Annotated in this window: 95 protein-coding genes and 2 pseudogenes (2 of these 97 running past the window's edge); 61 read left to right on the forward strand and 36 right to left on the reverse strand. The window is 53.9% G+C overall.

Annotated features, from left to right (window positions below):
• The 3 genes from GM154_RS10250 to GM154_RS10260 form a co-directional block, all read right to left on the reverse strand.
• Window positions 1–133, reverse strand: partial view of a cupin domain-containing protein gene (locus GM154_RS10250; protein WP_074826021.1) — the 5' end (the start) only. It extends 233 nt beyond the left edge of the window; 133 of the gene's 366 nt are visible here — the first part of the coding sequence; it begins with the start codon at window positions 131–133; its stop codon lies beyond the left edge, outside the window.
• Window positions 134–160: 27 nt separating this feature from the next.
• Window positions 161–1,459, reverse strand: coding sequence for an FAD-binding oxidoreductase (locus tag GM154_RS10255; RefSeq protein WP_019366256.1), 1,299 nt, complete (start codon window positions 1,457–1,459; stop codon window positions 161–163).
• A gap of 662 nt (window positions 1,460–2,121) precedes the next feature.
• Window positions 2,122–2,370 (reverse strand): hypothetical protein, encoded by a 249-nt coding sequence (locus GM154_RS10260; protein WP_010799045.1) that lies wholly within the window; start codon window positions 2,368–2,370, stop codon window positions 2,122–2,124.
• 273 nt (window positions 2,371–2,643) lie between these two features.
• Here GM154_RS10260 and GM154_RS10265 point away from each other — a divergent pair, with 273 nt between their 5' ends.
• Window positions 2,644–3,057, forward strand: coding sequence for a hypothetical protein (locus tag GM154_RS10265; RefSeq protein ID WP_197871702.1), 414 nt, complete (start codon window positions 2,644–2,646; stop codon window positions 3,055–3,057).
• Window positions 3,058–3,074: 17 nt separating this feature from the next.
• On the opposite strand, the gene GM154_RS10270 is transcribed toward GM154_RS10265, so the two are convergent.
• Window positions 3,075–3,224 (reverse strand): hypothetical protein, encoded by a 150-nt coding sequence (locus GM154_RS10270; protein WP_010799047.1) that lies wholly within the window; start codon window positions 3,222–3,224, stop codon window positions 3,075–3,077.
• 290 nt (window positions 3,225–3,514) lie between these two features.
• Here GM154_RS10270 and GM154_RS10275 point away from each other — a divergent pair, with 290 nt between their 5' ends.
• The 8 genes from GM154_RS10275 (at window position 3,515) to GM154_RS10310 (ending at window position 11,421) form a co-directional block, all read left to right on the forward strand.
• Entirely contained in the window at window positions 3,515–3,706 is a 192-nt protein-coding gene (locus GM154_RS10275) for a hypothetical protein (RefSeq protein ID WP_010799048.1), read from the forward strand.
• 1,220 nt (window positions 3,707–4,926) lie between these two features.
• On the forward strand, window positions 4,927–7,725 hold the full coding sequence (locus GM154_RS10280; RefSeq protein ID WP_219652160.1) for a monovalent cation/H+ antiporter subunit A: 2,799 nt from the start codon (window positions 4,927–4,929) through the stop codon (window positions 7,723–7,725).
• Window positions 7,725–8,048, forward strand: coding sequence for a Na+/H+ antiporter subunit C (locus tag GM154_RS10285; RefSeq protein ID WP_010799052.1), 324 nt, complete (start codon window positions 7,725–7,727; stop codon window positions 8,046–8,048). Before GM154_RS10280 ends, GM154_RS10285 begins: the two co-directional genes overlap by 1 nt.
• Entirely contained in the window at window positions 8,045–9,547 is a 1,503-nt protein-coding gene (locus GM154_RS10290; protein WP_219652161.1) for a monovalent cation/H+ antiporter subunit D, read from the forward strand. The genes GM154_RS10285 and GM154_RS10290 overlap by 4 nt, the downstream gene beginning before the upstream one ends.
• Window positions 9,544–10,032, forward strand: coding sequence for a Na+/H+ antiporter subunit E (locus GM154_RS10295; protein ID WP_219652162.1), 489 nt, complete (start codon window positions 9,544–9,546; stop codon window positions 10,030–10,032). The genes GM154_RS10290 and GM154_RS10295 overlap by 4 nt, the downstream gene beginning before the upstream one ends.
• Window positions 10,026–10,295 (forward strand): K+/H+ antiporter subunit F, encoded by a 270-nt coding sequence (locus GM154_RS10300; RefSeq protein WP_010799055.1) that lies wholly within the window; start codon window positions 10,026–10,028, stop codon window positions 10,293–10,295. The genes GM154_RS10295 and GM154_RS10300 overlap by 7 nt, the downstream gene beginning before the upstream one ends.
• Window positions 10,296–10,303: 8 nt before the next feature.
• Window positions 10,304–10,636 carry a Na+/H+ antiporter subunit G gene (locus GM154_RS10305; RefSeq protein WP_010799056.1) on the forward strand — a complete coding sequence of 111 codons (333 nt, stop codon included), beginning with the start codon at window positions 10,304–10,306 and terminating at the stop codon, window positions 10,634–10,636.
• 302 nt (window positions 10,637–10,938) lie between these two features.
• Entirely contained in the window at window positions 10,939–11,421 is a 483-nt protein-coding gene (locus tag GM154_RS10310) for a DUF421 domain-containing protein (RefSeq protein WP_219652163.1), read from the forward strand.
• Window positions 11,422–11,446: 25 nt separating this feature from the next.
• Here the strand turns inward: GM154_RS10310 and GM154_RS10315 are convergent, their stop codons facing one another.
• Window positions 11,447–12,709 carry a DUF2254 domain-containing protein gene (locus tag GM154_RS10315; protein ID WP_219652164.1) on the reverse strand — a complete coding sequence of 421 codons (1,263 nt, stop codon included), beginning with the start codon at window positions 12,707–12,709 and terminating at the stop codon, window positions 11,447–11,449.
• Between the two features lie 277 nt (window positions 12,710–12,986).
• On the opposite strand from GM154_RS10315, the gene GM154_RS10320 reads away from it, so the two are divergent.
• Window positions 12,987–13,751: an OBAP family protein gene (locus tag GM154_RS10320; protein ID WP_150346117.1), complete on the forward strand. Its 765-nt coding sequence runs from the start codon at window positions 12,987–12,989 to the stop codon at window positions 13,749–13,751.
• Between the two features lie 51 nt (window positions 13,752–13,802).
• Here GM154_RS10320 and cfa read toward each other — a convergent pair whose 3' ends face one another.
• Window positions 13,803–14,966, reverse strand: a complete 1,164-nt coding sequence (cfa, locus tag GM154_RS10325) for a cyclopropane fatty acyl phospholipid synthase (RefSeq protein WP_219652165.1) — start codon at window positions 14,964–14,966, stop codon at window positions 13,803–13,805.
• Between the two features lie 393 nt (window positions 14,967–15,359).
• Between cfa and GM154_RS10330 the strand changes: the two genes are divergently transcribed.
• Window positions 15,360–16,076, forward strand: a complete 717-nt coding sequence (locus tag GM154_RS10330) for an amidotransferase (RefSeq protein WP_219652166.1) — start codon at window positions 15,360–15,362, stop codon at window positions 16,074–16,076.
• Window positions 16,077–16,135: 59 nt separating this feature from the next.
• On the opposite strand, the gene GM154_RS10335 is transcribed toward GM154_RS10330, so the two are convergent.
• From GM154_RS10335 to GM154_RS10355, 5 genes are all read right to left on the reverse strand, one after another.
• Window positions 16,136–17,341, reverse strand: coding sequence for an MFS transporter (locus GM154_RS10335; RefSeq protein ID WP_219652167.1), 1,206 nt, complete (start codon window positions 17,339–17,341; stop codon window positions 16,136–16,138).
• 458 nt (window positions 17,342–17,799) lie between these two features.
• The gene (locus tag GM154_RS10340; protein WP_074825988.1) at window positions 17,800–18,711 is read right to left on the reverse strand and encodes a LysR family transcriptional regulator; all 912 of its coding nucleotides are present in this window, start codon (window positions 18,709–18,711) and stop codon (window positions 17,800–17,802) included.
• Between the two features lie 81 nt (window positions 18,712–18,792).
• Window positions 18,793–19,596 (reverse strand): 2,5-didehydrogluconate reductase DkgB, encoded by an 804-nt coding sequence (gene dkgB, locus GM154_RS10345; protein ID WP_219652168.1) that lies wholly within the window; start codon window positions 19,594–19,596, stop codon window positions 18,793–18,795.
• Window positions 19,593–20,456, reverse strand: coding sequence for a DedA family protein (locus GM154_RS10350; RefSeq protein ID WP_219652169.1), 864 nt, complete (start codon window positions 20,454–20,456; stop codon window positions 19,593–19,595). The genes dkgB and GM154_RS10350 overlap by 4 nt, the downstream gene beginning before the upstream one ends.
• 68 nt (window positions 20,457–20,524) lie before the next feature.
• Window positions 20,525–20,944 carry a DoxX family protein gene (locus GM154_RS10355; protein ID WP_258019798.1) on the reverse strand — a complete coding sequence of 140 codons (420 nt, stop codon included), beginning with the start codon at window positions 20,942–20,944 and terminating at the stop codon, window positions 20,525–20,527.
• A gap of 334 nt (window positions 20,945–21,278) precedes the next feature.
• Between GM154_RS10355 and GM154_RS10360 the strand changes: the two genes are divergently transcribed.
• The 10 genes from GM154_RS10360 (at window position 21,279) to GM154_RS10405 (ending at window position 30,398) form a co-directional block, all read left to right on the forward strand.
• Entirely contained in the window at window positions 21,279–21,932 is a 654-nt protein-coding gene (locus tag GM154_RS10360) for a hydrolase (protein ID WP_219652171.1), read from the forward strand.
• 23 nt (window positions 21,933–21,955) lie between these two features.
• Window positions 21,956–22,381, forward strand: coding sequence for a DoxX family protein (locus GM154_RS10365; RefSeq protein WP_219652172.1), 426 nt, complete (start codon window positions 21,956–21,958; stop codon window positions 22,379–22,381).
• Entirely contained in the window at window positions 22,378–22,944 is a 567-nt protein-coding gene (locus GM154_RS10370) for an antibiotic biosynthesis monooxygenase (protein WP_219652173.1), read from the forward strand. The genes GM154_RS10365 and GM154_RS10370 overlap by 4 nt, the downstream gene beginning before the upstream one ends.
• An 18-nt stretch (window positions 22,945–22,962) precedes the next feature.
• Window positions 22,963–23,379, forward strand: coding sequence for an OsmC family protein (locus GM154_RS10375; RefSeq protein ID WP_219652174.1), 417 nt, complete (start codon window positions 22,963–22,965; stop codon window positions 23,377–23,379).
• Window positions 23,372–24,274, forward strand: a complete 903-nt coding sequence (locus GM154_RS10380; RefSeq protein ID WP_258019799.1) for a pirin family protein — start codon at window positions 23,372–23,374, stop codon at window positions 24,272–24,274. The genes GM154_RS10375 and GM154_RS10380 overlap by 8 nt, the downstream gene beginning before the upstream one ends.
• 11 nt (window positions 24,275–24,285) lie before the next feature.
• Window positions 24,286–25,104: an alpha/beta fold hydrolase gene (locus GM154_RS10385; protein WP_219652176.1), complete on the forward strand. Its 819-nt coding sequence runs from the start codon at window positions 24,286–24,288 to the stop codon at window positions 25,102–25,104.
• A gap of 176 nt (window positions 25,105–25,280) precedes the next feature.
• Window positions 25,281–27,122 (forward strand): amidohydrolase, encoded by a 1,842-nt coding sequence (locus tag GM154_RS10390; RefSeq protein ID WP_258019812.1) that lies wholly within the window; start codon window positions 25,281–25,283, stop codon window positions 27,120–27,122.
• Between the two features lie 31 nt (window positions 27,123–27,153).
• Window positions 27,154–28,731: an MFS transporter gene (locus GM154_RS10395; RefSeq protein ID WP_219652178.1), complete on the forward strand. Its 1,578-nt coding sequence runs from the start codon at window positions 27,154–27,156 to the stop codon at window positions 28,729–28,731.
• A gap of 82 nt (window positions 28,732–28,813) precedes the next feature.
• Window positions 28,814–29,437, forward strand: coding sequence for an isochorismate family cysteine hydrolase YcaC (gene ycaC / locus GM154_RS10400; RefSeq protein WP_219652179.1), 624 nt, complete (start codon window positions 28,814–28,816; stop codon window positions 29,435–29,437).
• Window positions 29,438–29,483: 46 nt separating this feature from the next.
• Window positions 29,484–30,398 (forward strand): LysR family transcriptional regulator, encoded by a 915-nt coding sequence (locus tag GM154_RS10405; RefSeq protein ID WP_219652180.1) that lies wholly within the window; start codon window positions 29,484–29,486, stop codon window positions 30,396–30,398.
• Window positions 30,399–30,529: 131 nt separating this feature from the next.
• Here GM154_RS10405 and GM154_RS10410 read toward each other — a convergent pair whose 3' ends face one another.
• The 3 genes from GM154_RS10410 to GM154_RS10420 are packed head-to-tail and all read right to left on the reverse strand — an operon-like array spanning window position 30,530 to window position 32,956.
• On the reverse strand, window positions 30,530–30,922 hold the full coding sequence (locus GM154_RS10410) for a hypothetical protein (protein WP_219652181.1): 393 nt from the start codon (window positions 30,920–30,922) through the stop codon (window positions 30,530–30,532).
• A 15-nt stretch (window positions 30,923–30,937) separates the two neighbouring features.
• Window positions 30,938–32,242: an ATP-binding protein gene (locus tag GM154_RS10415; protein ID WP_219652182.1), complete on the reverse strand. Its 1,305-nt coding sequence runs from the start codon at window positions 32,240–32,242 to the stop codon at window positions 30,938–30,940.
• A 12-nt stretch (window positions 32,243–32,254) separates the two neighbouring features.
• Window positions 32,255–32,956, reverse strand: a complete 702-nt coding sequence (locus GM154_RS10420; RefSeq protein ID WP_122043728.1) for a response regulator transcription factor — start codon at window positions 32,954–32,956, stop codon at window positions 32,255–32,257.
• Between the two features lie 151 nt (window positions 32,957–33,107).
• Here GM154_RS10420 and GM154_RS10425 point away from each other — a divergent pair, with 151 nt between their 5' ends.
• The 7 genes from GM154_RS10425 (at window position 33,108) to GM154_RS10455 (ending at window position 47,036) form a co-directional block, all read left to right on the forward strand.
• A complete protein-coding gene (locus GM154_RS10425; RefSeq protein ID WP_308460605.1) occupies window positions 33,108–34,280 on the forward strand; it encodes an efflux RND transporter periplasmic adaptor subunit in 1,173 nt (390 codons plus the stop codon).
• A complete protein-coding gene (locus GM154_RS10430) occupies window positions 34,280–37,402 on the forward strand; it encodes an efflux RND transporter permease subunit (RefSeq protein WP_219652183.1) in 3,123 nt (1,040 codons plus the stop codon). Before GM154_RS10425 ends, GM154_RS10430 begins: the two co-directional genes overlap by 1 nt.
• The gene (locus GM154_RS10435) at window positions 37,395–38,822 is read left to right on the forward strand and encodes an efflux transporter outer membrane subunit (protein ID WP_219652184.1); all 1,428 of its coding nucleotides are present in this window, start codon (window positions 37,395–37,397) and stop codon (window positions 38,820–38,822) included. Before GM154_RS10430 ends, GM154_RS10435 begins: the two co-directional genes overlap by 8 nt.
• A 264-nt stretch (window positions 38,823–39,086) precedes the next feature.
• Window positions 39,087–40,457: a winged helix-turn-helix domain-containing protein gene (locus tag GM154_RS10440; protein WP_219652185.1), complete on the forward strand. Its 1,371-nt coding sequence runs from the start codon at window positions 39,087–39,089 to the stop codon at window positions 40,455–40,457.
• 56 nt (window positions 40,458–40,513) lie between these two features.
• On the forward strand, window positions 40,514–41,167 hold the full coding sequence (locus GM154_RS10445) for a response regulator transcription factor (RefSeq protein ID WP_219652186.1): 654 nt from the start codon (window positions 40,514–40,516) through the stop codon (window positions 41,165–41,167).
• A 52-nt stretch (window positions 41,168–41,219) separates the two neighbouring features.
• The gene (locus GM154_RS10450) at window positions 41,220–41,588 is read left to right on the forward strand and encodes a response regulator transcription factor (protein WP_219652303.1); all 369 of its coding nucleotides are present in this window, start codon (window positions 41,220–41,222) and stop codon (window positions 41,586–41,588) included.
• Between the two features lie 12 nt (window positions 41,589–41,600).
• Window positions 41,601–47,036 carry an AAA family ATPase gene (locus tag GM154_RS10455; protein WP_219652187.1) on the forward strand — a complete coding sequence of 1,812 codons (5,436 nt, stop codon included), beginning with the start codon at window positions 41,601–41,603 and terminating at the stop codon, window positions 47,034–47,036.
• 34 nt (window positions 47,037–47,070) lie between these two features.
• On the opposite strand, the gene GM154_RS10460 is transcribed toward GM154_RS10455, so the two are convergent.
• Window positions 47,071–47,793: a pirin family protein gene (locus GM154_RS10460; protein WP_219652188.1), complete on the reverse strand. Its 723-nt coding sequence runs from the start codon at window positions 47,791–47,793 to the stop codon at window positions 47,071–47,073.
• A 281-nt stretch (window positions 47,794–48,074) separates the two neighbouring features.
• On the opposite strand from GM154_RS10460, the gene fusA reads away from it, so the two are divergent.
• Complete coding sequence (gene fusA / locus GM154_RS10465; RefSeq protein ID WP_010799072.1) at window positions 48,075–50,174, forward strand: elongation factor G; 2,100 nt, start codon at window positions 48,075–48,077, stop codon at window positions 50,172–50,174.
• Window positions 50,175–50,400: 226 nt separating this feature from the next.
• Window positions 50,401–50,976, forward strand: coding sequence for a helix-turn-helix domain-containing protein (locus tag GM154_RS10470; RefSeq protein ID WP_258019801.1), 576 nt, complete (start codon window positions 50,401–50,403; stop codon window positions 50,974–50,976).
• A gap of 24 nt (window positions 50,977–51,000) precedes the next feature.
• Here GM154_RS10470 and GM154_RS10475 read toward each other — a convergent pair whose 3' ends face one another.
• The gene (locus tag GM154_RS10475) at window positions 51,001–51,909 is read right to left on the reverse strand and encodes a LysR family transcriptional regulator (RefSeq protein WP_258019802.1); all 909 of its coding nucleotides are present in this window, start codon (window positions 51,907–51,909) and stop codon (window positions 51,001–51,003) included.
• A 254-nt stretch (window positions 51,910–52,163) separates the two neighbouring features.
• Between GM154_RS10475 and GM154_RS10480 the strand changes: the two genes are divergently transcribed.
• Window positions 52,164–52,403, forward strand: a complete 240-nt coding sequence (locus GM154_RS10480; RefSeq protein ID WP_219652189.1) for a TIGR02647 family protein — start codon at window positions 52,164–52,166, stop codon at window positions 52,401–52,403.
• Between the two features lie 126 nt (window positions 52,404–52,529).
• Here GM154_RS10480 and GM154_RS10485 read toward each other — a convergent pair whose 3' ends face one another.
• The 4 genes from GM154_RS10485 to GM154_RS10500 form a co-directional block, all read right to left on the reverse strand.
• The gene (locus GM154_RS10485; RefSeq protein WP_122043719.1) at window positions 52,530–53,306 is read right to left on the reverse strand and encodes a WbqC family protein; all 777 of its coding nucleotides are present in this window, start codon (window positions 53,304–53,306) and stop codon (window positions 52,530–52,532) included.
• A gap of 111 nt (window positions 53,307–53,417) precedes the next feature.
• Window positions 53,418–54,350 (reverse strand): glycosyltransferase, encoded by a 933-nt coding sequence (locus GM154_RS10490; protein ID WP_010799077.1) that lies wholly within the window; start codon window positions 54,348–54,350, stop codon window positions 53,418–53,420.
• 2 nt (window positions 54,351–54,352) lie between these two features.
• On the reverse strand, window positions 54,353–55,852 hold the full coding sequence (locus tag GM154_RS10495) for a lipopolysaccharide biosynthesis protein (RefSeq protein WP_219652190.1): 1,500 nt from the start codon (window positions 55,850–55,852) through the stop codon (window positions 54,353–54,355).
• 20 nt (window positions 55,853–55,872) lie between these two features.
• Window positions 55,873–57,063, reverse strand: coding sequence for a DegT/DnrJ/EryC1/StrS aminotransferase family protein (locus GM154_RS10500; RefSeq protein WP_219652191.1), 1,191 nt, complete (start codon window positions 57,061–57,063; stop codon window positions 55,873–55,875).
• A 605-nt stretch (window positions 57,064–57,668) separates the two neighbouring features.
• On the opposite strand from GM154_RS10500, the gene GM154_RS10505 reads away from it, so the two are divergent.
• The gene (locus GM154_RS10505; protein WP_219652192.1) at window positions 57,669–58,499 is read left to right on the forward strand and encodes a formyltransferase family protein; all 831 of its coding nucleotides are present in this window, start codon (window positions 57,669–57,671) and stop codon (window positions 58,497–58,499) included.
• 92 nt (window positions 58,500–58,591) lie between these two features.
• On the opposite strand, the gene GM154_RS10510 is transcribed toward GM154_RS10505, so the two are convergent.
• Entirely contained in the window at window positions 58,592–59,509 is a 918-nt protein-coding gene (locus GM154_RS10510; protein ID WP_219652193.1) for a LysR substrate-binding domain-containing protein, read from the reverse strand.
• 167 nt (window positions 59,510–59,676) lie between these two features.
• Here GM154_RS10510 and GM154_RS10515 point away from each other — a divergent pair, with 167 nt between their 5' ends.
• The 8 genes and pseudogenes from GM154_RS10515 to GM154_RS10545 all read left to right on the forward strand — a co-directional run bounded on the left by GM154_RS10515 (window position 59,677) and on the right by GM154_RS10545 (window position 66,820).
• Window positions 59,677–60,426 carry an SDR family NAD(P)-dependent oxidoreductase gene (locus GM154_RS10515; RefSeq protein ID WP_010799082.1) on the forward strand — a complete coding sequence of 250 codons (750 nt, stop codon included), beginning with the start codon at window positions 59,677–59,679 and terminating at the stop codon, window positions 60,424–60,426.
• A gap of 108 nt (window positions 60,427–60,534) precedes the next feature.
• The gene (locus GM154_RS10520; RefSeq protein WP_010799083.1) at window positions 60,535–61,833 is read left to right on the forward strand and encodes an MFS transporter; all 1,299 of its coding nucleotides are present in this window, start codon (window positions 60,535–60,537) and stop codon (window positions 61,831–61,833) included.
• A 21-nt stretch (window positions 61,834–61,854) separates the two neighbouring features.
• A complete protein-coding gene (locus GM154_RS10525) occupies window positions 61,855–62,700 on the forward strand; it encodes a transketolase (protein ID WP_010799084.1) in 846 nt (281 codons plus the stop codon).
• The gene (locus tag GM154_RS10530; protein ID WP_010799085.1) at window positions 62,700–63,719 is read left to right on the forward strand and encodes a transketolase family protein; all 1,020 of its coding nucleotides are present in this window, start codon (window positions 62,700–62,702) and stop codon (window positions 63,717–63,719) included. Before GM154_RS10525 ends, GM154_RS10530 begins: the two co-directional genes overlap by 1 nt.
• Before the next feature lie 79 nt (window positions 63,720–63,798).
• Window positions 63,799–64,746: an alpha/beta hydrolase gene (locus GM154_RS10535; protein WP_010799086.1), complete on the forward strand. Its 948-nt coding sequence runs from the start codon at window positions 63,799–63,801 to the stop codon at window positions 64,744–64,746.
• 252 nt (window positions 64,747–64,998) lie between these two features.
• Window positions 64,999–65,313 (forward strand): annotated as a pseudogene (locus GM154_RS25620) (methyl-accepting chemotaxis protein); the annotation flags it as partial.
• A gap of 8 nt (window positions 65,314–65,321) precedes the next feature.
• Entirely contained in the window at window positions 65,322–65,654 is a 333-nt protein-coding gene (locus tag GM154_RS25625; protein ID WP_258019822.1) for a hypothetical protein, read from the forward strand.
• 101 nt (window positions 65,655–65,755) lie between these two features.
• Window positions 65,756–66,820 (forward strand): serine hydrolase, encoded by a 1,065-nt coding sequence (locus GM154_RS10545; protein WP_219652194.1) that lies wholly within the window; start codon window positions 65,756–65,758, stop codon window positions 66,818–66,820.
• Between the two features lie 68 nt (window positions 66,821–66,888).
• On the opposite strand, the gene GM154_RS10550 is transcribed toward GM154_RS10545, so the two are convergent.
• The 4 genes from GM154_RS10550 to GM154_RS25630 all read right to left on the reverse strand — a co-directional run bounded on the left by GM154_RS10550 (window position 66,889) and on the right by GM154_RS25630 (window position 69,972).
• Window positions 66,889–68,262 (reverse strand): GntP family permease, encoded by a 1,374-nt coding sequence (locus GM154_RS10550; protein WP_074825918.1) that lies wholly within the window; start codon window positions 68,260–68,262, stop codon window positions 66,889–66,891.
• Between the two features lie 196 nt (window positions 68,263–68,458).
• Window positions 68,459–68,992 (reverse strand): gluconokinase, encoded by a 534-nt coding sequence (locus tag GM154_RS10555; protein ID WP_219652195.1) that lies wholly within the window; start codon window positions 68,990–68,992, stop codon window positions 68,459–68,461.
• A 246-nt stretch (window positions 68,993–69,238) separates the two neighbouring features.
• Window positions 69,239–69,727, reverse strand: a complete 489-nt coding sequence (locus tag GM154_RS10560) for an SDR family NAD(P)-dependent oxidoreductase (RefSeq protein ID WP_258019803.1) — start codon at window positions 69,725–69,727, stop codon at window positions 69,239–69,241.
• Complete coding sequence (locus GM154_RS25630; RefSeq protein WP_258019804.1) at window positions 69,697–69,972, reverse strand: SDR family NAD(P)-dependent oxidoreductase; 276 nt, start codon at window positions 69,970–69,972, stop codon at window positions 69,697–69,699. Before GM154_RS25630 ends, GM154_RS10560 begins: the two co-directional genes overlap by 31 nt.
• Before the next feature lie 176 nt (window positions 69,973–70,148).
• On the opposite strand from GM154_RS25630, the gene GM154_RS10565 reads away from it, so the two are divergent.
• Window positions 70,149–73,424: an EAL domain-containing protein gene (locus GM154_RS10565; RefSeq protein ID WP_219652196.1), complete on the forward strand. Its 3,276-nt coding sequence runs from the start codon at window positions 70,149–70,151 to the stop codon at window positions 73,422–73,424.
• Window positions 73,425–73,593: 169 nt separating this feature from the next.
• Here the strand turns inward: GM154_RS10565 and GM154_RS10570 are convergent, their stop codons facing one another.
• The 3 genes from GM154_RS10570 to GM154_RS10580 form a co-directional block, all read right to left on the reverse strand.
• Entirely contained in the window at window positions 73,594–74,673 is a 1,080-nt protein-coding gene (locus GM154_RS10570; RefSeq protein ID WP_219652197.1) for a nucleoside hydrolase, read from the reverse strand.
• Between the two features lie 212 nt (window positions 74,674–74,885).
• On the reverse strand, window positions 74,886–77,288 hold the full coding sequence (locus GM154_RS10575) for a glucose/quinate/shikimate family membrane-bound PQQ-dependent dehydrogenase (protein WP_219652198.1): 2,403 nt from the start codon (window positions 77,286–77,288) through the stop codon (window positions 74,886–74,888).
• Window positions 77,289–77,344: 56 nt separating this feature from the next.
• Window positions 77,345–78,490 carry an aldose epimerase family protein gene (locus tag GM154_RS10580; RefSeq protein ID WP_219652199.1) on the reverse strand — a complete coding sequence of 382 codons (1,146 nt, stop codon included), beginning with the start codon at window positions 78,488–78,490 and terminating at the stop codon, window positions 77,345–77,347.
• Window positions 78,491–79,189: 699 nt separating this feature from the next.
• Here GM154_RS10580 and GM154_RS10585 point away from each other — a divergent pair.
• The 7 genes from GM154_RS10585 (at window position 79,190) to GM154_RS10615 (ending at window position 88,863) form a co-directional block, all read left to right on the forward strand.
• Window positions 79,190–79,954, forward strand: coding sequence for an SDR family NAD(P)-dependent oxidoreductase (locus GM154_RS10585; protein WP_010799097.1), 765 nt, complete (start codon window positions 79,190–79,192; stop codon window positions 79,952–79,954).
• A gap of 131 nt (window positions 79,955–80,085) precedes the next feature.
• Complete coding sequence (locus tag GM154_RS10590; RefSeq protein WP_219652200.1) at window positions 80,086–80,505, forward strand: hypothetical protein; 420 nt, start codon at window positions 80,086–80,088, stop codon at window positions 80,503–80,505.
• An 82-nt stretch (window positions 80,506–80,587) separates the two neighbouring features.
• The gene (locus GM154_RS10595) at window positions 80,588–81,973 is read left to right on the forward strand and encodes a PepSY domain-containing protein (protein WP_219652201.1); all 1,386 of its coding nucleotides are present in this window, start codon (window positions 80,588–80,590) and stop codon (window positions 81,971–81,973) included.
• A gap of 152 nt (window positions 81,974–82,125) precedes the next feature.
• A complete protein-coding gene (locus GM154_RS10600; RefSeq protein ID WP_219652202.1) occupies window positions 82,126–83,142 on the forward strand; it encodes a hypothetical protein in 1,017 nt (338 codons plus the stop codon).
• A 1,730-nt stretch (window positions 83,143–84,872) separates the two neighbouring features.
• On the forward strand, window positions 84,873–86,096 hold the full coding sequence (locus GM154_RS10605) for an MFS transporter (protein ID WP_074825889.1): 1,224 nt from the start codon (window positions 84,873–84,875) through the stop codon (window positions 86,094–86,096).
• Between the two features lie 409 nt (window positions 86,097–86,505).
• Entirely contained in the window at window positions 86,506–88,215 is a 1,710-nt protein-coding gene (ybaL, locus tag GM154_RS10610; RefSeq protein ID WP_150346085.1) for a YbaL family putative K(+) efflux transporter, read from the forward strand.
• Between the two features lie 384 nt (window positions 88,216–88,599).
• Entirely contained in the window at window positions 88,600–88,863 is a 264-nt protein-coding gene (locus tag GM154_RS10615; RefSeq protein ID WP_010799106.1) for a PapB/FocB family fimbrial expression transcriptional regulator, read from the forward strand.
• A gap of 155 nt (window positions 88,864–89,018) precedes the next feature.
• Here the strand turns inward: GM154_RS10615 and GM154_RS10620 are convergent, their stop codons facing one another.
• Entirely contained in the window at window positions 89,019–89,468 is a 450-nt protein-coding gene (locus GM154_RS10620; protein ID WP_010799107.1) for a PA2169 family four-helix-bundle protein, read from the reverse strand.
• Window positions 89,469–89,825: 357 nt separating this feature from the next.
• Window positions 89,826–91,034 (reverse strand): SDR family oxidoreductase, encoded by a 1,209-nt coding sequence (locus GM154_RS10625; RefSeq protein WP_308460607.1) that lies wholly within the window; start codon window positions 91,032–91,034, stop codon window positions 89,826–89,828.
• A gap of 567 nt (window positions 91,035–91,601) precedes the next feature.
• Between GM154_RS10625 and GM154_RS10630 the strand changes: the two genes are divergently transcribed.
• The 3 genes and pseudogenes from GM154_RS10630 to GM154_RS10640 all read left to right on the forward strand — a co-directional run.
• The gene (locus GM154_RS10630; protein WP_010799109.1) at window positions 91,602–91,742 is read left to right on the forward strand and encodes a hypothetical protein; all 141 of its coding nucleotides are present in this window, start codon (window positions 91,602–91,604) and stop codon (window positions 91,740–91,742) included.
• A gap of 288 nt (window positions 91,743–92,030) precedes the next feature.
• Window positions 92,031–92,219 carry a hypothetical protein gene (locus GM154_RS10635; protein ID WP_219652204.1) on the forward strand — a complete coding sequence of 63 codons (189 nt, stop codon included), beginning with the start codon at window positions 92,031–92,033 and terminating at the stop codon, window positions 92,217–92,219.
• Between the two features lie 108 nt (window positions 92,220–92,327).
• Window positions 92,328–92,774: pseudogene (locus GM154_RS10640) on the forward strand (pyridoxamine 5'-phosphate oxidase family protein); the annotation flags it as partial.
• 88 nt (window positions 92,775–92,862) lie between these two features.
• On the opposite strand, the gene GM154_RS10645 reads toward GM154_RS10640, so the two are convergent.
• The 4 genes from GM154_RS10645 to GM154_RS10660 form a co-directional block, all read right to left on the reverse strand.
• Window positions 92,863–93,231, reverse strand: coding sequence for a histone-like nucleoid-structuring protein, MvaT/MvaU family (locus GM154_RS10645; RefSeq protein ID WP_010799111.1), 369 nt, complete (start codon window positions 93,229–93,231; stop codon window positions 92,863–92,865).
• Window positions 93,232–93,871: 640 nt separating this feature from the next.
• Entirely contained in the window at window positions 93,872–96,097 is a 2,226-nt protein-coding gene (locus GM154_RS10650; protein WP_219652205.1) for a xanthine dehydrogenase family protein molybdopterin-binding subunit, read from the reverse strand.
• Window positions 96,094–97,083 (reverse strand): xanthine dehydrogenase family protein subunit M, encoded by a 990-nt coding sequence (locus GM154_RS10655; RefSeq protein ID WP_219652206.1) that lies wholly within the window; start codon window positions 97,081–97,083, stop codon window positions 96,094–96,096. Before GM154_RS10655 ends, GM154_RS10650 begins: the two co-directional genes overlap by 4 nt.
• The gene (locus tag GM154_RS10660) at window positions 97,083–97,703 is read right to left on the reverse strand and encodes a (2Fe-2S)-binding protein (RefSeq protein WP_374940315.1); all 621 of its coding nucleotides are present in this window, start codon (window positions 97,701–97,703) and stop codon (window positions 97,083–97,085) included. Before GM154_RS10660 ends, GM154_RS10655 begins: the two co-directional genes overlap by 1 nt.
• 525 nt (window positions 97,704–98,228) lie before the next feature.
• Between GM154_RS10660 and GM154_RS10665 the strand changes: the two genes are divergently transcribed.
• The 4 genes from GM154_RS10665 (at window position 98,229) to GM154_RS10680 (ending at window position 102,352) form a co-directional block, all read left to right on the forward strand.
• Window positions 98,229–98,657 carry a DUF2231 domain-containing protein gene (locus GM154_RS10665; RefSeq protein ID WP_219652208.1) on the forward strand — a complete coding sequence of 143 codons (429 nt, stop codon included), beginning with the start codon at window positions 98,229–98,231 and terminating at the stop codon, window positions 98,655–98,657.
• A complete protein-coding gene (locus GM154_RS10670) occupies window positions 98,654–99,949 on the forward strand; it encodes a sorbosone dehydrogenase family protein (protein WP_219652209.1) in 1,296 nt (431 codons plus the stop codon). The genes GM154_RS10665 and GM154_RS10670 overlap by 4 nt, the downstream gene beginning before the upstream one ends.
• Before the next feature lie 296 nt (window positions 99,950–100,245).
• A complete protein-coding gene (locus GM154_RS10675) occupies window positions 100,246–101,541 on the forward strand; it encodes an MFS transporter (RefSeq protein ID WP_219652210.1) in 1,296 nt (431 codons plus the stop codon).
• 34 nt (window positions 101,542–101,575) lie between these two features.
• Window positions 101,576–102,352: a substrate-binding domain-containing protein gene (locus GM154_RS10680; protein ID WP_219652211.1), complete on the forward strand. Its 777-nt coding sequence runs from the start codon at window positions 101,576–101,578 to the stop codon at window positions 102,350–102,352.
• On the opposite strand, the gene GM154_RS10685 is transcribed toward GM154_RS10680, so the two are convergent.
• The gene (locus tag GM154_RS10685; RefSeq protein WP_219652212.1) at window positions 102,349–103,263 is read right to left on the reverse strand and encodes a LysR family transcriptional regulator; all 915 of its coding nucleotides are present in this window, start codon (window positions 103,261–103,263) and stop codon (window positions 102,349–102,351) included. The genes GM154_RS10680 and GM154_RS10685 overlap by 4 nt on opposite strands.
• 941 nt (window positions 103,264–104,204) lie before the next feature.
• Here GM154_RS10685 and GM154_RS10690 point away from each other — a divergent pair.
• Window positions 104,205–105,359 carry a hypothetical protein gene (locus GM154_RS10690; RefSeq protein WP_219652213.1) on the forward strand — a complete coding sequence of 385 codons (1,155 nt, stop codon included), beginning with the start codon at window positions 104,205–104,207 and terminating at the stop codon, window positions 105,357–105,359.
• Window positions 105,360–106,103: 744 nt separating this feature from the next.
• Here the strand turns inward: GM154_RS10690 and GM154_RS10695 are convergent.
• Entirely contained in the window at window positions 106,104–107,231 is a 1,128-nt protein-coding gene (locus tag GM154_RS10695; RefSeq protein WP_219652214.1) for a hypothetical protein, read from the reverse strand.
• A 660-nt stretch (window positions 107,232–107,891) separates the two neighbouring features.
• On the opposite strand from GM154_RS10695, the gene GM154_RS10700 reads away from it, so the two are divergent.
• From GM154_RS10700 to GM154_RS10720, 5 genes are all read left to right on the forward strand, one after another.
• A complete protein-coding gene (locus GM154_RS10700; protein WP_219652215.1) occupies window positions 107,892–109,586 on the forward strand; it encodes an arylsulfatase in 1,695 nt (564 codons plus the stop codon).
• A complete protein-coding gene (locus GM154_RS10705; RefSeq protein WP_308460608.1) occupies window positions 109,583–110,626 on the forward strand; it encodes a formylglycine-generating enzyme family protein in 1,044 nt (347 codons plus the stop codon). The genes GM154_RS10700 and GM154_RS10705 overlap by 4 nt, the downstream gene beginning before the upstream one ends.
• A 759-nt stretch (window positions 110,627–111,385) precedes the next feature.
• Window positions 111,386–112,402 (forward strand): lytic transglycosylase domain-containing protein, encoded by a 1,017-nt coding sequence (locus GM154_RS10710; RefSeq protein WP_219652216.1) that lies wholly within the window; start codon window positions 111,386–111,388, stop codon window positions 112,400–112,402.
• A gap of 521 nt (window positions 112,403–112,923) precedes the next feature.
• The gene (locus tag GM154_RS10715) at window positions 112,924–114,102 is read left to right on the forward strand and encodes a transglycosylase SLT domain-containing protein (protein ID WP_219652217.1); all 1,179 of its coding nucleotides are present in this window, start codon (window positions 112,924–112,926) and stop codon (window positions 114,100–114,102) included.
• A gap of 712 nt (window positions 114,103–114,814) precedes the next feature.
• Window positions 114,815–115,343, forward strand: the 5' portion of a protein-coding gene (locus GM154_RS10720) for a sigma-54 dependent transcriptional regulator (protein WP_342767916.1). The gene runs 317 nt beyond the window's last position; the window shows 529 of its 846 coding nt (coding positions 1–529); its start codon is at window positions 114,815–114,817; its stop codon lies off the right edge, out of view.

The following is a 115,343-nucleotide window of genomic DNA, read 5'->3' on the forward strand; positions in this document are numbered from 1 at the left end:
TCGGCGCACCAAAGGTCATCTTGCCAAAGCACTTGCCGTCGCCTTCCAGGATTTCCGAACCCAGATCCGCCACGGTGCCCCAGGCTTCAAGATCGGTCAGTGCGGTGCCTTGTTTAACAGTGAATAACGACATGAAATGGTCCTTTTCGTTGGGGAAATATCAGCGGCGGCCTGTCATGTAGCCGGCGCTCTGATGCATGATCTTGCCCAGGCTGCAGATAACCGGGCGGAAATGGTCCTTGCCTATGATATTGCTATGGCGAACCGAGCTGATCAGGTCGTAGCGGGCAGAACCCTCGCTCATGCCCTCAGCCAGAACCTTGCAAATAATGTGGCTTGGCGTTACGCCGAAGCCTGAATAGCCCTGTACGTAGAACGCATTGGGCCGGCCGGACAAGGTGCCGATCTGTGGAAACAAGTTGGCACCGCATGCCATCGGGCCACCCCAGGCCAGATCGATCTTCACGTCCTTGAGGTATGGGAAGATCTTGAGCATCAGGTTGCGGTTCCAGGCCTTCAGGTCTTTGGGGATATAGTCGAGATAAGGCGTAGCAGCGCCAAATAGCAACCGGTTCTCGGCCGTAACGCGGTAATAGTCAATGACCGGGCGGATATCGCTGTAGGCCCCACGGATCGGGCTGATGCGTTCGATCAATTCATCCGAGAGCGGCTCGGTCATGATCTGGAACGCATAGGTGTTGATCGTTTTGGTATGGAGTTCCGGCTCCAGCTTGTTGAGGAAGCTGTCGCATGCCCAAAGCAGCTTGCTTGCCCTGACAGAGCCCTGCCCGGTGCGCACAGTGATCCGCTCACCATACTCAACGGCAAGGGCAGGGCTGTGCTCGAAGATCTTGACGCCATAGCTGGCTAGCGCCTTGGCCTCGCCCAATAGCAGGTTAAGTGAGTGAACATGACCGCCGCCCATGTGCAACAGGGCGCTGGTGTAGGCTTCCGATCCAATGATGCGGCGGACTTCCGAGCCTGTCAGCAAGGCAATCTCATGGCCGGAGTTCAGTGATTTGAATTCTTTTTCCCAGGTGCGTAGTGTCTTTTCCTGGCGTGCGTTAAAGCCCATATAGCCGTAGCCATGATGGAAGTCCGCATCGATATTGTATTTCTGAATCCGGCCCTTGATGATGTCAGCGCCTTTGTCACTGATCTCGAAAATAGTCTTGAGGCCGTCTTCACCTACTTGGTTCTTGATCTTGTCCAGGTCATGACCAATACCCGCCATGATCTGTCCGCCATTACGGCCCGTGCCGCCAAAGCCCAGGTAACGACCTTCGAGCACCACGATATTGGTGATGCCTTTCTCGGCTAGCTCAAGAGCGGTATTGATTCCTGAAAAGCCGCCTCCGATCACAACGACGTCGGCTTCGATGTCCGCATCGAGCGTTGGGAAGCTCAGATTGTATTTCTTGGTAGCGGTGTAATAGGTAGGCGTTTCTATTGTAATCATGGGACTGCCTGGACGAACGAAAATAAAAGTGACCGTTTGAGCCACGCTAGCAAGCTCATGCCTCTATTAATGCAGCGTTCGGGTGGCAAGAATTGTTCCTGGCTGCCATGGGACTTGATCCTCGCTGCCGACCCGCGTTGACAGCATCCAAATCGTCCGCAACGACGTGATGTTGTGCAGCGGGCTCATCTACTAATGTGTAGCGTGACGTACCGTTTTGCGTCTTACTGCCGAGCCGCCATACCAAGCAGGCATCACTTATGTGGAGGCTACGGGTTTAATCGGGCGAAAGGGGAGGGGTAGCATTTGCAGGTACATTATGCGTGCGAGGCTGGAGCGCAGCAGACGGATCGTCCTGACGAATCGATACGTATATCGCGCACCCGTGGGACTTACGGCCCGCTCCCTCAAAAGGCGCTGGGAGTACCGCTCAGACGCCAGGCACCCCCTAGTTAGCTGCAAGCCGTTTAAGAAACGTCGCCGTTAGGCCTCCTGCACAAACACATCTCCAAGCCTTATTGTAATTTGTTTGATAATACCAGCCCATAAAAAAGCTTTCTTTTTCAGCCACCTATTGGGTAATAGACAAAGCAAGACAGGCAACCGAAAGGGTGGTACGCGTCGCGTATCAGGGAATCGGCCTGCGTTCGGGCAAAATAGCGTTAAAAGAGTTGGTAGCTAACCGTCCAGTCGCACGTCGGGGTCTCCACGGCAACGACCATCAACCGATCACGGCCTTGGCCGTCTGGTTTGCTTGCAGAAAACAGGGTAGACAGGCGATTTCCATACACCGAGCCTTTATCGAGGCGCCAGGAGCGACCATAGCTTTCAACGCTTTGCAGGCACTCCAGTATCAGCCGGCCGGCCGGCTCCTTTAAAAGCTCGTACGTATTGCTAATAAAGTGACTCATACCTTGTTTGCTCCCTTTCAGTTCACTTCACCACCCGAACCCAAACTGCTCCCTGATACAACAGGCAGACCTTATCGCTAGACATGATCACATCGTGAAAATTTCGTGAAAAAAATGTAAATAGATTATTGGCTGGCTGCAAAGCACGGCGTACAGTCTGGATACGGAAATGCCAGAGTTCGTTGATATGGATCAGCCTTTTCCACGCGGCTACCCAGGTGCGCTTGATCAAAGTGCTGCAACGACACGCCTATCCCTTATATGAGCCCACCCATGAGTATCCAGCCTGCGCCATTGAAGCCCGAGAATCCGGACCAGCCGACCCTTTACAGTCGCACCGCTCAATCGGACATCGAAGTCTTCAGGTTTGAGCAAGACGCAATTATGGTTGTGCGCCGTTCCGGCTCAGAAGCGTCTGAATCCACAGGTGAGGTTGATACTGCCGCGCTGCAGGCTCTGCTGGTTTCGCAGGAGATAAATGTCTCGCGAGCTTTTCTGCTTTGTCAGAAACACCCAGGCAGCTGGGCCTGTTATGACTATCGATGCGGTGAACTCTCAGCGGTCCGATTGCTGGAACAGGATGGTCTTAGCATATTGGCTTACATTTGTGATGAGTTGGAACTCAACGAGTATCCACGGGAGCTGGTGGATCAGATGTGCCGGAGCGAGGCGGGCAAGGTATCGTGACAACTACAGGCGATACCTCAGTTAAGTTCGAGTATGCCCTCACGAACAATCAATAGCGCCAATCCTATCAACGCTAATCCTTCAAGCTGAAGCATAGGGTCCAGCGGGTCGAATGCCAGGCAACCTGCACCGCTCAGGCAGAGTAATGTACCCAGAGCAAACAGCATTGCGGTTATCCTCCGTGATCATTATCAAGATCTGCTTTTACATTACGTAGTCATTTTACCCTAAGCCGTACGCCTTTTCAGTGGGTCGTCAAGTGATTCGCAAACAAGGACGAAACGGCGCTGCAAGGATTGACAGGCGTTAAATCAAAAATGGTTACCTGAATTTGTGGGTAGCGTGCTCTGGCTGGGACTGGGTGACAGGCCAGCCACTGCTTTCAACGCTCGTGTACTGTATGGGTCTGATGAAAACTTTATAGTCACGGTGTTCAGAGATTTTTAAGGAGCCAGTCATGACGTTTGCGCGGCTTTGTCGTAGCGCGGTTGTCGTTGCGTTGATTCTTTATGGGGTTCAAGGTGTACGAGAAGGTTTCAATCCCCTTCACTGGTCCTCTCGAGACGTATTCGTCCTGCTGAGTGCATGGGCGATTTATCTAGTCATCCTGGTGGGTGAATCATGGCGTCGAGGACGGCATCAGCGATAAGCCTGTGCAACAAAAGAGAAGTCCGTCACAGGTGTGTGTACTTAACTGCTATCAGGTCGACAAGCGGTCTGTGACTTGGTGAACTTGTGGAGGCAATTTGACACTTATATGCCAGCATTGCGTGCCATCTCGCAATGCTCCTTAATGGTCAAATAGCAAAACGCAGGTGATGTGATGCTGGCGCGAGTAGTTGCTCTTTTGGTGTGCATGGCCACAGGATTGATAGTAGCAGACTGGCTGGGACTGATAAGCAGGGTTTCGGCGCTTACACTGTCTGGTACCCTCAGCGTTGTAACGATGCTTTTTGCGTTAACAATTTCCGCACTCTACATCTATACCCGCCTGGATTGATTTCGTTCCATCAGGTTGCCTAGCGCTGGATAACCGGCAACGTGCTCAGAACTATTCATTGACTGAACGATACTGCAAATAGCACAAAGGGAGCCTAAGCTCCCTCTCAACCATGCTGCACGATGCCTTTTGTTTTTCTTGTATGGCCCTAAGCAACCCCTAGATGCTTCGGATGCATTATGTTGTCTTTAAGTGAACGGATTACTTTAGACACTTCACAAGTTCTAAAATGATCAGTTCGCTTCGCCACTTTCAATCTTGTTTTTGTTGTTTTGAAGTGATCTGTTTTATTTGTTGTTCTTGTTATACCAAGAATAAAGCAGGTGCCGTGCCAACTTTAAAAAATCGTTATTAATCAGTGGCTTGAAGGGTTGGCCTGTTTTGGTGTTCCGATGCTGTTCCTGATTTCGTTACGCATTGACCCAGCACTGTCACCATGACGTAACAGGATTGTTACGAAGGGCTTATGAGGCAGTTACCGGCAGGCTCAAACACATTGGGTCTTCAACAGCTCAAGCCCGAACGCCTTCTTCTCTTAGCCACTGATTGATCATTGCATGCGTTTTCGGCGCAGGCGTGATTAAGCATAGAGGGCTTCCGCTGGAGCCTGGACGATGTTGATGCAGGCACACAGCTCCATCGTAACGAACGAACCCCCGGGAGCGGATAAGGGTATCAATCGCCTGATGGCTATTGTTAACGTCTTATCATCAATCATGTGCCTGTCTGAATGCCATTATGCAGCGCACTAACGCGACGGTCGCTTGTCCCACCCCCTAATGAGCTCGTTGGAGTCGAGCCTGTATCTGGAATAGGGGAGTCGGAAGGCATTCCATGATTGTTTACATTGTGATGAGCAGGCGCGCCGTATGATGCTGGTGCTGATTGTCGTACTGCCGCTGCTTGGCAGCCTGTTACCTGTAGTGTTTGATCGGGGCGGTCGACGCCTGCCTGCCATTGCGGCCTCGATACCCGCGGCAATTGCCTTCTTCATCCTGTTGAATTTGCGCTCCAGGTTGGCAGAGGGAGCCGCCATCACTGTTTCGTACACATGGCTGGAAAACCTGGGCTTCAACCTGAGCCTTCGTCTGGACGGGCTGAGTTTTCTTTTTGCCTTGCTGATTCTGGGGATCGGCCTTCTGGTCATTCTCTACGCGCGATACTACCTATCGTCTGAGGAGGCCATTGGACGATTCTACAGCTACCTGCTGTTATTCATGGCAGCCATGCTGGGGGTCGTTCTTTCCGAAAACGTGCTGCTGATGCTCGTCTTCTGGGAAATCACCAGTCTTTCCTCGTTTCTGCTAATCGGTTTCTGGTCCCATCGCTCCGACTCGCGACGCGGGGCGCGAATGGCCCTGACGATCACCTCCGGCGGGGGGCTTGCCCTGTTGGCAGGCATACTGTTGCTGGGGCACATTGCAGGCAGCTTCGAACTGAGCCAGATCCTGGTTTCCGGCTCACGTATCGTCGAACATCCTCTCTATCCGCTGATGCTGGTGCTGATTCTGCTAGGTGCCTTTACCAAGTCTGCCCAGTTTCCGTTCCACTTCTGGCTTCCTCACGCGATGGCAGCGCCCACGCCTGTTTCAGCCTATCTGCACTCAGCCACCATGGTTAAGGCTGGCATTTATCTCATGGCACGCCTGTATCCGGCTATTTCGGGTACAGATGAGTGGTTCTATATCGTCAGCCTTACCGGGTTGGTTACCCTGGTGCTTGGGTCAGCCATGGCCTTCTTTCAGCAAGACCTTAAAGGGCTGTTGGCCTATTCCACCATCAGCCATCTGGGCCTTATCACCTTGCTGTTCGGGCTGGATACCGACATGAGTTCGGTAGCTGCCATCTTCCACACCATCAACCATGCGACGTTCAAGGCCTCACTGTTCATGGCGGCCGGGATTATCGACCATGAGACCGGTACGCGTGACCTGCGTCGGCTGGGAGGGCTCTACCGTTACATGCCGCATACGGCATTGCTTGCGATCGTCGCGTCGTTGTCGATGGCAGGAGTGCCGTTACTCAATGGTTTCCTGAGCAAGGAAATGTTTTTGAGTGAGACCCTGGAGCAAGGGTTGCTGGGTCCGTTCAATTGGGTCATTCCCGTCGTCTCCACCATTGCCAATCTGCTCACCATGGCATATTCCGTACGCTTCATTCATCAGGCGTTTCTGGACAAGACGCCTGATCCCTCGGCAATGCCTCACTTTCCACCCCATGAGCCGCCGTTCTGGATGCGCGCGCCGGTCAATATCCTCGTCTTGCTGTGTGTCCTGGTAGGTCTGATGCCTGAGCAGACCGTAGGCGATCTACTTGCGCTGGCGGCACGGGTTTCATTAGGCGGACCGTTACCCGAATACAGTCTGGCCCTCTGGCATGGGTTCAATCTGCCTCTTGTCATGAGCCTCATTGCGCTGGGCGGTGGCGTACTGCTTTACTTTGGAATGCGGCGTCCCCTGTTTCGCCTGTATAACCAACTTCCTGATGCCGAAGCGCGGGATGTGTTCGAGGGCGCAATCCAGTGTCTGGTCCGGCTGACCGTCCTGTTTACCGAACGTGTAGAGAACGGCTCGCTACAACGATACATGACGCTTATGCTGATAGGCGTACTGCTCGTAACCGGGAGTGCCTTGTGGGATCTCGAGGTAGTGACGGGGCCGGTGGCGATGACTCCACTCGACCCGGTTACCTCGGCAGGGCTGGTGATTCTTATGGCCGCCTCGATTTCAGTCGTCTTGTTCCACCGTCGGCGGTTGCAAGCCATCGTCTTTAGCAGTGTAGCCGGGTTGATGGTGTCTCTGCTGTTTGCCCGGTTCTCGGCGCCTGATCTGGCATTGACTCAGTTGTCGGTTGAGGTTGTCACCACGGTCCTGCTGGTACTGGCACTGTTCTTCCTGCCCTGGCATACACCGCGTGAGTCCTCCGCACTGCGAAGAGGACGGGACGGCCTACTGGCGGTGGGATGCGGTGGGTTGGTTTCTTTGCTGGCCTATGCGGTACTGACGCGGCCCTACGAGAGCATTGCGCAGTTCTTCCTGGACCGGAGCGTACCGGAAGGCGGCGGCAGCAACGTCGTCAACGTGATTCTGGTGGACTTTCGGGGGTTCGATACGCTGGGCGAAATCAGCGTACTGGCCATTACCGGCATCGCCGTCTACGCCATGCTGGACGGGCTAAACCCCAAACTTCCCGAGCGGGGGCTGGGTGGGTACCCCTGGATACGTGATCGGCACCCTCTGATGCTCAAGGTTATGGCCAAGCTCCTACTACCGCTGGCCCTGCTGGTTTCCGTCTTTATATTTCTGCGTGGCCATCAGCTGCCCGGTGGCGGCTTTATAGCGGGCCTGATCACAACGGCAGCATTGATCCTGCAGTACATTGCCAGTGGGCTTCGTTGGACGACTGCACGCTTGCCTCTCGATTATCGCCGCCTGGCAGGCAGCGGCGTTTTGCTGGCCGGGGCGACAGGGCTGGTCGCATGGCTGTTTGGCAAGCCCTTCCTGACCTCTGGGTTCACGCACCTGCATATTCCAGTGATCGGTGACGTCGAACTGGCCAGCGCGACGCTGTTTGATCTGGGCGTCTACCTAACCGTTGTAGGCTCCTCGTTGCTGACACTGGCGCATTTGGCCTCAAGCGGCCGACCGCAAGAGGAGGACGTGTCCTGATGGAACTGTTATTTGCCATCACCTTGGGTGTGCTGACAGCGAGCGGTGTTTATCTGATGCTACGTGGACGTACGTTCCCGGTCGTACTGGGAATGACCCTGATCACTTATTCTGTGAATCTTTTTCTTTTTGCCATGGGGCGCTTGTCGACCGGTGCTGCTCCCATCATTGGTCAAAGCCAGACCTATGCTGACCCCTTGCCCCAGGCGCTGGTGCTGACTGCCATCGTCATCAGCTTTGCGATGACAGCATTCGTACTGGTGCTGTCCATCCGTGCGGTTTGCGAACTTGGAAACGATCACGTGGACGGAGAGGAACAATGAGTCATGTGATCATCCTGCCGATTCTACTGCCGCTTTTCAGCGGGGCGGCCCTATTACTGTTCAATAGTATGACATCGCAAAACAAACGGTACTTTTCAGCGTTGGCTACCTTCCTGCTGATCCCGCTGTCAGCGTGGCTGATCACTGTTGCTGCCCGCGATGAAATCGTAACCTACACCCTCGGTAACTGGTCGGCTCCCTTTGGCATTCTGCTGGTGCTGGATCGGCTGAGTGCGATTATGGTGCTGATTACATCGGTTCTGGCGAGTGGTGCCATACTCTATGCCTGCCAGGGCGACGATGCTCGCGGCCCTAATTTTCATTCGTTATTCCAGTTTCAGGTAGCCGGCCTGAATGGCGCCTTTCTTACCGGCGACCTGTTCAATCTGTATGTCTTCTTCGAAATCCTGCTGATCGCCTCCTACGCGCTGCTGTTGCACGGCGGTGGCAAGGAGCGCACAAGTGCGGGCCTGCACTACATACTGCTTAATCTCCTGGGCTCGTCGTTGTTTCTGGTGGCCGTAGGCGTGCTATATGGGCTGCTAGGCACCCTGAACATGGCACATCTGTCTGAACGCATTGCACAGGTAGGGCCGGACGATGCCCCGCTGATTGCAGCCGCCGGGCTCCTGCTACTGTTAGTCTTTGCACTCAAGGCGGCCCTGCTACCTCTGTACTTCTGGCTACCACGTGCCTACGCAGGGGCAACGGCTCCGGTCGCTGCATTGTTCGCCGTGATGACAAAGGTCGGTGTATATTCGATTTTGCGTATCTATGCGCTGCTGTTCGGCCCTGACGCCGGAGCATTATCCCACCTGGCGCAACCCTTGCTGTGGCCTCTGGCCTTGCTGACCCTTGCCCTGGGGTCCATTGGTGCCCTGGCGGCGCGCCAACTTCAGGAACTGGTGGCTTATTTGGTGCTGGTATCGGTGGGGCTGCTGTTGGCTGGCATGTCGCTGGGACGTGTGGAATCGATCTCGGCTTGTCTGTTCTACTTGATTCATACCACATGGATTACCGGAGGGCTCTTCCTGCTCAGTGATATGGTCGCCAGGCAGCGAGGGGAAACCGGGGCCCGACTGGAGAAAGGGCCTGCCCTGCGACAGCCCATGCTTCTGGGCAGCCTGTTTTTCATCGGGGCGGTGTCCATGGCGGGCCTGCCGCCGTTTTCAGGGTTTTTTGGCAAACTGCTGATCCTGAAGTCTGCACCACTTTCGGAGGCGCGCTGGCTCTGGCCGGTATTGCTGATCTCCAGTCTCGGCCTCGTCATTGCATTAAGCCGGGCGGGCAGTACGGTGTTCTGGCGAGGCGGTGAGGGCATCGCCGGGCAGGAGAGGGCAAATGGCTGGCGCCTGTTAGCCGTGATAACGCTGATGTCCGCCAGTGTCGTGCTGGTAGTCGTCGCAAAACCGCTGACGCTTTACCTTGACCAGGCTGCGCAACAAATCATGTCTCCAGCGGCTTACGCCAGTGCTGTATTACAGGAGGGTAGCCGATGAGCCGATTGTTTCCGCATCCATGGTTAAGCGCAGTTCTGGTAGTGCTCTGGTTGCTACTGGTCAACAGTATCAGTCTGGGAAGCTGGATTATGGGTCTTTTCCTGGGCTGGGCTATTCCACGGTTATGTACTCGAATGTGGTTCGAGAACGCGCGGCCCCAACACGGCTGGCTGACAGTTAAGTTGCTTCTTAGAGTTACCAGGGACGCACTCGTCGCCAACATTCAGGTAGCTGTACTGGTCTTGGGGCCGACACGGCGGCTCAATCCCATCTTTGTCGAGGTACCTGTGGATATTCGGGATGACCTTGGCCTTACCCTGCTCATGAGTATCATCTCGCTGACGCCTGGAACCGTATCGGCTGAACTCAATGAAGATCATTCCCTCATTCTGGTTCATGCACTCAACGAAGAAGATCCCGAGCAGCTGATTAGAAGTATCAAGACGCGTTACGAGCAGCCGCTGATGGAGATATTTCCATGCTGACCATTGTTATTCCTATTTGCCTAGCTCTATGTACCATTGCCGTGCTGCTCGCGTTTATCCGGCTGGTGCGAGGGCCACATCAGTCCGATCGTATCCTGGCGCTGGACACCCTTAACATCAACGCGATCGCATTGATTGTACTGTTTGGCCTGTGGCTGGACTCAAACCTGTTTTTCGAAGCGGCGCTGATCATTGCGTTGATGGGGTTTATCAGCACGGTTGTACTGGCCAAATTCATTACCCGTGGCGACATCATTGAGTAAGGAGACATATGAACCCATGGCTTGAAGGTATCGTTTGTGTACTACTCCTCGTGGGTAGCGTGTTTACGTTGATTGGCTCGATCGGGCTGTTACGGCTACCTGATTTCTTTACCCGGCTGCATGGCCCAACCAAGGCCACGACGTTGGGCGTAGGCAGTACCGTCATTGCATCCATGCTGTATTTCACGACCCAGCACGATGGCCTCAGCCTGCATGAATTGCTGATTCCCCTGTTTTTGTTCATTACTGCGCCCGTCAGCGCTCAAATCCTGTGTAAAAGCGCAATGCAACAGCGATTGAAACGCACCGAAAAGACCAAAGGCGAACCCTGGCAGCCTTGAACCTATGTAAGGTGCGGCGTCTGCAGACCGATTGAACGTGCGCCTGTCTTCCGTTGAACTCTACCGATAGCCTTGCAAGGCGTGGGAAGCGCAGCAGAGCGGGTCATGACTCTGCAGCTGGCCGCCGCGCTCATGCTTTGCCCGTCGCGCTATAGACCTGCCGTTGTCACGAAGAGCCAGAACGTCGCAGGGCTGGACCGTATATCGTCGATGGTTTAGTGAACGACTCCGGCCCGTTGCCCCTCACATCTGTAGGTTTTGAATACCTCATACACCGGCCAATGCACCAGACAGGGGGCGTTATGTTTTTCGATAGTTGGAGTGGGTTGATCCGGGTTATCGTAGTCGGAACGGCGGCCTATGTCTGTTTGATTGCGCTTTTGCGTATCTCGGGCAAACGGACATTGGCCCAGCTCAATGCCTTTGATTTTGTCGTGACGGTAGCATTGGGCTCAACCCTGGCTACCGTGCTGTTGTCGTCAAGCGTGGCGCTGGCAGAAGGGTTGACTGCGTTCGCGCTGCTTATTGGTCTGCAGTATGTGGTTACCTGGAGCAGCGTTCGCTGGCCAGCTGTGCGTAAGCTGGCCCGATCGTCGCCGTCCCTGTTGGTTTACCAAGGGAAATGGATGCATGACAACCTACGGAGCAACCGTGTTACGGAAGATGAAGTCATGCAGGCCCTGCGGACTCAGGGAAAAAGTGCATTGAATGAAGTCGGTGCGGTGGTGCTTGAGACAGACGGCAGTTTTTCCATCCTCCAAAATGCACCTGAGCAGGCGCTTTGAGAAAGGCGATACCAGCGGCACTCAATCAGTACTCCCGCTTCAGTTCGGCCCGTAGCTGCTCAAGTCGCCGCCGGTCTTCGTCCATTGCCAACGCCTGGCTGGCACGCATGTAGGCCAGCTCGCTTTGCCTGACAGCAGCGACGCGCATTGCATCATTATCCAGGTGGCTAAGGGAAAAGAGTGCTTTTTGCAGGCGTATGTTTACTTCGATCATGGCTGCGCCATCCCGTGCGATTGGGGTAAACAGATCGTCGAACAGGTCATTCACGTCAAGGGGCCTTATGTAAATGCGGCTTAAGACCTGCTCGACTGGAGGTGAACATTTAGGCCGATTTGCCACACAGGCGAGTACTCTCACCGCGCGTCCAATGACATCAATGGCTGTACCCTGATCATTGAAGCCTGGGGACAGCGCTCGTGAGGCGATCTCGGCCATTACCGAAAGGCCGAAGCGAGGATCATGTTCAAAAGTACGTTGCTCACCCATGACAAAGGCATTCCGGAGCTCGTTGTCACATTGCTCATTGAGTCCGTCTACCCATGCTAAAGGGCAACCAGGATCAACGAAACTGCCAGGCAAGACATTCACGTATACGCGACTTCGCTCATGTTTGGTCAGCTCCGCCAGAGCCGGCATGTCCAGATGCTGTATATACCCAATCCGGTTTGCGTATACAGGGCGGCCTAGGGTTTTATAGAAGGCGTTCTCCGGTAATGGATTGCCGCCCAGGTAGGGTTGCTCCAGGCGGTGCTGTAGCGCCTTAAGGGTGACACGTTCAACTTGGGCTGTGGTTTCGCCTACCCGACCCAGGCTACTTAAGCGATCAATCCAGCGTAGCAGGGCATAGATAATCAGGACGATGACCGAAAGCGTTACCGCAAACAGAATAACGCGCCCCTTGGCGCCATAGAGCCCAGTGCTTAGCGCAACGATTCCGACAAGACTGAAAATAAACGACCCAATAAAGGTCGAAAGAGCATTTTGTGTAGTAGGGTCCTCTACCAGTAAAGAGGTTGCCCGTGGGGTAACGTTATTGGTGGCTGAACTGTAGGCTGATACTGTGGTGCTTAGAGAAAAGGTAGTAACGGCCAGCATACTTGACGCAATGATGCCCAAAATATTGTCAACGGCATCGGCGCCGATCTTGGTAGGAAGCTCATCTGGAATATACGGGGCAAACACTAAGGCCAGTAGGGCGGTCACAACGCCCAATACCGAAAAAAGCGTTGCCCTAAACCAGGGGCGCTTGCTCTTCCTAAGTAAAAACCATTTCCATCGTTCGACCATTGCTCCGCTCCATCAACTACCCAAGTTTCTATAGCGACCCGGCGCTCATGGGTGGGTTCGGTTGATGTCCTCTTTTCCTGTGACTAGGGGAGCGGTGTCATGCCGTGACCAAACGAAAAGTTGATCTGCTCTATTGCTTGCGGCGCCCCTTGTTGCATGACCCAGTCGCTCGTTTAATGCATAGGTTGCGCAACCTATCTTCAGCTCTTGCCTCGTTGCGCTCCTGGAGATCTCTATTACGCTGAAAATGATTTCGCGTAATAATTACAGGTGTTTCATGAGCGTCAATGCAAGAGCGATTCCCTTTTCCCTGGTGTGCCTATTGACCGCCTGCTCCAGCGGCGGTAATACAGAGTCCTATGTCACCGCGCCCGGTGCGCCCAAGCAGGCGATGACCAAGACCTTGGAGACCGGTGCCGACGTGTTGCAGAACAAGCCGCCTATCGATGCCCTCAATGCCTACCTGGACGGTTTCCACTTCTATAACGGGCACCCGCATGGGCAGATGGAGGCTCATCACTACTGCTCGGTCCTTAACGAACAGGTCATCCAGTGTGTCATTTATGACGGCAATACCAGGGATGCCAAGATCATGGGCGTGGAGTACATCATCGATGAGGCGCTCTTCAAGCAGCTGCCTGCCGCGGAGAAAGCCCTGTGGCACAGCCATGTCCACGAGGTGAAATCGGGGCAGCTGGTAGCACCCGGGATCCCCGAACCGGCGGAGCATAAGCTGATGGAAAAGCTTGTTCATACGTATGGAAAAACCTGGCATACCTGGCACACAGACCAAGACAAGACCTTACCGCTGGGTGTCCCTCAGTTGATGATGGGATTTACTGCCGACGGCCAGGCCAATCCACAGATGGTCGAGGCGCGTGATCGTCGTATGGGCATCGACAGCAAGGCGAAAAAAGCTGCCCGGGCCGATATCGTCGCTCCGGCCATCGATCCCGGTGCCGATGCCTGGCAAAAGGGAAGGATCATCCAAATCAAGGATCCCACTGGGTCTCAAAATCATGGCGCGCATTCGCAGCCCTGAAGGTAAAACGACCCAGGCATGGTTCTTGTGCCTGGGTCGATTGCACAAGGCTCAGCTCAGCCGGTTATAGCCGCCCGGCACGCCCCGCTTGGATAAGACCCACTGCCACAACTGGATATTCCGGGCGCGAAAGGCGGCAGCGCAAGACTGCAGGTAATACGTCCACATGCGATAGAAGCGTGTGCCGAGTTTTTTCTCAAAGCTTGGCCAGGCAGCATCAAAGTGCTTAAACCAGGCCATTAGCGTCTTGTCGTAATCCGCTCCGAAGTTATGCAGGTCTTCAGCCACAAATAATTCATCAAGGGCATCGCCTATCTGACCAATCGAGGGAAGGTCGCCATTAGGAAAAATATACTTGTCGATCCAGGGATCGGGAGAGGAATGCCGCTGATTCTTGCCAATGGTATGGAGCAGAAAGAGTCCATCATCCTTCAGGCAGCGATGAGCGACCTCCATGAACGTCCTGTGGTTCTTGCGCCCGACGTGCTCGAACATACCAATGCTGACAATATGGTCGAAGGTATCGTCCAGGTCACGATAATCCTGCAACCTGAATTCGAGCGGCAGGCCCGCATATTTGCGTTTGGCAAATTCGGCCTGCTCTCTTGAAATCGTTACCCCCACACACGTGACACCATAATGCTGGGCTGCGTAGCCCATGAAGCTGCCCCAGCCGCAGCCGATATCCAACACTTTCATGCCAGGACGCAGGCCGAGCTTTCGGCAGATGAGGTCAAGTTTGGCTTCCTGCGCAGAAGCAAGGTCCGTCGCATTTTTCCAGTAACCGCAGGTATACGTCATCCGCGGATCCAGCATGGTGGCATAAAAGTCATTACCGAGATCGTAATGTGTTTGCCCAACCTGCCAGGCACGGCTTTGGGTCTGGAGGTTGAACAGTTGACTTCTGAGGTAATGAAACACCAGCCGCGACGGCTGTATGCGCGAGGACAAGTCTGCTTTCAGGATGCGGTAGATGAATTCATCCACCCGATCGACATCCCAGTCGCCATTAACGTACGTCTCGCCCAGGCCCAGGTTGCCTCGAGCAAATGCCTGCTCTGGAACGCCCTTGTTATGTAGCCGGATGTCCCAAGGGTTGGAACCGTTGACCTTGATTCCAGCAAGATCTAGCAATTCTTCGAAGTAGTCGAACGTTCGGGTATGGTCGGGACAGTAAAGCTCTTCATCCTGATGCTTGTGCGAAACTATAGCCATGCGCCTTTATCTCCTTGATCCTGTCAAAGTTGCTCATGACTTCCGTGAACGTACTGCTCCTTTTGATTGAATAAAATGTACAGCGGATGTGGTAGGCCAAAAGAGTGCTTTGAGTGAAATAGTGTTTTTCTATTTATATGAAACGTGGAGTGCACCTGGCCTCGAAAGTGCTATCGCTGAATACACATTTTGTAAAATTTACTGATGGCATTGTGCTTAATAAGTTCGCGGCGAGGCGCAGGAAAAACGCTTCCATGAACATTAAGTTCGCAGGGAGGAGGAGCGAAAAAATAGCTCCAGGTAGAACCACGCTCCTGAGCTGACGTACCATATTTCTCCTGCCCGCGCTTTTGCGCAGCGGCTTCATACCCCTTGCTATTGCCTCGGAGTCCCATGTCTGTTCGGATCTGTGTTCTCGAAACCGATATTCTTGTCCCTGAATTGGCCGAGCTGTACGACGGCTATGGCGCCATGTTTGTTCGCCTGTTCGAGCAGGTGCCGGAGCAGGTTGAATGCACGGTATATAACGTCGTTGAAGGCCACTACCCACCGGAAGGCGCCCGTTTTGATGCGTATCTGGTTACCGGCAGCAAGGCGGACTCCTTTGGCGAAGAGCCCTGGATTCAACGCCTCAAAACTTATGTGCAACAACGTTATGAGCACGGTGACAAGCTCCTGGGTATCTGCTTTGGTCATCAGCTCCTGGCCCTGGCGCTAGGAGGGGTGGCCGAACGCGCCAAGGGCGGGTGGGGAATTGGGGTACAGCGTTTCGAGGTCGCGCAGGGCTTTTCCTGGCAGCAGCCTCCGCTGGAGAATGTCACGCTGATCGTCTCGCATCAGGACCAGGTCACGGCGCTGCCTCCTGCCGCGCAGTGTCTGGCCAGTAGCGATTACTGCCCGAATGCGGCGTTCGTCATGGGCGATCAGGTGTTGTGTTTTCAGGGGCATCCGGAATTTGTGGCCGAGTATGCGAACCGGCTATTGGTAAGGCGCCAGTCAGCCTTTTCCACCGAACAATACGAGACGGCTGTAGCCTCGTTGGAGCAGCCTCATCAGGGCGCCCTGATCGCGCAGTGGATGGTGAATTTTGTGGCAGCCCCTCGTAGCTAATAAGCCGACGCGATACAAAAAAGGCGGTCTGAAAAGACCGCCTCGGTGTCAAAGCTTAATCATGTGTTGGCGCCTCGTAAGCGACCAATGCCGAAGAACAACAGGGCCAGCAGCGGCAGGCTACTGCCTACCATAACGATAGCTGGCCAGCCGCCTCGTTCATAAACGGTGCTGGCTATCGCCGATCCCATGGCACCTCCAATAAAGATGCTGGTCATGTACAGGCCGTTCAAACGGGCGCGGCTCTTGGCATCTAACATATAGACGGCACGTTGACCCAGAACCATGTTCATCTGCACGGCAAAGTCGAGCAGGATGCCGGTTATTGCCAAGCTGACGACCCCATAAGGTGAATGAACCAGCGCTGGTAGAAAACTCAGGGCGGCAAGCAGCATGGCAACTGCCGAGGCACGATGGGTATGGCCTGCATCGGCAAGGCGTCCTGCAATCGGTGCAGACACTGCGCCGACAGCACCTACCAGAGCAAAGACGGCAATCTGGGTTTGCGACAGACCATAATGTCGGATCAACTCAAGGGGCGCGGCCGTCCAGAAGAGGCTGAAGGCGGCAAACATCAACCCCTGATACAGCGAGCGCTGGCGTAGCACAGATTCACGTGTGAAGAGATGAACCAGTGACAACAGGAGCTGGCCATAGTGTGCCTGGTGGGACGGTTGACGTGCGGGAACCACTTTCAAGACCACGCCGGCAATCGCCAACATGATCACCGCGCTGATAAAAAACACGGTACGCCAGCCGAAGTAATCGGCCATCAGGCTAGAGGCCGGACGTGCCAGCAGGATACCCAGCAGCAGTCCGCTCATGATGGTGCCCACAATGCGCCCACGTGACTGTTCGGGGGCAAGATGGGCTGCCAGCGGAATCAGTATCTGTACGGCCACCGAGCTGACACCAATTAGCAGCGAGACCACTAGAAAGACGCTGGGTTGGGTCGTAAGGCCCGCCGCCATCAGCATGACAGCCGAGGCGAGAACCGTGATAACCATCAGACGACGATTTTCCAGGAGATCGGCCAGCGGAACCAGCAGAAGCAGCCCCAGGGCATATCCGATTTGGGTCAGCGAGACGATCAGGCTGGCATCGTGCTCGCTAAGCCCGACGGCGGGAGCGATCAGTTCGATGATGGGCTGTGAGTAATAGAGATTGGCAACAATGGCGCCACAGCAAAAGGCAAAAAGTAATACCAGCCCTTTTGAGAGAGTCGTAGGGAAATGCTCATGTTCGATCATCGATGCAGTACTCATTAGGATCTCCTGGCAAGGCAACGGTTATTCAATTCGGTTCAAGGTCTTTTCAAGAAAAGCGACGGGCAGGATGGAGCAGGACCCGCTTATTCGATGCGAGCGGGATATACGATCAAGTTCCTCGGAGGTCAGCCTGTAGGGCTGATGATCTATAAGGTTGCGTTTCAGGTACTTCCGATGAGCTGTTAAGTCGGAAGTGATAACGCTCTTTTCTTATCTTCGCGTCTGGTGCGGTTGTTGCAAATGGACTCCACGCAAGGCACTACCCGATTGCCTGTATCCGCACGACTACTACCGGTCCCAAACCTGGAACAGAAAGCAGCCTGGGTGATGTTCTGGTCATTTGAATGCATGACGGGTGCCTCGTTCAACATCTTCAATGAGGCATACCTTAAAGAGTAGAGCAGAGTAAGAGAATCGGACTGCAGAGCAACGCAGCGTTGCGCCAGGGGCAATGGCTAGCTGATACGCAGGCTGGAAAGGCGCTCCTCGCAGAATTCGATAAAGGCACTGACCCGCCTTGAGCCGCGCCGATTGGGCAGATACAGCGCTGAAATGGCGGCACTGGCCTGATTCGGATTGACGTCATGATCCGGGAACAGTCGAGTCAGTCGGCCGCTCTCGATATCGGCTTGCACCAGCCAGTCGGCCAATAAGGTAATACCTCCATCTGCCAATGCGACCTCATGCAGGACCTCGGCATTATTACTGCGTAGGCGTCCTTTGATAGCTACCCGACGGGTTTCGCCTTGTTTGACGAATGTCCATGTCTGTGGGGTTTTGCTAAAGCTGAAGCGCAGACAGTCATGACGAGTCAGGTCTTCTGGCTGATCGGGACACCCGCGCCGTGAGAGATATACAGGACTGGCAACTACGTAACGCTGAAAGTAACCGAGCGAACGGCATATCAGCTCATCATGGGCGCCAGGTGAACCAAGCCGTATGGCCACATCGACCCGGTCGGCAAAGAGGTCTACAAGCGTGTCCGTCAGCTCCAGTTCCAAATCTACCTTGGGATAGCGTGCCAGAAAGGTAGCCAGGAAAGGGGCAAGATAAGCTCGGCCAAACGCCGTAGGGGCGGTGACCCTGAGCGGCCCGGCAGGCTCAGTACCCTGGTCGTGAACCTGGGCATCGGCTAACTCCAGATCTTCCAGAAGCTGTCTGGCCTTGATGTAATAGAGTGAGCCTGCCTCAGTCACGGTGACTTGACGCGTGGACCGGTTCAGCAATGTCGTTCCCAACTCCTGCTCGAGTGCATCCATGAGGCGTGTAACGGAGGAGGTAGCAACGTTCAGCGATCGCGCTGCGGCCGAAAAGCCTTTCGTATCGACAGTCTCTACGAACCAGCGCAGCGCCAGGAACTTGTCCATTGCAGGTTTCCATAAACGTAACTGAGAGACGGGCATCATAAAGCACCCGCCTTGGAACAGAAGGGGCTCGATAGGCTGATATCAATCCCAGGCCGGTGCAAGGCCTGGCGGGTTGGTCTGACGCAGTCCTCTGTCGAGGCCGGACAAGGCAGCCATATCCTTGGCCGCCAGGATGATGCCGTGAGCGGCAAAATTTTCTACCAGATGCTCCTTGCACGTCGCGGTAACCACGGCGGAATGACCTTGCTGCAGTGTCCAGGCCAGGACGACCTGTGCCGGAGTGATGGCCATGCGGTGTGCAATCTCCAGAACAACCGGGTCTGTTAACACCTTGCCTTTTGCCAGCGGAGAATAGGCTGTAACGGCAATTCCGTGTCGCTGCATCAGATCAACAGGCCCACGATTAGCCTGATAGGGGTTCAACTCGATCTGATTGGTAGCAATAGACTCAGCGCCAACTGCCGCTATGGCCTGCCGCATCAGGGCGCGCGTGAAGTTGGCTACCCCAATGGATCGGACTAGCCCTGCGTCCTTCGCCTCGCGAAGAGCCGTCATATACTCGGCGAGAGGAACCAGGCCCTTCGGCGAAGGCCAATGAATCAGCGCCAGGTCTATATAGTCGGTTTTCAAGCGGCTCAGGCTTTCGCGCAAGCTCGGGATCAAGCGATCACGGCTTAAGTTGTCGACCCAGAGCTTGAGCGTTAGAAACAGCTGTTCTCGTATGACGTCGCTTTGGGTAATGGCGCTGGCGATAGCCACCTCATGCCCATCGACCTGTGCAATATCGATGGCGCGATAACCTACGTCCAATGCCATCCTCACGCATCGCGTGACAGCCGTTGGCGCTAGGTGAGACGTCGCCAGACCCACTGCGGGCAGCGTCATGAGGCCTCCGGCAGGGCGCCGCGGGTAGCAGACCCTTCATTCCAGGCGTCAGCATGAGCGGTGCACGACATCCGCTGAGCCACAGGTAGCTGTGCGTTACGACACGCAGGTGAATAAAGAGACCGATTGAACCGTTGGAAAGACGGCAAGGCTGTAGCGCTGAATGGGTAGACTAAAGACGCCTCGACCGAGCGTTCTGCAAAAAGCTGATTAGCCGGCTGCGAACGATGAGTGATTGTTTGCTGATTGAAATGTCTTGTCTGACGCCGGATGGTATGGCGTTTTAGACGATGCGCCGCCAGCAGGGTTGCAGCAAGCAGCAGCCCAGCAGCAGCCAGACCGGTAAACAGGTATTCCTGAACCATGTCCAGCGCCAGAAACACCGAAGTCTGAAAGGTATGCCCCAACAGGAGTGCTGAACCGGCCCACAGTATTGAACCTAGGGTGTCGTACACGAGAAATTGAGCCAGCGACATTCGTTGCGCGCCTGCCATCAATGTGGCGACTGCTCCCATGCCGGGTACGAATTTGGACACCAGCAACCACCGTGCGCCCCGTTCGGTGAAGCGAGCCGAGCAGGTACCGGCGTTCTTGCGGTGAGAGAAGGGTAGTTTTGCTAACCATGTGAGAATGCGCTCGCCATGATGGCGCCCTGCCCAGTACCAGGCGAGATCTGCCAGAACACAAGCCAGCGAAGCGAGAAACAGAAGCTCGACCAGCCTCATGGGAGCGTCGGCAGAGGCGCCAGAAGCGACCAGAAGCGGATAGGAAGGTAACGGCGCGCCCAACTGCTCGGCGAAGACATTCACGAACAGCAACACGGCATTTCCAGTCAGCAAGGCGTTTATCACGGACGACATGGCAGCGAGTCTCTTTGATCGTGCAGGGCAAGGTAGTACGCCCGCTGGGAGCGTACCGTAGGTTCAGATCAGGCGAGGGCGAGGCGGCGCTTGGAGCGAGCACCGTCCAGGCTGAGGGCGCCGCCGCCGAATGCAACGATCTGCAACAGGCCACCGGCGATTGCGATGTTTTTGAGGAAGTGGATCAGCTGGTTCTGGTCGGCAAGATTGTTGTGAAAGACCACAGCCGTCAGGATGGTGAAGCCCGCCATGATGGCTGCCACCCAGCGTGTTCGGTACCCCACCAGCAACAGGCTGGCCAAACCTATCTCAACACCGATTGCACCCAGGTAGGCCAGGAGTGGAAAGGGCATGCCGGAGGCCCCGATGTAACCCATGGTTGCTGCAGGCGCTGCCAACTTGCCGATACCGCTGAACAGAAACAGAGTACCTAGCAGCAGACGTCCAACAGTGGCGGTAAAGGCTTGAGAGGAGTTTAGGGTAGTCATGTTCAGTTCTTCCATTAAGGGTTCAAGGGCTTCGCCGAGGTGCCGAAGCGGGTATGGAAGAAAGCTTAATGTCGCCCGTTTAAATGAGTAACTAGGTAAAAAACGAAAAATAGTCACATTTTGGTGGACAATAAACCCGAAGGCTGCTTCTTAAATAGAGCTGCCTGACCTCAGTCAATGAAGTAATACAGTGATAGGCCCACTTGAAAGCAGAAGAACGGCCTAAAAAGCACAATCAATAGCACATACGTTCCAAACACAGCACAACTGTTCAATCTCCGGCGGCGCAATTCGACGACAGTTGTCGTACATCTATTGCAGCTGGAGAGCTACCATGCCAACCGCCATTGCCGTCCCCGGGAAAGGCTTGATTGATCCTTTCAACCACACGTTGATCATGATCGACCATCAGTCACAGATGGCCTTTGCAACCCATTCCATCGATGCAGTGACTTTGCGCAACAACGCAGCGTTAGTAGCCAAGGCCGCCAAGGAATTTCAGGTATCCACCATTCTTACCACGGTCGCCGAAAAAAGCTTTTCCGGTCCGATCTTCGATGAGATCAAGTCTGTCTTTCCAGAAACGCCGGTGATTGACCGGACCAGCATGAATACCTGGGAAGATCCGCGTATTGCCGACCGGGTGAATACGCTTAATAAAGGCCGCCTTGTACTGGCAGGCCTCTGGACATCGGTCTGCATTGTGGGGCCGGCATTGTCAGCGCTGGATCAGGGGTTTGAGGTGTATGTCATTGCCGATGCCTGTGGCGATGTCTCAACCGAAGCCCATGAATGCGCTATGCAACGCATGATTCAGGCGGGTGCCCGTCCCATGACCTCTCTCCAATATCTGCTTGAACTGCAACGGGACTGGGCACGTAGCGAAACCTACGATCAGACCGTGAAGACGGCCATTGCCCATGGCGGCGGTTATGGCCTGGGTCTGATCTATGCCAAGACCATGTTCAACGCCTCTGAAGGCCACTGAGCAGAGTAGGTGAGGTAAACGCCATGCCCCGGCCATACCCGATCGATCTAGGTCTGCTGTTCCTGCGCGCAAGCGGCGGTTTGCTGCTGCTTTGGGTGCATGGTCTTCCCAAACTCTTACATGTTCAAGAGCAGATACAGCTGATCGAAGACCCTTTGCATCTGGGTGCATGGCCGACGCTGTTGTCGGCCCTGTTTGCCGAGACTGTATGTCCGCTCCTGATCATCGTGGGGTTGGGTACGCGCCTGGCTTGTCTGCCTATTCTGTTCCTGCTGCTGGTAGCACTGGTTGTTGTACATCCCGAATGGACAATGGATCAGGCGCAATTTGGCTGGCTGCTAACCATTATCTTCAGCACGCTTGCCATTACAGGACCGGGGCAATTGTCGCTCGATGCGTGGCGTGAGCGCCGTCACGACCAGCAATCTTCAGTGAGGAGATTCGTATGAGCGATATCGATCTCAATCATGTGGTGACGCTGGTCATCCATCACCGGGTGAAGGCCGGACAGCTCGATACGTATGAGGCCTGGCTGCGCCGCGCAGTGGCAGCTGCCAAAGAAGCGCACGGGCACCTGGGCGTTAATGTCGTCAGACCTCAACAGGCCGGTAGGGGTGTCTTCACGACCGTGGTGCGTTTTGCGAAGGCTGAGCAATTGCAGGACTGGATCAATTCGGACCGCCGTCGCCAGTTGGTCGAGGAGGTGCTGCCGCTACTAGAAGATGGCGACCACCCGCTGGTGCACGCGGATGCTGAGTTCTGGTTTACCCCGCCGCAGCCGGATGTACAGAAGCCACCCCAGTGGAAGCAGGCGGTACTGACTTTTCTGGTGATCAGTCCTTTGACCATGATCATCCCACAGTTGTGGCATCCGATATTTCTGCGGTTCCCGGTACTGGGCGGTTTTGTCCCCAGCAATCTGCTGATCACCTTTTGCATTGTGGTGCTGGTGGTCTTTCTCATCATGCCGAACGTGACGCGCTGGTTCGCGGGTTGGCTTAACGCTCAATAAGTAGGCAGGAGTAGCACCATGACGCATACCGTTACCGCCATGCTTGGCCCTGTCCCCTACCGCGTGACTCTGAGTGAGGGGACTCATCGCTGGCTGGCCGATCTGGCGCTACCCGAGACCGGGCACGCCGGCCCTGACCCTCACGAGCTGCTGCTGTCATCGCTGGGCGCGTGTACGGCTATTACGCTTGGACTCTATGCGCAACGCAAGGGATGGGTCATTGAGGAAACCCATGTGGTGCTGAACATCCTCTCCGAGGGTGGTACACCACATACCACGCGAATCGAGCGTGACATAGAACTGCTTGGTGCGCTTGATCACGAGCAGCGCCTGCGGCTACTCGATATCGCCAATGCGTGTCCAATCCATAAATTGCTGCGCGGCACGGTGGACATCGAGACGCGCCTGATGGAAGAGGTAGCGGATGATGCCTGAGTTCAGCTTCCTCCGTATTCCAGCCCGCTCTGCTGAGTTGGGGGCCGGCCTGCAGGTAGGCCGGGTTTTACCCACGCGGCAACGCCGTACCATCGGAGCGTGGTGTTTTCTGGATCATGCCGGACCTGCCGTACTGAATAACGGCGCCGGCATGAAAGTCGGACCTCATCCACATATAGGTCTGCAGACCTATATGTGGATGATTGAAGGGGAAATCCTTCACCGCGACAGTCTCGGTCATGTGCAGCCATTGCGCCCCGGTCAGGTCAATCTGATGACGGCGGGGCAGGGTATCAGTCATACGGAGGAATCGACCTCGCACAACCTCCACGCTGTGCAGTTCTGGATTGCCTTGCCACCGCAGCGGCATGGATGCGCGCCGGGATTTACCCATTATCCCGATTTGCCCAGCTGGCATGCCCAGGGCATGGATATCAAGCTGCTGGTTGGCCGTTATGAGGGGAGGCAGTCGCCCGTAGAGGTACATTCCAACCTGCTTTGCCTTGATTTGGCCGCCCCGCAGGGCGGTGCGCTCGACATAACACTTGATCCTTCCCATGAGTACGGACTGCTGATCCTACAGGGCGAGGCGCGAGTCGCCGGCGAGAGTATCAAGGCCGATGAGCTTATCTATTTGGGCGCTAATCACTCCTTGCTTGCGTTGGAACTAGCCGCTGGAGCACGGGCGCTCATCCTGGGAGGGGAGCCCCTGGCCCAAACGCCTCTGATCTGGTGGAACTTCGTGGCTTACGACTGGAACAGCATTGCCAGTGCTCGGGCGGACTGGGAGAGCGGCAACGCCCGCTTCGGCACCGTTCACGGTTATGTCGGTGAGCCTTACCAAGCCCCACCTCTAAGTCGATCCGCCAACTCTATTGCTACACAGCCAACCTGAAGGAGAACATCATGAGCACATTTACAACCCAAGACGGCACTGAGATCTATTACAAGGACTGGGGCAGCGGTAAGCCTGTTCTGTTCAGCCACGGCTGGCCATTGGATGCGGACATGTGGGAATACCAGATGCATTATCTGGCGTCCCGCGGCTATCGCACCATTGCATTCGACCGCCGCGGGTTTGGTCGCTCCAGCCAGCCGTGGAGCGGCTATGACTACGATACCTTTGCTGATGATATTCACCAGCTGATCGAGCACCTGGACCTCAAGGGCGTGACCTTGGTCGGCTTCTCCATGGGCGGTGGCGACGTGACGCGCTACATCGCCCGCCATGGTACGGCCCGTGTCGCCAAGCTGGCGCTGCTGGGTGCTGTGACGCCCTTGTTTATCAAGACAGCTGATCATCCGCAGGGTGTAGATAAAAGCGTGTTCGACGGGATCAAACAAGGCCTGCTTAAAGACCGCGCCCAGTTTATCAGCGACTTCGGCCCGGTGTTCTATGGCACCAACCGCGACCAGAAAGTCTCGGACGGCGTGATGACCCAGACCCTAAATATTGCCCTGCTGGCTTCCCTGAAAGGCACCGTGGATTGCGTTACGGCGTTCTCTGAAACCGACTTCCGCCCCGACATGGCCAAGGTTGATGTACCCACGCTGGTCATTCACGGTGACGGCGATCAGGTCGTTCCGCTGGAGGCAACCGGCAAGCTGGCCGCGGAAATGATCCAGGGAGCCGAACTCAAGGTATACGAGGGCGCACCCCACGGGTTTGCTGTTACCCATGCCGAGCAGTTGAATGAAGACCTGCTGGCGTTTCTTAACCGCTAAGCCATTACCGGCGGACCTGATACGCCGCCGGATCATGAGTTGTACCTATGAAAAAGGATCCTGAAAGCCCGCGACGCCGGCAGGTCATCGCGAATGCTTCTCTGCTGGGCGCCGCTGGTGCGCTCTGGTCTGCGCTGCCTTTTAGCAAAGGCAGCGGTTATGTGTTTGGAGGAACCATGCAAGACGCTGATTTGATTCTGCACAATGGTCGTTTTCACAGCGTGGATCGTGAAAAGCCCCAGGCCAGCGCCGTTGCCATCAAGGACGGGCGCTTTCTGGCAGTAGGCACCGATGCCGAAGTCATGGCTCATCGTGGCGCTACGACTCAGGTTATCGACCTGCAACAGCGCACCGCAATCCCCGGTCTCAACGACTCACATCTGCACCTGATCCGAGGGGGCCTCAACTACAATCTCGAGCTGCGCTGGGAAGGCGTGCCCTCGCTGGCCGACGCCTTGCGGATGCTTAAAGCCCAGGCCGAGCGTACGCCAACGCCGCAATGGGTCAGGGTCGTAGGAGGCTGGAACGAGTTCCAGTTTGCCGAGCGCCGTATGCCAACGCTCGATGAGATCAACCAGGCAGCGCCTGATACACCGGTCTTTATTCTGCACCTTTACGATCGCGCACTGCTCAACCGGGCTGCCCTGCGTGTGGTGGGCTACACCCGAGATACCCCCAATCCACCAGGGGGCGAGATCCAGCGTGATGCCAACGGTGAACCGACCGGCATGCTGATTGCGCGACCCAACGCCATGATCCTGTACTCAACGTTGGCCAAGGGACCCAAGCTTCCTCTGGAGTATCAGGTCAACTCCACCCGCCAGTTCATGCGTGAACTCAACCGTCTGGGGCTGACCAGTGCCATCGACGCAGGTGGTGGCTTCCAGAACTACCCGGACGACTATCAGGTCATCCAGGAGTTGGCCGATGCCGGTCAGCTGACGGTGCGCATCGCCTATAACCTGTTTACCCAGAAACCCAAGGAAGAGCTGGCCGATTTTCGCCACTGGACCGGTAGCGTCCAGTATGGGCAGGGCACCGACTTTTTCCGCCATAACGGGGCAGGGGAAATGCTGGTGTTTTCGGCCGCTGATTTCGAGGACTTCCTTGAGCCACGTCCGGATCTTGCACCAGACATGGAGGCTGAGCTTGAGCCTGTGGTTCGTCACCTGGTCGAGCAACGCTGGCCGTTCCGCCTGCATGCCACCTATGACGAATCCATCTCGCGCATGCTGGATGTATTCGAGCGCGTCAATCGCGATATTCCGTTTAATGGCTTGCCTTGGTTCTTTGACCATGCCGAGACCATCTCCCCGCGCAATATCGAGCGAGTAAAGGCATTGGGCGGCGGCATTGCGATCCAGGATCGCATGGCCTTCCAGGGCGAATACTTTGTTGACCGCTATGGTGCCAAGGCTGCACAGGCGACTCCACCTATCAAGCGCATGCTGGCCGAGGGTATCCCCGTCGGTGCCGGTACGGACGCCACCCGCGTGTCCAGCTACAACCCCTGGACCTCGCTGTACTGGTTAGTCAGCGGAAAGACTGTAGGCGGCATGGCGCTGTATGAAGAAGGGCTACCCCGCGAGACGGCCCTGCAGCTCTTCACGCAAGGCAGTGCCTGGTTCTCTTCGGAGCAGGGCAAGAAGGGTCAGATCAAGGCAGGTCAGCTGGCTGACCTTGCCGTGCTGTCGGCTGACTTCTTCAGCGTAGACGAGGAGGCCATCAAGCATATCGAGTCGCTGCTGACCGTGGTGAACGGCAACGTCGTCTATGGTGCGGGTGAGTTTGATCGCCTGGGCCCTCCGGCTATCCCCGTAGTTCCGGATTGGTCGCCGGTTGCCAAGGTGCCAGGTCACTGGAAACCGTCAGCCCCGCTTCAACAGCAGGTGCATCAATGTGTGGGTTCCTGTGGTGTTCACGGCCACAGCCATGAGCGGGCGCGGCAAAAAGCAGTTCCGGTAAGTGATTACGCCGGTTTCTGGGGCGCCTTTGGCTGCTCCTGCTTCAGCTTCTGAGGACCTTGATGTGAGCAGTGCAGCGCCCATAATGACGACATCTTCTCCCTGGAGTCCCTTACGGCAGGCGACCTTTCGCTGGCTGTGGCTGGCCAGCATCGCCTCCAATATCGGCACCTGGATGCATGAGGTGGGCGCGGGCTGGCTTATGACCTCGCTCTCGCCCAGTCCACTGGCGATTGCCATGGTTCAGGTGGCAGGCTCGTTACCAATGTTTTTCCTGGCACTGCCCGCTGGTGCGCTGGCGGACATTGTGGACAAGCGGCGCTATCTGATTGGAGTCCAGGTGTGGATGGCAAGCATCGCGCTGCTTTTAACAGCGCTAAGCCTGCTCGAACTTATGTCGGTAGCGATACTGCTGATCCTGACACTGGCCATGGGCATCGGCACGGCCTTGATGATGCCCGCCTGGTCAGCGGTGACGCCTGAACTGGTGGACAAAGCGGAGTTACCCGCTGCCGTGGCGTTGTCCAGTCTGGGCATGAACGTCGCGCGGGCCATTGGTCCTGCGCTGGCAGGCGTTCTGGTAAGCCTGAGCGGCCCCTGGCTTACCTTTGCCTTGAACGCGGTGTCCTTTCTCGCTGTCATCGCTGCGCTCCTGGCGTGGCGGCGAACTCCCTCGGCTGCGGTATTGCCCGCAGAGCGCCTGTTTGGCGCCGTCCGGGTCGGCCTTCGCTATGCCTGTAGTGCCCCTTCGCTACAGGCGGTGCTGGCCCGGACTGCCGCTTTTTTTCTGGGAGCCAGTGCCGGCATGGCCTTGCTACCGCTAATTGTGCGGCAAGGATTACAGGGCAGTGCAGCGGACTATGGCGTGCTGTTGGGATGTATCGGTATCGGTGCGATCGCTGGCGCTGTTGGATTACCCAAGCTCAGGGCCAGGGTACGAGGCGATTTTATTGTCGCAGGCGCCAGCGCAACGTATGCACTGGTGTTAGTGGGGCTAGCCTGGATTCACTCCTTTGCCGGGCTGATCCCGGTCATGTTGATCAGCGGCGCCGCGTGGATCGCGGTGCTGTCCAGCCTTCAGGTCGCGGCACAGACCTCGGTACCCGCCTGGGTCAAGGCTCGTGCTCTGGCGGTCTATATTCTGATCTTCTTTGGTACCAGTGCCCTGGGCGCTGCGATGTGGGGGGCGGTTGCCAGCCATTTCTCGCCTAGTCTGGCACTGACTGTAGCCGCCGGTGTATTGCTCGTCGGGATCGTCCTGACCTGGCGCTTTCGCCTGCCCGTCACCCAAAGCGAGGACCTCGCGCCTTCGCTGCACTGGCCGCAGCCGGTGCTGGACCCGAGTCTCGACCGTGAGCGGGGGCCGGTGCTGGTCACGATCGATTATGTCATTGCTGTCGAGCATGCCCAGGCGTTCCGGCAGGCTATGGTGCCGGTCCGCCATATGCGCCAGCGTAACGGCGCGTTTTCCTGGGGCCTCATGCAGGACAGCGAGAACCCCGAACGCTGGCAGGAGTTCTTCTTCGACGAATCCTGGCTGGCTCATCTGCGCCATCACGGCCGTGTGACTCAAGGCGAGAAACAGATCGAAGCCGCAGCGCGGCGTTATCAGACGCCAGGTGTGCCGGTCGCCATACGACACCTGTTGAGTAGTAAACCCTGAATTTACCTATTCGTGCCATCGGCGCGAGAGAGACCTGGTTTACCAGGCCCATGCTCTGCCCCACAAATGAAAGGATAAAACCATGACTACGCCCTACAACCGCCTTAACAAAGATGATGCCCTTGTTCTGCTGATCGACCATCAGGCCGGCCTGATTTCCTTGGTCCAGGACTTTACGCCAAACGACTTCAAGAACAACGTGCTGGCCTTGGCCAATAGCGCCAAGTTCTTTGGTCTGCCCACCATTCTGACCACTAGCTTTGAGAACGGCCCGAATGGCCCACTGGTGCCTGAACTGAAAGAGCTGTTCCCGGACGCGCCCTATATCCCACGCCCCGGTCAGATCAATGCCTGGGACAATAGTGATTTCGTCGAGGCGATCAAGGCGACTGGCCGCAAGCAGCTGATCATGGCCGGTGTTGTGACAGACGTCTGCGTAACCTTCCCGGCACTGTCCGCCATTGCCGAAGGTTTTGATGTGTTTGTTGTCACTGACGCGTCCGGCACGTTTGACCAGACCGTCCAGCAAGCCGCCTGGGCACGCATGAGCGCAGCAGGTGTGCAACTCATGAACTGGTTCAGCGTGGCATGCGAGCTGCACCGCGACTGGCGCAACGATATCGAAGGGTTGGGTGCGCTGCTCTCCAACCATATCCCCAACTACCGCAACCTGATGACCAGCTACTTCAAGCTGGCCGGCAAGTAATGCCAGGCCGGCCGCCTTACCGGGCGGCCGGCTATAAGGAGCACTCTTGAACCGGAACGACCTACGCAAGGTAGACCTGCAATTGCTGGTCATTTTCGAAACCTTGATGCATGAGCGTAACCTGACCCGGGCGGCTGAAAGGCTATTTATGGGCCAACCCGGCGTCAGCGCGGCGCTCATCCGCCTGCGCGAATTCTTCAAGGACCCGCTTCTGGTCCGCAATGGCAAGCACATGGAGCCTACCCCTCGGGCATTGCAGATCCTCGAGCGGTTGCATCCAGCCTTGGATGGCCTGTCCAGCGCCATCAGTGAAGTGCATGATTTCGTCCCGCAGGCCAGCAAGGCGGTGTTTCGCATCGGCATGTCAGACGATGTGGAGTGTGGTCTCCTGCCCGCGCTGCTTGCCCACATCCGTACGGTTGCGCCCGGTTGCGTGCTGGTTGTGCGTAACGCGAACTTTCTGCTGCTGCCGGGTCTTTTGGGTAGTGGTGAGGTCTCCATGGGGATCAGCTACACGACTCAACTACCGGCCAATGCCAAATGCCGAACCCTGCGTAAGATCCGTGCCCTGGTTATCCGGTCCGATGACCGTCCGGGACCTTTGACACTGGACAACTACTGCGAAAGGCCGCACGTCCTGGTTTCCATGTCGGGCGATTTGTGTGGCAACATTGACAAAGACCTTGCCCGGTTAGGGCGCACCCGCCAAGTTGCCTTGGGCGTACCGCATTTCAACGGACTGAACGCTATCCTTGCCAATTCGGACCTGCTGGCTACAGTACCGGATTATGCGGCGTATGCGCTGGCCGCCGGCGGTACGTTGCGGGTTGAAGAACCGCCATTTCCGATCGAACCGGCAAATCTTTCACTGGTATGGCGTGCAGCGCAGGATACCGATCCGGGTGAACGCTGGCTGCGTAACCAGATCGTGCAGTTTATGGGGGCTTCGGTCAGTGATTAGCTTTTACCTGTCAGCGTACTGTTCAACAGCGCCACTTGGGTTTGGGATTCTTGACTAAGTAGGCGTATCCGCCTGTACGGGAACTGCTCCCGATAGCGCCTGCGCGCAACTCAAGTGTATGACAATGATACTTAGGATCTGGAATGTCGAGCCTCGATTCCGCGAACAATGACGAAGGCAATCAACGCAACGACAAACACGACAAGATACATCCAGGCGATACTTTGTAATGTCTCAATCAGCGAGCGATAGATCTCGAGCGTCCAGCGTTCTGAATTAAGCACCAGTACTTGAGCATCCGTAGTCGGCGCGCTGATATAGCGCTCAAGGTCGTAGATTCGCACGCCACCTGAAATACCTACCACAAAGCTGGCGAACGTGATGTATCGATGCCAGGCGCTACTGACGTCATCCTTGATAATTCGGGCCAGGACAGCCTGGGTCGAATGGTTGAACAAGACGACGACTGTGGCGGAAGTGATGAATGCAACGACAAAGGTGGCGGCCAGTAGAGAAAAGAACATAGAGCCTCTCGGTTGCTACATATGAAATGGCATGTCCAGGCGGAAACGTGCGCCGCCCAAGGGTGAGGTGTCTGCAGCTAATATCCCGTTTTGGGTCTCGATCGCTCTGCGGCTGATGGCAAGGCCAAGCCCGAAGCCGCCTGTTGTGCGGTCGCGGCTGCGGTCGAGCCGGTAAAAGGGCTCGAAGATCTTTTCATGCTCTGCCTCCGGGATGCCAATGCCGTCATCTTCAACTGTGATCTGATAACGATCCTGATCCAAAACACTTACGCTCAGGCGGATGCGGTGGTTACAGTAACGAATGGCATTTCGGATCAGGTTCTGTAATGCTCTGGCTGTCAGACGAGGCTCCAGACTTACTCGCTGTTTCTCTATCGCCATGTCCACCTCCAAGAGGATTCCACGCTGCTCCAGTTCTTCAGCGAACCCTCCAACGATGCTATCGATAAACTCACCCAGATCGAGTTCGACCCGCTCCAACTGAGCGGCCACGCTGTGCAGCCGACTGTAAGACAACAGCTCCAGTACCAGTTCGTCCAGCTCGCGAACGTGACGGGTCATGTCCAGTAGGCGGGTACGAGAGGCTTCTGGAATATCTTCGGACAACGCCAGGGCCAGGCCGAAGTCGAGCCGGGAAAGCGGAGTACGAAGTTCATGGGATACCGCATTAAGCAGCTCCTGCTGCTGGTTGAGCAGGCGCTCGATATCGGTGGCCATCGAGTCGAATACATGGCCCAGCTCGGCAATGTTGGACCGTGAGGAGAGGTGAGTTCGGGCAGACAGGTTTCCCCTGCCCAATGCCGAGGCGGTACGCCTCAGCGATTCCAGGTCCCGCCAATGAGGACGTAGCCAGAGCAGCAGGCAGGCCAGAAGCGCTGCGCCTGTCAGGACGTTCATGGCCCAGAACAGCAGATTGATATCCAGCGGAAGGGGGGGACTGGACTCTTCTATGAAATGCTCATTGTCCAGCGGAGCCAGGACTGTATCAGGCAGGCCATACTCACCGAGGTGTATGACCATGAGCCCCTGTTCAAGTTGTTCGCGTTCATCCGGGCTCAACTGAGCGTTTGCCATTTCTCGAAGACTGACCTCAAGCGGTGCAAAAGAGGTCTTGAGTTCCCTTTCCAACTGATCCCATTCTGTTTTGGGGCGCTCCAGGAATTGTTGCTGGATCAAGGCCATCTGACCTCTGAACTGATCCAGATTCCACGCAACGTAACGATCTTTGGACAATGAAACGACAAGTTCGGGCACTACATAGTTGGCGAGGCTGAAGGTAATCAGCACCACCAGGTATAAACGGATCAGAACCTTCAGCATGACCGGTGCATCCTAGTCTTCCCACTCGGAGCGGCTGAAGAGATAGCCCTTGCCCCAAACTGTTTTGATCTTGCGTGCTTCGCCAGAGGTATCTTCGAATTTGCGGCGCAACTTCGAGATGGCGACATCAATGGAGCGATCGATACCGTTAAACTCGATACCGCGTACCTGTTGCAAGAGCTGATCTCGACTCTGTACTTCACCGGCATGACGAGCCAGGGCCACCAGAAGATCGAATTCGCCTGATGACAGCTCGATCGGCTGGTCCCGCCACTGAACAACCCGTTCGGTTAAGTCGATTTCCAGACGACCAAAGGTGACACGCGAAGCGTCCTTGCGAACTGTTTCCGGCTGGCTGCGCCGGAGCAGCGTACGAATCCTGGCCAATAGCACCCGCGGTTCACAGGGTTTGGTGACGTAGTCATCCGCCCCCAACTCGAGACCGACCACTTGATCATGACTATCATCGCGGGCGGTGAGCATGAGAATAGGAAGGCCAGCATGATCTGCGCGGAGCTGGCGGCACACCTGCAAGCCATCAAGCCCCGGCAGCATAAGATCCAGGATGACCAGATCCGGGTATCTTTTCCGGACATGCGCTTGAACCTCGTCGCCCCGGGACAGTATGGAAACCGCGAAGGCATGACGTGTCAGGTAGGTGGCAATCAGTTCAGCCAGGGCGGTATCGTCTTCGACCAGCAGGATGGTAGGCATAGCAGGACACGCTGAAGGGTTTGAAAGAGCATAAACAAACCCGACAGCTTCTGTAGCGGTCATTACACTTTTTCACAAATGCCCTACAAGCTTTTACAAAGCCGACAGGGCAGGGCTTTTAGCATGGCGCTGTTCCTGAAGGATGCACACCATGATGCCGCCCGTTAAGTTTTCCCTACGTCCCCTTTGGCTACTGATGTTACTAGCGCTGACAGGATGTGACCGCCCAGCGCCCTCTGCACAGCAAGCACCCGATACGTCTGTCACCGTCGAGACGATCAAACCTCAGCCGCTCAGCTTGGTGACTGAACTCAATGGCCGTTTGGTAGCGCCCCGTGTGGCGGAAGTCAGAGCCCGCGTAGCAGGCGTTCTGCTGCAACGGGTTTACCGTGAGGGAAGCCAAGTCAAGCAAGGCGACGTATTGTTTCGGATTGACCCCGCGCCGCTGCAGGCGGACGTCGACAGCGCCGTGGCAGGCCTGAAAAAAGCCCAGGCCAATCGCTATCAGGCCTATTTGCAGGCCGAGCGTTATTCTGCATTGATCAAGACTCACGCCGTCAGCCAGCAGGACTTCGAAAATGCGCACGCTGCCTTTTTGCAGGCAGAAGCCGAAGTGTCCGCTGCGCAGGCCACGCTCAAACGTGCCCGGCTCAATCTGGGGTATGCCACCGTCACAGCACCCATCTCCGGGCGCATCGGCAAGGCATTGGTCACGGAAGGCGCGTTGGTAGGGCAGGATAGCGCCACGCCTTTGGCAATTATTCAGCAGCTCCAGCCTATATATGCCGATGTGACTCAATCCACCCGGCAGATCAACGCTTTGCGCCGTGCGCTGCGGGAGGAGCAGTTACAAACCGTAGGGGAGGATCAGGCCGCCGTAACGCTCGTACAGGATGACGGTACAGCGTACCCAATAGCCGGAAAACTGCTGTTCTCGGACCTTACAGTGGATCAAAGCACAGGGCAGATTACCCTGCGTAGCCAGTTTCCCAATCCGCAGGCTGACTTGCTGCCCGGCAGCTTTGTTCGAGTGCGTCTTGAGCAGGCCAGGAACGAGCGAGGTATCAGTGTTCCGCAGCGGGCCGTTCAGCGCGACTCGGCAGGGCAGGCTAATGTTTTGCTGGTCAACGCTCAGAATCAGGTTGAGGAGCGGACGGTCCGTCTTGGCGGTGCCCAGAATGATCGCTGGATCATCGACGAAGGACTGCATGAAGGTGACCGCGTAATCGTTGCAGGCCTGCAATACGTCAGGCCGGGGATGCCTGTCCAGGCAGAAGAGGCAGGAATTACAACCGATGCACCTGCCGACAAGGAAGCCCGATAATGCCAGACTTCTTTATTAGGCGCCCGGTATTTGCCTGGGTCGTCGCCCTGTTCATTCTGCTGGCAGGTGTGCTGGCCATTCCCAATCTTCCGGTGGCGCAGTATCCCAATGTTGCGCCTCCCCAGATCGAGATTACCGCAACCTACCCGGGCGCCACGCCGCAAACCCTGGATGAAAGTGTTGTCAGTCTGATCGAGCAGGAGCTTAACGGGGTCAATCACCTGCTCTATTTCTCCTCTAGCAGCAGCCAGGGAATGGCGACGCTTACGGTTACGTTTAAACCAGGCACTGATCCGGAGCTGGGCAAGGTCGATATACAGAACCGCTTGAAAACGATCGAGTCCAGACTGCCCCGAGCGGTTACGCAGCAAGGTCTGGAGATTGAAGAGGTCTCGGCCGGGTTTCTGATGCTGATCACATTGACGTCTACTGATGGACACCTGGATGAAACCAGCCTGAGCGACTACATGGCGCGTAACGTCGTTAATGAGCTCAAGCGTATCGAAGGGGTAGGCAAGGCCCAGCTGTTTGGTGCCGAGCGCGCCATGCGAATATGGATTGATCCGCAAAAACTGGTAGCTTTCAACCTGACGCCGGCCGATGTTAGCCAGGCGATCAGCGATCAGAATGTGCAAGTGCCCGCCGGTAGTATCGGCGACTTGCCTACCCGCAGCACGCAGGAAATTACCGCAGCCGTACAGGTGAAAGGGCAGCTGTCTACACCTGAGGAATTCTCGGCGATCGTACTCAAGGCCAACGCCGACGGATCGACGGTTACCGTAGGTGATGTCGCACGGGTCGAAGTGGATAGCCAAAGCTATCAGTTCGGGACTCGCCTCAATGGCAAGCCGACCACCGCTGTGGCTATCCAGCTAGCGCCAGGCGGTAATGCGATGAGCACGGCTACCGTGGTCAAAGCCAAGATGGAAGAGCTGTCACACTACTTCCCGGCCGGTGTGAACTACGACATTCCTTACGATACGTCGCCGTTCGTCAAGGTCTCGATCGAAAAGGTGGTTCATACCTTGATCGAAGCCATGGTGCTGGTCTTTGCCGTCATGTTTCTGTTTCTGCAAAACCTCCGTTATACCCTGATACCCGCACTGGTGGTTCCTGTGGCCTTGATGGGGACATTTGCCTGCATGTTGGCCCTAGGATTTTCCATCAACGTGCTCACCATGTTTGGCATGGTATTGGCGATCGGTATCCTGGTGGACGACGCTATTGTCGTCGTTGAGAACGTCGAGCGAATCATGGCGAGCGAAGGTCTGACGCCTCGGGCTGCCACGCGAAAAGCCATGACAGAAATTACCGGTGCGATTATCGGAATCACGCTGGTGCTGACGGCGGTGTTCATCCCGATGGCATTCATGCCGGGCTCGGTCGGAATCATTTACCAGCAGTTTTCTGTCTCGATGGCGGTTTCGATTCTATTGTCGGCGTTTCTGGCGCTGAGCTTGACACCTGCGCTGTGCGCAACGCTACTCAAGCCGATACCGCACGGTGTGCATCACGAGAAGAAAGGATTTTTTGGATGGTTCAACCGACGGTTTGATCATGCCGCGGACGGCTACCAGCGTTGGGTCGCCAATGCCATACGCCGTACAGGTCGTTACATGCTGGTCTACGGTGTGCTGCTTGCAGGGCTCATGCTGCTCTTTACTCGCCTGCCGTCTTCGTTTCTGCCTATCGAGGATCAGGGCTTTACCATTACCGATATCCAGCTGCCGCCCGGAGCCAGCCAGAACCGCACGATTGAAATCGCACGGCAGATCGAAGCGCACAATGCTACGGAACCTGGCGTAGCCAATACCACCATGGTGCTGGGCTTCAGCTTTTCCGGCAGCGGGCAGAATGCAGCTCTGGCATTTACCACATTAAAGGATTGGGCCGAACGCCGTGTCGAAGATTCGGCCGACGCCATTGCCGAGCGTGCCAATATGGCATTTGCCGGACTGCAGGATGCCATTGCGTATTCGCTCAGCCCGCCGCCAATCGAAGGGCTTGGGACTTCCAGCGGCTTTGAGCTACGTCTGCAGGACAGAAGCGGAAAAGGATACGAGGCTTTGCAGAAGGCGCGGGATACATTGCTGTCTGCCGCTGCAAAAAGCGCCCTACTGGCAAACGTACGGGAGACCGCGCTGGCCGAAGCGCCACAGGTAGAGGTCAAAGTCGATCGGCTCCAGGCGAACGCTCTGGGTGTCTCGTTCGCCGATATCAGTAACCTGCTTTCGACTGCCATGGGTTCGGCCTACGTGAATGATTTCCCCAACCTGGGCCGCATGCAGCAGGTCATTGTTCAGGCCGAGGCCGATTCCCGCCTTCAGGCAGAGGATATCCTCAAGCTTGAGGTGCGTAACGCGTCCGGCAAGATGGTGCCCCTGGCTGCCTTCTGCGAAGTAACGTGGACCACGGGACCGGCGCAGCTGACCCGCTACAACGGCTATCCCGCGGTCAGCCTTTCGGGTGAGCCTTCGGCAGGGCACAGTACAGGCGAAGCCATGGATGAAATCCAGCGTCTGGTCGATCAGCTGCCTCAGGGATTTGGTCTGGAATGGACAGGGCTTTCGCTTCAGGAAAAGACCTCCGGCGCACAAGCTCCCTTGTTGCTGGGACTGTCCTTGTTGATTGTCTTTTTGGTTCTGGCCGCGCTTTACGAGAGTTGGTCGATTCCAACAGCCGTTCTGCTGGTCGTACCACTGGGCATCCTGGGTGCCGTAGTCGCAGTCGTCCTGCGGGGCATGCCAAATGATGTGTTCTTCAAGGTTGGGCTCATCACCATCATTGGACTGTCGGCAAAAAATGCGATTCTGATCATCGAGTTTGCCAAGAGTCTTCATGACCAGGGCCATAGCCTATTCCAGGCCACCGTCGAGGCAGCACGTCTGCGTCTGCGTCCGATCGTAATGACCTCGCTTGCATTTATCCTGGGTGTGGTTCCCCTGGCTATTGCGACGGGTGCCAGCTCCGCCAGTCAACAGGCCATTGGCACAAGCGTGATCGGTGGCATGCTGACTGCTACCTTCGCGGTTGTCTTTGTTCCGGTGTTTTTTGTGAGCGTCATGCATTGGGTCTCTCGCCTTACCCGCTCGCAAGCCAGAGGAGGGCAGCGCCATGAGTAAGTTGACTGTTCTTCTGCTGGCCGGCCTGCTGGGTGCCTGCTCTTTGGCGCCTACCTACGAGCAGCCCCCTGCACCTATACCAGCGGACTATCCGGTGGTATCAGCCCCGGTGAACCCAGCTGAAACGGTTCCGGACTGGCAAGCATTGTTTACAGATCCGCGCCTGCGTCGGCTTATCGAGATTGGGCTGAATCAGAACCGTGACCTGCGTATGGCAGTGCTTCGCGTTGAAGAGGCGCGGGCGCAATACAGAATCCAGCGGGCGGACCTGTTGCCGAATGTGAGCGTAAGCGGCTCGGCAACCCGTCAGCGCTCCCCAGCGCTCGGGCTGGAAAACACCGGTGGGCTACCGGCTCAGGCCGTAAGCAGTGGAAGCCAAGTCACCAACTTGTATACCGTAGGGGTAGGGCTGAGCACGTACGAAGTAGACCTATTTGGCCGTGTCCGCAATCTTCGAGATGCAGCCTTGGGTGAATATCTGGCGTTGCAGCAGACGCGACGTTCGGTTGAGCTATCACTGATCGCTGAAATCGCTACGGCTTATACCAACCAGCGTGCCCTGAGCGAAAGAATGGCCATAACCCGGCAGGCCTATGAGAGCCGTCAGCAGAGTCTGGAATTGATTCATCAACGTTTCGACTATGGGATTGGTTCTGAACTGGATATCGCTCAGGCTCAGACACTGCTAGAGACAACTGCCAGTGATCTTGCCGCATTGGAGCGTAGTATAGGACAGGCGGATAATGCGATGGCTCTCCTGCTCGGTCAGCCATTGCCTCATGATCTGCCGCCCGCCCTTTCGCTGGAAAGGCAGGGGTTGGACAAGCCCTTACCCGCCGGGCTTCCGGCAGAACTGCTGACCCGCCGACCGGATATACAGGCTGCCGAAGCCCGGCTGAAAGCCAATTACGCCACTATCGGAGCTGCGCGCGCTGCGTTCTTTCCAAGCATCAGTCTCACGGGCAATACCGGTTTTAGCAGCGCAGAACTTTCAGACCTGTTCAACGGCGGTAATCGCTCATGGAGTTTTACGCCTCAGATCAACCTGCCAATTTTCACAGGCGGTCGTAACCGCGCACAGCTTGAGGTCGAGACGCTGCGCAAAGAGATCAGTGTGGCGGAATATGAAAAATCCATACAGACCGCTTTCAAAGAGGTGTCCGATGAGCTGGTCGCGCGTCAGCCACTTCAGCGTCAGCTCGACGCCCAGGAGCGGCTTCGTGACAGTGCTGCCAGAAGCCTTGTCCTTGCACAGCAACGGTATCAGCAGGGGCTCGATGAGTACCTGACGCAACTGGATAGTCAGCGCACGCTGTATCAGGCTGAAAATACCCTGATAGACGCCAGGCTTCAGCTGGCCTTGTCACAGATCAATCTATTCAAGAGCCTTGGCGGAGGTTGGAGCCGAGACCGGCCTTAATCAAAGTAATGCATGTCTTCTGATGCTCCTTTGGATGGAAGACATGCCCTCAGGCGCCTACGTGGCGCCTTTTTTATAGATCAGACCATCGGCTGAATTGATCATGATCCCAGCCATGCAGTTCGCCCCTGCGGTCAGCCGGTGCGCCCTTATTATCTCAAGAGATAATATCCGTCCTGATGTGCGCCGTTATAGCATCCATTCTGCCAGAGCCTTCCGCTTCGGAAGGCAGCCTGCCAACAATAAAAGGATTGGGTGACGCTCATGATCACACTAGGTCAAGCCCAGGTATTTCTTCAACAAAGAAGGGTCTTGAGGAATGACGTAGTTCAACCCTTGGGGGCACGTGCATTCGACATATTGGAGCTGTTGCTGGAAGCAAGAGGGCAGGTGGTCAGCAAGGACGAGATCTTGCAGCGTGTATGGCCCTCGACAGTTGTTGAAGAGAACAACCTCCAGGTGCACATCTCCGCCTTGCGTAAGGCCCTTGGTTGCAACAAGGACCTGATACGAACAATACCAGGCAGGGGATATTTGCTCATTGAGCAGGATGAGAAAAGTTCTGCTTCCCAGACTCTGGCAGTGCCGATGAAGGTTGAAACAGGCAACCTCCTGGTAGGGCGCGACGAGCTTCTGCTACAGATCTACGATGCGCTGACGCGCAACATGCTGGTGACGCTCATAGGGTGTGGCGGTATTGGAAAGACGGCTGTGGCGTTAGCCCTCGCGGCTTCCATTCGAGATGAGCACACCAGAACGGTCTTTCAAGTCATGTTTGGCGATGAACAATCGCCTGATGGACTCTTGGAAAAGCTGGCCAAGGTCGTGGAGGTTGAGCCGGGCTCCATCGAGCAGGTCATGGACCGGTTCAAGCAACGGTATGCAAACGATGAGCTGTTGATTGTGCTCGATAACTGCGAGCATCTGATAGAAGCCGTGGCCTCGCTGTGTGAGCTTTTATTCGAGACAGGGCTTGCCTTGAAGATTCTGGTGACCAGCCGCGAACCATTGAGAATACGCAACGAGCATACGATCCGTATCCCACCGCTTGAAACGGCCGATGCCCAGTCCAGTCCTGAAACCATACTGGCCTGCAGCTCAACCCAACTACTGCTCCTTCGACTGTCAGGGCTTGATCCCTCATTCGTTACTGATGAGGCCAGTCTGGACTTGTTGGGCGAAGTGGGCCGTCTGGTTGATGGGGTGCCGCTGGCGCTGGAAATGGCTGCAATTCGCGCCTCAGCATTGGGATTGCAAATTTTGATCGACGAGCTCATCGACAGACCACACATGCTCGATGCCAGTCTGAGGACGGCACCTGGTCGTCAACAAAGCCTGACGGCCTGTATTGAATGGAGCTACCGGCTGCTGGGGGTAGAAGAACGTACCGTATTGCTCATGATTAGTCGCCTGGAAGGGCAGTTTTCACTTGACGCGGTCTGTGAAGTTGCCAGCGGCCTGGGGTTTTCTCATCGACAGCTGATGAACAGCATGATGGGGCTCATTACCAAATCCCTGTTACTCACTGTTCCCTGCGGACCTTTCCACCATTATCGGCTGATGAGGGCGACCCGCAGTTATCTGCAGCAGCAGGGGCACTCCGGTCATGACGCTTCGCTCAGACTGTGCTCATGAACAGGATGGTTCATGCTATGAAGGGAGGTGTTCATACCTGTGAAGAGAGTTACTGCATGACCGAGTCGTTCTGCCTTGAAGCCATCGCCTCATTAAAGGCACAGGGCTATGAGCCAGTGGTATATATCATTGATGACGAGGCCAGTATCTGTCAGGCGTTGTCACGTCTGCTCCGCTCGTACGACATTCGTTGCGAAACCTATTCAGAGCCTGAGCCGTTTCTAAATCAGCCTCGCCCTCCACAACCGTGTTGCCTGTTGTTGGATGTCAACCTGACGCAGGGGGATGGGTTTTCGCTACAGGATGAAATGAACCAGCGAGGGCTTACGTTGCCGATTATTTTCATTACTGGCTTCGGCACGATCCCAATGTCCGTACGGGCGATGAAGGCTGGCGCGCATGAGTTTCTCACCAAGCCATTCAATGATGACGATTTGCTACGGGTCGTTGCTCAGGCCCTCACACTGGATGCCCAGCATTTGGCCTACCGATTGGAAACGGAAACCCTGCGGCAGCGCTACCATAGCCTTACGCCGCGGGAAAAAGAGGTCCTCGAGCTGATTTTGAGCAGCCACATGGTCAAGCAGATTGCGCTGATGCTGAACATCAGTGAAATCACGGCGAAGGTCCACAAGCGACACGTACTCACCAAAATGAAGGCAAGGACGCCCCTCGAACTGTTGAAAATCTATGAACGGCTCCAGCAGTGAGCCTGCCGGTGCGGCGAGACTTGCCACTCATGAGAACGCTATTATGACTGTCATCTGCATCGTCGATGATGATGCTTCCGTACGCAAGAGCCTGGGAAACCTCCTCAAGTCAGCAGGCTATCGCCCAGCCAGCTTCGCATCGGGCGAGGCCTTTCTCGAATCAGACGCGGCGGATACGGCAGGGTGCGTGCTGCTGGATATGTGCTTGCAAGGCCTGCATGGTCTGGAGGTTCAGCAACAGCTATTGGTAACAGGCAAAAAGATTAGTGTGGTATGTATGTCGGCGCATGCCGATGACCAGATCAAGCAATGCGCTTACGCTGCAGGCGCTATCAGTTTTCTTGACAAGCCATTCGATGACTTGACGCTTCTGGAACGGATCAGCGTTGCGTTGGCCCGGTATGACCAAACAAAAATATGACGGATTATGGGTATGAGTGGTCAAGTACAGCAGGCGCCATTGGATGAGGCCTGGTTGCAGCGGCTTTCCTGGCAGCCGTTCGATGCCGGGAGGACTCACCGCTTCAGTGTCCGCGATCCGCTGACAGGTGAAACCTGGCTTGCCTGTACTGCTGCGCTACGGAGCGACAGAGGTGCCTGTCAGAGGCTTGAGCGGGAGTTCGCCCTACGCCATGTGTTGCAACCCGAGTGGGCACTGGTACCTGTTGCCTATATCTCAACGCAGCAGGGGCCGGCCCTCCTGCTCGATCATCAGCACGGGCAACCGGTCGGGCCACTTGCACCCGACGGCAATCGCATTGAATGCTTTATCGTCAGGGCTCTTGCCGCAACTCACGCCCTGGTTTGCCTGCATGCACAAGGTTTGCTGCATCAGGACATCAAGCCAGACCACTTTGTCCAGGTTTCTGACAGCGGAATACGCCTGACCGGATTTGGCAACGCGATATCGCTGTCGCAGGCCGAGGCTCCACGCAGCAGTGCCTTGCAGGGTACGATTGACTACATGTCGCCCGAGCAGCTCCACGGGGCGCAGGGTTGCGTAGACGTTCGCAGCGACCTGTATGCGCTTGGAATGACATTTTATGAGTGGTTGACAGGCAGGTTACCGTTTTCGGGAAGCGATGCGGTTGAGTGGTTCCACAGCCATCTGGCCCGCCAACCTGCACCACCCAGTCATTTCGGCACGACCATTCCGCCTGTACTGGATCAGATCATCCTGACCCTGATCGCGAAGAATCCCGCCGAACGTTATCAAACAGCCAAGGCGTTATCGCTGGAACTGGAGTGCTGCCTTGAGATGTTGAGGCAACCCGGACGCTCTACTTTTTCGCCCTCTATCACTCCTATTCTCAACATGCGCGATACCTTTGTTGGGCGGGAGCAGGAAATCGGCCATATGGCCGCAGCGCTTGATCGTATCAGGCGTTCGCAAGGATGCGAATTCATTCTGATAGAGGGTACTTCAGGCACTGGCAAGTCGGCGCTGGTCAGGCAGTTCGCCTCTGGTTTGCGCAGCCACGATGCCTGTTTTATCGAAGGTAAGTTCGACCAGTTGAAGCAGACGCCGTTTTCACCTCTGGTTCAGGCACTGAACAGCCTGGTGATAAGGGCGATGGGAGAGGGTAACGAGCAATTGTCCCTTTGGCGGCATTGCATTGACCAGGCGCTTGGCAAACAGGTCGGGCTGTTGATGAGTATTATCCCGGATCTTTACCTGATCACCGGCCCGGTCACCTATACACCTAGCTTGCCTTCCTACGAGCTACACGCTCGGCTAAACGAGGCACTGGTGGCATTGCTAGCGGTATTTGCCTCACCGAAACGCCCGCTCATTCTGTTTCTGGACGATCTGCAGTGGCTCGATACGGCAACGCTTACGTTTATCCTGCACGTGGTCAGGGCAAATATTCCTAACCTGCTGTTCGTTGGCGCATACCGCGAGAACGATGCGCGTCTGCAGAGTGAGTTTCAAACATTCCTGCAGCAGTTGACACATTCTTTATCCAGCCTCACCACGCTGCCGCTAAGGCCTCTGTCTCTGGACGAAACCGGCAAGTTGATTGAGCACTATCTCAAGAGCGGTGCTGTTTCCATCAACTTACTGGCTGGCGCAGTGCAGGACAAAACCGGTGGCAATCCGTTCTTTACGCAGCAGCTTATTCGCCATCTACTTGAGGAAAAGCGCCTTGAGCAGAAAGAGGGGCACTGGCAGTGGAATCTGGGATACCTCGAACAGCATCACTACGCCGATAACGTTATCGATCTGATGCTTAGCCGTCTTGAGCGGTTGCCTTCCAACTGTCTCTCGTTGTTACAGACATTGGCTCTGATGGGTAACGATACGCCGCTTGCCACGTTGGCAGGCTTGAATGGCTTGTCTGCAAATGATGCACAGCATCAGCTGCAACCTGCGCTGAATGCTTCGCTGGTCAATCAGCAGGACGGCCGCTATCGGCTTTCCCATGATCGAATACAGGAAGCGGTTTACTGCTCGATACCTGAAGCACAACGTCTGAAGCAACATGCCCGGGTCGCCTGTTATCTGATCGACCTTATCGATACTGCAGGCCAACCCGAATCACGTTACGCCATTGCCTCACAGATTCTGCGGGCCGGTATTGCCGCATTTCGGGCTGCTGATTATTCGCTGATTATTACAGCACTGCTGAATGCGGCGCGGTGTGCCAAAGCCGCAGCTGCTACTCACGCGGCGCTGGAGTATCTACAACAGGCCGAAGCCTTGATGGATGCTGCGCATCATCCCATGGACGACCAGCGACGTGCATTGAATCTGCTGTACCTGCAATGCCTGTTACTGTCCATGCAGCTTGAGGTAGTGCCTCAGCGGTTGGAGTTGGTCCTCGCTCAGCTGACATCGCCTGTCGAGCGAGCCGAGTTTCATCAGATCGGTGTAGAGCTGCGCGGTTTGCAGTCCGACTATCAGGGCGCTGTGGACGTCGCCGTTATTGCATTAAAGGAGCTAGGTATTGATCTGGCCAACCTAAGTGCCCCATGGGACGTGATTGATCGCTGGCTCGACACTCATGGCATTGAGTCAGTCCTGCACTTGCCGCTGATGGCCAACGACGCGATGAAGCCGGTTGTAGGGTTGCTTTCCAGCATGATCATACCTGCGACGGTCGTCGATGCTGAGCTATCGTTTCGGCAGCAGTGCCACCTGATGCTTTTTACACTCAAACATGGCATGACTGGCGCCGGTGCAGAAGGCATGGCTTGGTTAGGGGTATTGATTGCGCAGCGCCATGGCTCATATGCCAAAGGCTATGAGCTGGCTAGAACCGCGTTGCGTGTCGTGGAGCAACATGGCTTTCATGACGCGCGTGCAGCTGTGTTGGTGCCGCTGGATCAGGTCAGTGTCTGGACGCAGCCTATAGAATACGCATTGGACTATGCGCGACAAGCATGTTCTGTAAGCTATACCGAAGGTAACCTGACGATATCGAGCTATGCCTGTATGCATATCGTGTTCGATCTCATGGTTGCCGGCAAGCCGCTATCCGAGGTTCAGGAGCACCTTGAGCTTGCCCGCTCCTTTACCGATCGTATCGGTTTTCGGGATGTTCAGCTGGCCATACAGTACTTTGAGCAATATATACGGCAGCTCGGCATAGCATACGACCCTTGTGCACCGGCTCGTGACGGTATTCAGAGTGAGACGACAATAATCTTGTTCTGGGGGGCCCTGCTGCAGGGTATCAGTGCCTATCACTTTGGGTACTATGCTGACGCCCAGGCGGCGCTTGCACAAGCCGCTCAGTTGTCCTGGTCTGTACCGGCGCATATTCATCTGATTGATCTGCATGTGTTTCAGGCACTGACCTACGCAGCACTTGCCGGGGCATGTCCGCTTGAGCAAACCTTGGCCGCTATAGAGCCCCATCGACAGCAGCTCAAAGTATGGGCCGATATCAACCCCAACGTCTTCAAGGACAAGGCAACGCTGATTGACGCTGAATGCGCTCGAATCGCGGGCGACGGACTCAACGCTCTGACCTTGTACGAAAAAGCTGCCATGCTGGCGGGTCGTTATGGGTTTACGCCCATTCAGGCCCTGGCTCATGAGCTGGCAGCCAGACATTGCCTGGTTCACGACCTGCATGTCGCCAGCCAAGGCCATCTGGACAGTGCGAAACGGTGTTATCAGGCATGGGGCGCACATGCAAAGGCCGCCCTCCTGGAAAAGTGTTATCCGTGGTCAGAGTCACTGCTACCTGGCAAATCGGCCACCCCAATCGAGGGCCAGGAAAGCCTGGATCTCATCTCGGTACTCAAGGCTTCCCAAGCGTTGTCACAAGAGCTTGAGCTGGACAACCTGATTGCCCGGCTAATGACGAATACCTTGATCCACGCAGGCGCCCAGCGTGGTGTTCTGCTCTTTGTGGAGCACGAGCAGGCAATGGTTGCGGCCAGCAGCTGGGTTGAGCCAAATCAGGAAGTAGCCATCGATTTGATACACGAACCTGCAAAGCCCGAGTGGTTGCCTCTCTCGATTCTCAATACTGCAATAAAGAGCAAGCAACCGGTTGTGCTAACCGATACACGTCAACCGTCGCGTTTTTCGGGGGACCCGTATTTCGCAGACCATGAGGTACGTTCACTGTTATGCCTTCCGCTGCTCAAGCAGGGCGAGGTAGTGGGTGCCCTGTATCTTGAAAACAGCCTGATGCCGGGTGTTTTCACTCAGGAACGAACCCAGGTCCTGGAGTTGCTGGCGGCCCAGGCCGCCATTTCGTTGCAAACCGCTCGTCTTTACGAGGAGTTGGTAGCAGAAAACCAGCGTCGGCAAGCCGTTGAAATGGCGCTTCGAGAAAGCGAAAGCTTTCTTAAACTCGGACAGCAGATCAGTAACATTGGTATTTATCGCTGGAATCCCATTACAGACGAGGCGGTATGGACTTCAGAAATGTATGCCCTGTTTGGTGTTATAGAGGGCGATGTGCCTCCCGGCTATGTGGGGCTGTGGAACCTCATTCATCCCGATGACCTGGCTGGGTTTCAAGCCCACGTAGACATGGCGGTGCGCGCCAAGAGGCCGTATCGCTATGAGATCAGGATCACTACACCCCAAGGACTGGAGAAGCGCCTGGAAACCATGGGACATCTGGATGGCGAAACCTATATTGGGGCCGTTATCGATCTTACGGAAGTCAGAGCGACCGAATCGGAGCTGCGTAACGCTCGCGCCGAACTGACGCGAGCGGCGCAGGCAACCATCCTGGGTGAGCTGGCAGCCTCTATTGCTCACGAAATCAACCAGCCACTGGCATCCATCGTATCCAATGCCAGTGCTGGCATTCGCTGGCTGGACAGACCTCTGCCTGAGCTTTCGGAAACCCGGGAAAGCCTGGAAGAAATCGCCAAGGAGGGTAAGCGGGCTGGTGACATCGTGCATGCATTGAGGTCTTTGACCAAGCAGACCACTCCCGATCTGCAACCCTTGCCTATCGATGAGGTGATCGCCACGGTACTTCGGCTGATATCCAGTGAAATCGAACATCGGCACGTCATGCTTACCTCCCGTCTAACTGCGCGTAGTGTTAAGGTTCTCGGCGACCGCATCCTGTTGCAGCAAGTGGTACTCAACCTAGTCAACAATGCAATCGAGGCCATGCTGCAGGCTAGTCAGCCTCCCTGTCGGCTGGAGGTGTGTTCAAACGTGGTGGGATCGGAATATGTAGTGGTGTCGATCGAAGATACCGGCGTAGGCATTCCAGACACGGACCTCGGGCAGCTGTTCGATGCGTTCTTTTCCACCAAGAGCAGCGGCATGGGGATGGGGCTGGCGATCTGTCGCTCCGTTATCCAGTCCCATGGCGGAAGCATTCATGCCTATGCGGCTCGTAAGCGCGGCAGCGTGTTTGTATTTACGCTCCCATTAGCGGAATAGACTGAGGGCCTCGACTACTCGAGGCCCTCGTCGATCATGGCATCATGGGCAGCTCATTGGGGCGCAGGTCAAAAACGATAACCTCGGCCTGCTTGCCGTTGGCTAGCGTAAGCACCTGCTCGTTACGCACACGCACACCGTCTCCCTCCGTCAATGTCTGGCCATTGAGTTCGATCTGCCCCTGGGCTACATGCACATAGGCGTAGCGATCTGATTCCAACGTTAGAGTCGCCTGCTCTTTACCGTCGAACAAACCGGCGTAGACACGAGCATCCTGACGAATTTCCAGTGAGCCCTGCTCACCTGTAGGTGAAAGAATCAGGCGTAACTGGCCACGTTTGCTATCCGCACTGAAGTGCGTTTGCTGGTAGCGAGGCTCAGCACCTCGAGCGTTGGGCACGATCCAGATCTGTAAAAAGTGTACGGGATCATTCTGGGAGTGGTTGTATTCACTGTGGGCGACTCCCGTTCCGGCGCTCATGAGCTGCACGTCGCCCGGACGAATGACGGAACCTGTACCCAGGGTATCCTTGTGCTCAAGCGCACCTTCCAGTACATAGGAGAAAATCTCCATGTCCCGATGGGGATGAGTGCCAAACCCTCGCCCCTGAGCGACACGGTCATCATTGATGACCAACAGATCCGAAAACCCTTGTTCTTGTGGGTTGCGGTAATTGGCAAAGGAAAAGGTGTGGAAAGACTTGAGCCAGCCATGGTTGGCAAATCCACGTTCGGTTGCTTTGCGAAGGGCTAACATATTCGGTCTCCTGGTCAATCAACAGTATGTTGTTACCTGTATCGGTATGCGACCAAGAGTAAAGCGATCAAGTGGGGTGATAAACCACTTGAAATGCGTAAAAAAGTCTCCATCTGGTTGACAGTAATACGAGTCTGCTCGATCAGACAGGCTCCCTTTAGCGATACGCACAAACGTTCAATACAAGCCTCGTAAGTCAGTCTATTGTTATTGCAACCCGGGCGGATATCCGTATCGCCTGTCTGCCGGCTGACCCATGCTGGTTTCTAGGAGAATCTTCTATGGCCCGAACGACCTCTATCGACCGCTATCGCAACATCGGCATCGTCGCTCACGTGGATGCTGGTAAAACCACCACAACCGAGCGAATCCTTTTCTATACTGGCGTGAACCATAAAATGGGCGAGGTGCATGACGGCGCCGCGACCATGGACTGGATGGTGCAGGAGCAGGAGCGCGGCATCACCATTACGTCCGCGGCGACTACTGCATTCTGGTCTGGCTCGACCAAGCAGTTCGACAAATACCGGATCAACATCATCGATACGCCTGGACACGTGGACTTCACCATTGAGGTGGAGCGCTCGCTGCGGGTACTCGATGGCGCGGTCGTGGTGTTCAGCGGTGCGGATGGTGTAGAACCTCAATCCGAGACGGTCTGGCGTCAGGCAGACAAATACCATGTGCCTCGTATTGCGTATGTGAACAAGATGGACCGTGCGGGAGCGGACTTCCTGCGCGTCGTTGACCAGATCAAGAAACGCCTGGGTCATACTCCGGTTCCGATTCAGCTGCCGATTGGCCGTGAAGAGAACTTTGTGGGCCAGATCGATCTGCTGAAGATGAAGGCCATCTACTGGAATGATGATGATCAGGGGATGACCTATCGTGAAGAGGACATTCCTGCCGAGCTGCAGGCTGAGGCCGAGGAGTGGCGCGAGCGCATGGTCGAAGCTGCTGCCGAAGCCAATGAAGACTTCATGAGCAAATACCTGGAAGGGGAGCCCCTGACCAATGATGAAATCCGCACGGGTCTACGGCTGAGGACATTGGCGGGTGAAGTCGTTCCGGCTGTATGTGGCTCATCCTTCAAGAACAAGGGTGTACCCTTGGTACTCGATGCGGTCATCGATTACCTGCCGTCACCTACTGAGATTCCCGCCATCAAAGGCGTGCATCCTGACGATGCCGAGCGGACTGACGAGCGCCATGCCGACGATAACGAGCCTTTCTCGGCGCTGGCGTTCAAGATCGCTACGGATCCCTTCGTGGGCACCCTGACTTTTGCGCGGGTGTATTCGGGCGTGCTTTCATCAGGTGACTCGGTACTCAACTCGGTAAAAGGCAAGAAGGAGCGCGTCGGCCGTATGGTGCAGATGCATGCCAATACGCGGGAAGAAATCAAGGAAGTTCGCGCAGGCGACATCGCAGCCTTGATCGGCATGAAGGACGTGACGACCGGCGACACTCTGTGTTCGGTTGAAAAGCCGATCATCCTGGAGCGTATGGATTTCCCCGAGCCGGTTATCTCCGTAGCGGTTGAGCCCAAGACCAAGGCTGACCAGGAAAAGATGGGGATTGCCCTGGGCAAACTGGCCCAGGAAGACCCCTCTTTCCGCGTCAAGACGGACGAGGAAACTGGGCAGACCATCATCTCTGGGATGGGCGAGTTGCACCTCGATATCCTCATCGACCGCATGCGGCGTGAGTTCAACGTCGAAGCGAATATTGGTAAACCTCAGGTGGCCTATCGCGAGACCATACGCAACACCTGCGAAATCGAAGGCAAGTTTGTTCGCCAGTCGGGTGGTCGTGGGCAGTTCGGTCATTGCTGGATTCGATTTGCACCCATTGATGAAGGCGAGGAGGGTCTGGTGTTTACTAGTGAGGTCGTGGGTGGCGTGATTCCCAAGGAATATATCCCGGCCATTCAAAAGGGTATCGAAGAGCAAATGAAGAATGGTGTGCTCGCCGGGTATCCCTTGCTAGGTCTCAAGGCCACGGTCTTCGACGGCTCTTACCATGATGTGGACTCCAACGAGATGGCATTCAAGATCGCCGCCTCGATGGCAACCAAGCAGCTGTCCCAGAAAGGGGGCGCGGTACTGCTCGAGCCAATCATGAAGGTCGAGGTGGTGACACCTGAAGACTACATGGGTGATGTAATGGGAGACCTCAACCGTCGGCGGGGCCTGATTCAAGGCATGGAAGATACCCTTTCCGGCAAGGTGGTTCGGGCCGAGGTTCCGTTGGGCGAAATGTTTGGCTATGCGACTGATGTACGTTCGATGTCACAAGGTCGTGCCAGCTACTCGATGGAGTTCTCACGCTATGCAGAGGCACCCAGAAATATTGTCGACGCGTTGATTAAGAAATCTTAACGATCGGTTCAGATCTTTTCCAAGCAACGCTAGTACTTTTAGGCCGACTCCCTCTGGGGAGCCGGCCTTTTTCGTTTCGCCTGAGATAAAGGCGTTGCGATCACATGTTAATCATTGATGACAAGCAGGTATTTTCGTTTAAGAACGCTTCAACTTCAGACAAGGACCTTAAGGGTGCCTAAGGCCAATACTGGACTCCAACCTTACTGTTTCAAGGAGCGTTGGAATGGCCTCGCTGGATTTCATCTCATCGAACCACTTATCTGTAGCTACGGCTGAAGAACCTGAGTCAAGCGTTACCAACGCTGCACAGGTATTTGTACGACGCCTGCTCGAAACGCTGGATAACGTTCAAGACATGGCGGGTCCGATCAGTCGTACCTTGATAGATGAACTACAGGCTCACCTTTTGCCAGAGACTGTACAGGTGACTCTACCGAGTGAGGATCGGATTGCCTTGTCTCGTTGGCAGGAACAGCTGGCCAAGCGTCTGATGATGGAACAACTGGACGATGGGCTGTCAGTGTCCGGGATCGCCAGTGCCTGCTCGTTGTCAAGAAGCCATTTTTCCCGAGCCTTCAAGAAAAACACAGGCGTTTCGCCACGTGACTGGTATCAGCAATTACGAATTGCCAAGGCCAAGCGGATGCTTCTAAACACGTGTTTGCCGATAAGCCAGATCGGTGCGGAATGTGGTTTTTCAGATCAATCACACTTCACCCGTGTATTCACAAAGACGGTAGGATGCACACCGCTCAACTGGCGTCGCTCAGGAGACCAGCAGGTCATGCGGCAAGCCTGAGGGTTGCGCGGACTATGGGCATACCTACACCGTCAGATGGTCCTTGAGGAAGTTGGCGAATGTCTGCACAGCTCGGGATGACTGACGATGCTGAGGGTAGACCGCATAGAAGGCAGAAGTGGGTGGCTGGTGAGCTTGCAAGACCGGCTGCAAACGCCCATCGTTGAGCGCGTCACTGACAATGAATACCGGCAGATAGGCAATGCCAAGACCGGCCACTGCCGCGTCCCGGACAACTTCCCCGTTGTTGGTCCGCAGCTTGCCTTTCACGGGTACGCATACGAGCTGGCCCTGGGTTTGAAATTTCCACTCTACACTTTTCACATGGCCGTAAAGCAAGCACTCATGGTGACGCAAATCATCCGGTGTTTCGGGAGTTGAGTGGCGCTCCAGGTACGCCGGGCTTGCGCAGGCCGTCATTGGAATGTCCATCAGGCGCTTGGCGATAAGGGTGGAGTCTTCCAGTATCCCGCCACGGATCGCCATGTCATATCCCTCAGCCACCAGGTCTACTGATCGGTCATTGAGATCCAGCTCCAGACTGATCAACGGGTTTTCCTGCATGAACCTGGGCAACAGCGGGCTGACATGCAGCGTACCAAATGTCATTGGAGCCGAAACACGTAAAGTTCCGCGAACGTTCACGCCCTGGCTGGATACTAACTCCTGCGTTTCGTTGACTTCATCCAGAATCCGAACGGCCCGTTCGTAGAGGGTCATACCCAGGTCGGTAGGTTTCAGGCTACGTGTCGTCCGGTTGAGCAGGCGTACACCAAGTTCTTCTTCCAGCGCCATGGTTCTTCGGCTGACGTACTGTTTGGAAAGCCCCAGTTTTTCTGCCGCAGCGGTAAAGCTCTGCTCGTTGATCGTAGTTACAAACAGCCTTAAATCCTCGAATTGCATGGCCTGAGTCTCTTCCTGGTTGACAGTCATTCCTAGTGTACTGGCTTTTTCCAGATCTGGATGACTATTAGGCTCCTTCCTGTCATCAAACGTGAGGGAAGCGCATCATGAACACCTTTTTGCATAGTGCGGTTTACGTTATGGCTTCAGCACTGGTGTTGTATATGGCCGTAAGCGGATAACGGCATACCGCATGTGATTTAAAGTGAAACATTTTCTCAGGCAGGCTTTTTGAAGCAGGGCAGCTAGACTCAGAAAGAGGGTTACTTAAATAAGGACACGCCATGCCGTATACCCAAGAACTCATCGAAGAAATGAACCTTCTGGCTCGATATGACCTCAGCAACAGTCTGGCCGGTTTAAAGGTGCACCACGACGCCACGCAAGAAGTCCTGGCCGCTATCAAGCGACTTCATGAAAAGGGCCTGATCAGTCAAGTCGACGGTGGTTATCTGACAGGCTTGGGAAGGGATACAGCAGAACACGCTCAGGTGTTGTTGACGATCTTGAACCCAACGGCGTGAGGACTGCAAAAAAGCCTTTCGTTACAGGGTAGTCTGAGTAAATCGTTATGATGGCAGGCTGCGGTATCGTATTGAAAACACAGTAGCCTGCCTGTTGATACTGATACACCCGTCAAGTGATCGCGTCTATATGACGGCACACTCAGGCTGGATTGTATCAACCTCAACCTGTGAGTCCGACTGTGCCACGCCCTCTATCAACGTATAGCGAGTAAGCAGTTCTTGTACAGACTCCGCTGAATTGAACATCAGCACGTCGATAATGGAAAGGGACGGGACAAACTCAGCGGTAAGCTGAGGATAGGTCACTTCATCCATCTTGATGAAGCGCAATTGCAGCCCATGATCGGCGAAATAGTCAGGACAGTAGAGCGGGACGCCGCCGATTGAGTTGAGGTAGCGGGTGCCTTCTAACTGCTGAACGATCCGAATGATGCGGTCCTGCTTATCCATCGCCCGGGTATCCGCCAGTTCTGAAAGCATCAGGATGGGCGTCTCGATTTTCATATACCGGCACAGGGCTCGAATCGAGTTTTCGGTGAACCGCGCAAGGTTACGATCCGGATTGGCAAAGATGCTTTTGAGCAGCGCTAGGACTTCTGTTTTATAGGGGGCTTTCTTGTAGGTGTGCTCAAGCATGGTAAGCAGTGCGTCTGCTTCCTGGTCGAACGTCTCTGACAGCCAGCGCTCATTGATAGCGGCCCGGCGACTGCCCTTACGCAGCGGAAAGGTAATCAGCTTGGGCTGACCATCGTGAGTCAATACCCGGTTGCGGTTCATCCAGGAGCCTTTGACGAACTGCAGGTCATCGACCAGCACAAAGACGTCACTGGCGGCGATCAGCTGAAAGTAGCCCAGGTAGGGAAACAGATAGGGCTGCATCATTGAAATCGTTTTAAGCATGGTGCTTCTCCTTGCACGGCATGACGGGAATCGGGTAGGCGTGCGTTCGCGTGAGCGTTCTTAGGCCAGAAGCTGCACCGCAGGGCAGCAATACTGCTGAGGAAAGCCTGATCATTTTCGAATGACCGAAGGAATGATGTTGGTGAAGGGTTTGAATAGAACCTTGCGGGCCAATTGCAGGAAGGCCTGAATGCGGTTGCGGTGGGTCATTACAATCAGGGACTGGCTGAATACCTGAGTCATGAAATATTCATATAGGTCTTGCTGGCCGATGCGCTGGTAGTAGCGGGCTAGGCTGTAGTAGGCGTGCAGGCTCATGGCGGTGCGGTGCTTTTGCGGACGCATCGATAAGACGCCATTCTTGTGCACACGGTAGGCAGCCGGACGGATTTCTTTCATGTACTTGCCTTTGCCGTGAGCGCCCAGCAATGACCACCAGCACATGTCCTCCATACGCACACCGTGCAGCTCGGGCGGAAGGGCCTTGATCACATTGCGAAAGCAGACGGTGAGCGTAGAAAAGTACCGAGCCCGCAGCAGTTCCTGCTGACTTGCATCGCGCCGATGCAGTCCGGCCAGTTGAACGTTTCGGATAATGCCCTGCTCGTTGAACATATAGGCGTCGTGGAACGCCATCACATAGTCTTCATGGCGCTCAAGAAAGTCGACCTGCAGCTGTAGCTTGTGCGGGTCCGTCCAAAAATCATCACCTTCGCAAATGGCAATATAAGGGGTGTCCAGCGAGGCAAAGATTTTAGTAATGAACGGAACACCCAGGCTGTATTGGTTCTGCTGCTGGTAGATAGGCTTGATGATGGAGGGATAGCGTGCGGCATATTCCTGGATGATGGCTTGTGTTCCATCCGTCGAAGCGTCGTCATGCACGATGACCTCGAAGGGAAACCGCGTCTCCTGAATCAGGAAGCCCTCCAGCGTTTCTCGGATGAACGCCGCTTGGTTGAAGGTCAGGCAGACAACACTGACCAGCGGTTTCTCATCAGCACCCCAGTGCTCCCTGATGACCTGTTCGGTTCTTGCTTCCATGATTAAACGCTCGGGGTTTGATCCAAGAGATACGGTTTTGAAAGTACGGCTTTGGCAGACACAAACACCAGCAGCAGACAGAGTAGTCCTCGTCCTGCCAGACCTATAAAGGTCTCGATCCGTTGGCTGCCATCCAGGGCTGGCAGCAGCCAGTCGCCTACCGCCAGGCCGAGGGCGGTCATGCCGGCTATACGCAAAAGGTCCGACAACCAAAGGAAGCTGAGGCCCGGTGAATACCGCTCATGAACGATATGAGGCCAGATGACCAGTGAGGCAAGGCTGACCGCAAACCAGACGCCGGCAGCCCCTAGCGCGCCATGGGCCAGAATCGCATAAGCCATGAGCGGCACGCTGATGGCCGTTGAGCAGATACCAAACCAGACATGCATCCGCAATTGGCCATGAGCATATTGCAGATAGAATTGAAACCCGCTCATGGCCAGTAACGCGCTGCCAAGAACGTACCAGACCAGGACAGGACCGCTCCAGAGCGCGGCCTCGGCGTTGCCTGTCCAGGCATGGAGAAGCGCTTGTCCATGAAAGGCGATCACACCCGCCATAGGAAACAGCACACTGCAAAACAGACGCGATACGTTCAGGTATAACGCCCGCATCTCAGTCATTCGGCCTTCCGCTGTCAGCATGGTCAGGCGTGGCAACAGCGTTTGTACAAGGGGGTTGGTCAGCGACAGAATGCCGGTCGCGATCAGAGCAACCAACGAGAAATAGCCGTATTCCTGCAACGTAAGCGCTTTGGAAAGCAGCACCTTATCCAGCTGGGTTTGCAGCATCCACAGTACGGTACTGGACGACATACCTAGGGCAAACGGTAAAACAGGCTTGACCAGCCGCCAGTGAAATCCAGTCAGGCGACGAGGACGGGGCATCAGATCATAGGCTCGGTGAGCAAAGGACAACGTTTCCAGCAGTCCTACGAGTGTCTGATAGAGAAAGAAGTGCAGGGGCTGTGCGCTGACATAGGTAATAAACAACAGCGCGCCAAAATACCGGAGCGTTGCAAAAAAGACATTGATGCCGTTGAGCCAATGATGCTGCTCCATGCCTTGAATACCGCTCTTGTAGAGCGTGGCGTAAAGCTTCAGCACTATCATCAGCCCCATCAGGCTAATGCACTGCCCAATCATCACAGGATCGAGCTGGCTCGCCTGCAGCCACCCATGGGCTATGGCATTACTGCCCATATGAATAGCCAGGCCGGTCAGCACGGCTATCGGCAGGATAAGCAACTCGAACGAGCGCAGCAGACGGCCGGAGGTGTATCGGCTGTGTTGCTGAGTGCCCCGAAAATGAGCGATCTGACGGGCAAGCGCGGGCGACAGTCCCGCATCCAACAGATAAAGCCACGCCTGCATGGCCGTAAAAAAACCGATCAGGCCATAGGCTTCGGCACCCATATACCTGAGGTAGAACGGCATGATCAGGATGCCGGCCAGCATTACATAGATCTGACCCAGGTAACTGAGCCCGGTGTTCTTAAGCATAAAACGTTTTAGGGAAGTGTTCACAGAGTGAACTTCTTGCACATGTTGGACAGAGGTAGGGCACTCATGGTGTTGAAAGTAAAGGCGTCCTGGTAAGGCCCGGACGTCTCGCGCTGCGAGCGTACAAGTTGTCTGGCCTCGACTTCCCTGAGCACCGTTTCGATAACCGTGCGCTGCGACTCCCAAGTAAGTCCGGGAAAGATCGGCAGACAGAGCACGCGTTTACTCAAGCCTCTGGAAATCCACTGAGGCTGCTGCGGCTGAAGGTATTCAACGGTATCGAGAGAAGGGTAGAAGTAGCGGCGTGGATTGATCTGCCTTTCGTTAAGCTGACCTGTCACTCTGAGCAGCTCGCTTTCTTCCTGCAGAGCGATTGGAAAATAGCTGTAGTTACGTTTGCTACCCGGCTGCTGATGCTGAAGATCCAGATAGCCTGCCAAGGCTAATTCATACCGATGACCGATTTCAGCCCGCTCCTCTAGGATCAGATCAATATCGTCAAGAACACAGAGCCCCATTGCGGCAGAGAATTCGTTGAGCTTGGCGTTGATACCCGGACCACTCAATCGATTGCCTTCGGAGAAACCAAAGTTGGCAAGTTCACGGGCACGTTGAGCCAAATCATCATCATTGGTGACGATGGCGCCCCCTTCGATGGTATGGAAAACCTTGGTAGCGTGAAAACTCAAGGTACAGATATCGCCCCAGTTGGCAATCGATTCTCCCTTATAGCGAACGCCAAAGGCATGAGCGCCGTCGTAGATGGTTTTCAGACCGTTACGGTCAGCGATTGCCTGGATGCGCTCCACATCGCACGGATTACCGAATACATGGGTTGCGACAATGGCTGAGGTGTCCTTTTGTAGCCTGGCTTCGATCTGGCCGGGATCAAGGTTCCAGGTGACAGGATCGATATCTGAGAAAACCGGACGAATATGCTCCCACTGCAGTGTGCTACTGGTTGCAATGAAGCTGAACGGTGTTGTGATTGCGCTACCTTGAATACCCAAAGCACGGTAGGCGATCTGAAGAGCCAGGGTACCGTTGCTTGTAAGCACGATATTCCGTACGCCTAGATACTCCTTTAGGCGCTGCTCAAGCTGACGAGTAAGAGGACCATGATTGGTAAAACAGCCGGAAGCATATATCTGATCTATATAAGACTGGAGTTTGGCTTTGTTACCAGGGAAAGGCTGCGTAACATTGATCATTTTGTTCCTCGTCCAATGAGCAGTTAAACCTTTAAAACGGGATTGATTACTATTTATAGATTTCTCAATGTCGCCTATCTATACGAATGGTCCCAAGCAAAAGCAGCATCCCATTATAGCGGTAGCCTGAAGCGTGTCTTTTTGTGAAACACGTAATAGGAATAGCCTGAGATTAATTAAGTTCAAATGGCTGGTAAGAATATTTGGTTATTGTTTTGCGTAAGTGGCTCAGGGACGGTTATATAAAGCTTTTTACATACAGGTTCATTAACAGGCTTGCATTCAGGCTTATGTTCGCCTGTAGACCTGTGTTGGCGGCGTCTGTAAGATGCGGCGCTGGGAACAAGTAGAGTGTTGAAGCAGAGCGGTATTGAGCTTTTGATGCTTCGAGCATAGGAGGAAAACAAAAAAAGATACATTCTTTAATTATGAGAAATGGCTTGAAAATATTCCGGGTGAAAAAAGTTAAACGTTCGTTTTAATATATAAATAATTAATCCTTTTATTATCCAGGTATTAATGCCTTTACAGCGCTTGTTGTATATCGGTACAGTCACTTGTTTTAAAACTGCCAGCATATGGGCATGGCGATCAGGCAAGTACTTATGACGTATAAGATGGTTTTTTTGGGCAGTAATGCCGCTGTTCTAGATTATTTTTGTTGCAGTCAAGATTTTGAGGTTGTGGGTGTCATTTGCGAAAGTCAGCTTTTGAATGACGACCTTCTAACCTGTACCGTTCTAAGAAATATTCCACTCAGCGTAGCTTCTTCCCATAAGGACATCGAAACGGCCCTAGCAGGTGTTAATGACATTGACTTCTGCGTCATTTGTTATTTCAGTCGGATCATCAAGCCCAATCTGTTAAGCAGGTTCACCTTCTTCAATATTCACACGAGCTACCTGCCAACCTATAAGGGAAAGCACCCACTCTTTCATGCCATCGCGGCGGGAGAGAAGGAGATCGGTATATCGCTGCACAAGGTTACGGTGGCCGTTGATGAAGGCGCGATCATCTCCAGAGAAAAGGTCGCTTTTTATTATTGGATGAGCGAAAAGGATCTGTTGCAGGCACTCTTTGCGAAGACACCTGTGCTTATGGGTGACCTTGTTCGTTATCTGAACGGTGAGTTGGAGCCCATTCAAAACAGCGAGGGCTCTTACTATCCGCCCTTCGCGGCAGCCTCCATCATCATCAACGAAAGCATGCCTGCATCAGACATCCTTAATCTCTCAAGAAGTCAGGCGTGCTACGCCGGTGTCCGTCTGGCGTACGGCAGTCAGTGGTTCAGGATTCGAACAATTACGGTTTCCCAGATGAGTTCCTTGGGTGATCATGAAGTTTTCGGGCGTCTGCTCATAAACGGGCAGCAACCTATCGGCATGCAGATTGATCACACCTACTGTCTTAAATTTGCAGATGTCACTGCCGAATAGCAGTTGTTGCACATGCCTGCATCGGGCCGCCTATAGTGGCTGCCGGCGGCCTGTTCTCCAGTGGCGTAGGCGGATTTCATAACGTCCCTCACCTAGTAGCTGAAGTCATGACCAAGCTCCTGTTGCAGCCAGGCGAGAAAGCGCCTAACACGAGGAAAGTCCGAGTGGCTGCGGGGAAATACCAGATGGTGTGCGCTGACCGGGCTACAGAATTCAGCACCAAATACCGAGACGAGCTTGCCCTGTTCCAGATATTCACGTGCCAGCAGGGTGCTTTCCAGTGCGAAACCCAATCCATGACTGGCCGCTTCGAGTGTCATGTAGGAACGGTCAAAGCTTAGTGAAAAGGGAGCCTCGGGAAGTGAAAGACCTTGTTGGGCAAACCATTGAGGCCATTGAACCAAGGTTGCCTCAGACAGAATCAGATTGCATGTCAGCAAATCGTGAGGTGCCGCTATCGGCTGTTTCTGCAGCAGTGCTGGAGAAGCCATGACGGCTACATGCTCATGGCGAATCGTTCGTACTTCGAGCGTATTCCAGTTGGGTACGCCGTGGCGGATATCCAGATCGACCTTGTCCCGGCTGAAATGTAGCGCCTCGTAGGAGCATGACAGGTTGATCTGTATGTCAGGATGGCTGGCTTGAAAGGCTTCGAGGCTAGGCAGTAACCAAAGCAGGCCAAAGCTGGGTGAGGAGTGCAGGCGTAGGCAATCCTGACTGAGATCACTGCTGGCCCGTTGGGTGGCTGTTGCAAGCGTATCGAGGACTCCAGATACGTCTCTCAAGTATTGCTCGCCACAGGGCGTCAACGTCACGCCTTTGGCTGTCCGCCGAAACAATGGACGGCCAATTAACGTTTCCAGATTGGCGATCTGATGGCTGACCGCGGAAGGCGTTAGATCCAGTTGTTCGGCCGCCCTAGCAACGTTACCCAGGCGCGCTGCCATTTCAAAGGCTTGGATGGCCTTGAAGGGCGGAAGCGATAATAGGCGGTTTCCTTCGCTGGGCATTATGTCTGTTCCCTCCTGTGGATACTGAAGCGTATCAACGCTCCATGCTGAATTTTTTTCAGCATAGAGTGACTTTTTCAGGATTGCCAGCGCACTGCGAACCAGGGAATCTGCACACAACGGCCCGCCTTGAGCCGAATCCATAAAAATAATTCAGGAGCAGTCTTATGCTACTCGAAGGCAAGATCGCCATTATCACCGGTGCAGCTTCAGAACGCGGTATCGGCAGAGCCACTGCCAGAACCTTTGCTGAGCACGGTGCCCGCGTCGTTATTCTCGATCTGGATGAGGCCGCCTCGGCTGCTGCTGCGGCGTCCCTGGGTACCGAACACTTGGGGCTTGCCGCTAACGTAGCGAATGAAGCTCAGGTCAAGAATGCGGTAGCCAAAGTGCTGGAGCAGTATGGTCGTATCGATATTCTGATAAACAATGCCGGTATTACTCAGCCTCTCAAGACATTGGATATCCAGCGTCAGGACTACGACAAGGTGCTGGACGTTAGCCTGCGCGGTACGCTCCTGATGTCCCAGGCGGTTATTCCTGCCATGCGCCAACAAAAGTCTGGCAGTATCGTGTGCCTGTCATCCGTCTCGGCCCAGCGCGGCGGCGGTATTTTTGGCGGTCCGCATTACAGCGCTGCCAAGGCAGGGGTGCTGGGTCTGGCCAAGGCGATGGCGCGTGAACTAGGACCAGACAACGTACGCGTCAACTCCATTACGCCCGGGCTTATCCAAACCGACATTACGGGTGGTCTGATGCATGACGAGCGCCGTCACGCCATCATCGAAGGCATTCCGCTGGGTCGTCTGGGCGAAGCCAAGGATGTCGCCAATGCTGCGTTGTTCCTGGCCAGCGATCTCTCCGGTTACCTGACCGGCACCACACTGGATGTGAATGGCGGGATGCTAATTCACTGACGTTTCAAGGACGAGCCTGCGGGTGGCTCGTCCCTCGTGCTGCCTCTGACGTTCCGGCGAGTCTCTGAAAACTCGTCCGGCCACTATAAGAACAAGAGATCAGACACCATGACGACACTTACCCTCGACGCGGTTGCGACCGCGCGTTCAAACGCCTATCGCAAGACAGCCTGGCGGTTGATGCCTTTTCTAATGCTCTGCTATCTCTGCGCCTACCTGGATCGGGTGAACGTCGGGTTTGCCAAGCTCCAGATGATGAATGACCTGGCCTTGAGCGAGGCGGTCTATGGGCTGGGCGCTGGGATGTTTTTCATCGGTTACTTCCTGTGCGAAGTCCCGAGCAACATCATTCTGCACAGGGTGGGTGCCCGGCGCTGGATCGCCCGGATCATGATTACCTGGGGCATCATCTCAGCCCTGTTTGCCTTTGTCGAAACGGCATGGCAGTTCTATGTGCTTCGCTTCTTGCTGGGCATTGCCGAGGCAGGGCTAGCTCCGGGCCTGCTGCTTTACCTCACGTATTGGTTCCCGTCCTACCGCCGCGCCAAGATGACGGTACTGTGGTTTATCGCCATCCCATTGTCCGGCATGGTAGGCGGCCCGCTGTCCGGCTGGATCATGGAGCGTTTCGCCGGCGTGCACGGTTGGGCCGGTTGGCAGTGGATGTTTCTGATCGAAGCCGTTCCTACCGTTGTGGTCGGTTTGATGGTACTGAGTTACCTGAAGGATGGCGTCAAGGATGCCCATTGGCTGGATGACGATGAAAAGAAACTGATCAGCAGCGAACTGGCTGAAGATGAGCAGCACAAGGTCACCCATGCCTCGGCAGGTGCGTTTATCCGTGATCGTCGGCTCTGGCTGTTGGCATCCATCTACTTTTGTGTGGTGATGGGCCAGTATGCAATCACGTTCTGGCTACCTACCCTGGTACGCAACGCCGGTATCGCTGATCCCTTGCATATCGGCCTGCTGACAAGTTTGCCGTACTGCTGCGCCATTGTGGCGATGCTGCTGGCCGGCCGAAGCGGGGATCGACATCGTGAGCGTCGTTGGCATCTGGCTGTTCCCATGGTGGCCGGTGCGACAGGTCTGACACTCGCCGCGCTGCTGGGTGGTCATATCAGCGCCTCCATCCTGAGCCTTTGCCTCGCTGCTGCCGGTATTCTCTCTGCCTCTTCACTGTTCTGGATGCTGCCTACCAATCTGCTGGGTGGTGTTTCGGCTGCTGCCGGCATTGCCGCCGTCAATAGCTTCGCCAACCTGGCGGGCTTCTGCTCACCTTATCTGATCGGCTGGATCACCACGTCCACAGGCTCCAGTGCGATTGGCATGTACCTCATTACCGGTGTGCTGGCATTCGGGGCCCTATTGGTCTTCCGTATCCCTGCTGCCTTGGTCAATCGTTGAGTTCAAGCAAGGAGTCATACCATGCAAACACAATCTGCTCCGACAGGCGCGCCCGATCTCGCGGAGCGCGCCTACAACATTCGCCGCCATGCCTTACGCATGGGGCAGGTGCAGGGTCAGGGCTATATCGGTCAGGCATTGGGGGCAGCCGATCTGCTCGCCGCGTCTTACTTCCATGCAATGCGTTATCAGCCGGAAAACCCCGAGTGGGAAGGGCGTGACCGTTTCTACCTGTCTATCGGTCATTACGCCATTGCGCTTTACGCCGCACTGATCGAGGCGGGCATCGTTCCCCTTGATGAACTGGAAACCTATGGTACCGATGACAGCCGTCTGCCGATGTCCGGCATGGCTGCCTACACCCCCGGTATGGAAATCACAGGCGGCTCTCTGGGACATGGCTTAGGGATTGCCGTAGGGGCGTGCCTGGGCCTCAAGCGCAAGCACTCCGAGGCGTTTGTTTACAACCTGCTTTCTGATGGCGAACTAAATGAGGGCTCTACCTGGGAGGCAGCAATGTCGGCGTCCCACTGGAAGCTCGATAACCTGATTGCCGTGATCGATGTAAACAACCAACAAGCCGACGGGCGTTCCAGTGAAATCCTGACGTTCGAGCCGATTGTCGATCGCTGGCAGGCCTTCGGCTGGTACACGCAACGGATCGACGGTAACGATCTCGGTGCGTTGGTAACAGCATTCGATAATGCCAGGCAACACACCGGCCCCCAGCCTCGCGTCATCATTTGCGACACACGCATGGGTAAGGGCGTGCCGTTCCTGGAAACACGTGACAAGACCCATTTCATTCGGGTGGACGAGGATGAATGGGAAAAAGCCCTGGAAGCCCTTGAAGTCGGGAGAGTCTAATGAATACGCCAACCTCTGCAACTGTAACGGCCGAACCGGCCAAGAAGCGCCTGACTACATCGGCGATGATCGCATCCATTGCCAGCGAGGGCCAACCCACACGCCCAGCCCCCTTTGGTCATGCATTAGCGGCGTTGGCCGAGCAACGCAAGGACATCGTCGGGCTCTCGGCTGACCTTGCCAAGTACACGGATCTGCATATCTTTGCCAAGGCGCATCCAGATCGATTCTATCAGATGGGCATGGCCGAGCAGCTTCTGATGAGCGCCGCTGCAGGAATGGCCCGTGAGGGATTTACGCCATTCGCGACCACCTATGCCGTATTCGCCTCCCGCCGCGCGTATGATTTCATCTGCATGGCCATCGCCGAGGAAAATCTCAACGTCAAGATCGTATGTGCCTTGCCGGGGCTCACTACAGGTTATGGCCCGAGCCATCAGGCCACCGATGACCTGGCGATCTTCCGCGCCATGCCCAATCTGATGGTTATCGATCCGTGTGACGCATTGGAGATTGAGCAGGCTGTACCCGCTATCGCAGCCCATAATGGCCCGGTATATATGCGTCTGCTGCGTGGCAACGTACCGCTCGTGCTGGATCGATTCGACTATAAGTTCGAAATCGGTAAGGCCAAGACGCTCTGTCCAGGTAAGGATGTGTTGATCATCTCGACAGGACTCATGACCATGCGTGCAGTGGAGGCGGCTGATCGTCTCCGTGCCGACGGTATCGACGCGTCCATCCTTCATGTACCAACGATCAAGCCACTCGATGAACAGACCATCCTGGCGGAGGCCCGAAAGCCGGGGCGGCTTGTGGTAACAGTGGAAAACCATTCCATCATGGGCGGTCTGGGGGAGGCGGTCGCCAGCCTGCTCCTACGCAACGGTGTGACGCCGACGTTCAGGCAGATCGCGCTGCCGGATGCGTTTCTCGATGCTGGCGCGCTGCCTACTCTGCATGATCGCTACGGGATTTCCACCCAGGCGGTCGCAGCGCAGATCAAGGGTTGGCTGTAGTCGAAGCGACAAGGTGCGGATCACTGATTCTTACCTTGTCATTCTGTCTTCCTGGAATCCCTGACCGATATGCTCCCTTATGAAGACTCATGCTTTAGTTGATCCTGACTATCTGGCTTATGCCCAGCCACCCGGTGAGCCGTGGACCCAAGAAGCGCTACCTGCGATTCGCGATCGCCTGCGAGCCGGTTACCCGAGCCCGGCATTTCCCGGTTATGACCCAGTTGCCATTCCAGGTCCGAGTCTAGGCATCAGTCTTCAGCTATGTGTTTATCGACCTGAATCCAAGCTGCACACTAACCGACCGGCCATTTTGTACCTGCATGGAGGTGGTTTCGTCGTTGGCGACACGGCCATGGTTGACGATTACCTAACTGAGCTCGCCCAAGCATTGGGTGCAGTGGTCGTTGGCGTTGATTATCGCCTTGCGCCTGAAACGCCGTTTCCTGGGCCGCTGGAGGACTGTTATGCCGGTCTGGAATGGCTTTTCAAGCAAGCCGATACACTCCAGGTCGACAGGCATCGAGTATTAGTGATGGGGCATAGTGCTGGCGGAGGACTTGCCGCTGCACTGGCGCTCCTGGCACGCGACAGGGGCCGTTATCCTCTCGCCGGGCAGATGCTGATCTATCCCATGTTGGACTACCGAACCGGTACGGCAGAGGCACCTCTGTCGAATTCGAGTACGGGAGAATTCTACTGGACGGCAGAAGATAACCAGTTTGCCTGGAAATGCATGCAAGGCGCATATGAACTAAGCGCCAGCCAGATGGGTTATTTCTCGCCCGCATTGGCTGATGACCTGTCTGGTCTGCCGACTACGTTCATGGCAGTAGGCGCGCTGGATCTTTTCCTCGAAGAAGATGTGCAGTACGGTATGCGGCTTTCGCGTGCAGGTGTGCCACTGGAGCTTCATGTTTACCCGGGCGTATTCCATGGGTTTGACCGTTTTCCTGGCCAGCGCTCCGACACCTGCCGTGCCGACATAAGTGCCGCGCTCAAACGCATGCTGAAGGTATCTCTTTAATTACAGTCACCACAGCCGACCCTGTCGGCTGTGGTAATCAAGAAGCTGCGTCTGAATCTAGGACCAGCCTCCGAAGGAGAATAGCAATGAGCGACTTGCCGATCATTGATGCACACCATCATCTGTAAGATCTGGACGAGTATTACTATCCCTGTCTCCACGAGGGCGTAAAACCAAGCACGCAATCGACTCAGGCTGAACAGATGACCGCTGCGGTCAACGAAATGACGAAGGTGGGTGAGGTTGCGGACTATGGAGCATCCGCAGCCCAAGCAACAGGCACAGGTAGAGCAGGGTAATACGCTGATCGTCAATGCAGGCAAGGCGGTTCAGGCATTGGGTAGGACTATGGAGCAAGCCACCAATACGGTACAGATGGTATCTACCAACAGTGCAGATATCGAGAAAATCGTGGCCGTCATTAAGTCAGTGGCTGAGCAGACCAACTTGCTGGCACTCAATGCGGCAATCGAGGCAGCACGGGCGGGAGAACATGGACGAGGCTTTGCAGTGGTAGCCGATGAGGTACGCTCACTCGCCACGCGCACTCAGGAATCACCCGCGAAATTGAAAGCATGATTGCAACCCTACAGGAAGGCGCGGCTACCGCTGCCAAGGAAATGCAGTTAAGCCGAAGCATGGCGCGTGACACCGAGGTGCTGACAACGGATGCTGTTGCCGCGCTTCAAGGTATAAGCCTTGAGGTAGGCGCAATTAACAGCATGAACACTCAGATTGCCTCAGCGTCTGCACAGCAGAGCGTGGTGGCAGAAGAGGTAAGCACCGACCGTATTCATGGGGCAAGCCTGGAAACCTCAAAAGGCTCACAACATATCGCGGATGCCAGTCGTCAGCTTGCTGGCCTGGCAAGTCAGCTAGCGGATCGAGTCAGCGTCTTCCACGTGTAATTTTGGTGACTGGATGGCTCAGGCTTCACAAGACTTTCCACGCTTATATAACGTCTGAATGAAATGCTACGTAACGAGTTGAAGGGCATGTTTGTCCGTCGATGACGGTCGGATTTGTCATTCAGGTCAGTGTGGTTCTGGTCATGCCTCCGATCCTTCCGCTTGTTCGGCGTTTAGCACGTTTTAGGTCTATGGGGCTTATTGTCTTGTGCTGGGTGTCTATCAGCGCCTCTGCCAATCCCAACTTGTCCCAAGTGCTGGATGATGCTCAAGCACTTGGGCCGCTGGAAACGGTGATTGTCAGTCACGATGGGCAGGTGATGGCTGAGCGCGGTTATCGAGGGCACCGCACAACTACACCCACCAATATCAAATCTGCCTCCAAGCTGGTGGTATCAGCGCTGATCGGTATCGCCATTGACAAGGGGATTCTCAAAGGGACTGATCAAACAATCGCTCCGCTGTTGTCAGAAGACCTTCCGGCAAAACCGGATCCGCGGCTGAAGGACATTACGATTGGTAATCTCCTGTCCATGCAGGCGGGACTGGCGTCTACTTCAGGGCCGAACTATGGCGCCTGGGTTGCTAGCAGAAACTGGGTGAAAGCTGCCCTGGCGCGTCCTTTTGAAAACGACCCTGGTGGTCCCATGATCTACTCCACCGGCTCAACTCACCTGCTTTCGGCTATTTTGACCCGACAAACCGGGCGCTCGACCTTGCAGCTGGCCCAACTCTGGCTGAAACCTCTTGATGGTTTTGCCATTACCAGCTGGAGTCGCGATCCGCAGGGTATCTATATCGGTGGTAACGAAATGGCCATGAGCCCACGATCATTGCTGGCATTTGGCGAACTATACCGGAGGAAAGGTGTAACCCAGAACGGTAGCCATCTGATCTCATCCCGTTGGGTAGAAGAATCCTGGCAGGTTCGTACCTACTCACGCTATACCAGGGATGGTTATGGATATGGCTGGTTTGTTACGCGAATCGCGAACCAGGAGGTGTATTACGGCTGGGGATTCGGTGGGCAGATGCTGTATATCGTGCCCCGCCAGAAGTTGACGGTCGTCATGACCTCAAATGGTAGCGCCTCGGCTGCGCGCTCAGGGCATCGGGACGACTTGCACCGCTTGTTGGGCAGCATTATCGAGATTTACGCGCAGTAAGGCTTTACGACAAGACTGGGATAGTCTTCCGGACAGGTGGTTGCTCACCTGTCCGGTTTTACGCTCTGTCAGAGTATCAGGCTGCCTATCCAGGCCAACACGAAAGCGATAGTACCAATGAGCGTTTCCATCACGGTCCAGGTCTTGAGCGTGGTTTTTTCGTCCATATCAAGGAAGCGACCCACCAGCCAGAAGCCGGAGTCGTTTACATGGGAGAGCACAGTAGCGCCCCCGGCAATCGCCACGACGATAAAGCACAGGTCGAACTGGCTCAGTCCACCGGTTGCGGCTACGGTCGGTGCCATGAGCGCGGCTGCGGTTGTGAGGGCAACGGTTGCCGAACCTTGGGCTACCCGTAGCGCCGCCGAAATCACAAAGGCCGCAACGATTACCGGAAGTCCGGTATCTGCCAGCATTTGAGACAGTGCGTCGCCAATGCCACTTGTACGCAACACACCACCAAACATGCCACCTGCACCCGTCACCAGCACGATGGAGCAGATAGGGCCGAGTGCGCCGTCACATACTTTTTCCAGATGCTTACGGCTGTGTCTACCGCTAAAGACGATCAACGCAAAAAATACCGTGATCAGCAAGGCCACTGGCGTCTTGCCCAGCATCCGCAGGAACTGGACCCATGTACTTTTGCCATCGACTGTACCCATAACGCTCAAGGTATTCAGGCCGGTATCCAGAAAGATCAGGATCAAGGGCAACAACAGGATAGCAAGTACGGTAGAGAAGCGGGGCGGGGTAACTGTCGTATCACGGTCAGCATCGGTCAAAAAGCTTGCTGGAATACCAACATGAAATTTCTTGCCCGACCACAGGCCGAACAGATAAGCGCCAAAATACCAGGTAGGCAGCGCGATGATGGCTCCAACGATAACCAGCAAACCGATGTTTGCACCCAGAAGTTCTGCGGCAGCAACCGGGCCTGGGTGCGGCGGAACCAGCGCGTGCATGGCGGCGAATGCACCGGCCGCCGGTAACGCATAGCTCAGCGTAGAGCCGCCCAAACGCTTGGCCACACTGAAGATGATCGGCAGCATCACGATCAGCCCCGCGTCAAAGAAGATGGGAAAGCCGAAAAGCAGCGATGCTACGCCAAGTGCGAAGGGCGCACGGTGTTCACCGAAGCGATTGATCAGGGTGTCGGATAGAACCTGGGCACCGCCTGTAATCTCCAGAAGACGTCCGATCATGGCGCCCAAGCCAACCAGCAATGCCACCGAGGCAAGGGTATTACCAAAGCCGGTCAATAGTGTCGGGACTACCTTGTCAAAAGGGATCTGCGTCGCGAGTGCCGTCAGGATACTTACCAGCACAAGCGCCAGAAAAGCATGGACCTTGAATCGCATAATCAAGAGGAGCAGCAGAATTACAGCGCCTGCTGCTATGAGGAGCAATATACTGGCGCTGAGCGCAGTAGGTTCAGTCATGGTGGGCCACTTTCTATTGTTGTTGGTCGTTAGCGAAAGCCATACATGTGTGCGCCTGACGTCTGAGGACTACCAGAACGTCAACACCCTCGCTGCAACATGCAGTGAGGGTGAGGTAGGAGCAAAGCCATACATGCCGGACATGTCGCCTCACATGTTATTGTTATAGATGAAGCGTTAACGGGAGTCCGGCCGGTCAGGCGCTTTTAACAGCCGCAAACGTATCGTTCCACCAGTCGGACGCCTGCTGGCTGATCACCTCGATGGGCAGTGTCGCGTCCACAACAAGGGTCGCGTCTTCCTGAAGAGGCGGCTCCAGCGCTGCAAACTGGCTATCCACCAGGCTTGCAGGCATGAAATGCCCAGGCCGGTTGGCAACACGCACGGCTGCGTCTTCACGGGTAAGATTCAGAAATACAAAGCCCAAGCCTGGAACGGCGGAACGGAGCTTGTCACGGTACTTCTGTTTGAGGGCGGAACAGGTGAGAACGGGCTTGATACCTGCGTTTACGGCATCAGCCATTTCCTGACCCAGGCGAGTCAGCCAGTCGGCGCGGTCTTCATCGGTGAGCGGAATGCCAGCACTCATCTTGGCGATGTTTGCAGCAGGATGAAACTGGTCACCTTCGATCAGGACACCACCGCTGCGTTGAGCAATGGCCTCACCAATGCAGCTCTTGCCGCAACCAGCCACGCCCATCACAACCAGGGCAGGGATATACGTATTCATAGGATTCTCCAGCCGAAGATAGCGCTATCTTTAATTAAAAAATCTGAACAGATAGCGGCTTCGTATGTTGTAGCTCTTGTTTGCCAGATGATGCATCTCGAAAACAATGACGATTGACTGCTTTAATTTTCGAGACAGCGCTAACTTAAGCATACTGCCCGGACTTGGCAAGCGCTTTTGATACCAAGGTTCCGCCAAAAACGTGACGGGGTAAAGGCTGACGCCAGTTAAAAGATCAGCTCTCCGTTATCCTTTCGGGCTCATAAGGCCAGCGGTCTCAGCACCGTCAACAGTGAGCGTAGCGCCATTGATATAGCTTGATGCAGGCGACAGCAACCAGTAGACCGCTTCGGCTACCTCTTGGGGCGAGCCCAAGCGGCCTGCGGGTATCCGTGAGGTAAGCGCAGCAAGATGAGCGGCATCCTGAATAACCTTGTCCATCATGCGTGTGGCGATCTGCCCAGGGCACACTGCGTTGAAGCGCACCTCTGAGCCATATTCCAACGCCAGCGCCTGGGTGAGTCCCAGCAGAGCGGCCTTGGTTGCACAGTATACTGCAAGTCCTTGTTCACCCGTCTTGCCTGCAATGGAAGACACTGTAACGACCGCGCCATGTGCTGCCCGCAGGCCCGGAAGCGCATGCTTGATGTAGAAAAACACCGAGCGCGTGTTTACCGCGAAAAGATGATCCCAGGTGTCCTGAGTCATCGTGGCGAACTCACCACGGCTGGACATGCCGGCACTGTTGACCAGGCCGGACAGTCGGCCTCTCCCAATATCATTGCATGCGATACGACCTTTTGGCAGTCCTGCTCACTTAAGACATCGCCTGCCACGAAAACTGCTGTCTTCAGCCGTGTCTGCAAGGCTTGCCCTGCACTTTCGTCCCGGCCGGTAAAAACGACCTGATGCCCTTCAGCAACCAGTTTTTCAACCACCGCCGCGCCAATGCCCTGGGTACCACCCGTTACGATAAACATGGTTTGCTCTCTACGTGGTTTCAGGGCGTGCCTGTTTCTTAATCAAGTAAAGCGGGGAATCTCTAACGAACCAATGGCGGTGTATTGGCTCAGACCTATAACAAGCCAAGCCGTAGCCTATCGTGGAGCGGTTGTTGCTCTACCCGCATACTGACCTTCAGGCGTACCTTTTAATTATGGATCAAACGACCCAGCCCCTTGATCTTGCGCAGTGTGACAGGGAACCGATTCATATTCCCGGATCGATTCAGCCACACGGCATCTTGCTTGCTATCGACCCTGATACCCAGACTATTCAACAAGTTGCCGGTGATACTGTGCGGTTTTTAACACGAAACCCTACTGACTTGCTGGGGCAGCCAGTCGATACGGTTTTTGGGGCCGAGGCCGCGACGTCTCTTCTGACGCTCGAGCCTGATATGACTGAACCTTTGTATTTAGGCTCGTTGTCGCCAGCAGGCAACCTTGGTATGCCCGTAGATCTGACAGCACATATTTGCAATGGTGTGCTGTTTCTAGAGCTGGAGCCTTCCTCAGAGTATCAAATCACTGCGGCGCAGAGGGTCGGCGAGATCCATCGGGTTCTTACAATTTGGAGTGCCACAACCAGTCTGCACGCTCTGCTTAAGAGTGTAAGTGAGGAGTTTCGCCGCCTGACCGGGTTTGATCGGGTAATGATTTATCGGTTTCTAGAGGATGGGACTGGGCTTGTCGCATCTGAAGACAAGATCGATAGTCTTGACGCGCTCCTCAACCATCATTATCCCGCCTCCGACATTCCCAGGCAGGCGCGAGCGCTTTATCTTCGGAATCCCATCAGAACAATAGCGGATGCTGGGTATACACCTGCTCCGCTCATTCCGGCATTGAACCCCATTACAGGTCAGCCATTGGACATGAGCGGATGCAGCTTGCGCAGCGTTTCGCCCATTCATATTCAATATCTTAAAAACCTGAACGTTACAGCCTCTATGTCCGTCTCGATAGTCGTGGATGGGCAACTATGGGGACTTGTCTCCTGCCATCATACCTCTCCCAAACGGGTCTCTTATGATATGCGCGAGACCTGTAAACTATTAGGGCAGACGCTGGGCCAATCGATTAAGGCGCATTTGGAAAAAGCGATTAACAATCAGGCGCAGCAATTGGCTTTTGCTCGTGAAGAGTTACTCAATAGGCTGACAGGGTTGTCTGCTGTTGAAGAAAGTATTCGGCGCTATTTGAAGGATGTTCAGCACCTTGTTCACGCAGAGGGTGCAGCACTGCTTCTTCACGGTAAGCTTACCCTACTGGGCAGTACGCCATCTGAGGAGCAGGCCCGAGCATTGATAGAGTGGCTTCTGGAGCCATCCATGCCGACTACCTTTGCGACCAAAAGTCTTGTAGATCATTATGAGCCTGCAAAGGTGTATGCCACCCAGGCCAGCGGCTTACTGGCGGTTGTAATCTCGCACAGTCCTCCGTTTGTATTGCTATGGTTCAGGGCCGAATATCTTGAAACCATTAATTGGGCAGGTAATCCCCATAAGCCAGTTGAGCCAGGTTCTACTCCTGGGCAGTTGACGCCGCGAAAGTCATTTGAAGACTGGAAAGAAACGGTTCGCTATCAAGCCAAGCCCTGGTCAAAGGCTGAAATAGATTCAGCCCGAAAGTTTGGCCGGGCGCTTCTTGATATGCGCATGAAAGACATGCTCCAAGGTCTGAACGGGCAGCTGCAGAAAATGCTGGTCGATAAGGAGGTTCTCCTTGCCAGGAAAGACTCGCTAACCAAAGAGGCGCAAGAGCACATTCAAACGCTGCATAAGCGTGAGGCCGAACTGAGTGCCATCCTGGAAAATACCAGTGACGGGTACATCTGTACGGATGAAAGGGGGGCTGTTACCGCCTGGAATCGCAAAGCCGAAGAGATCTTTCTCTGGAGTCGAGAAGAAGCAATAGGCGCGTCTATAGAGGATTTGATTATTCCGCCGATGATGCGTCAGGCTTATCGTGACGATTTGAAAGGCTTCCTCGTCACAGGAGAAAGCAACAATGTGGGCAAGGTTGTCGAACATTCGGCGTTGCGTAAGGATGGGATGCTGATTCCCGTCGAGACACGCATCACGGCGATCCAGATTGACAGCCGTACGATCTTCAGCGCCTTTGTACAGGATATTACGCCGCGCAAACTCCAGGAAAAAGCGCGATTAAGAGATGCTCAGGAGGATGCTCTGACGGGCCTGGCCAACCGGCGTATGATGTATCGCTTTCTCAAGGCGAGGTTGGAGGCCAAGCCTACCGCGGAGAATCCGCTTTGGCTCCTGTACCTTGATCTGGATGGTTTCAAACCCATAAACGATACCCTTGGGCACGCGGCTGGTGATCAGATGTTGGTTGAGGTTTCTCACCGGCTGAAACAATGTATGCGTGAGGATGATCTTGTCTCCCGTATTGGGGGCGATGAGTTCGTCATTGTAGCCAGCGGTCTGCCAAACCGGGCTTTTATTGAAAAACTCTGCGAGCGACTCCTTAATAGCCTGCGAAAGCCTGTGTTGATCAATAAGCATGAGGTGAGTGTAGGATGCAGCATGGGGATCGTTTCGGCGCCGGAGGATAGCTGTCAGGCTGACGATCTCTTGCGTTTTGCCGATATAGCGCTTTACGAAGCCAAAGCGTCAGGCCGGAACACGTGGCAGTTTTACACCTCACGGATGAGTAGTCGTCTTCTGGTTCGGCGGCAACTCGAGACGGATCTTAGACTAGCCTTACGTCGAGACGAATTGCGCTTGGAGTTTCAGCCCCGTTATAAGATACGAGGCGGTCATCTAACAGGGGCCGAAGCCTTGGTACGATGGCAGCATCCTCTACGCGGCTATTTAAGCCCTGACCATTTTATTTCCATTGCGGAAGAAACCGGCCTAATCGTGCCATTGAGTGACTGGGTATTACGCAGGGCGTGCCTAGAGGCTACGCGGTGGCAGGACTCAGCCTTTGTCTCGGTCAATCTTTCACCGATAGAATTCAAGCGCAGTGACTTGGTAGCTCGCATACACGCGGTTCTAGAGGAAACCGGGCTTGCGCCTGAGCGCCTGGAGCTTGAGATTACCGAAAGCGTTATGCTTGATAACACCAACGATGCTTTGGCTATTATGCGAGCACTCAAGGAGCTAGGCGTTAGGCTAGCCATGGATGATTTTGGCACCGGCTACTCCTCATTAAGCTACGTCCATACCTATCCCTTCGACGGCATCAAGATCGACCGTAGCTTTATTGCCGCGTTGGATGGCTCGTCTAGTGGCGAGGCAATTATCGAAGCCATCATTGGTTTGGGTCGTGCCTTATCGCTCACTGTTACGGCTGAAGGCGTTGAAACCCAGGAGCAGCTTGAATTATTGACTCGGCTTAACTGCCATCAGGCACAAGGGTTTTATTTAGGTCGCCCCGCGCACGGTGATCTGCTTATGACTCACTAGCATGATTTGTAGATACGCAACTTCCCTAGTACCACGGGGGCTTGGTTAAAGCAGCAAGGGATTCAACACTATCCGCTAAGTTTTTAGCATTTCTGGCAGAGGAGGACGCTCCAGCAGTGCAGACCCGTGAAGGGTTGCAACAATACAGCTGGCAACCCTAGGCACCGCTTCATGGTCGTTTGACTGGGGCAGGCAACGTAACCAGCTTTACATAATCATTCCAAAAGGCTTGTTGATCGATACCAAATACCACCTTGGCTTTCTGGGTGCCTAATGGGGGATTCTTGTGGTAGCCCAGTGACCTGCCGTAGTTCGGGCCAAAGTGGGTATCAACGTCAACCCAAAGGTCTTTCGATTCGGTTACCAGTTCCGGGTGCACTAGGAAGAGCGCCGGCAGACTGTCCCAGGTAAAACTCTGGTAGGCAGGGTCCTTGTCGAACTCAGGGCCCAGGACTGTCTTGTAAAGGTCAGGGATAACCCCTTCAGCGGCCACGATGCGCTTGTAGACGCCTGCGTTGAAGATGACCTTTTCGCAGACGTCGTTGGGGAAGATCACATGCTCTATCGGCGAGCGTAAAACGATCCGTGCAGCCTCCGGGTCGAACCACCAGTTGAATTCTGCTGCGGGCGTGGTATTGCCTGGAATCCCGATGGCGCCGCCCATGTACACGATCCGCTTGATCAGCGGCACGATCTCAGGTGCGCTGCGGATGGCCAGGGCAAGGTTAGTCAGCGGGCCGACAGCCAGAATTGTGACTTCATGGGGGTGCTGCTTGATGCTGTCGATAATGAACTGGGTCGCTGATTCAGGGCGTACCGTCGTATGGGTGGCGCGGCCATCCGGAGGCGCGATGAGCGCATCGGCTGAAGTCGGTCGTGGACCTTTGAAGGCGCCAGGCCATCCTGCGCCAAACAGCGCCTGTTCTTGCGGGTACGTCGAGAGGTCATGTAGAAGCGGGTAGGCTGCGCCAGAATAAACGCCGACCTCCTTTTCCACGCCCATACGCTCGACGGCCTTGAGGGCGTCTACCTGCTCTTGATCCACCCAGGCATTGCCGCTCACCAATGTCATGCCCAACAGCTCGATCCGTTTTTGCGCATGCAGTTGCGCCAGCATGATGAACGCCTGACCGTCATCATTGAGTACATTGAAGTCGGTATCGAAAATAACCTTGTCTGCAGCCTGTATAGGGCCTGCCAGAACGCCAAAGGCCAGGACGGCGGCGCAGTATTTGAAGAGTGCTCGCATCGGTTGGGGGACTCTTGTTGTAATAGTGATGCAGCAAGTGAGACAGGTCTCATCTGCCCGAAAGCTGTATTGCCAAGCATAACGCAGCGGCAATGAACTCTGCCAACAATGACGTTCATTTTGGCAGGCCAATTCCTAGGCATAATGCAGAAACAGCGAAGCCCGGATGAGGTTTCCGGGCTTCGCGTAGAGGTCAGCTCTGATTACAGAGATTACTTCGTATCGGGAAGGGCATATGCAATCAGATAATCACCCATTTTGGTGCCAAAAGAGCCGTGCCCGCCCGCCATGATGACAACGTACTGCTTGCCATTGGCTTCGTAGGTCATGGGTGTCGCCTGGCCACCTGCCGGCAGACGTGCTTCCCATACCTTGTCGCCATTGGTCACGTTATAAGCGCGGATATAGTTGTCCTGAGTACCGGCAATAAACATCAGGTTGCCAGCTGTCGAGATCGGGCCTCCCAGCATAGGGACACCAATTTTCAACGGTGGCAGCTGAAGCCCCTGCAGACTGTCCCGAATCGTGCCGATTCGCTTACGCCAAACCACTTCGTGGGTTTTCATATCGACCCCGGCGACATAGCCCCAGGCCGGCTGCTTGCACGGAAGACCCAGCGGTGACAGGAACGCATTGATCTCTACACCAAACGGCACACCATATTGGGGCTGAATGCCCGTTTCGGTGCCGGTCCCTTTGGCGCCTTCTTCTGGCCACATGGGATTACCCGGGCCGCGCGGAATCAGCTTTGACACAAAGGGCAGCGCCATAGGATTCATTAACGCTATTTGGCGATCGGAGTTGACGGAAATGCCACCCCATTCAAAGACGCCAAGGTTACCGGGGAAAACAATCGTGCCCTGTTCGGACGGTGGCGTGTATTGACCCTTATAGCTCAGGCGCTTGAAGATCACGCGGCACATCAGCTGATCGAACATGGTGGCGCCCCACATGTTCTTGTCAGTCAGTGTCTGGATGGGGGTCAGGTTCAAGGCGGAGCGAGGCTGCGTCGGGCTTACCCAATCGCCTTCTGCGGCGCCCTGTGGTACCGGCACCTCCGTAATGGGCACAATGGGCTTGCCGTCACGACGATCCAGTACGAACAGATTACCCGCCTTGGTCGGTACGTAAACAGCAGGAACCGTGTCGCCAGATTCTGTCTTTACATCAGCAAGAGTAGGCTGGGAAGGTACATCCATGTCCCAGAGGTCATGGTGGGTAGTCTGATAAGACCAGACCAGTTTACCGGTCGAGCCGTTCAGCGCAACGATGGCACTGGCATAGCGCTCCATAAGCGGCGTACGGTGGCCGCCCCAGATATCAGGCGTGGCGTTACCTGTCGGTACATAGACTACATCGGCAGCGGCATCATAGGCCAAGGGTGCCCAGGCGTTGGGTGAGTTGTTAACCAGGGTCTTGCCGTCAGTCGGGATCGCATTGGGATCTTCTGCACCCGTATCGAATATCCACTGCAACGCGCCGGTATTGACGTCATAACCCCGGATGGCGCCTGATGGCTCATGGATAGAGAAGTTGTCAGTAACTGAGCCACCAATGATTACTGTAGTGCCCGTTACAACCGGCGGTGAGGTGGGCTGTAAACCACCTGGATAGGTATAAGGATGCATCTCCTTAAGATCCAGCTCGCCATTGTTGGCAAATTCGCTACATGGTTGGCCATTGTCTGCGTTGATGGCAAAGAGACGGCCATCATTGACGGGCAGGAAGACCTTGCGTGGGCAGCTGGTTTGAGCCTGGGGTTTACCGGCGAGGCTGGCTGCAAACTCCGTGGTGTTGGCTTGATCGTAATAGGATACCCCACGGCAGGTCAGGTGCTGGTAGGAGGGTTCCGATTTAAGCTTGGGATCGAACCTCCATTTTTCCTTGCCTGTAGCCGGGTCCAGCGCTACTAATATCTGGTGCGTGGTGCAGATATACATGTTATCGCCAATCTTGATTGGGGTCAGTTCGTTAGTGGTTTCCCCCGAATCGTTCTCGGTTCTGGACTCGCCACTACGAAATGTCCAAGCGACCTGCAGGTCTTTGACGTTGTTCTCGTTGATCTGATTCAGCGGCGAGTAGCGCGTACCGCTTTGGGTCCTGCCGTAGGCAGGCCAGTCCGCCGGGCTGATACCCTCTACCGGCTGAGCCTGGGCAGGCTGGGTAGACGCCAGGCTGCCATTGATCTCCTGCGGATCATTGAAGATCGAATACACCAGTACGGCAATGGACAGCACCAGCGTTGCAGATAAAAAGGTTTTGCTGGCTCTAAGACCTGCGCCAATGCCACGCGTTACTCCGGGAATCAACAGCCAGATGCCCAACAGACCGAGAATATTCAGGCGTGGTACGAGAGCCCAGAAATCGGTGCCTGCTTCCCAGAGGCCCCATACGAGCGTCACGAGCATCAGTACCGCATAAAGCCAGATCGCGGCGGTAGAGCGACGCGCGAGCAGAATAGCGCTGATCAGCAGAGCAATACCGCTGATCACGTAATAATACGAGCCGCCTAATACTGCAAGCCAGGCCCCTCCAATCACTAAAATTACCGCGAATATAACGGCGATAACCGCAGTGAAAGTTCTCAATCCAGACCTTGTCGATAAAGTGCTCATCAACTGTTTCTCTCTTTGTAAAAACGCGCGGATCCTTTAGTGAACTATCAAAGGCGTTATTGAATACCGAAACGGAATACGGTCGTGCTATTAAATACCTCCCCAGGTTTTAATACCGTACTAGGAAAGTCCGGTTGGTTCGGGCTGTTTGGATAATGCTGGGTTTCAAAGGCAAACGCTTCAGTCTGCCGATATACCTTGCCGCCTGCGCCCGTTACGTTCCCCTTGAGAGCATTACTGGTATAAAACTGCAAGCCGGGTTCTGTAGTCAGGCACTCAAGTGTGCGACCCGTTCCATGATCAACGACCTTGGCCGCATCTTGTAGCGCCTTTGGATCAGCGCCTTTGTTCAATACCCAGTTGTGGTCAAAACCGTGGGCATAAAGCAACTGTGGGTCGTTGGCGCGAATGTCTTTGCCAATGGCTTTAGGCCTTCGGAAGTCAAAAACACTGTTTTCCACCGGTTGCAGGGTACCGGTAGGGATCGACTGAGCATCGGTGGGAAGATAATGATCGGCATTTATCTGCACCACCTGATCCAGGACTCCATGAGTACTGTCAGGTCCGGCCAGATTGAAGTAACTGTGGTTGGTCAGGTTGATGACCGTGCTCTTATCCGTCTGGGCCTGATAGTCAATACGAAATGTATTGTCGTCAGAAAGGCTGTAGGTAACAGTTAGCTGGAGGTTGCCTGGAAACCCCTGATCGCCCTCTGGGCTGTTTAGCTTCAGGGCAGCCTTGACCACAGGGCCTTCAGTCACCAGTGGCGTGACCTGCCAGATGCGCTTGTCATAGCCCTTGCTACCGCTGTGCAGCGTATTAGGACCATCATTTCGTTCGAGCTGATAGTTTTTTCCGTCAAGTATGAACTGCCCTTTGGCGATGCGATTGGCGTAGCGGCCAATCAGAGCGCCAAAGTGGATGCCTTCACGAGCATCCACGACTTCGTAACCATGCAGATCATCGTACCCCAGCACAATGTTGGCGCGTTTGCCGTGTCGGTCAGGCGTAATGATCTCCGTAATAACACCACCAAAACTTAAAAAAGAGACGCTTATGCCTTTGTCGTTAGTCATGGTGTAGCGCGTTACAGAATGGCCATCTCGCGTGGTGCCGTAAGATTCCTGAGACAACGTCGAAGCAGCGCTGTATTGGCTGGCGAATATGCCTAAAGCAGCTACGAACAAACCTGAAGCCCGCATTGTTATAAGTCCACCTAATTGAGCAATACAGGTCAGAGTCAAAATGTTACAACTCGTTCGTTGCCAAAGTGCGATAAACACTGGATTAGATCTTTCACGTACAAAGTGTCAGGAAATTAGGCGGTTTGGACTTCTATTTGGACTTCTATTCGTCTCTGCGTTAATAACTGAACGTAGCCTGATATGGCCGATTTGCCCGAGGTTTTCTGCAGTCGTACGATATGCAGACAAGGCTGTACCTAATGAAAGTTTTAAGGGTCGTGAGCAAGCGGAACGAATAGCAATCCTTGAATTCTGTGAATAATTTAAATGCTTTTAAAGCGATTCAAAATTTGTTTTCGTTGTGTAATTTATTGCATGCCGTTTCGAGTAGAGGCGTTGTCGGCGCTACATGTAATCGCGGCATTGAACCGCCCAAGCGATCAAGTGAACGACATAGCATTGAGAAACCAATATGCAGTCAAATTAATGAAGGTTTGCATAGACGACGTCTAAGTGACTCTCGAAGCACTAGCGGGCCGCTTGTGTCTCATTCGTTGTGTTCTCGATAAGCATCGCTTGTAAAGTGGTATGCGTGCCCTCGCCAGAATGTACTTTCTAACTAGCGATCGCTTGGCTCTGGAATGCAGCTCCTGATGAACTTGGGTTTGCTGCTGCGGTTCTACTGGTGCATACCTTCCATGATCCAGATAGGCTGACATGACTCGTTTTACTAACAAGGTGGTGCTCGTGACAGGGGCAGGATCGGGTATTGGTGAAGCAACTGCCAAGCGATTTGCGGAAGAGGGCGCTAAGGTCGTGCTGGTGGGCAGAACGACCGAAAAGCTTGAGCACGTGGCGCGTACGCTTCCGGCGGATAGCAGCTACATCAAGACCGCTGATGTCTCGGACCGGATTCAAGTAGAGCAACTGATCGCGGATGTCATCCAGAAGTATGGCCGCCTGGATGTGCTGGTGAACAATGCGGGTACGGTGGCCCAGGGCAAGATTACCGAGGCTGATGTCGACGACTGGCGCAAGGTCATGTCCACCGATCTGGACGGTGTGTTTTATTGTAGCCGAAGCGCCTTGCCTGAGCTGATCAAGCAGAAGGGCTGCATCGTCAATGTCTCCTCGGTCTCAGGCTTGGGTGGTGATTGGGGAATGAGTATTTACAACGCGGCCAAAGGGGCAGTGACCAACTTTACCCGTGCCTTGGCAATGGACTTTGGTGAAGAAGGCGTCAGGGTCAATGCCGTATGCCCCAGCCTCACTAAAAGCGAGCTGACGGAAGATATGCTTGGCAATGAGTCGCTTATGGCCAGCTTCAGGGAGCGGATTCCGCTGGGTAGACCAGCCGAGGCCGAAGAGGTCGCTGATGTCATTGCGTTCCTGGCCAGTCATGATGCCCGTTTCGTAAACGGCGTGAATCTCCCTGTCGATGGTGGGCTCTCAGCCTCCAATGGGCAGCCCAGACAGGCCTGATTTCTTCAAAAGCCGGTGTTGCGCCATGTGGCCGCAGCCCGGCGTCTACGTACGGTATTGCTGTATATCCACCGTTCGACAACAAATCCCGCATCTGGCCTGTGTTTGTCATCAGTGCTAAATTGGTTGGTATGAAGTCAGTTCGAGCCCATTTTACTTCTCTTGCCTGGATGCTGGTTGCCGCCGTCCTGCTCAATGGTCTCGCCTGCAGTTTTGGTCACGGCATCATGCATGGCCAGACATACCGCCTCCCGTCGCCTCACGAAACAACGGTGGAGATGGACCATCACGTACATCACCATGCTATGACCGCCGCGCCAGATATGCACCAGGGCAGTATGCCCATGGTTGACTCATCTCATGATTCAGCTATCAAGCAGCTTGCCATGAGCGATTGCGCCTTCGCTGGTACGCTTCCACTGGCGCTCATGGTTTTCACGGCGCTGAGCTGGCTACTGCGTCATAAACGGCAACGCCTGTATCATCTGGACGCCGGTTGTCGACGACCTCCCCGTGACGCATTTCCCTGCCTTAATCCCCGCGCGCCCTGACAGCCACTGGCGGCATTTACTTACTAACCCTTAGTTGGCGGCAGCCATGTGTTGTCGTCGTGCTTAGCCGTGGTGAATTTTCATGTCAGGTTCTTCGCCAGCGTCGGTCCAGAATAGACCGGGCGCGTTTATCCAGTTACTCAAACGACTGCACTTCTATATCGGGCTTTTTGTTGGTCCTTTTCTTCTCGTGGCGGCGCTGAGCGGTATTGTCTACGCGTTGACCCCTCAGCTTGAGGACTACCTTTATGCCGATGCCCTGCATACGGATAGCCAGGGCGCTCCTCTCAGCCTTGCCGCCCAAGTGCGTGCGGCCCAGGCAGCGGTAGATCCGTCCTCTCGCATCACTGCCGTACGCCCTGCGCCTGCAGCCGGTGATACTACCCGGGTGATGTTCAACGCGCCGGGCCTGGGCGCTTCAGAGAGCCGTGCCATCTTTATCGACCCGGTGACCGGTGAGATCAAAGGCGATATGAAGGTATACGGGACGAGTGGTGTCCTGCCATTACGCACCTGGCTGGATCAGTTTCACCGGGGCCTTCTGTTGGGTGATGTGGGGCGAATCTATAGTGAGCTGGCGGCATCCTGGCTATGGGTCGCCACCTTGGGCGGCTTGGTGTTATGGGCGTCACGACGGAGTCGGACGCGTGGTAAGACGCCGGCGGGTCTACGCTCTCTGCATGGATCCACAGGGGTATGGCTACTGGCAGGGCTGCTGTTCTTTTCGGCCACGGGGCTGACATGGTCACAGTATGCAGGAAGCAATATCGGCATTCTGCGTGCATATTACGGATGGTCGACGCCTGTTGTTTCGACGGAGCTGGGTAGCTCAACCACCATGAAGATGCCCATGGATGAGCATGCCGAACATCATATGCACATGGATAACATGCCAAAGATGGAAGCGGTTGATCCCGACGTGTTTGATCAGGTGATGGCCGCTGCACGTACCCAGCACATTGACGCGGCAAAGGTGGAAATCAAACCTGCCATGCAGCCGGGAAAAGCCTGGACGGTTAATGAAATCGACCGTCGCTGGCCTACTCATGTGGATGCGGTTGCTATCGATCCCGGCTCCTTGGCGGTGGTGGATCATGTCCTGTTTGCTCAGTATTCTCTGCCAGCCAAACTGACCCGGTGGGGTATCGATGCGCATATGAGGGTACTTTTCGGCCTTGCCAATCAGCTGTTGTTGATTGGATTTGCGGGTGGCCTTGTGGTCATGGTGGTTTGGGGATACCTGCTCTGGTGGCGTCGTCGTCCGACCTTTAATGATATTCCTCAACCGAGTCTTATCGATGCATGGCGTGAGCTGGGCCTGGCTCAACGAATCCTGGCGATTGTGATCTCAACAGTACTGGGGATCTGTCTGCCTGTATTAGGCGCCAGCCTGCTTGTGTTTCTAGCGGTGGATTTCATTCTGGGCTTCAAGGCTTCGTTTTCAGATCTCAAGCAAAGGCAGCTGTAGTACAAGGGAGAAAAACGCTGGCTGCACCGTGAGCGGTTAGCGTTTCTCCTCTCCAGTTCGCGTACTGCCAACGCTGTCAGGACGATTAAGTAGGAACCCGAAACTTAAATTGACCACACAGGCAATACCCTATTTGCTCTGTGGAGGCTGATATGTCAGTAAAAGTACTTGGGCCCGCTGAGCCAGGTTTTAGCCTTGGCAGCAATGATTATGGCCCAACGCCCGGGCTTAACGGTGGCCTGGCTCAGCCATACGGCGGACAGGTTAATTTCGGTTCGCCTTCTGAGCTTGCCAGCCAGGGAAGAGAAGTTACATTCGGCAAGGCTGGGGCTGGTCATTCCCCAGGTGGCGTCAAGGGAGCTAACGAAGAGGATTTGATGGCATTGGTGCGTGACCTGGTGCAGCAAATCCTTCAGATGATTGCGCAACGGTTACAGCAAAATCAGAACGACACGGGAGCATCCTCTCAGGGCCAAAGTAAGAGTAGGGAGGTAGGAAAAGCCACCGCACCAGCGGCTGGTAGTCCGGAACAACCTTCTGTAGCTTCTGGCCCTGCTGTAACTCCCGAAACTGACCCGCAAAAGGTAACGTCTGCAAACCCAGCCAGTAGTGACGGGCCCACTACCGGTAGCGGTCCGCGTGCATTCAATATAACCAATACTCAGGACCATCCGATCAAAATAGGCCAATTCGATAAGAACGAGCAGTTGACCGCTGAGCTAACGCTTGAGCCAGGGCAGACAGGCGTTATGAGATTCGAGAACGATACCACCGGACTGCTCAAGCAGGCGGATGCAGACGGACATTACCGCCCTGATGCCAGCCGGCTGGAATTCTTCAACGGCTTTATCAATACCAGTGATATCGATGGCCGAAACGCCTCGATCCATGCCACGGATAACAAGGGATTCGAGATTGGTGATAACAAGAGTATTGCTGACGCTGCGCCTAGCAATATCGTTACAGCCGATTCTGCTGGTAACAAGACCATTGCTGGCTTCTACGATGGTTCGACAGAAACCATGAATAAAGGCGGCCAGTTCATGACTGAGAAGCTCGGTACAGGCATGACTTACATGCACCCTGATGATGATCGTCTGCCCACTGGACAGAATCCGATGCGCCATACCGATTCGATGACATTGGATGTCACGTTTGGGAAGCCATAAATAAAGTCGGTGACGCACCGTGTGGCGATATACAAGTACAGAAAGCCCAAGGTGCCTAGGGCTTTCGTTAAATCTTTTGCAGACAGTGCTAGCGACGACGATTCAAATCTCTCAGGCCAAACCAGAGTACCGCCTGGGTGCTAAAGCCGATAATTAGGACAAAAAGCCCAACTGCCATGAACGTCCAATGAGATGAAGCGTAGCCCAAGCAAACAACGACCGCCGCTACGATGCCAATGAGCAAAGGGATGCGGCTGAACCAGAGAGCTTCGTGATGAACTCGGGATTCAAGCATGGCAATCATTTCTTCCCTGTTTCTGCGCATTGGTGTCTACCTGTTTTACTAATGCGGAATGTGGCTCCGATGAGTATAGTCAGCATTTGCATTAACGTAGGCTGTCTAGCCGTACGTTTTACCTTTACGACCCACGGTCTGATAGAACTTAGTGCCCGGCAGGCACAGTGCGGACACATGATGCTTTAAACACATGCTTTGGAGTGGAAGAAGCAACGCGGCCATATTCCATTACAGCATCGCAGCGGCGTCTTTCCTCGCTAGGGCGCCCTAGAGCAAACGCTTTGTTGATTATCCCTCATCCTAAAGAGGACACAACGTTCTGTCTTTAAGGTAGGTCGTTCAATAACGGCATCTGAGAAATTGGGTTCCCGATACAGCAGAGTAATAGTTTGAGGCTCCGCGAGTAATAATTCACTTAAGGATGGCGGGTCGCATCCTGATGCGCCTGTTGGGTATCAAATTTGTATCCGATCTGTGCAAGGCCAAACAGGGCATTCTGGTACAAGGGCCGATTTGAGGTTTACACAAGAGGTCATTTCCTGCTCAGCCGTTGATTCAAGGCGGCTTGTCTTACAAGAATCTTGGCAACTACATCCTGACCTAATCCCTTGTATCCATTATTTACTTACCTTTACCGTATCTGATGAACTTCTCATCCCCTAATTGAGTATCTTTACCGTGCTAGCGGTCCTGCTAGTAAGTTGAAGCTAGGCCTTTAGCCTGGATGGACGTTGTACTGTCTTATTCTTTTAAGAACAGATATCCGTCCGGGCTATTTTTCAGCTCGCCTCTAATAGCCCGTGCTATTGCAACGCTTCTACTTTGATATCGGCTCGGTATTTCTTGGTTTAGAAAAGGGTTGCAGTCTGACAAACAGCTATACCGTTTAGCCGGTCCTGTAGTGATACAGCGTTTTACGGCTGTCTATTAGAAGTACTTTCAGAAATGGGTAATCGTTCTTTGCAGGAGGTGTGGCATGCGCATACAAAGCAGGTTGTTGCAGAGAATATTGAAGAAGATACAGGCTGGGATGTCGGCCTTGGGTAGTTTTGCCTTACTTGCCCTTTTTACAATAAATCACTGATGTGAGACCTGCTAAAAGAGGCTCAGCGTCTTGTAAAGTGATCCTTCATAAACGGCAGGATGGTAGCCTCAATCGATCCCAACTGATGTGCCTGTGAAGGAGCGGCGTCGGGGCTCTGGTCCGGGTAACGTCTTGAGCACTGAATTGATCCGCCTCGCTGGTGCCAGTGAGGCCTTCCTGCCGGTCGTCTTTCATACTGGATAGCATGTGGCTTCTAAGGTGCCGTATTTGCCTTGCTTATAAGCAAACCGCAACCGGGCCTGCACACTGTTTCGAATTGTATCTAGATACCATGCTTACGAAATGGCACAGTACGGTACCAAACAATGAGTATAACGAGTACCGTTCATGTCCGTGCCTACTGCCCAGGCTGACACTTCCATCCGTTCAGCCTCTGCCGCCAATCCCCTTGTGATGAGCATTGTTTTCTCTTGTGCGCTCGCGCACCTGATCAATGACCTTATCCAGTCGGTCCTCCCATCCATCTATCCCATGCTGAGGGAAAACTACGGCCTGACCTTTACCCAGGTAGGGCTGATTACGCTGACCTTTCAGGTCACAGCTTCTTTGCTACAGCCGTGGATTGGTTTCTATACGGATCGCCATCCAAAACCGTTTCTGCTTCCGGCTGGCGCTGTCTGTACATTGATAGGCATCCTGATGCTGGGGTTTGTCGATACCTTTTCGACCATACTGGTAGCCTCGGCGCTGATTGGGGTTGGCTCATCCACCTTTCATCCTGAGACCTCGCGGGTTGCCCGTCTGGCTTCCGGTGGCCGCTTTGGTCTGGCTCAGTCTACTTTCCAGGTAGGAGGCAACGCAGGAACCGCCGTAGGGCCATTGCTCGCTGCAGCGATCATCATCCCTTTCGGCCAATCCAATATCGTGTGGTTCGGCCTGTTCGGACTCTTTGCCATCGGCGTGCAATATCGGCTTAGCCTCTGGTATCGAGGGCACTTGAATACGGCGGGGAAAAAGAAGGGACGTGAAGCTACGCATGGGCTGTCTCGCCGCCAGATCACGGGAGCCTTGGTCGTCCTGGCCTTGCTGGTTTTCTCCAAATATATCTACATGGCCAGCATCACCAGCTATTTCACGTTTTATCTGATCGAGAAGTTTCACTTGTCGGTGGCCAGCTCCCAGCTGCATCTGTTCCTGTTTCTGGGCGCAGTGGCAGCAGGTACGTTCTTTGGTGGTCCCATTGGCGACAGGATCGGGCGCAAGGCGGTAATCTGGTTTTCCATTCTGGGGGCCGCGCCGTTTACGTTGGCCATGCCGTACGTTGATCTCTTCTGGACCAGCGTGTTGAGCGTGATTATTGGATTTATCCTGGCGTCGGCCTTTTCCGCCATTGTGGTCTATGCCCAAGAGCTGGTGCCCGGCAACGTAGGCATGATCGCCGGTGTCTTCTTTGGGCTTATGTTCGGCTTTAGTGGTATTGCAGCCGCAGCGCTGGGCCATCTGGCGGACCTGCGTGGTATCGAGTACGTCTACACGCTGTGCTCATTCATGCCGCTCTTGGGGATTCTTACGATCTTTCTACCTTCTACCCAATCTAAACGCACGCATTGAGCCGACATCTAACGTACTCCAAGGGGCAATCTGCTTGCCTCTTGGAGTCGCTGAGTTTGTTCGCCCCTAACTAGAGGTCTCGGCTAACTTTTTATTGCTTTTCCTTTTGGAAATTCCTGTAGTCAAGATTACCACCAAAAGCAAACATGACAGCGCTCAAAATACCTATCGCAGCGTAGTTTGTTCCAATCTTCGTCTTTATAAGGAAGTAAAGGCCGCTCAAGCCTGAACCCGTACGCGGGCACGGAACCTTGCATTGTCCATCAAACTATTACCCATACCGAAAGGATGCCATTAACATCCTGTAATGAAAGGACATTTTTTTAGCCAATCAGTAAGGGTGAATGAAAGTCCGGCCAGTTATGCTCATATCTAGCGGATGAATACTGGACACGTTAGAAGGAGTTCTATGGAGCACAACATTCCCCTTATTACGACGATTGCTGCGGGACTTGTTGTCGCGTTGATACTGGGCTTTTTGGCCGAAAAGATGCGAATACCCGCACTGATTGGTTATTTGTTGGCAGGCATTTTCATTGGCCCGTCCACACCCGGTTTTGTTGCTGACATGCACATCGCCTCGGAGCTTTCCGAGATTGGTGTGATGCTGCTGATGTTTGGCGTAGGGCTGCATTTTTCCATTGGTGACCTGCTTTCGGTCAAGCGCATCGCCATTCCTGGCGCTATCGTACAAATGAGTCTCGCCACGGTACTGGGCGCTGTACTGGCTCACTGGTGGGGCTGGAGCTGGGGTAACGGCCTTATCTTTGGTCTTTGCCTGTCGTGTGCCAGTACTGTCGTGCTGCTTAAAGCATTGGAGGCGCGCGGAGTGCTAGACAGCATGAACGGCCGTATTGCCGTCGGCTGGCTGGTTGTTGAAGATCTGGCAACCGTACTGGTGCTGGTACTGCTACCTCCACTGGCAGGCATGCTCGGTAGTACCAGCGAAGCATTGCCCGCGCAGGATGGGCCACTCTGGGTAACGCTTGGGAAAACCCTTCTGCAGATCGTCGCCTTCGTCGCGCTGATGCTCATTGCCGGACGCCGAGCGCTGCCATGGCTGCTCTGGCAAGTGGCGCGAACAGGCTCTCGCGAACTCTTCACGCTAGCGGTCGTCGCGATTGCCATCGGTATTGCCTTCGGTGCATCCAAGCTCTTTAATGTGTCTTTTGCGTTGGGTGCTTTCTTTGCCGGTATGGTAATGAGGGAGTCCAAATTCAGCCATCGGGCTGCCGAAGAGTCCTTGCCATTGCGTGACGCCTTCTCGGTATTGTTCTTTGTGTCCGTAGGGATGCTGTTCGACCCAATGATCCTGGTCCAGGAGCCGGTCCATGTGCTGGCCGTTGTGGCTATCATTGTGCTGGGAAAATCGCTGGCAGCGCTGGTTATCACATTGTCGCTACGCTATCCGCTCACTACCGGCATGACGGTAGCTGCGAGCCTTGCCCAGATAGGAGAGTTCTCTTTCATATTAGGCGGTCTCGGTTTGACGCTGGGACTGCTACCGCAGGAGGGGATGAGCTTGGTATTAGCCGGTGCGCTCGTCTCGATTGCGATCAATCCGCTATTGTTTACCCTTATCGAGCCGGTACGCCGGTGGGTGCTGGCGCGCTCGTCGTTTGCACGCGAGCTTGAAAGTAGGCAGGACCCTTATGCTGAACTTCCCATGGATACGGACCGTAAATACCTGGAGCGCCAAATTGTTCTAGTTGGTTATGGACGAGTTGGGCGGCGGATAGCAAAGGTATTGGACGAACAGGGGATTCCTTACGTCATTGCTGAGCAGAACAGGGAAATGGTGGATCAGTTGCGTAAGGAAGGCAAAGCGGCTGTTTCCGGCGATGCTGCGGACCCTGCTGTGCTTATCCAGGCCCATATTGCCAAGGCCGCTATGCTGGTCATCGCAACTCCTGATCCACTCAACGCGCGCCAAATGGTAGAAACCGCCAAAACGTTAAATCCAGAAGTAGAGGTTGTCGTTCGCACTCACAGTGAGGATGAATCACAGCTCCTGCGGCGGGATGGAGTCGGTACGGTGTTCTTCGGGGAAGAGGAACTGGCGAAGGGCATGGCAAGTCATGTTTCAACTCGTTTTGTGGAGTTGATAGCTCATCGGTAACGGAGAGCGTATCCCAGACGAATTAAGCTTGAGGATTATGTACATCGCCATTATGGGCTAGTGAAGCAAGGCGTAGCTAATTACGCCTTGCTTCACTATTGGTGATGAGCGCTCAGATAAATTCCAACTCGGATATTAAGGTATAGATCTCAGTCTGCGAGGCTATAAGCGGTTTACCAAGCCTCTAACCCACATTGTGGCTTGAACATTCGATACACCAAAAGAGCAGAAAATTGGAGGTTCCATCTGCTAAAAACGAGCTATACTAGTGATCACCTATTAAGGTAACTCAGGTGTAGTGGTATCTAGAGGCGAGCGGTCTCTATCCCAATGATTACTCGCCTATATGTTACGTATACCTATCATGAGAATGCTGAGAGAGCCATGCGCGCCCGTACATTGTCCTTCTTGAAACCTGGAGCACTTGAGCGTGAGCACTTTGACCTGTTGCTGGAGGGTACTTCCATACGGGGGGAACGGGTTATTCGCGCCTTGGAAGACTTTCTGATAAAAGGTGTACCCGTAACCGAGGCCTGTGAGAGTAATGGGGTAAACCGCAGCCAGTTCTACCGCAGGCTTTATGCCCTAGAAAGCGAGAGTGAACGAGCGAGACGCTTGAGCAAGTTTTATAACTACGCCAGTGATTGATACCCAGCCTCCCAGGTTACTGTTGAGCTGGCGGAGCGTAGATTAATGCTAGCAATTTTTGCTCGATATACGCGTCGTAGAAGGTGCTCATCACCGCTGAAAGCCGAGCCGAAAGAGAGCCTCTTGCAAGGCATCTCTTTGCGGCGCCTAAGGGCTTAGCTTGCTCGTGCAGCGTCTCTGAGTGCCTTGACCTGGTCATGGTTTCGTTGCACCCCTTGCAGCTGCCGCTCTACGACAGCGCGAACATCCGCAGGCAAATCCTTTTCAAGCGCCTGCTTGTAGCTCTTGAGAGCGACATCTTCGCCGCGCTCGCATTCATTAAGAATCGCTTCGTCACTCTTACCTGTAATTGACGATTTGATATCAACCCACTTGCGGTGGAGGGCGCCCGATACGCTGGCCTTTTGCTCCGGATCACCGCCTAGCTTGGTTACGAGTTGCTGAAGCTCGGTTGCAGCTGTGCTGCAATCCTGTGCGCGGGCTGCCATGGTTGACTTGAGTTTCGGATCCTTCAGGTCATCGGCGCATTCCTGAAACCCCTTGTAGCCATCCAGACAGGTTTCAATCAAGTCGTTCAGCTCAGAAATTACCGCTTTGTTATCCATAAAGATTACCTCCAGGCAGTTCAAATAGGTGTAGCCTGGTCTATACGACGAGGCTATTTAGCTGACTCGTTCCGGTGTGGCTTCGTTCAATTCGTGATGGTTGAACAGCGGTTTTGGTGCAAAGGGAAGCTCTAAGCACTTGGTTATTTGAGCTGCACCAGGAGCGGATCAGCTACGGAGTGGGACGCGTCCTCAACGGAGTCTAGGTGAGATATGAGCGCGCTACGTTATTAAATGGATGAGTTCAACGGCGTAGCAATTCTCTATCCGTTGTAGGCCCGATTTCGATCAATATGAAAATAAAGTAGGCGAGAGGTTATTACTCAAGTCCTCTCGCCTTAGTTCCGTCAGCCCTGATTACGCGGCCCTGGCAGTCGCCAGTAGGGACAGTTCCTTTTTCATCGCTGCAATTATGGCAGTCCATTCCAGCTCTTCGACATCAATAGGAAACTTGGCGAGAGCGTCCTGTGACATCCACTGCAACGGCCGACGTACCTGGGCATCGTTGAAAATGAAGCGGTTCTCCATCGCGAATCCATACGCTTCAACGATGACTCTATTAAGCTTTGCCTGTTTTTCATTCAGGTGAGCCAACGCCTCGTCAAACTCGTACTGATTCTCGAAATAGCTGATATGGCCAGCCATTTCAGCCACCTGACCCAATGTAGGAATATTGCGTGTAGCGGATGAACAATGGATAACCTGAAACAGGCTATTTGAAGGGTCTACGGCATTTGCCAATAGCATATTGACGCAAATATCCACGGGGATCATGTCATTGATCGCCGTTTTCATGGAGGCCGGGAAATGTTTAACGCCTCCAAGCGCAATGGATCGGATGAAAGCGGGCAAAGAGATGGAGAAATTGCAATAACCCTTACTTGGATAGGCCCAGGCGCCTGTGACTGAGGTAATGCGCGCGACCATAATAGGGAGGTGAGGGTAGCGCTGGTGTAATAGGCGTTCCATCAGATTCTTTGAATAGGCGTAAGCATTAGGCCATTCACAAAGCCTTGCGCTGCCTCCTTTCGTGACAATCTCTTCCAGTTCAGATTCCGCTGTTGAGTCCTGATAGATTCGTTCCTCGATATGCTCCGTCGCTGAGCGATTACATAGCGCCCAATAGCTGGATGTAACCAAAAATAGTGCACGTTTTTCAAAGGTAGCGACAAGCGTTGCACCCTGTAGAGCAGACAGCGTGTTGGCGTGTACCTGATCCTGTATGTCGGTATCCCAACGGGTATACGCAGCCAGGTGGAAAACAATGTCCACATCCTTCCTGATTTCCTGCAGCCAAGAGGTGGCAATGTCCCAATTTTCCTTTCTGATATCGCCCTTTATCCATACGACTCGTTTGTCATGAGCATAAGCTTGGGAAGGAGGCGTTGTATGATAAAGGCAGTAAATCCGACCGACACCTTCGAGTTTTTCCGACAGGGTCTTGAGCAACATCGAACCAATAAAGCCCGTAGCGCCGGTGATCAGTACATTCTTTCCTTCGTAAGCCTTGTCCACTGATGTTCTCCACATGGGTTTATTACAGGACAAGTGGCCAGGAGTTACCATGTTGCTTTAAGCACATGAACTGCCTGCGCCTGACCGCAAGTCAGCACATCCACACTTTAGACTCGTCGCATGAAGCCTTTATGAAATGCCTGAGATAGAGCGGCAGGAACTGCTTGTGTAGGTTTTACACCATAGCCTCATTAAGCCTGATAAATACAAAAACTAGGAATAGCTTTAGCCAGTGAGTTACCTTTTTAGAAAACCTCTGATTTGCTCAATTCCTCGTATCAGCATTTGTGAACCGGCAAACGGATAATGCAAGGGGGGGACAATCAGTCACAGAAGGGACTTAAAAGTGGCGTTAAGCGCTGGCCAAAAGCCAAATAGAAAATCTGATAGCAGAGTCATGACCCTATTTGACAACTTTAAAGTCAGTCGCAGGTAAGCCTTAGCTGCTTACTCGTACCGGTTCCGATCAAAGGCTACGTAACTTATTTTTCAGCAAGGCAACTTTTTAATTTGGCTCTGTCCTACCATCTAGCGGCCAGTCACTAATTACCTATCTATTGAACGTAGGGATAGCAAAAGTCGCCAAGGGAATGGATAACATCAATAGAGGTGAGAATAATGACAACTACCCTCCAGCAGCGCCGTGAACAGTTGAATGCTCTAATGGAAGAGTCGCGGGCCAAGGCAAAAGCCTTGGGAATCCACTTTGACTTCAGGAAAGCGAGGCTCGCGGCGCGTAGCGTTGTGTTGGGTAAGTAAAAGGCAACATGGTTTAAAAGCCTGGCCGCGATGCGATAAAGACTGTCCGTTTCGTATCGCAAGAAATGTGGTGCAGCGAACGTCCATTACAGCCTTCAAGGTCGTTCGCTTCGCTCACTGGGACTGGCTGAAGCTCGCCCTTTAGCCAAAACATTAGAGATTTTATGCTTAGCGACCGTACGCTTGGTTTTTTGGAAGGCTTAGCAGCCGCTTCTAGTACCGTATATCAAGAAGGCGGTCTTCTGTTTACCTTCAAGTTCGCTCACCAACAGGCGCATAGAGGCTTGGATGAGTCTTCAAGTGTGCGCTGCTAAGGCTATCGAGGAACTGGGGCGCTTCTTCCAAGGTTCGCTTGGTGAGTACACCAAGGAAAAACCATCTCGAAACGCACTAGCAGTTGCCAATGCTTTAATTGAGCACCTTCAGCAGGCCAAAAACAATCTCTATTGTCTAGAACTTTGGTGGTCTGTCGATTAGGTTCTAATAGCGCGTTCAAATTGTTCTGTGCTCATTAGGACGAGCTACGTCCATCTTTGAAGCCGCTAGTGCTATATCTATTTCGAACCATACTACTGCCGTGGCTGGGGGCTTGATGCCTCACCGCGCAGAGTCACACATATTGAAGATAGTTGAACGCCATTACTACCGGATCGAAGAGGGAATAACCGAATCGACAGCTTGCGCAACATCATTCAGGATCCACGTGTAGCACTACTTTTTCTTCTCCCTGGTGTAGGCGAGACCCTTCGTGTAAACGGGACAGCTCAAATCACTATTTAGCCTGATCTTCTTTCGCGTTTTGCTGTAAACAACCAGGCACCCAAAACAGTAATCCGGGGCAGCGTTAACGCTGTCTACTTTCAGTGCAGTAGATTTATTATTCGCTCTGGGCTTTGGGACGATGCCAGCCATATCGGCCGGGCCACATTACCAACGCCAGGTCAGATATTAAAAGTGTTATCCAGGTCGGAAATTGATGGCGATGTCTATAACAGTGCGTTGCCTGGCCGGCTTGAAAATACCTTGTATTAACCCCTCTTTGCTCTAGCAGTAGCACTATAGGGCGTTACGGCCGCCTACTCTGCAGGTTGCTGAATAGGCAGCCGTATAAGCGTGGTACTTACTGAAGCCAGCCTTCAACCACGTCGGCACCATGTTCAGCCTTCCAGGCTTTGAGCGTCTTGTGGTTGCCGCCCTTGGTCTCGATCACTTCGCCTGTTTCAGGGTGCTTGTAACGCTTGACGGAGCGTGCACGGCGGGGCGCCTTTTCTGGGTGCGCAACCAAGCCACGTGGTTTGCGAGAATAACCCGGATCAATAATGGCAATAATGTCGCCCAGGTTTTTGCCATAATCGCTCATCAGTGTTTGAAGCTTGGATTCAAACTCGATTTCACGCTGTAGAGATTCATCGTTTTTGAGAGATTCGAGTAGCTGTAGCTGGGCCTTTAATTGTTCTTCGGCAGCACGAAATTCTGCAAGCTTGGACATAAATACCTTAACGTTTATGATGTGAAAGTTTCACCCGGATACGCCTTAGCCGGCACGTCTGGATGACTTAAAATATAATAAGAAGCTGGTGCTAGTCTACGCGATTAATGTGGTCAAAAGTATAGTCGTTCAAACTTAAGTAACCGGCTTGCTCACCTGATTAATGAACATCTTTTTGAAGCAAGTCACTAAAGCACGGATCAGCGACCCGTTTCAGGCGACAGCTGATTACTCAATAGCGCCTGCCACTGTTTCCCAGCTGCTTTGAAGTCGATAGTGTGTTATCAGGGTAGGTTAGTTATTTTTAGGCAAAAATAACATCATCAAGTAGGGCGCGGAGTCGTCTATTTAAAGCCTATTTAAAGCCTATGGTCTAAGAATACCTTAAAAGCAACCGCGGTGTATCGCATACTTTCAGCAATGATTGCTCATGGCTTTAGTAAGACGTGAGTCTAAGGTAAAGATTGATTGTCTCGCCAGAGAGCCGTGCGCACTGATGATGAATAATGCCGCCTATTTATTACCACCTTAACGGGTACGAGATAGAAGGTTTTTGGTATTGATGGTAAGAGCTGATCCGACTGCGTGCAGGAAATACCTTATTTCGTAACCCCGGCGCCCATCCCTGGGCCGTGGCGGCTTATACAGCCTGGGGAATCTCATCCATCAGCTTGTCTAGGGTAATCGGGAGGTTGCGGATGCGTTTGCCGGTAGCGTGATACACCGCGTTGGCAATAGCAGCCGCCAACCCTGTAATGCCGATCTCACCGATACCGCGTGCACCAAACTCGTTGAGGGCATAGTCAGGATAATCAAGCAGTATCACGTCCAGTTCCGGTGGCTGGTCGGCATGTACCGGCACCATGTACTCGGCGTAGTCATTGTTGGTGGGCATCGCGTTGCGCTCGTCGTAACTGGTAGCCTCGAACATTGCCATGCCAATAGCCATTACGATCGCACCCTCCACCTGATTCGCAGCGGCCTTGGCGTTAATGACCTGACCGACATCTATCGCGCTGACCACCCGTGATACACGCAGACGAGAGATACCCGGGTCCCAACGTACCTCCACGAAATGAGCACCAAAGGAGCGGATCGAAACATCACTTTTATCCGCTGTCTCGGTTCGGGCTTCGCCTTCAGCACTGCTCAAACGCCGTGTAGTAAGTAGGTTGGCAAAATCCAGCGCTTCGCCATCCTTGACCAGCCGGCCATTAGCGAACTCCAATGCTTTGGGGTCGGCACCCTTGAATGGCCCGTCCTCTATAGCAAAGCTCTTTAGTTGCTCAATAGCGTCCCGGGTAGCCTCCGCCACGGCGGGTAGAACGCTGGCGGTTGCCCAGGAGCCGCCAGAAACGGGGCCGGGCGGAAAGGATGAGTCACCCAACTGTACAGTGATCTTTTCCAGTGGCAGGCCGGTGATCTTACTCACGGCCTGGGCAACGATGGTATAGGTGCCGGTCCCGATATCCTGCGCACCACAAGTGACGTAAGCCGTCCCATCGGCACGCAGTGATACCCGGGCCTCACAGGCGCAGCGCATGGCATCCCAGTTACAGGCCGCCAGGCCATAGCCGATTACCTCATGGCCGTCTCGCATCGAGCCCGGCTCTGGGGTGCGCTTGTCCCAACCAAATTTGGCTGCGGCCTTGTCGAAGGCTTCCTGAAGGTGATTACTGGACCAAGGCATGTCTTTGCTTTCGTCCCGAGTCGAAGCATTGAGTTTGCGAAATGCCAGCGGGTCCATGCCAACGGCCTCCGCCATTTCATCCATGGCTGACTCCAGTGCGAACAGACCCGGTGCAGCGCCCGGTGCACGCATGGAGGTAGGCGTACCGTGGTTGACCTGCAAGGTCGCATGGGTAACAGCCAGGTTCGGGCAGCTGTAGAGGCTCTTGGTCACGCTACCGCAGCTTTCAGTGTTCTGGTCAGTAAAGGACGTACTGTTGACCGATTCATGTCGTACCGACAGTAGCTTTCCCTGGTCGTCCGTGGCGAGCCGCAGTCGTTGCTCGGTGGCTGGACGATGGCCGGTGGTAGTAAACATTTGTGGACGTGGCACCACGAACTGTACAGGACGACCTACAAGTCGCGCGACAGCGCAAGTAGCAGGGGAGTGCGGCCACGCCCAGAGCTTGCTGCCAAAGCCCGAGCCTATAAAGGGCGATTGCAGTTCAACCTTGTCCGGACTCAAACCAAAGATACGGGCTAAGGTGTTGCGGTGCACGATTACCGACTGCGTGGATTCATACACGAATAATCGATCACCTTCCCAATAGGCGGTCGTGGCGTGCATCTCCATTGGGTTATGGGTTTCGACAGGTGTGGTGTAAGTGAAATCGATGCGATGGGCTGCCTTGTCAAAACCAGCCTGTGGGTCTCCGCGTGAGTAATCCGAGCCGGCAGTTTTGGGCGACTGCTCCTTTTTTGCTTGCGCGAGTGTGGCTAAGGCGGGTTCTTCCTTATATTCAACCTTGACCCTGTAGGCCGCTGCGCGGGCTTGTTCAAAGGAGTCGGCTACCACCATGGCCACGAACTGACCGGCGTAATAAACGCGGTCGTCCTCGAACGGCAGACGGCTTTCATCAACCTTCACAAGCCGGTCAATCTTAGCTGGGTTCAGCTTCATCTTGGGTGGGCGATAGAGTTCAGTGAAATGGCCGTGGTGGAAGATCCCGAGTACGCCCGGCATGCGCTGAGCCTCATCGGTATCGATACGGGTGACACGGCCGCTGGCGATGGTGCTGTAGACGCCATAGGCATACGCCATGCGTTTAAGTCCATGATCGGCAGTGTATTGGGCATGGCCGGTGACCTTGAGTCGCCCGTCGACTCGCCTGGGACCCGCGCCGATGATGTCGTTCATGCCACACCTCCGGTAAGTGTCTGCAGGTTACGTACGATGGCCTGCTGGGCCAGGGGAATTTTGTAGGCGTTGTGCCGATAAGGCGTGGCACCCTGTAGCGCTAGTTGCGCAGCACGGCGGAAGGTCTCGTCATTGGCGGGCTGACCGCGTAATGACTGTTCCGCTTCATGGGCTCGCCAGGGCTTGGTGCCGACGCCTCCCAGCGCAATACGCGCGTCGGTTATGCGATTACCCTGCAACTGCACGATGACGGCACTCGACGCCAGTGCGAACTGATAGGAGGCACGATCGCGCAGTTTCAGGTAGCCCGAACGGCTGTTGGCCAGTGGCGGTGCAAGCGTGATGTCAGTAATCAGTTCGCCGGGAGCGAGGGCGTGTTCACGTTCGGGGGTGTCGCCGGGCAGCAGATGGAAATCGAGGAAGTCGATCGTCCGCTCCCCTTTGGGACCTTGTGCATGAACAGTCGCACCAATGGCTGCCATCGCTACGCACATGTCAGATGGGTGCATGGCGATGCAGTGCTGGCTGGTGCCCAGGACAGCGTGGACTGAGCGATGGTCACCCTCGATCGCCGAGCAGCCGCTGCCGGGCTTGCGCTTGTTGCAGGGCGAAACGTTATCGCGGAAATAATGACAGCGTACCCGCTGCATGACGTTGCCAGCCGTGGTGGCTTTGTTACGTAATTGTGTAGTGGCGCCTGCTAACAGTGCCTGAGACAGCACGGGATAAGCCTGGACAATATAATTGTCTTGAGCCAACGTTGTATTGGTGACCAGGGCGCCGATACGCACGCTGCCATCGTCCTGGCGCTCCAGTCGGTTGAGGCCTACACGGTTGATGTCCACCAGCCGTTCGGGCTGCATAACGTCAAGCTTCACGAGATCAAGGAGCGTGGTGCCGCCAGCCAGGTACATCGCCTGGTCTGACTGGCCGGCCTTTAGCGCCTGCTCGGTGCTGGTTGCACGATCAAATTGAAAGCTACGCATCAGCTGGCCCCCTTCACCTTGCCGCGGGCCGACTGTATGGCCGTAAGAATGTTTTTGTAGGCACCGCAGCGGCAGATATTGCCGCTCATGGCTTCGCGGACGCTGGAATCGTCGCTGCCAATGGAGGGGTCATTCAGGATCGCCACGGCACTCATGATCTGCCCGGAAGTGCAATAGCCACACTGATAAGCGTCGTGTTCCCAGAAAGCTTCCTGGACCGGATGTAGCTTGCCGTCTTTTTCTAGACCTTCAATAGTGGTGATCTCATCACCGTCATGGCTGACAGCCAGCGACAGGCAGGAATTCACTGCCGTCCCGTTCACATGCAGGGTGCAGGCACCACATTGACCGTGGTCACACCCTTTCTTGGTACCGGTCAGCTGCAGACGGTCACGCAGTACATCAAGCAGTATGGCGTTAGCAGGAACATTAAGTGTGTGAGCCTGGCCGTTCACCTTCAGGGTGATCCTTTGCTCGCCAGGTTGTAGAGGTTGTTGGGTATCGTCGACAGGTGCGGCCTGAATGGCCTGAACCCAAACTGGAGCCGAGGCGACGGCTAGGCTGGATACACCCACAGACTTAAGAAAGCTGCGGCGGTTGGGGGATGTCGAGTCGCTCATGGAAGTCCTCATCGTTGGGACGTTCCGTCTCGCCACAAGACTTGACCCGCTCGAAAACGGCCGCGCATGCCTGATACATGCGTTATCCATTTGCCGACGGGGCTGGCTCGCAGCGATCACGGGCACGCCCATTCAGGAGTGGTCACAGACGGCTCACCGCTTCTGCGTCAGCAAGGCCGCTTTAGACGGACCGCCTTCAGGACAGAAAGGTCCGGCAATAGTCATACGTTTTCCGACCATTGATTACAGGATGTGTGTTTCGAAACTTGCGATGAAGCAGGCCGTGCAGAACATCCTTCTTGTCGTATAGGTCCCTTCCTTCTGCTGGAGCACGTCGAAGGTTCGGATCGGCAGAAGCCCCGGCGTAGAGCGCCTTCAGAGGTTTCAATATGTTTCATTCAATGGGCTGCCGTGAACTAACACATAAGCGCTGCGTTCCTTTGCTATGGCAGCGCCAGCAGGTACCTGACAACCGGTGCACCTGCATACGGCCTCTGCGACACACAACAGAGAAAAGGAGCTCCCGTGACCACTGCACTTCATCCGACCTATAGAGTCACACCCGGTCCGCTGCATGCGATACTGCTTGCCGGAACCGTGCCGCTGTTTCTTGGCGCACTGCTCAGCGACATTGCCTATTCCAAGACATACCAGATCCAATGGAACAACTTTTCGTCCTGGCTGATTGCCGGAGGTGAACTTTTCTGCGGGCTGGCGCTATTGTTCGCGCTAGTCAATCTGATCCGCGCTGATCATAAGGGCGGGCGGCCGTTGATGTATTTCCTGCTCCTGCTGATCACCTGGATACTGGGCCTGGTTAATGCCTTCGAGCATGCAAAGGATGCCTGGGCGTCGATGCCCATGGGGCTGTCTCTCTCGGTAGTCGTAACGCTGCTCAGCGTTGTTGCAGCCTGGATCGGACTGACCAACCTGCGCTCAGGAGGTGCAAGATGAGAAATTCGAATGCACTGACGATACTGAGCATGGCGGTAATGCTAAGCGCGTGTGGCGGTGGCGAGGGAGAAGCCACCCAATCACACGGTGGTGATCCAAAGCTACCTAATCCCGAGCGCGGCCTGCTACCGAGTATGAAGATTGCTGATCCAGCACCCTGGGGCGATGAAAAGCCAAAAGTGCCTGAGGGTTACGACGTCAGAGCGATCGCAACGGATCTTAAAATTCCACGGCAAACCCTTGTACTACCCAACGGGGACATCCTGGTGGCGGAAGGCCGGGGCGGTAACGCAGCGAAACTCAAGCCAAAAGATGTTATTGCCGGGGTCATCAAGGCGGAAGGCAATACCAAGGTAAAGGGGGGCAATCGCCTTACATTACTGCGCGATGCAAACGGTGATGGTACCTATGAGATTCAAGAGGTTTTTGCCGAGAACCTGAACGCACCGTACGGTCTGGCTTTGTTTGAAGGTAAGCTGTACGTGGCCAATCAGGATGCGCTGGTGCGCTTCGACTATGCGGACGGCCAAACCAAAGCCAGCGGTCCACCGACCAAGATCACCGATCTGCCTGCAGAAATTAACCATCACTGGACTAAATCGTTGACCATTAGTCCCGATGGTCGTTTTCTCTACGTGGGCATCGGCTCCAACAGCAATATTACCGAGCGCGGCATGGAAGCCGAGGTAGATCGCGCGATGGTCTGGCAAGTCAACGCTGAAACGGGCGCTCACAAACCCTATGCGACCGGTCTGCGTAACCCGACAGCATTGACCATTCAGCCGGAGACGGGGCAATTATGGGCCGTGGTGAACGAACGGGATGAGCTGGGCCCTGATCTGGTTCCGGATTATCTGACCTCGGTTCGAGAAGGCCAATTCTATGGCTGGCCCTACAGTTATTGGGGCAAGAACGTCGATCCTCGAGTGAAGCCAGAGAATCCGCAAAGGGTTGCTTCTGCCATCGCGCCAGATTACGCGCTGGGCTCCCATGTCGCCGCGCTGGGTGTGGATTTCTCAATACCGGAAATGGGTGACAAGTTTGCCAATGGCGTATTTGTTGGCGAGCACGGTAGCTGGAATCGGAAGAATCCGGTCGGTTACAAGGTGGTCTTCGTACCGTTCAGCAACGGACGCCCGTCCGGTGATCCTGTCGACTTCGCGACAGGATTCCGTGGGGATGATGGAAAAACCCGTGGCCGTCCGGTGGGTGTAACAGTCGATCCACGCGGTGCGCTCATCATCGCTGATGACCTATCAAATACTGTATGGCGGGTGACGCGGACGCAGTAGTTGGTTCTGCGCAGGACGGTCCTATCAGGGCCGTCCGTACCCACCAAGGAAATATCAGGGACAGTCAGCGGATATGTCTCGTCTATCTATCCTTTATCTACCACTCTGATCCTCTGGCGTATCGCTTAGCAGGTAATGCGCTGTTAAAGATATGTGCTCCAGTGCAATGCCATTAATGCAATGAATGCATTAGTCGATCACTAATATGCACTTATCAAATCAATATTTTTTCTCCACTCTTCTTGTTACAAAAAGACATATGCCCTCTGCATATGAGAGAAGACGTGGAGTGTTCTATGGTTCCTGCTCATGGCCACAGTGCCGCTTCTGGCTCAAAGATTGGTGCAATATTCCGCGTGACGTCGGGCAACTTTCTTGAGCAGTTTGATTTCTTCCTGTTTGGCTTCTACGCCACTTATATCGCCAAGGCCTTCTTTCCAGCTAGCAGCGAATTTGCCTCCCTGATGATGACCTTTGCAGTTTTTGGCGCTGGCTTTCTAATGCGCCCTCTGGGGGCTGTAATTTTGGGTGCATACATCGATCAAGTAGGGCGTCGCAAGGGCTTGATCGTAACCCTTTCGATTATGGCTGCCGGGACCTTCTTGATCGTCCTGGTGCCGGGTTATGACAGCATAGGGTTCTGGGCCCCACTGCTCGTGCTAGCTGGCCGTCTACTCCAGGGCTTTTCCGCAGGTGCCGAACTCGGTGGTGTATCGGTCTATCTGGCCGAGATTGCGACTCCAGGTAAAAAGGGGTTCTATACAAGTTGGCAGTCAGGCAGCCAGCAGGTTGCCATCGTAGTAGCCGCGGCTTTGGGTTTTGGACTCAATCACTGGCTTTCCGAGTCTGCAATTGCCGATTGGGGCTGGCGCATCCCGTTCCTGCTGGGCTGTTTGATCGTTCCGTTTATCTTCGTATTACGACGCAAGCTTGAGGAAACTCAGGAGTTCAACACCCGCCGTCATCATCCTGCAATGCGCGAGGTTTTAAGGACTCTGCTGGATAACTGGACGGTAGTGGTAGCTGGCATGCTGATGGTCGCCATGACCACCACGGCTTTCTATCTGATTACCGTTTATGCGCCTACGTTTGGCAAGACGGTACTCAAGCTAAGTGCCTCGGACAGCTTGCTGGTAACGCTGCTCGTCGCCGTCTCAAATTTTATCTGGCTGCCTATTGGCGGGGCGCTATCCGATAGATTCGGGCGCAAGCCATTACTTATTGCGATGACTGCACTTGCTATCGTGACCACGTATCCAGCCCTATCATATCTGGCGGATGCGCCCAGCTTTGGGCTTATGTTAGGCGTTCTGCTGTGGCTGTCGTTTCTTTATGGCTTATATAACGGCGCCATGATTCCTGCGTTAACCGAAATTATGCCGGTTGAGGTCAGGGTGGCAGGCTTTTCGCTGGCATATAGCTTGGCTACCGCTGTGTTTGGAGGATTTACCCCAGCCATTTCAACTGCTCTGATCCAAGCGACGGGCGATAGGGCCGCGCCTGGTTACTGGATGAGTTTTGCAGCTATCTGCGCACTGTTGGCGACGTGCTACCTGTATCGCCGCAGCTCCCTGCAGCTGCAGACCGCCTGAAACACCCCTGTATCGTTTATAAGCGAGAATAATCATGACGGCATTTATCAAGAGAAGTGTGTTCGCAGTAGCTCTGCTGGGATATAGCCTAGTGGGAACGGCTCAGGCAGCAGATCTAAAGGTAATTATATCCGGTGGGTTTACTGCCGCCTATCAACAGTTGGCACCAGAATTTGCCGCCCAGCGCGGGGATACTTTACAAACGAGCCGCGGTCCTTCGATGGGCAAGTCTCCCGAGGCTATTCCAAATCGCCTGGCAAGAGGTGAACAGGCCGATGTAGTCATCATGGTCGGATATGCTCTTGATGAGCTGATCAAACAGGGCAAGATTCAGGAGGACTCTCGAGTTGAGCTGGCCGATTCTCGTATAGGTGCAGTGGTTCGAAAGGGCTCCCCCAAGCTTGAGATCGATACCGTGGAAAAGCTGAAAGCCTCACTGCTGAAGGCCGACTCTATCGCGTATTCTGATAGCGCCAGTGGTGTATACATTCAAAATCAGCTGTTCAAGAAACTCGGTATTGAAACCCAGGTAAAACCGAAGGCAAAGATGATTGAAAAGGATCCGGTAGGTTCCATGGTTGCCAGGGGAGATTACCAATTGGGGTTTCAACAGGTGAGTGAGCTATTGCCTGTGCCTGGCGTAACCTTTATAGGGAAAATCCCTGAATCGGTTCAGTCGGTTACCCGTTTTGCAGGTGCTATTCCCAAAGGCGCAGCGCATCCAGAGGAGGCTAGAGCATTGCTGCAATACCTTTCATCCAAGGAGGTTCAGCAGCAGGTTCGCTCGACGGGGTTGGATTCAGTACCTTAAGCCAGCCTGTTTGACGGCTGCGCTTTCATATCGATAAGCAGCTTTTCCAAAGCGGCTGCGGCTGGAGAAAGGGCGCGGCCGCGCCGTTTGATAATACCTACGTGACGTTCCACAACCGGATCAATAAGCGGCACACTGGTGAGAACCGGATGATGGCCAGCCGGCAGGGCCATGGCAGGGACCGCTGCAATGCCAAGTCCTGCTTCAACCATACCCAGCATGGTCGTCACATGACGGGTCTCACAAATACTAAGACGCTCCGGTGCAATATGAGCAAGTGCTTGGTCCAGCAGAAAACGATTACCTGATGTCTTGTCGACTACAATGTAGTCGTAGCGGTAGAACTCATCCCAACGTACCGCTTTTTTACCTGCCAGCGCATGATCACACCGACAGGCCGCGACATAAGACTCCTGTACCAGCCATTCAAACTCTACGTCCTGATCGAGATTGCCGGAAAAGCTTAGGCCCAGATCAGCCTCACCGCTGATAACAGCCGCAGATACCTTGTTGGCACTGGTATCAATTAGCTTTATGCGTACCTTGGGATAGATAGCATGGTAGCGGGCGATAACACTTGGCATGAAGTAATATGCCGCAGAAGGAACGCAGGCTACGGTTACCCGCCCCGTACGGTTGGAAGCCACTTCGCTTATTCCTAGCAGCGCATCATCCAGGTCATTGAGGAGGCGTTCGGCCCGCGGTGCAAATGCCCGACCTACCATGGTAAGGCTTACTCGTCGTGTGGTTCGCTCGAACAGCTTTACCCCGAGCGCCCCCTCCAGTTTATCGATGCGACGGCTCAAAGCCGGTTGAGAGATGTAGATCGCATCGGCAGCAGCACGAAAACTCTTATGCTCAACCAGAGCACAAAATGCCTGAAGATCATTTAGGTCGAAGTTGACGGCCATCGTACTCACATAACTTGTGTTGAATAATGGATATATATTATCGGATATAGATATGGCAAACCGCTTTATGGGCATAATTTGATGCAGCCCTTAATCGCGCCGTTATGTGCTAACCCTCTCGCCCTTAGGTTAGTTAAGGCGTTCCTCCCAAATGATCCGTAACTGTGAGTGAGAATGCTGGAGTAGATCAGTTCTGACTGTTCACGCTTGAATACATTTGTCGAGAGCTATACTACTTAGAGCATTCGCAACATGCGGATCGGCTATAAGAGCAGGATCAAATCGCCTAAATTTGTAGGTCTATAGCAAGGAGTAGCTTTTGTTGAGGTGATTGAAAAACTACTTGGTGTAAGTTTGACCATATTTTGGACTAAAGGGTTAACAGGGTCCGGCTAGATGTCTAACATTTAGGGTTCCTCGCTACCGCTATAGAAACAGATAGCTTAAATATTCATAGGAAGGAAGAATAGTTCCCTCTTTGTAGCGTCTAGCGTGTTGGATGATAATCTGAAGATTAAGCGTTTGGCTTTAATTAATAACGAATAACGGACTAAATGATTCGACTTGCCAGTTCTTTTTATCTTTCCTTGCAATATCAAGGAAAGATATTATGGCATTAGCGGGTCATAACGTTATTGCTTTTGAGACACAGATTAAATCCGCATTTTTCTAACTTGTCTTGCAGGCTTATAAGGACTTGTTGCAGTGTTGACCGTTAGTCGTGGCTGATCTGTTCTGAAAATAAACTAAGGGTTTCATGACGTAATAAACGTACCTATCCATTTGTCGGATTTTATGGCAATCAGTTTTTCTGAATCTACGCTGTTGTTACCCGTGCAACTGGTAACTATCAAGATCAGAAGAAGGATGCGGTCTCTCTGGTTAACTGGCCTACTGCCATCTTAAGGCCATATATTAGGTATAACGACAAGGAAATCGATATGCGTCTTCACCACCTTTTCACTGCCACAGCCCTAACCCTTGCAACTGCTACTGCAATGGCTGAAATGAATGAGTCTGAGATTAACCAGGCTGGGGATGGCAATACTGCTGAGCTTACCCAAACCGGAAGCTCTAATAAGGCAGTACAGAATCAACTGGGCATCAATAGTAGGCAGATCGTCGAGCAGAACGGGAACACAAACTCGGCTACCGTTTTTCAGGCAGAAAGTACTAATGACGCTGAATCAAGGGTTTATCAGACGGGCGACAATAACCTTGCGACCATCTACCAGGAAGGCGGTAGCTATGCTGATGTAACGCAAAATGGTAATGCAAACGTTTATAACTACGACGGTACAGGTGGCTTAATAGGCGTAGCGTCCAGCGAGCAAATTGGTAATAACAACGTACATAACATTGTCCAGACCGGGCTGTACTATGCTCCCGTTTTTGCCTATACAACTGGCAACGCGAATAACATCACAGTAGAGCAGGACACGGGAGGTGTAGGTAGTGGATTCTCCGTCACTCAGAATGGTGATAATAATGCCATTACCTCTACTCAACGCTATATGAATAATTCGGTCGGAGGAGAACAACGTGGAAATGCGAACGTTGTAGTTGTTGACCAAGACGGCAGTAACCCTAAGTACCCAGAGGACGGCGGGAATGGCTTGAGCTTTAACCAGACCGGTGATGGTAATAGCATAAACGCTACTCAAAGCCTGAATACCTCAACCGGACTTACACAAAATGGTAATAACAACACCATAACTTCCAGGCAAGAAGGTAACGCTGGAATGTTTGTTTCGGCACGGGCTGATCTGCATGCAACCCAAACAGGGAATAACAATACTCTGAATGTAGACCAGAGGGCTGCGCAGGGATCTAATGAGATCACTACCAATCAGGAAGGTAATGGCAATACCATGGATCTTGTACAGGATAGAACGATCGATAGCTCACTCGAAGTCGCTCAGCTGGGTGACGACAACTACATGAGCATTAGTCAGCGCCAGACTGTCAATGATGTCTTTAAGCTCACTCAGGAAGGCTCAGGTTTGTCTGTAACACTTGAGCGTACCGGTCAAGGTAATCAGGCTACGGTATCTCAAACCGGCATGATGAATACAGCGACTGTTATTCAGCAGTAAGCCAGCAAAGTAGGCCATGAGAACCTTGAGTTCTCATGGCCTCTCTGAGCTTCAAGCCTGTCATAAGAGGCATATCGCGTTTCTAGACACTTGATCAAGGCAGCTATATGTGTGATCTGCTCACAAGGTTTGCTTATGATCAGGAATTTGGAAAACTGTTACTTAAATTTACCCTACCTTGAAAAGTGTGGGCGAGTGAACGAATACATAGGTAGCTTTGCTTTGGATACCCAGCCGAAGTGCTTATACGCTATAAGGCCCTCTTAATGTTCATTGGCTAACTGCAAATAGTCTCTTTGTGACACTATCTTAAATTGAGCTCTAGGGTCTGTGTGAACAGTCCGCCCACATGCATCGCTCGATACAAGCCAGAGTAACCACGGCCTCGAAGCTACTGGCCAGCTTGTCAAAGCAGGTGTATTTCCTTCAACTAGCTGAATAACAGCTCGTTTACGTGTAAATCAAACCGTCAAGGCGCGCCTAGACACATGGTGCGCTGAGTAATTACCGATCGCATACTAAAGTGGTTGCGATCATGACGTAACTCTTCACTATCGTGTTCTTGTCAGTGATTTCTATCAGTAACAATTGCAGAGTAAGGCAAGGGTTATATTTGGTCCTGACACCTTGATAGCTGAATCATTTCGATTGTTAGTTCGTTCTCTGCAACTGATCTTTTGTAGGATACTACGCCGCCTCGTTCATCTCTGATTTCTGCTAGAGAGCACACAAGATGCCAGTCTATTAGCTTGTTTTTAAGACAGAATTTAATTTCTTGAGCTCATTTAAAAGGTTGCCTACGGCACTATGCTGCTCTTCGCAGCTTTGTAAGGAGCTTAATTGATCCTCTAAGTCGGAGATGAACTTTGGGGCATCTGTTAACTCGAATCTATTAAAGTGAGCGATGCATTCCCTCGCTAGTCCCAACTTGGTTTGAACATCTTCTAAAGCACGCATAGTATTCAAAACGCTTTCAGCCTGCTGGTTTGGTAATTTTAAATCAGGCCGCTTATCGACGAGTGAAAAATCATGCAGCCAGTCACCAGCCTGAACAAGATGAAACGTCTCGACTATTTTTTTGCCAATAGCCTCTCTATCGTTGCCAGTGAGCGGCATGACACTAAACTTATTCGATGCAATAGTTATCAAGTTTGTTAACGCCTTAGATTTTTCGCGCTTTGCTGCTAAATCTCCAAAGGTACTGAGCTCATCTGGCCTTGCTGCCATCTCATAAAGAGTGTTCGTTATGCGCTCTAAACCTGCAGTATGTTTCTCCTGCGGTAACCGAGCGATTCCATAAGCGAAAAGGGCTTCACTAAGCGTCATCGCGATGCTTGGATTTTCGACATTTATATCTGGTAGTGCGTTATATAAATGATCCAACTGCTCAAGTTTGGATTCAGACTTTGATTGAAAATTAATTAGATATTTAACAAATTCCATCGCTATAGACGATTTGTCTAAATTATTTGCTTTGGGTAAATGTTGAAGTAACGTATCCATCGCCCTGATATTTGGAGCTTTTTGTAAGGTCGTCCAAGCCTCTACAACGTTGTCAGGAACCTTGATGTCATTATGCTCAATCATGGCTTGACATAAGGCATCGTTAGATTGTGACAATGCCAAGCGATCAGGGAAAGCCAAGTGCTTTGCCACCTCGCTGACAATATCCTTATTGGCCTTTTTCCAAGCACCTGAAAATCGTGCTACTTGCAGCGAAGAGGCACGCGGACTTGATGGTGGAGCATCTGGCCGAGGCGGTTTTACTGGTAATTTCTGAGGAGGCAGCGGAGCAGTTTCACTCTTCTGAACATCCTCTTCAGGTGTTGGAGAGTGAATGGTGACAACAGAAGGAGTACCAATCGGATACATGATGGACAGGCCTGTTGGATATAGAGAAAACTCCTGCGTGGTTTTCTACTAACAAAAGTTCCCACCTATAGCCTGGACTGAATCTGCTGTGATCAGATCCTTTACCTATGCCGGACGCCGATCCGTTGGCTTCATTAACGAGGCGGTTTTTGCTTGAGCCTCTAATCCATAGGGCTTAAACCTTCAATTGCTAGTCCAAGCGGTAGTGATGCAAAAGCGAAGATAACTGTGCAGCACTTTTCTACTAAGTCGCATTGTTGAAGGACCCCTGGCAATACAGCTCGGAATTGGCGCGGTTAAAAAGCGTCGAGTGGCGGCATGACGCAGCGTCGTGACATGTTATGTAAGCCATATTGCTCCACAAGCAGAAGTTGGACCAAAGCTTGCCATCTACTGATGCCTATCTTGACCCGAATGCCAGTGTGGAGCCTCGCCTTGCCTCACGCATTCAACATTTAAATCGAGAAGGTCCGTGACCCATCGCTCTACAGCGCACCTGACTGAAAAGCTGCAGCCGAGCCTGTTAGGTGCCGGCCAGGACATTGCGTCAAAACGCAGGCAGATTTGACAAACAAAGTTGGCTATCATAATTATCTCGGTGGCTGACCGATAACGGGGTCAAGCTCTTCAAAAATGGGCATACAACAACAAGGAAAACCCATGAAATTTATACCAGGGGTGCTTGCCACCTGTCTTTGTCTTTTATCGAGCACAACGTCGTTTGCCGAAAACGCCCAAACACCTCATCAGCCTAATATTCTCCTGCTAGTTGCTGATGACCTGGGCTATGCAGACCTTAGCGCAATGGGCAGTGAAGTCAGCACACCTAACCTCGATCAGTTGATTGCTGGTGGAAAGCTCTTGCTGGACTTTCATAGCGCGCCGAGCTGTTCTCCTACCCGTGCCATGTTGCTTACTGGCAACGACCAGCACCTGTCAGGTATTGGCATGATGGCCGAAACACGTAGTCGGCTGTTTGCTCACCAAGCCATCCGTCCTGGCTATGAGGGCGTATTACAAGGTGAGGCTGTTACGCTGGCTGAACTACTGCGAGACGCCGGCTATGAGACTTCCATTGCCGGGAAGTGGCATCTGGGCAAGCTGCCGGAACAACAGCCTCAGAATAGAGGGTTTGCTGAGTCCTATGTGGTGTTGGAGGGAGGGGCTGCTCATTTCAAGCAAAAGGAAATGTCTATCCAGGCCAACTACTCGGCAACCTTTGTCCATAATGGGGAACCGCTTGCTCTGCCCGAAAACTACTTCTCGACCACCTATTTTACCGATCGGCTGATCGAGACGACCCGGGCGGCGCATGAGCAAAACAAGCCTTTCTTTGCATTTGCAGCCTTCACGGCGCCTCACTGGCCGCTCCAGGCGCCGGATAGCTACCTTGCCAAGTACCGCGGGTTCTATGACAGGGGGTATCAGGTGATTGCCGATCAACGCCTGGTTCGCCAAAAAGAGCTGGGCCTGCTTCCAGCCGATTTCCAGACGCGAGCGGTACTGGAAGGCGTGCCTGAGTGGAATTCCTTAAGCGCGGAAGAAAAAATGCGCTCAGCACGCTCAATGGAGGCCTATGCGGCAATGGTTGAGTCTCTGGATCAGGAGATTGGCCGCCTCGTCACTCATCTTAAAAACCTGGGCGAGTATGACAATACACTTATCCTGTTCATGTCCGACAACGGCCCGGAGTCGGTGAACCGAGGGGATTCAATCAAAGAGTGGGTAGCCGAACACTTTGATAATCGTCTGGACAATTTGGGGCGAGCCAACTCGTTTGTGACCTACGGTCCGGCCTGGGCGCAAGTTAGTGCTCAGCCGGGACGGCGCTATAAGCAGACCATTTTTGAAGGTGGAATACGGGTACCTGCGTTTGTACATTTTCCGGCCAGGGTCCTCAAGGGCCAGACAACGGAGTTTGCCAGTGTCCGTGACGTCATGCCGACCTTTCTTCAGGTAGCCGGTATAGAACATCCCGGTATTCGCTATAAGGGTAGGGCGGTCATCCCGTCACAGGGCAGCACGATGTTGCCGTTTCTTAGTGGAGAGGAGCCGCGGATTCATGCCGCCGCGCAGCCGATGGGGTGGGAGCAGGACGGTGCAGCAGCGCTTCGTCGAGGCAACCTGAAGCTGGTCTATGCGCCCAAGATAACAGGCGCAACCTGGCGTCTATATGACTTGGCCACCGATCCCGCCGAGCAACAGGACTTGGCTGGGCAACATCCTGAGCAGGTTAAGGACCTCCTGATGGACTGGCGGCAGTATGCAGGCAGTAACAACATCTCTATAGACGAGGCAGGAGTGCCGCGCTTTCCTGCACTGCAGCGCCCGGCCGACAGCGCACCAGATCTGTGAGCGTACGGCGTAATCACCTGATCGCTATCGGTGCTCTTTTGCTCGCGATCCTGACTGGAGGGCTTTTGCGCTACCTGGCCGTGGCGGATTCATCGCCATTGCCAGGCTATTTGTGTGAAACCTACGACGGGCTGCCCCTGACGCGGCAGGGCAGAGAGCAGCATGGAATGATCCAGCTAAGCGCAGGCCGGTTTACGATGGGGTCCGAGCGCTTCTATCCCGAAGAGCGACCAGCGGTCCCCGTTGGCATCAAAGGTTTCTGGATAGACCGTCACCCTGTCACCAATGCGCAGTATGCAGCATTTGTAAGGGCAACCGGCTATCAGACGCAGGCGGAGCGCGGGCTCAGTGGCGAAGCGGCCAGAGGACTTCCTCCGGCGGTGCGCCTGCCCGGCTCGCTGGTATTTGTCCGTTCAAAAGAACATCCAGGATGGCAGTTTATTGCTGGAGCAAACTGGCGGCACCCGGAGGGCCCTGGCTCGGGCATCGAAACTCGACTCAATCATCCGGTGGTTCATGTCAGCTTTGATGATGCTCTGGCCTATGCCACCTGGCTGGGGCGAGAGCTGCCAAGCGAGGCGCAGTTGGAGTACGCCGCCCGCGGCGGCCTAGTAGAAGCGGACTACGCTTGGGGTGACAAACCGCTGGATCATGAACATCCACAAGCTAACACTTGGCAGGGCGACTTTCCCCTTGCGGATCGAGGAATTGATGGATACCGGGGGACATCTCCCGTGGGCTGCTTTCCACCCAACGGATTCAACCTTTTTGACATGGGAGGTAATGTCTGGGAGCTTACCCGTACCTGGTATCGCCCGGGCCATGAGGGTGTTGAGACCAACAATCCTGAAGGGCCTGATACGGGGCTGGACCCGCGGGAGCCTGGCGTTCCGGTGAAGGTTATAAAAGGTGGCTCCCACCTGTGCGCCGAAGATTACTGTCTTCGTTATCGACCTTCCGCCAGGCAACCCCAGGTCAGTTATTTAGGCACCTCGCATATCGGATTTAGAACGGTCTCGACAGAGACGCCGACCCGCTAGGCAGCTGTATTTCCAAGCTTGGGTTACACTTGGCCGTTTTGAGCGCGACAGAGCAGGCGGATGGCCTGTCTTACGATACTAACTGGACGCTTCGGGGCTTAAATTTTTTTCCAATTCATAACCCAAGCAGGAAGGTACGAAAGATAGGCTACCGACCAGATGCAAAAGGCATCCATGTCTTGAATGGAAATGGGGCTGCCCAGGGCGGCTCCGCTCCTGCAGTAGTGGTGTTCGTCTATCTAGGCGTTGTCAGAAAATAATTTTCTTAGGCACGTCAGAGAGATCATGGCTTCGAATTTCGAAGCGGGTTATAGCGCACCCAACAAGCACGCGATTAACTTCTGAAATCAGGCGTCCGGTATTCTCATTAATGAACTTATCTAGTCTTTTAGGTGCTGTGCCTAATTCAGCTTTTGCTCATGAAAAGAGGGTGCTGGAGTGCATTGATTCAACTATCTGAAAGCGTCTCGATGTCTGTCTAGGTCACAAGATGTAGCTATTCTTTGGTAGAGCAAGAAGACGGCAATCGCCCTATCCGTAATTACCGTTAAACATTTCGTCTTTACACGCTGAGCTCGTGGTGTGGGACGCAGCTTGGCTTGTTCAAAGCGCCTCGGCAGCCTGCCTCACATTTGGAACCGGCACTGACCATAAACCACTCATTCAAACGCTCCACCTGAACTAGGCTACTAACGGGTCGGCAAGATCTGTTGCTAAAATAGGTAACAACTCCAGATGAGCTTAATGGCCTTGGTCAGGATGGAAACCTATGCACAAACCCGGCGCTATTCACCGATTGGTTTTAAGCGGCACAATCATTTTCGAGGCAAGGTAAACATGAGTGTATCCATACAACGACCAGTTCCTCAGAACTTACTGCCCTTGGATTCCCAGAACATGGGCTTTTCTCAAGGTAGTTACGGACAAAATGGGCAAGTCTCATTTGGCTTGGGCGATAGCAGCCCCGTCAATTTCGGCAGCCTATATGGCGCCGACAGCAATTCTGTGAATCACAGTTTCAGCAACAAATCTATACAGGATCCGAGCGGTGCCAATAATGTAGAGCAATCGCTGAAAGATATCCTTGAAATGCTCAAGCCCCTAATTCAACAACTACTGATGCTGTTGCAAGGTGGGCAGCAACATGCCCCTTCCAACAACTCCGCCGGGAATGAAAAAGGCAGCGGGGGGAAAGGCAATGCTCCGGTCACTTTTGGTAATGAAGGCCAACCCAGAGATGTTTCATTTGCGGCACAAAGCCCTAGCGGCAAGGAGGGGGAGGCCAGGGCGAACGACGCAGGTGATGGTCAGACAGTGAAGCCCGGCAATGGCATCACTTCAGTCAATGCCGGCAACGCACCGCAGGGCATGCCGCAGGGTCTTTGGCAGAACTGCGTCAAAGCGGGAGAAAAGTATGGAGTTGATCCCTTTGTGCTTGCAGCTCAAGCTAAGCAGGAGAGCAGTTGGGGACAGAACATGGCTAATGGCGACGGTGTGATGCAGGTAGAAGCCGCTACACGTAGCGAAAACACCGGCATGTTCCGTCTGCAGGCAGGTCATGAATACGACCATTCCAGTAAAGCCGACCAGGTAGAGATGGCCGCTATGATCATGAGCAACCTGGGTGGCGACACCCGGAGTCAGTTGGAGAAATACAACGGCGGGCCTAACTGGCAGCCAGGCTCGATCGATTCTTTCAAGCGAACCACCGACCCTCAGGGCTATGCGCAGAAAGTAATAACGACCGCGGATGAGTTGCGCGGCAGCGTAGCATAAGCGAAACACGGAGGGCTTAATTGGTCCTCCAATTATTATTTTATTACTAATGCTACGGGCGTAAGCATTAATTGTTGCTATGTAATTACCAAACTGATGTGCTGTTGCTCTCAATTTATTATGGATGAGTGCACCTTTTGCATAAGGGACAAGAGGTGCGGTTATTTATAATTCAGTCTCATGGCTGCGCTAACTCTTCACAAAGTTTCTTGCGAAATACCCGGCTCTTTTATTTCAGTGACTTTTATAAAATACTTACCAGTCCAATGAAAAATCACCTCTGGATCAGCCGTGAAGTGAGTGGCTGTGCGGCTTCGCAGCACTTTTAATAAAATCGAAAATCTCAACGGAAGCACATCCGGCCGGCTGAAAATAACGAATGAGGAAAGCGCTTCTCTGAATTGAAAGAGTTTATGTGCTTGAAGAACCGGAGCTGAAGCTTAGGGATTGTCTCTGAGTTGTTGGCTGAACCAGGCGATTTCATTAGAGTTAATTATTACAGTAACAGCTGAAATTCAAGTGTGATCAATAAACTCATTATCTCTAAAATTCTGAAACTGAATCATGTAGGAACCGATATCTACTTCAAGCCACATAGGACTGTTAGGTTTGAGGTGCTTATTGTCATGGAACGGTCTTTTTTTCGTATGCCTTTTGCCTCCCTACGGGCTGGTTTTCTTTTCTCTATTACTCTATGTGCAGGTTGTCAACTTACTGACTCAGTCCAACTACCTGAGGCACGCGCGCCACGCTTGGTCATTCGTGAGGGGCAGGAGCCGGTCATGGTATCTGACTATTCCCGGCCACCTATGCTACACGAGAAACGGTCTGACATCTGGGGAAGGGTAAGCAGTCGGTTTGTTCTGGTGGACCAGATTGGGCGTAACGATCGGATTAATCAGCAGCTTAACTGGTTAATCCAGAATCGGCGTTTCATAACCACCGCCAGTGGCAAGGCCGCACCTTATTTGCATTTTATCGTTGAAGGTCTCGAACAAAAGGACCTTCCGGCCGAACTGGCTTTGTTGCCTATGATCGAAAGTGCCTATGACCCGATGGCCATCTCAAGTCAAAAGGCGGTCGGACTATGGCAATTCATGCCCCGTACTGGTACAGATTTCGGCTTGCGCCAGACGTCGCTTTATGACGCGCGGCGCGACGTTATCGCGTCAACACACGCGGCCATGAGATACCTGACACGTCTACATCAGCAGTTTGGAGGTGATTGGCTATTGGCTTTAGCCGCCTATAATGCTGGTGAAGGGACCGTATCGCGCTTAATAGAGGCCAATCGCAAGAAAGGGCTTCCTACCGATTATTGGCATCTGGATTTACCCCGTGAAACGCAAAATTATGTCCCACGGCTCCTGGCCCTATCCATTCTTGTCAAATCGCCTCATGGACATGCCATAGAGCTGAAGCCTGTAGCGGATGAGCCATACTTTATTACGGTTCGCTTGGCCCGTCCTGTAGAGCTGGCGCAGTTGGCGCTTATATCAGGTATCCCCAAAAAGGAACTACAGAGGCTAAACCCTGCCTATGTTAACGGCAACACCATAGGCGGGCCGGGGCATCTCGTCATTCCCATCGCTAAAGAGAGGCTATTGACAGCTAATCTTGATACGCTTGCGCGCTCTGGCAGCTCCGTTCATACGTCGGAAATGCAGAAAGGGCAGTCGGCTATTGCCGCCACGCCTTAATCGAATGATGTGTAACATAATACCATTGAAATTTAATATTCAATTATTTGTGAATTCGGAATTTTATTTCCATACTCATAACTGTTAGGCGGAATAATTTATAAGGCAACCTATCGACAAGAACTGGCTCGGCTTTTTAGCAAAAGGATGATATGTCGAGTCGTACCACCTCAACGAAATACTGCAGCCATCCAAAAAAACGCTGATAAAAGCCATCCAAGAAAATTATTCTAATCTTTTACAAAATGTAAAATGGAGATATGTTTGATAAACTAAGCAAACCGCACTGTTAAAGATAATAGCCCTGCTACTGCCTGACTCTTGGCCTTCTGATCCATTCAAAACACCTTGGATGATGTACAGGTTTTGTCTAGAGAGATGTCGGTAATATGAAGCTTTTATTACCTTCTACCAATTTTTAAGCCCCTATTTAATTTCGCAAGGCTCGGTGCATCTGACCTTAATTTCTGCACCTTCTATTGTTTCAAATAGCTGTTTTAATCCTATGTTTTGATTAATAAAAGCAAGAAAAAGATAGTTTGCTATTTGTTAACCTATTCACACAACTCAATTCACATATTGACGATTTTGGTTACAAAGATATTACTATTCTCGACCTTCAAGGTGAGAGTTGTCGATGCAAACAGAAACCGCTATACAAGATCGTGCGGACTGTAATAATAATAACGCGCACAACGTTCTTGGGGCTGGCCTGGATTTTAACCATCTTAAAATGGACCTTCTGCTTTATGGCGAGACGGGTACAGGAAAAGACACGCTAGCAAGACAAATTCATGATCTCTCGGAGCGGTCCGGCTCCTTTGTTGCACTTAACTGTGCTGCTATACCAGAGGCACTTGCCGAAAGTCAGTTATTTGGTACTGTAAACGGAGCCTATACGGGCGCCACACGTTCCCGTCAGGGGTATATAGAAGCGTCAGACGGCGGGACTCTTTATCTGGACGAAATCGACAGTATGCCTTTGGCGCTACAGGCCAAGCTGCTACGTGTCCTGGAGATAAGAGGAGTTGAGCGATTGGGATCCACTGAGTTTATTCCTGTTGATCTTCGTGTTATCGCCTCTGCGCAACGCCCGTTGGATGAACTTGTGGAACAAGGGTTATTTCGTCGAGATCTGCTTTTTCGACTCAACATGGTAACCATCCGGTTACCCGCGCTACGTCAGCAGCGTGAAAAGATATTGCCTTTGTTCGACCAGTTCGTTACAACCATGAAAAATG

It is taken from the genome of Pseudomonas sp. MAG002Y, from assembly GCF_019400845.1.
Lineage (GTDB): Bacteria > Pseudomonadota > Gammaproteobacteria > Pseudomonadales > Pseudomonadaceae > Chryseomonas > Chryseomonas luteola.

Coding starts and splice junctions, on each gene's coding strand:
- GM154_RS10255 (WP_019366256.1), bottom strand. CDS start 1,459: ATGATTACAATAGAAACGCCTACCTATTACACCGCTACCAAGAAATAC.
- GM154_RS10260 (WP_010799045.1), bottom strand. CDS start 2,370: ATGAGTCACTTTATTAGCAATACGTACGAGCTTTTAAAGGAGCCGGCC.
- GM154_RS10265 (WP_197871702.1), top strand. CDS start 2,644: ATGAGTATCCAGCCTGCGCCATTGAAGCCCGAGAATCCGGACCAGCCG.
- GM154_RS10270 (WP_010799047.1), bottom strand. CDS start 3,224: ATGCTGTTTGCTCTGGGTACATTACTCTGCCTGAGCGGTGCAGGTTGC.
- GM154_RS10275 (WP_010799048.1), top strand. CDS start 3,515: ATGACGTTTGCGCGGCTTTGTCGTAGCGCGGTTGTCGTTGCGTTGATT.
- GM154_RS10280 (WP_219652160.1), top strand. CDS start 4,927: ATGATGCTGGTGCTGATTGTCGTACTGCCGCTGCTTGGCAGCCTGTTA.
- GM154_RS10285 (WP_010799052.1), top strand. CDS start 7,725: ATGGAACTGTTATTTGCCATCACCTTGGGTGTGCTGACAGCGAGCGGT.
- GM154_RS10290 (WP_219652161.1), top strand. CDS start 8,045: ATGAGTCATGTGATCATCCTGCCGATTCTACTGCCGCTTTTCAGCGGG.
- GM154_RS10295 (WP_219652162.1), top strand. CDS start 9,544: ATGAGCCGATTGTTTCCGCATCCATGGTTAAGCGCAGTTCTGGTAGTG.
- GM154_RS10300 (WP_010799055.1), top strand. CDS start 10,026: ATGCTGACCATTGTTATTCCTATTTGCCTAGCTCTATGTACCATTGCC.
- GM154_RS10305 (WP_010799056.1), top strand. CDS start 10,304: ATGAACCCATGGCTTGAAGGTATCGTTTGTGTACTACTCCTCGTGGGT.
- GM154_RS10310 (WP_219652163.1), top strand. CDS start 10,939: ATGTTTTTCGATAGTTGGAGTGGGTTGATCCGGGTTATCGTAGTCGGA.
- GM154_RS10315 (WP_219652164.1), bottom strand. CDS start 12,709: ATGGTCGAACGATGGAAATGGTTTTTACTTAGGAAGAGCAAGCGCCCC.
- GM154_RS10320 (WP_150346117.1), top strand. CDS start 12,987: ATGAGCGTCAATGCAAGAGCGATTCCCTTTTCCCTGGTGTGCCTATTG.
- cfa (WP_219652165.1), bottom strand. CDS start 14,966: ATGGCTATAGTTTCGCACAAGCATCAGGATGAAGAGCTTTACTGTCCC.
- GM154_RS10330 (WP_219652166.1), top strand. CDS start 15,360: ATGTCTGTTCGGATCTGTGTTCTCGAAACCGATATTCTTGTCCCTGAA.
- GM154_RS10335 (WP_219652167.1), bottom strand. CDS start 17,341: ATGAGTACTGCATCGATGATCGAACATGAGCATTTCCCTACGACTCTC.
- GM154_RS10340 (WP_074825988.1), bottom strand. CDS start 18,711: ATGGACAAGTTCCTGGCGCTGCGCTGGTTCGTAGAGACTGTCGATACG.
- dkgB (WP_219652168.1), bottom strand. CDS start 19,596: ATGACGCTGCCCGCAGTGGGTCTGGCGACGTCTCACCTAGCGCCAACG.
- GM154_RS10350 (WP_219652169.1), bottom strand. CDS start 20,456: ATGTCGTCCGTGATAAACGCCTTGCTGACTGGAAATGCCGTGTTGCTG.
- GM154_RS10355 (WP_258019798.1), bottom strand. CDS start 20,944: ATGACTACCCTAAACTCCTCTCAAGCCTTTACCGCCACTGTTGGACGT.
- GM154_RS10360 (WP_219652171.1), top strand. CDS start 21,279: ATGCCAACCGCCATTGCCGTCCCCGGGAAAGGCTTGATTGATCCTTTC.
- GM154_RS10365 (WP_219652172.1), top strand. CDS start 21,956: ATGCCCCGGCCATACCCGATCGATCTAGGTCTGCTGTTCCTGCGCGCA.
- GM154_RS10370 (WP_219652173.1), top strand. CDS start 22,378: ATGAGCGATATCGATCTCAATCATGTGGTGACGCTGGTCATCCATCAC.
- GM154_RS10375 (WP_219652174.1), top strand. CDS start 22,963: ATGACGCATACCGTTACCGCCATGCTTGGCCCTGTCCCCTACCGCGTG.
- GM154_RS10380 (WP_258019799.1), top strand. CDS start 23,372: ATGCCTGAGTTCAGCTTCCTCCGTATTCCAGCCCGCTCTGCTGAGTTG.
- GM154_RS10385 (WP_219652176.1), top strand. CDS start 24,286: ATGAGCACATTTACAACCCAAGACGGCACTGAGATCTATTACAAGGAC.
- GM154_RS10390 (WP_258019812.1), top strand. CDS start 25,281: ATGCAAGACGCTGATTTGATTCTGCACAATGGTCGTTTTCACAGCGTG.
- GM154_RS10395 (WP_219652178.1), top strand. CDS start 27,154: ATGACGACATCTTCTCCCTGGAGTCCCTTACGGCAGGCGACCTTTCGC.
- ycaC (WP_219652179.1), top strand. CDS start 28,814: ATGACTACGCCCTACAACCGCCTTAACAAAGATGATGCCCTTGTTCTG.
- GM154_RS10410 (WP_219652181.1), bottom strand. CDS start 30,922: ATGTTCTTTTCTCTACTGGCCGCCACCTTTGTCGTTGCATTCATCACT.
- GM154_RS10415 (WP_219652182.1), bottom strand. CDS start 32,242: ATGCTGAAGGTTCTGATCCGTTTATACCTGGTGGTGCTGATTACCTTC.
- GM154_RS10420 (WP_122043728.1), bottom strand. CDS start 32,956: ATGCCTACCATCCTGCTGGTCGAAGACGATACCGCCCTGGCTGAACTG.
- GM154_RS10425 (WP_308460605.1), top strand. CDS start 33,108: ATGATGCCGCCCGTTAAGTTTTCCCTACGTCCCCTTTGGCTACTGATG.
- GM154_RS10430 (WP_219652183.1), top strand. CDS start 34,280: ATGCCAGACTTCTTTATTAGGCGCCCGGTATTTGCCTGGGTCGTCGCC.
- GM154_RS10435 (WP_219652184.1), top strand. CDS start 37,395: ATGAGTAAGTTGACTGTTCTTCTGCTGGCCGGCCTGCTGGGTGCCTGC.
- GM154_RS10440 (WP_219652185.1), top strand. CDS start 39,087: ATGATCACACTAGGTCAAGCCCAGGTATTTCTTCAACAAAGAAGGGTC.
- GM154_RS10445 (WP_219652186.1), top strand. CDS start 40,514: ATGACCGAGTCGTTCTGCCTTGAAGCCATCGCCTCATTAAAGGCACAG.
- GM154_RS10455 (WP_219652187.1), top strand. CDS start 41,601: ATGAGTGGTCAAGTACAGCAGGCGCCATTGGATGAGGCCTGGTTGCAG.
- GM154_RS10460 (WP_219652188.1), bottom strand. CDS start 47,793: ATGTTAGCCCTTCGCAAAGCAACCGAACGTGGATTTGCCAACCATGGC.
- fusA (WP_010799072.1), top strand. CDS start 48,075: ATGGCCCGAACGACCTCTATCGACCGCTATCGCAACATCGGCATCGTC.
- GM154_RS10470 (WP_258019801.1), top strand. CDS start 50,401: ATGGCCTCGCTGGATTTCATCTCATCGAACCACTTATCTGTAGCTACG.
- GM154_RS10475 (WP_258019802.1), bottom strand. CDS start 51,909: ATGACTGTCAACCAGGAAGAGACTCAGGCCATGCAATTCGAGGATTTA.
- GM154_RS10480 (WP_219652189.1), top strand. CDS start 52,164: ATGCCGTATACCCAAGAACTCATCGAAGAAATGAACCTTCTGGCTCGA.
- GM154_RS10485 (WP_122043719.1), bottom strand. CDS start 53,306: ATGCTTAAAACGATTTCAATGATGCAGCCCTATCTGTTTCCCTACCTG.
- GM154_RS10490 (WP_010799077.1), bottom strand. CDS start 54,350: ATGGAAGCAAGAACCGAACAGGTCATCAGGGAGCACTGGGGTGCTGAT.
- GM154_RS10495 (WP_219652190.1), bottom strand. CDS start 55,852: ATGCTTAAGAACACCGGGCTCAGTTACCTGGGTCAGATCTATGTAATG.
- GM154_RS10500 (WP_219652191.1), bottom strand. CDS start 57,063: ATGATCAATGTTACGCAGCCTTTCCCTGGTAACAAAGCCAAACTCCAG.
- GM154_RS10505 (WP_219652192.1), top strand. CDS start 57,669: ATGACGTATAAGATGGTTTTTTTGGGCAGTAATGCCGCTGTTCTAGAT.
- GM154_RS10510 (WP_219652193.1), bottom strand. CDS start 59,509: ATGCCCAGCGAAGGAAACCGCCTATTATCGCTTCCGCCCTTCAAGGCC.
- GM154_RS10515 (WP_010799082.1), top strand. CDS start 59,677: ATGCTACTCGAAGGCAAGATCGCCATTATCACCGGTGCAGCTTCAGAA.
- GM154_RS10520 (WP_010799083.1), top strand. CDS start 60,535: ATGACGACACTTACCCTCGACGCGGTTGCGACCGCGCGTTCAAACGCC.
- GM154_RS10525 (WP_010799084.1), top strand. CDS start 61,855: ATGCAAACACAATCTGCTCCGACAGGCGCGCCCGATCTCGCGGAGCGC.
- GM154_RS10530 (WP_010799085.1), top strand. CDS start 62,700: ATGAATACGCCAACCTCTGCAACTGTAACGGCCGAACCGGCCAAGAAG.
- GM154_RS10535 (WP_010799086.1), top strand. CDS start 63,799: ATGAAGACTCATGCTTTAGTTGATCCTGACTATCTGGCTTATGCCCAG.
- GM154_RS25625 (WP_258019822.1), top strand. CDS start 65,322: ATGATTGCAACCCTACAGGAAGGCGCGGCTACCGCTGCCAAGGAAATG.
- GM154_RS10545 (WP_219652194.1), top strand. CDS start 65,756: ATGACGGTCGGATTTGTCATTCAGGTCAGTGTGGTTCTGGTCATGCCT.
- GM154_RS10550 (WP_074825918.1), bottom strand. CDS start 68,262: ATGACTGAACCTACTGCGCTCAGCGCCAGTATATTGCTCCTCATAGCA.
- GM154_RS10555 (WP_219652195.1), bottom strand. CDS start 68,992: ATGAATACGTATATCCCTGCCCTGGTTGTGATGGGCGTGGCTGGTTGC.
- GM154_RS10560 (WP_258019803.1), bottom strand. CDS start 69,727: ATGTCCAGCCGTGGTGAGTTCGCCACGATGACTCAGGACACCTGGGAT.
- GM154_RS25630 (WP_258019804.1), bottom strand. CDS start 69,972: ATGTTTATCGTAACGGGTGGTACCCAGGGCATTGGCGCGGCGGTGGTT.
- GM154_RS10565 (WP_219652196.1), top strand. CDS start 70,149: ATGGATCAAACGACCCAGCCCCTTGATCTTGCGCAGTGTGACAGGGAA.
- GM154_RS10570 (WP_219652197.1), bottom strand. CDS start 74,673: ATGCGAGCACTCTTCAAATACTGCGCCGCCGTCCTGGCCTTTGGCGTT.
- GM154_RS10575 (WP_219652198.1), bottom strand. CDS start 77,288: ATGAGCACTTTATCGACAAGGTCTGGATTGAGAACTTTCACTGCGGTT.
- GM154_RS10580 (WP_219652199.1), bottom strand. CDS start 78,490: ATGCGGGCTTCAGGTTTGTTCGTAGCTGCTTTAGGCATATTCGCCAGC.
- GM154_RS10585 (WP_010799097.1), top strand. CDS start 79,190: ATGACTCGTTTTACTAACAAGGTGGTGCTCGTGACAGGGGCAGGATCG.
- GM154_RS10590 (WP_219652200.1), top strand. CDS start 80,086: ATGAAGTCAGTTCGAGCCCATTTTACTTCTCTTGCCTGGATGCTGGTT.
- GM154_RS10595 (WP_219652201.1), top strand. CDS start 80,588: ATGTCAGGTTCTTCGCCAGCGTCGGTCCAGAATAGACCGGGCGCGTTT.
- GM154_RS10600 (WP_219652202.1), top strand. CDS start 82,126: ATGTCAGTAAAAGTACTTGGGCCCGCTGAGCCAGGTTTTAGCCTTGGC.
- GM154_RS10605 (WP_074825889.1), top strand. CDS start 84,873: ATGTCCGTGCCTACTGCCCAGGCTGACACTTCCATCCGTTCAGCCTCT.
- ybaL (WP_150346085.1), top strand. CDS start 86,506: ATGGAGCACAACATTCCCCTTATTACGACGATTGCTGCGGGACTTGTT.
- GM154_RS10615 (WP_010799106.1), top strand. CDS start 88,600: ATGCGCGCCCGTACATTGTCCTTCTTGAAACCTGGAGCACTTGAGCGT.
- GM154_RS10620 (WP_010799107.1), bottom strand. CDS start 89,468: ATGGATAACAAAGCGGTAATTTCTGAGCTGAACGACTTGATTGAAACC.
- GM154_RS10625 (WP_308460607.1), bottom strand. CDS start 91,034: ATGGTAACTCCTGGCCACTTGTCCTGTAATAAACCCATGTGGAGAACA.
- GM154_RS10630 (WP_010799109.1), top strand. CDS start 91,602: ATGACAACTACCCTCCAGCAGCGCCGTGAACAGTTGAATGCTCTAATG.
- GM154_RS10635 (WP_219652204.1), top strand. CDS start 92,031: ATGAGTCTTCAAGTGTGCGCTGCTAAGGCTATCGAGGAACTGGGGCGC.
- GM154_RS10645 (WP_010799111.1), bottom strand. CDS start 93,231: ATGTCCAAGCTTGCAGAATTTCGTGCTGCCGAAGAACAATTAAAGGCC.
- GM154_RS10650 (WP_219652205.1), bottom strand. CDS start 96,097: ATGAACGACATCATCGGCGCGGGTCCCAGGCGAGTCGACGGGCGACTC.
- GM154_RS10655 (WP_219652206.1), bottom strand. CDS start 97,083: ATGCGTAGCTTTCAATTTGATCGTGCAACCAGCACCGAGCAGGCGCTA.
- GM154_RS10660 (WP_374940315.1), bottom strand. CDS start 97,703: ATGAGCGACTCGACATCCCCCAACCGCCGCAGCTTTCTTAAGTCTGTG.
- GM154_RS10670 (WP_219652209.1), top strand. CDS start 98,654: ATGAGAAATTCGAATGCACTGACGATACTGAGCATGGCGGTAATGCTA.
- GM154_RS10675 (WP_219652210.1), top strand. CDS start 100,246: ATGGTTCCTGCTCATGGCCACAGTGCCGCTTCTGGCTCAAAGATTGGT.
- GM154_RS10680 (WP_219652211.1), top strand. CDS start 101,576: ATGACGGCATTTATCAAGAGAAGTGTGTTCGCAGTAGCTCTGCTGGGA.
- GM154_RS10685 (WP_219652212.1), bottom strand. CDS start 103,263: ATGGCCGTCAACTTCGACCTAAATGATCTTCAGGCATTTTGTGCTCTG.
- GM154_RS10690 (WP_219652213.1), top strand. CDS start 104,205: ATGCGTCTTCACCACCTTTTCACTGCCACAGCCCTAACCCTTGCAACT.
- GM154_RS10695 (WP_219652214.1), bottom strand. CDS start 107,231: ATGTATCCGATTGGTACTCCTTCTGTTGTCACCATTCACTCTCCAACA.
- GM154_RS10700 (WP_219652215.1), top strand. CDS start 107,892: ATGAAATTTATACCAGGGGTGCTTGCCACCTGTCTTTGTCTTTTATCG.
- GM154_RS10710 (WP_219652216.1), top strand. CDS start 111,386: ATGGAAACCTATGCACAAACCCGGCGCTATTCACCGATTGGTTTTAAG.